Source organism: Acidobacteriota bacterium, assembly GCA_028875725.1.
GTDB lineage: Bacteria > Acidobacteriota > Thermoanaerobaculia > Multivoradales > Multivoraceae > Multivorans.
This window is the reverse complement of the sequence record JAPPCR010000015.1, coordinates 1-115,343: the sequence shown is the minus strand read 5'-3', so window position 1 is coordinate 115,343 and position 115,343 is coordinate 1. Positions and strand designations below refer to the sequence as shown.

Annotated in this window: 83 protein-coding genes and 1 CRISPR repeat array (1 of these 84 running past the window's edge); of the genes, 34 read left to right on the top strand and 49 right to left on the bottom strand. The window is 68.8% G+C overall.

The window, feature by feature from the left end:
• The 3 genes from OXI49_12110 to OXI49_12100 all read left to right on the top strand — a co-directional run.
• On the top strand, positions 1 to 960 hold the 3' end of the coding sequence (locus OXI49_12110; GenBank protein ID MDE2691250.1) for a sulfatase-like hydrolase/transferase. The gene continues 1,233 nt to the left of window position 1, outside the view; the window shows 960 of its 2,193 coding nt (coding positions 1,234-2,193); its start codon lies off the left edge, out of view; it ends in the stop codon at positions 958 to 960.
• 9 nt (positions 961 to 969) lie between these two features.
• A complete protein-coding gene (locus OXI49_12105; GenBank protein ID MDE2691249.1) occupies positions 970 to 2,793 on the top strand; it encodes a VWA domain-containing protein in 1,824 nt (607 codons plus the stop codon).
• 71 nt (positions 2,794 to 2,864) lie between these two features.
• Positions 2,865 to 5,393, top strand: coding sequence for a fibronectin type III domain-containing protein (locus OXI49_12100; GenBank protein ID MDE2691248.1), 2,529 nt, complete (start codon positions 2,865 to 2,867; stop codon positions 5,391 to 5,393).
• 5 nt (positions 5,394 to 5,398) lie between these two features.
• Here OXI49_12100 and OXI49_12095 read toward each other — a convergent pair whose 3' ends face one another.
• The 3 genes from OXI49_12095 to OXI49_12085 all read right to left on the bottom strand — a co-directional run bounded on the left by OXI49_12095 (position 5,399) and on the right by OXI49_12085 (position 11,010).
• Positions 5,399 to 7,576, bottom strand: coding sequence for a VWA domain-containing protein (locus tag OXI49_12095; GenBank protein MDE2691247.1), 2,178 nt, complete (start codon positions 7,574 to 7,576; stop codon positions 5,399 to 5,401).
• 69 nt (positions 7,577 to 7,645) lie between these two features.
• Positions 7,646 to 9,829 carry a VWA domain-containing protein gene (locus OXI49_12090; protein MDE2691246.1) on the bottom strand — a complete coding sequence of 728 codons (2,184 nt, stop codon included), beginning with the start codon at positions 9,827 to 9,829 and terminating at the stop codon, positions 7,646 to 7,648.
• An 86-nt stretch (positions 9,830 to 9,915) separates the two neighbouring features.
• A complete protein-coding gene (locus OXI49_12085) occupies positions 9,916 to 11,010 on the bottom strand; it encodes a tetratricopeptide repeat protein (protein MDE2691245.1) in 1,095 nt (364 codons plus the stop codon).
• A gap of 578 nt (positions 11,011 to 11,588) precedes the next feature.
• Between OXI49_12085 and OXI49_12080 the strand changes: the two genes are divergently transcribed.
• From OXI49_12080 to OXI49_12070, 3 genes are all read left to right on the top strand, one after another.
• The gene (locus OXI49_12080; GenBank protein ID MDE2691244.1) at positions 11,589 to 14,456 is read left to right on the top strand and encodes a TonB-dependent receptor; all 2,868 of its coding nucleotides are present in this window, start codon (positions 11,589 to 11,591) and stop codon (positions 14,454 to 14,456) included.
• 194 nt (positions 14,457 to 14,650) lie between these two features.
• Positions 14,651 to 15,604, top strand: a complete 954-nt coding sequence (locus tag OXI49_12075; protein MDE2691243.1) for a tetratricopeptide repeat protein — start codon at positions 14,651 to 14,653, stop codon at positions 15,602 to 15,604.
• Positions 15,605 to 15,621: 17 nt separating this feature from the next.
• Entirely contained in the window at positions 15,622 to 17,757 is a 2,136-nt protein-coding gene (locus OXI49_12070; GenBank protein MDE2691242.1) for a sulfatase-like hydrolase/transferase, read from the top strand.
• Positions 17,758 to 17,764: 7 nt separating this feature from the next.
• On the opposite strand, the gene OXI49_12065 is transcribed toward OXI49_12070, so the two are convergent.
• The 5 genes from OXI49_12065 to OXI49_12045 form a co-directional block, all read right to left on the bottom strand.
• On the bottom strand, positions 17,765 to 20,035 hold the full coding sequence (locus tag OXI49_12065) for a tetratricopeptide repeat protein (GenBank protein MDE2691241.1): 2,271 nt from the start codon (positions 20,033 to 20,035) through the stop codon (positions 17,765 to 17,767).
• Positions 20,036 to 20,058: 23 nt separating this feature from the next.
• Positions 20,059 to 21,741 carry a CRTAC1 family protein gene (locus OXI49_12060; GenBank protein ID MDE2691240.1) on the bottom strand — a complete coding sequence of 561 codons (1,683 nt, stop codon included), beginning with the start codon at positions 21,739 to 21,741 and terminating at the stop codon, positions 20,059 to 20,061.
• A complete protein-coding gene (locus tag OXI49_12055) occupies positions 21,726 to 23,711 on the bottom strand; it encodes a tetratricopeptide repeat protein (protein ID MDE2691239.1) in 1,986 nt (661 codons plus the stop codon). The genes OXI49_12060 and OXI49_12055 overlap by 16 nt, the downstream gene beginning before the upstream one ends.
• Positions 23,708 to 25,369 carry a VCBS repeat-containing protein gene (locus tag OXI49_12050; protein ID MDE2691238.1) on the bottom strand — a complete coding sequence of 554 codons (1,662 nt, stop codon included), beginning with the start codon at positions 25,367 to 25,369 and terminating at the stop codon, positions 23,708 to 23,710. Before OXI49_12050 ends, OXI49_12055 begins: the two co-directional genes overlap by 4 nt.
• Before the next feature lie 92 nt (positions 25,370 to 25,461).
• Positions 25,462 to 26,985 (bottom strand): hypothetical protein, encoded by a 1,524-nt coding sequence (locus OXI49_12045; GenBank protein MDE2691237.1) that lies wholly within the window; start codon positions 26,983 to 26,985, stop codon positions 25,462 to 25,464.
• Between the two features lie 50 nt (positions 26,986 to 27,035).
• Here OXI49_12045 and OXI49_12040 point away from each other — a divergent pair, with 50 nt between their 5' ends.
• Positions 27,036 to 28,316 carry a DUF4147 domain-containing protein gene (locus OXI49_12040; protein MDE2691236.1) on the top strand — a complete coding sequence of 427 codons (1,281 nt, stop codon included), beginning with the start codon at positions 27,036 to 27,038 and terminating at the stop codon, positions 28,314 to 28,316.
• Positions 28,317 to 28,391: 75 nt separating this feature from the next.
• Positions 28,392 to 32,066 carry a hypothetical protein gene (locus tag OXI49_12035; GenBank protein ID MDE2691235.1) on the top strand — a complete coding sequence of 1,225 codons (3,675 nt, stop codon included), beginning with the start codon at positions 28,392 to 28,394 and terminating at the stop codon, positions 32,064 to 32,066.
• 12 nt (positions 32,067 to 32,078) lie between these two features.
• On the opposite strand, the gene eno is transcribed toward OXI49_12035, so the two are convergent.
• Complete coding sequence (gene eno, locus OXI49_12030) at positions 32,079 to 33,389, bottom strand: phosphopyruvate hydratase (GenBank protein ID MDE2691234.1); 1,311 nt, start codon at positions 33,387 to 33,389, stop codon at positions 32,079 to 32,081.
• An 84-nt stretch (positions 33,390 to 33,473) separates the two neighbouring features.
• Here eno and OXI49_12025 point away from each other — a divergent pair, with 84 nt between their 5' ends.
• Positions 33,474 to 35,510 carry a PQQ-binding-like beta-propeller repeat protein gene (locus OXI49_12025; protein ID MDE2691233.1) on the top strand — a complete coding sequence of 679 codons (2,037 nt, stop codon included), beginning with the start codon at positions 33,474 to 33,476 and terminating at the stop codon, positions 35,508 to 35,510.
• A gap of 722 nt (positions 35,511 to 36,232) precedes the next feature.
• Here the strand turns inward: OXI49_12025 and OXI49_12020 are convergent.
• The 3 genes from OXI49_12020 to OXI49_12010 all read right to left on the bottom strand — a co-directional run bounded on the left by OXI49_12020 (position 36,233) and on the right by OXI49_12010 (position 41,117).
• On the bottom strand, positions 36,233 to 37,636 hold the full coding sequence (locus OXI49_12020; GenBank protein ID MDE2691232.1) for a DUF1552 domain-containing protein: 1,404 nt from the start codon (positions 37,634 to 37,636) through the stop codon (positions 36,233 to 36,235).
• Positions 37,633 to 39,468, bottom strand: coding sequence for a DUF1592 domain-containing protein (locus tag OXI49_12015; GenBank protein ID MDE2691231.1), 1,836 nt, complete (start codon positions 39,466 to 39,468; stop codon positions 37,633 to 37,635). The genes OXI49_12020 and OXI49_12015 overlap by 4 nt, the downstream gene beginning before the upstream one ends.
• 74 nt (positions 39,469 to 39,542) lie before the next feature.
• Complete coding sequence (locus OXI49_12010; protein ID MDE2691230.1) at positions 39,543 to 41,117, bottom strand: hypothetical protein; 1,575 nt, start codon at positions 41,115 to 41,117, stop codon at positions 39,543 to 39,545.
• Positions 41,118 to 41,186: 69 nt separating this feature from the next.
• Here OXI49_12010 and OXI49_12005 point away from each other — a divergent pair, with 69 nt between their 5' ends.
• The 4 genes from OXI49_12005 (at position 41,187) to OXI49_11990 (ending at position 45,117) form a co-directional block, all read left to right on the top strand.
• Positions 41,187 to 42,212: an MBL fold metallo-hydrolase gene (locus OXI49_12005; protein MDE2691229.1), complete on the top strand. Its 1,026-nt coding sequence runs from the start codon at positions 41,187 to 41,189 to the stop codon at positions 42,210 to 42,212.
• Positions 42,213 to 42,295: 83 nt separating this feature from the next.
• Positions 42,296 to 42,433 (top strand): hypothetical protein, encoded by a 138-nt coding sequence (locus tag OXI49_12000; GenBank protein MDE2691228.1) that lies wholly within the window; start codon positions 42,296 to 42,298, stop codon positions 42,431 to 42,433.
• Between the two features lie 40 nt (positions 42,434 to 42,473).
• Positions 42,474 to 43,997 (top strand): sodium:solute symporter family protein, encoded by a 1,524-nt coding sequence (locus tag OXI49_11995; GenBank protein MDE2691227.1) that lies wholly within the window; start codon positions 42,474 to 42,476, stop codon positions 43,995 to 43,997.
• A gap of 37 nt (positions 43,998 to 44,034) precedes the next feature.
• A complete protein-coding gene (locus OXI49_11990) occupies positions 44,035 to 45,117 on the top strand; it encodes an ATP-dependent 6-phosphofructokinase (protein ID MDE2691226.1) in 1,083 nt (360 codons plus the stop codon).
• On the opposite strand, the gene OXI49_11985 is transcribed toward OXI49_11990, so the two are convergent.
• The 4 genes from OXI49_11985 to OXI49_11970 all read right to left on the bottom strand — a co-directional run bounded on the left by OXI49_11985 (position 45,118) and on the right by OXI49_11970 (position 49,325).
• Positions 45,118 to 46,533 (bottom strand): NAD(P)(+) transhydrogenase (Re/Si-specific) subunit beta, encoded by a 1,416-nt coding sequence (locus tag OXI49_11985; GenBank protein ID MDE2691225.1) that lies wholly within the window; start codon positions 46,531 to 46,533, stop codon positions 45,118 to 45,120.
• Positions 46,527 to 46,841, bottom strand: coding sequence for an NAD(P) transhydrogenase subunit alpha (locus OXI49_11980; protein MDE2691224.1), 315 nt, complete (start codon positions 46,839 to 46,841; stop codon positions 46,527 to 46,529). Before OXI49_11980 ends, OXI49_11985 begins: the two co-directional genes overlap by 7 nt.
• Positions 46,842 to 46,868: 27 nt before the next feature.
• Entirely contained in the window at positions 46,869 to 47,996 is a 1,128-nt protein-coding gene (locus OXI49_11975; GenBank protein MDE2691223.1) for a Re/Si-specific NAD(P)(+) transhydrogenase subunit alpha, read from the bottom strand.
• 72 nt (positions 47,997 to 48,068) lie between these two features.
• Positions 48,069 to 49,325: a permease gene (locus OXI49_11970; GenBank protein ID MDE2691222.1), complete on the bottom strand. Its 1,257-nt coding sequence runs from the start codon at positions 49,323 to 49,325 to the stop codon at positions 48,069 to 48,071.
• Positions 49,326 to 49,436: 111 nt separating this feature from the next.
• Here OXI49_11970 and OXI49_11965 point away from each other — a divergent pair, with 111 nt between their 5' ends.
• A complete protein-coding gene (locus OXI49_11965) occupies positions 49,437 to 50,483 on the top strand; it encodes a metal-dependent transcriptional regulator (protein ID MDE2691221.1) in 1,047 nt (348 codons plus the stop codon).
• Positions 50,480 to 52,780, top strand: coding sequence for a ferrous iron transport protein B (feoB, locus tag OXI49_11960; protein ID MDE2691220.1), 2,301 nt, complete (start codon positions 50,480 to 50,482; stop codon positions 52,778 to 52,780). The genes OXI49_11965 and feoB overlap by 4 nt, the downstream gene beginning before the upstream one ends.
• A gap of 96 nt (positions 52,781 to 52,876) precedes the next feature.
• Here feoB and OXI49_11955 read toward each other — a convergent pair whose 3' ends face one another.
• Both OXI49_11955 and leuS read right to left on the bottom strand, forming a co-directional pair.
• Positions 52,877 to 53,119 (bottom strand): type B 50S ribosomal protein L31, encoded by a 243-nt coding sequence (locus OXI49_11955; protein MDE2691219.1) that lies wholly within the window; start codon positions 53,117 to 53,119, stop codon positions 52,877 to 52,879.
• 85 nt (positions 53,120 to 53,204) lie between these two features.
• Complete coding sequence (gene leuS / locus OXI49_11950) at positions 53,205 to 55,796, bottom strand: leucine--tRNA ligase (GenBank protein MDE2691218.1); 2,592 nt, start codon at positions 55,794 to 55,796, stop codon at positions 53,205 to 53,207.
• A gap of 88 nt (positions 55,797 to 55,884) precedes the next feature.
• Between leuS and OXI49_11945 the strand changes: the two genes are divergently transcribed.
• The gene (locus OXI49_11945) at positions 55,885 to 57,021 is read left to right on the top strand and encodes a M20 family metallopeptidase (protein MDE2691217.1); all 1,137 of its coding nucleotides are present in this window, start codon (positions 55,885 to 55,887) and stop codon (positions 57,019 to 57,021) included.
• A gap of 30 nt (positions 57,022 to 57,051) precedes the next feature.
• Here the strand turns inward: OXI49_11945 and OXI49_11940 are convergent, their stop codons facing one another.
• The gene (locus tag OXI49_11940) at positions 57,052 to 57,957 is read right to left on the bottom strand and encodes an alpha/beta hydrolase (GenBank protein ID MDE2691216.1); all 906 of its coding nucleotides are present in this window, start codon (positions 57,955 to 57,957) and stop codon (positions 57,052 to 57,054) included.
• Between the two features lie 68 nt (positions 57,958 to 58,025).
• Between OXI49_11940 and OXI49_11935 the strand changes: the two genes are divergently transcribed.
• Together OXI49_11935 and OXI49_11930 are read left to right on the top strand one after the other, a co-directional pair.
• A complete protein-coding gene (locus OXI49_11935; protein MDE2691215.1) occupies positions 58,026 to 58,811 on the top strand; it encodes a phytanoyl-CoA dioxygenase family protein in 786 nt (261 codons plus the stop codon).
• On the top strand, positions 58,808 to 59,308 hold the full coding sequence (locus tag OXI49_11930; GenBank protein ID MDE2691214.1) for a phasin family protein: 501 nt from the start codon (positions 58,808 to 58,810) through the stop codon (positions 59,306 to 59,308). The genes OXI49_11935 and OXI49_11930 overlap by 4 nt, the downstream gene beginning before the upstream one ends.
• A 36-nt stretch (positions 59,309 to 59,344) precedes the next feature.
• On the opposite strand, the gene OXI49_11925 is transcribed toward OXI49_11930, so the two are convergent.
• The 7 genes from OXI49_11925 to OXI49_11895 all read right to left on the bottom strand — a co-directional run bounded on the left by OXI49_11925 (position 59,345) and on the right by OXI49_11895 (position 66,273).
• Positions 59,345 to 62,044 carry an alpha/beta fold hydrolase gene (locus tag OXI49_11925; GenBank protein MDE2691213.1) on the bottom strand — a complete coding sequence of 900 codons (2,700 nt, stop codon included), beginning with the start codon at positions 62,042 to 62,044 and terminating at the stop codon, positions 59,345 to 59,347.
• Entirely contained in the window at positions 62,041 to 62,853 is an 813-nt protein-coding gene (locus OXI49_11920) for a lysophospholipid acyltransferase family protein (protein MDE2691212.1), read from the bottom strand. The genes OXI49_11925 and OXI49_11920 overlap by 4 nt, the downstream gene beginning before the upstream one ends.
• A 4-nt stretch (positions 62,854 to 62,857) precedes the next feature.
• The gene (locus OXI49_11915) at positions 62,858 to 63,721 is read right to left on the bottom strand and encodes a GNAT family N-acetyltransferase (protein MDE2691211.1); all 864 of its coding nucleotides are present in this window, start codon (positions 63,719 to 63,721) and stop codon (positions 62,858 to 62,860) included.
• Positions 63,714 to 64,619 carry a hypothetical protein gene (locus OXI49_11910; protein ID MDE2691210.1) on the bottom strand — a complete coding sequence of 302 codons (906 nt, stop codon included), beginning with the start codon at positions 64,617 to 64,619 and terminating at the stop codon, positions 63,714 to 63,716. The genes OXI49_11915 and OXI49_11910 overlap by 8 nt, the downstream gene beginning before the upstream one ends.
• A gap of 132 nt (positions 64,620 to 64,751) precedes the next feature.
• Positions 64,752 to 65,822 carry a ferric reductase-like transmembrane domain-containing protein gene (locus tag OXI49_11905; GenBank protein ID MDE2691209.1) on the bottom strand — a complete coding sequence of 357 codons (1,071 nt, stop codon included), beginning with the start codon at positions 65,820 to 65,822 and terminating at the stop codon, positions 64,752 to 64,754.
• Positions 65,819 to 65,998, bottom strand: coding sequence for a hypothetical protein (locus OXI49_11900; GenBank protein MDE2691208.1), 180 nt, complete (start codon positions 65,996 to 65,998; stop codon positions 65,819 to 65,821). The genes OXI49_11905 and OXI49_11900 overlap by 4 nt, the downstream gene beginning before the upstream one ends.
• Positions 65,995 to 66,273 (bottom strand): hypothetical protein, encoded by a 279-nt coding sequence (locus OXI49_11895; GenBank protein ID MDE2691207.1) that lies wholly within the window; start codon positions 66,271 to 66,273, stop codon positions 65,995 to 65,997. Before OXI49_11895 ends, OXI49_11900 begins: the two co-directional genes overlap by 4 nt.
• A 97-nt stretch (positions 66,274 to 66,370) precedes the next feature.
• Between OXI49_11895 and OXI49_11890 the strand changes: the two genes are divergently transcribed.
• Positions 66,371 to 67,504: an amidohydrolase family protein gene (locus OXI49_11890; GenBank protein ID MDE2691206.1), complete on the top strand. Its 1,134-nt coding sequence runs from the start codon at positions 66,371 to 66,373 to the stop codon at positions 67,502 to 67,504.
• Positions 67,505 to 67,540: 36 nt separating this feature from the next.
• Here OXI49_11890 and OXI49_11885 read toward each other — a convergent pair whose 3' ends face one another.
• Both OXI49_11885 and OXI49_11880 read right to left on the bottom strand, forming a co-directional pair.
• Positions 67,541 to 68,743, bottom strand: coding sequence for a pectin acetylesterase-family hydrolase (locus OXI49_11885; protein MDE2691205.1), 1,203 nt, complete (start codon positions 68,741 to 68,743; stop codon positions 67,541 to 67,543).
• 30 nt (positions 68,744 to 68,773) lie between these two features.
• Positions 68,774 to 69,667: a TIGR03620 family F420-dependent LLM class oxidoreductase gene (locus OXI49_11880; protein MDE2691204.1), complete on the bottom strand. Its 894-nt coding sequence runs from the start codon at positions 69,665 to 69,667 to the stop codon at positions 68,774 to 68,776.
• Positions 69,668 to 69,757: 90 nt separating this feature from the next.
• Between OXI49_11880 and ccsA the strand changes: the two genes are divergently transcribed.
• Together ccsA and OXI49_11870 are read left to right on the top strand one after the other, a co-directional pair.
• Complete coding sequence (ccsA, locus tag OXI49_11875; GenBank protein MDE2691203.1) at positions 69,758 to 70,465, top strand: cytochrome c biogenesis protein CcsA; 708 nt, start codon at positions 69,758 to 69,760, stop codon at positions 70,463 to 70,465.
• A 51-nt stretch (positions 70,466 to 70,516) separates the two neighbouring features.
• On the top strand, positions 70,517 to 71,296 hold the full coding sequence (locus tag OXI49_11870) for an enoyl-CoA hydratase-related protein (protein ID MDE2691202.1): 780 nt from the start codon (positions 70,517 to 70,519) through the stop codon (positions 71,294 to 71,296).
• Positions 71,297 to 71,321: 25 nt separating this feature from the next.
• On the opposite strand, the gene OXI49_11865 is transcribed toward OXI49_11870, so the two are convergent.
• From OXI49_11865 to OXI49_11825, 9 genes are all read right to left on the bottom strand, one after another.
• A complete protein-coding gene (locus OXI49_11865) occupies positions 71,322 to 72,038 on the bottom strand; it encodes a PEBP family protein (protein MDE2691201.1) in 717 nt (238 codons plus the stop codon).
• A 117-nt stretch (positions 72,039 to 72,155) separates the two neighbouring features.
• Positions 72,156 to 74,228: a pyrroloquinoline quinone-dependent dehydrogenase gene (locus OXI49_11860; GenBank protein MDE2691200.1), complete on the bottom strand. Its 2,073-nt coding sequence runs from the start codon at positions 74,226 to 74,228 to the stop codon at positions 72,156 to 72,158.
• Positions 74,229 to 74,252: 24 nt separating this feature from the next.
• Positions 74,253 to 75,683 (bottom strand): DUF3526 domain-containing protein, encoded by a 1,431-nt coding sequence (locus tag OXI49_11855; protein ID MDE2691199.1) that lies wholly within the window; start codon positions 75,681 to 75,683, stop codon positions 74,253 to 74,255.
• Complete coding sequence (locus tag OXI49_11850; GenBank protein ID MDE2691198.1) at positions 75,684 to 77,096, bottom strand: DUF3526 domain-containing protein; 1,413 nt, start codon at positions 77,094 to 77,096, stop codon at positions 75,684 to 75,686.
• The gene (locus OXI49_11845; GenBank protein ID MDE2691197.1) at positions 77,093 to 77,851 is read right to left on the bottom strand and encodes an ABC transporter ATP-binding protein; all 759 of its coding nucleotides are present in this window, start codon (positions 77,849 to 77,851) and stop codon (positions 77,093 to 77,095) included. The genes OXI49_11850 and OXI49_11845 overlap by 4 nt, the downstream gene beginning before the upstream one ends.
• Positions 77,848 to 81,285 carry an ABC transporter permease gene (locus OXI49_11840; protein ID MDE2691196.1) on the bottom strand — a complete coding sequence of 1,146 codons (3,438 nt, stop codon included), beginning with the start codon at positions 81,283 to 81,285 and terminating at the stop codon, positions 77,848 to 77,850. The genes OXI49_11845 and OXI49_11840 overlap by 4 nt, the downstream gene beginning before the upstream one ends.
• Positions 81,282 to 82,181, bottom strand: coding sequence for an ABC transporter ATP-binding protein (locus tag OXI49_11835; GenBank protein MDE2691195.1), 900 nt, complete (start codon positions 82,179 to 82,181; stop codon positions 81,282 to 81,284). The genes OXI49_11840 and OXI49_11835 overlap by 4 nt, the downstream gene beginning before the upstream one ends.
• Before the next feature lie 54 nt (positions 82,182 to 82,235).
• On the bottom strand, positions 82,236 to 84,605 hold the full coding sequence (locus tag OXI49_11830; protein ID MDE2691194.1) for a TonB-dependent receptor: 2,370 nt from the start codon (positions 84,603 to 84,605) through the stop codon (positions 82,236 to 82,238).
• A gap of 253 nt (positions 84,606 to 84,858) precedes the next feature.
• A complete protein-coding gene (locus tag OXI49_11825; GenBank protein MDE2691193.1) occupies positions 84,859 to 85,236 on the bottom strand; it encodes a hypothetical protein in 378 nt (125 codons plus the stop codon).
• A 52-nt stretch (positions 85,237 to 85,288) separates the two neighbouring features.
• On the opposite strand from OXI49_11825, the gene OXI49_11820 reads away from it, so the two are divergent.
• From OXI49_11820 to OXI49_11780, 9 genes are all read left to right on the top strand, one after another.
• Positions 85,289 to 86,503 carry a Gfo/Idh/MocA family oxidoreductase gene (locus OXI49_11820; protein ID MDE2691192.1) on the top strand — a complete coding sequence of 405 codons (1,215 nt, stop codon included), beginning with the start codon at positions 85,289 to 85,291 and terminating at the stop codon, positions 86,501 to 86,503.
• Positions 86,500 to 87,405 (top strand): outer membrane beta-barrel protein, encoded by a 906-nt coding sequence (locus OXI49_11815; GenBank protein MDE2691191.1) that lies wholly within the window; start codon positions 86,500 to 86,502, stop codon positions 87,403 to 87,405. The genes OXI49_11820 and OXI49_11815 overlap by 4 nt, the downstream gene beginning before the upstream one ends.
• A gap of 69 nt (positions 87,406 to 87,474) precedes the next feature.
• Positions 87,475 to 89,556 (top strand): squalene--hopene cyclase, encoded by a 2,082-nt coding sequence (gene shc, locus OXI49_11810; protein ID MDE2691190.1) that lies wholly within the window; start codon positions 87,475 to 87,477, stop codon positions 89,554 to 89,556.
• A gap of 21 nt (positions 89,557 to 89,577) precedes the next feature.
• Entirely contained in the window at positions 89,578 to 90,579 is a 1,002-nt protein-coding gene (gene hpnH / locus OXI49_11805) for an adenosyl-hopene transferase HpnH (GenBank protein MDE2691189.1), read from the top strand.
• An 83-nt stretch (positions 90,580 to 90,662) separates the two neighbouring features.
• Positions 90,663 to 91,664, top strand: a complete 1,002-nt coding sequence (locus OXI49_11800; protein ID MDE2691188.1) for an NAD-dependent epimerase/dehydratase family protein — start codon at positions 90,663 to 90,665, stop codon at positions 91,662 to 91,664.
• The gene (locus OXI49_11795; GenBank protein MDE2691187.1) at positions 91,661 to 92,452 is read left to right on the top strand and encodes a hypothetical protein; all 792 of its coding nucleotides are present in this window, start codon (positions 91,661 to 91,663) and stop codon (positions 92,450 to 92,452) included. Before OXI49_11800 ends, OXI49_11795 begins: the two co-directional genes overlap by 4 nt.
• Before the next feature lie 136 nt (positions 92,453 to 92,588).
• The gene (locus tag OXI49_11790) at positions 92,589 to 92,822 is read left to right on the top strand and encodes a type II toxin-antitoxin system prevent-host-death family antitoxin (GenBank protein ID MDE2691186.1); all 234 of its coding nucleotides are present in this window, start codon (positions 92,589 to 92,591) and stop codon (positions 92,820 to 92,822) included.
• Positions 92,823 to 93,209: a type II toxin-antitoxin system VapC family toxin gene (locus OXI49_11785; protein ID MDE2691185.1), complete on the top strand. Its 387-nt coding sequence runs from the start codon at positions 92,823 to 92,825 to the stop codon at positions 93,207 to 93,209.
• A complete protein-coding gene (locus OXI49_11780; GenBank protein ID MDE2691184.1) occupies positions 93,206 to 93,664 on the top strand; it encodes a hypothetical protein in 459 nt (152 codons plus the stop codon). Before OXI49_11785 ends, OXI49_11780 begins: the two co-directional genes overlap by 4 nt.
• Before the next feature lie 185 nt (positions 93,665 to 93,849).
• On the opposite strand, the gene OXI49_11775 is transcribed toward OXI49_11780, so the two are convergent.
• From OXI49_11775 to cas3, 9 genes are all read right to left on the bottom strand, one after another.
• Positions 93,850 to 93,996: a hypothetical protein gene (locus tag OXI49_11775; protein MDE2691183.1), complete on the bottom strand. Its 147-nt coding sequence runs from the start codon at positions 93,994 to 93,996 to the stop codon at positions 93,850 to 93,852.
• 14 nt (positions 93,997 to 94,010) lie between these two features.
• A CRISPR array of direct repeats spans positions 94,011 to 99,043; the repeat unit is 29 nt; unit sequence CGGTTCATCCCCGCGGGTGCGGGGAACGG.
• Between the two features lie 90 nt (positions 99,044 to 99,133).
• The gene (gene cas2e / locus OXI49_11770; GenBank protein MDE2691182.1) at positions 99,134 to 99,430 is read right to left on the bottom strand and encodes a type I-E CRISPR-associated endoribonuclease Cas2e; all 297 of its coding nucleotides are present in this window, start codon (positions 99,428 to 99,430) and stop codon (positions 99,134 to 99,136) included.
• Positions 99,411 to 100,346, bottom strand: a complete 936-nt coding sequence (cas1e, locus tag OXI49_11765; GenBank protein MDE2691181.1) for a type I-E CRISPR-associated endonuclease Cas1e — start codon at positions 100,344 to 100,346, stop codon at positions 99,411 to 99,413. Before cas1e ends, cas2e begins: the two co-directional genes overlap by 20 nt.
• Positions 100,346 to 101,041, bottom strand: coding sequence for a type I-E CRISPR-associated protein Cas6/Cse3/CasE (gene cas6e / locus OXI49_11760; protein MDE2691180.1), 696 nt, complete (start codon positions 101,039 to 101,041; stop codon positions 100,346 to 100,348). The genes cas1e and cas6e overlap by 1 nt, the downstream gene beginning before the upstream one ends.
• Positions 101,038 to 101,742, bottom strand: coding sequence for a type I-E CRISPR-associated protein Cas5/CasD (gene cas5e, locus OXI49_11755; protein ID MDE2691179.1), 705 nt, complete (start codon positions 101,740 to 101,742; stop codon positions 101,038 to 101,040). Before cas5e ends, cas6e begins: the two co-directional genes overlap by 4 nt.
• Positions 101,735 to 102,805, bottom strand: a complete 1,071-nt coding sequence (gene cas7e, locus OXI49_11750) for a type I-E CRISPR-associated protein Cas7/Cse4/CasC (GenBank protein ID MDE2691178.1) — start codon at positions 102,803 to 102,805, stop codon at positions 101,735 to 101,737. Before cas7e ends, cas5e begins: the two co-directional genes overlap by 8 nt.
• Positions 102,802 to 103,290, bottom strand: a complete 489-nt coding sequence (gene casB, locus OXI49_11745) for a type I-E CRISPR-associated protein Cse2/CasB (protein MDE2691177.1) — start codon at positions 103,288 to 103,290, stop codon at positions 102,802 to 102,804. The genes cas7e and casB overlap by 4 nt, the downstream gene beginning before the upstream one ends.
• 29 nt (positions 103,291 to 103,319) lie before the next feature.
• The gene (gene casA / locus OXI49_11740) at positions 103,320 to 104,885 is read right to left on the bottom strand and encodes a type I-E CRISPR-associated protein Cse1/CasA (GenBank protein MDE2691176.1); all 1,566 of its coding nucleotides are present in this window, start codon (positions 104,883 to 104,885) and stop codon (positions 103,320 to 103,322) included.
• A gap of 107 nt (positions 104,886 to 104,992) precedes the next feature.
• Positions 104,993 to 106,777 carry a CRISPR-associated helicase Cas3' gene (gene cas3 / locus OXI49_11735; GenBank protein ID MDE2691175.1) on the bottom strand — a complete coding sequence of 595 codons (1,785 nt, stop codon included), beginning with the start codon at positions 106,775 to 106,777 and terminating at the stop codon, positions 104,993 to 104,995.
• 816 nt (positions 106,778 to 107,593) lie between these two features.
• Between cas3 and OXI49_11730 the strand changes: the two genes are divergently transcribed.
• The 3 genes from OXI49_11730 (at position 107,594) to OXI49_11720 (ending at position 111,970) form a co-directional block, all read left to right on the top strand.
• A complete protein-coding gene (locus OXI49_11730; protein ID MDE2691174.1) occupies positions 107,594 to 108,112 on the top strand; it encodes a 3'-5' exonuclease in 519 nt (172 codons plus the stop codon).
• Between the two features lie 169 nt (positions 108,113 to 108,281).
• Positions 108,282 to 108,821, top strand: a complete 540-nt coding sequence (locus tag OXI49_11725; GenBank protein MDE2691173.1) for a hypothetical protein — start codon at positions 108,282 to 108,284, stop codon at positions 108,819 to 108,821.
• Positions 108,822 to 109,177: 356 nt separating this feature from the next.
• Positions 109,178 to 111,970, top strand: a complete 2,793-nt coding sequence (locus tag OXI49_11720; protein MDE2691172.1) for a PKD domain-containing protein — start codon at positions 109,178 to 109,180, stop codon at positions 111,968 to 111,970.
• Positions 111,971 to 112,048: 78 nt separating this feature from the next.
• On the opposite strand, the gene OXI49_11715 is transcribed toward OXI49_11720, so the two are convergent.
• The 3 genes from OXI49_11715 to OXI49_11705 all read right to left on the bottom strand — a co-directional run bounded on the left by OXI49_11715 (position 112,049) and on the right by OXI49_11705 (position 113,561).
• Positions 112,049 to 112,459, bottom strand: a complete 411-nt coding sequence (locus OXI49_11715; protein MDE2691171.1) for a PIN domain-containing protein — start codon at positions 112,457 to 112,459, stop codon at positions 112,049 to 112,051.
• The gene (locus tag OXI49_11710; GenBank protein MDE2691170.1) at positions 112,456 to 112,701 is read right to left on the bottom strand and encodes a hypothetical protein; all 246 of its coding nucleotides are present in this window, start codon (positions 112,699 to 112,701) and stop codon (positions 112,456 to 112,458) included. The genes OXI49_11715 and OXI49_11710 overlap by 4 nt, the downstream gene beginning before the upstream one ends.
• 665 nt (positions 112,702 to 113,366) lie before the next feature.
• Positions 113,367 to 113,561 carry a hypothetical protein gene (locus tag OXI49_11705; protein MDE2691169.1) on the bottom strand — a complete coding sequence of 65 codons (195 nt, stop codon included), beginning with the start codon at positions 113,559 to 113,561 and terminating at the stop codon, positions 113,367 to 113,369.
• A 28-nt stretch (positions 113,562 to 113,589) separates the two neighbouring features.
• Here OXI49_11705 and OXI49_11700 point away from each other — a divergent pair.
• The coding region (locus tag OXI49_11700) for a hypothetical protein (protein MDE2691168.1) at positions 113,590 to 115,343 on the top strand (1,754 nt) is incomplete at its 3' end.

Here is a 115,343-nt window from a genome sequence, read left to right as displayed (position 1 = left end):
GAGACCCGGCGGCGGCTCGAGTCGCTCGGTTACCTCTCCGGCGGCGCCGGTGCCGGAGACCGCCCTCTGCCCGACCCGAAGAGCCGGATCCGTGTAGTCGAGGACCTGGCGCGGGCCGTTCGCCTCGGTGCGGAAGGCGATCTGGCCGGTTCCGAGGCGGCGCTGCGCTCGGTGCTCGAGACCGAGCCGCGGCTCGTCCTGGCGTGGCACGAGCTGGGAGAGACTCTGGAGCGCCTTGGCCGTCCCGGGGCGGCGCTCGATGCCTACCGCCGGGCCTTTGATGTGTCCGGCGGGAATGCCGCGGCGTCCGGGATCAAGGTCGCCGAACTGCTGCTGCGGGCGGGCCGCGTCGCGGAGGCGCGGGAGCACGCCCTGACGGTCGCCGACCGTTCGCCGCTCGCTCCCCAGCTCCTCGCTGAGGCCGCCCTGGCCGAGGGAGACCTGGCGGCGGCGGCGCAGCACCTGGAGCGGGCCCTGGCCGGGCGGGGGCCGCGGATCGCGCCCCTTGTCGTCCGAACGAGCCTGTTGAACGCGCAGGGCCGCTTCGAGGAGGCGCTGGCCCAGAGCGACGAGGCGCTGGCCGAGTTCGGCGACCGCCGCGACCGTTCGGTCCTCGCGCGTCTCTACCTTCATCGCGGGACCGCACTCGGGGCCCTTGCCCGAGCCGAGGAAGCGGAGAGCTCCTACCGGGAGGCCATCGGGCTCGACCGCGGTCTGCTCGGCGCGTACTCGTCTCTCGCCTTCCTGCTCGCCATCGAGGGCCGCGCCGCCGAGGCCGGCAGGACGCTCCAGGAGCTGGTCACCGTCAACCCGGCGCCGGCCGCCTACGCCGAGGCCGTGCGCACCCTGCGCGCGATGCGCGACGACCGTTCCGCCGATGCCGTGCTCGCGGAAGCCCTGCGCCGCTGGCCGGACAGCGACGAACTCCGCTCCCTGCCGGGTGCGGCAGCAAAGCGGTAGGCTCTCCCCATGACCATTGCGGACTCGCCCGCGATCCCTCGCTCGATCACCCCGCTGGCCGCCGTTCTCCTGGGGCTCGCGCCCTCACTTCCCGCGGCCGCTCAGCCCGGCGACGCGCGTTCACCCTCGGGGCCCGGATTCGTCGAGGTCGTCAACGTCGAGGTCGTCAACGTCGATGTCTACGTGACGGACGCCGACGGCAAGCCGGTGCTGGGCCTGGGCTCCGACGACTTCGAACTCAAGATCGACGGGCGGCGCGTCCCGATCAGCAACTTCTACGCGGTGGAGCAGCAGGGCGACGAGCTCCTCGTGCGCCGCGGCGGCGAACTGAAGGCGGAGCCGCTGCTCGCACCGCCGCCCGACGATCCGTTCGAACGGGAGGCGGCCGCGCGGCAACCCGTGACCGTGCCGCCGGAACAGGCGCTCCACGTCGTCTTCTACATCGACAACCTGAACCTGACGCCGCCGAACCGCAACCGGGTGATGCGCGAGTTGCGGGCATTCATCCGAGAGCACCTGAGGCCCGAGGACCGGATCATGCTCGCGAGCTTCGACCGCTACCTGAACCTGCGCATGCCGTTCACGAACGATCGCGACCAGGTGCGGCGGGCACTGTTGGAGCTCGAGGAGTTCACCGGCCAGCGCGTGCACCGGAACAGCGAGCGCCGCGACCTGTTCGAGGTGGTCAACGACGTGAACACCGAGATCGAGAACCGGACGGACAGCGAACGGCGGATCGAGGCGGCGCGGCAGGGCGGTTTGATTGGCGGTAGCGCGGTGCTGGCCCGCGAGCAGTTGATCAACTACGCCGGGTCGGTCCGCAACGAGACGAACATGTCGATCGACGGCCTGATGCGCCTGGTCGAGAACCTTTCGGCCGCTCCGGGACGCAAGGCGGTCGTCTATGTCGCCGACGGCATCCCGATGATCGCCGGCGAGGACATCTTCTACTTCCTCCACGGCGTGTGGGAACAGGCGGTCTCGCTGATCGAGATGACCGAGTACGACATGTCGCGGCGGTTCCAGCAGCTAGCCGCGTCGGCGAACGCGAATCGGGTCAGCTTCTACACGATCGACGCGCGCGGCTTGACGGTCTATTCGCAGGGCACGATCGACAGCGCGGTGGCGGGTCTTCCCGGCCAGATGGCCCAGATCGACACGATCATTCGGACGAATCTCCAGAGTCCGCTGCAGTTGATGTCGGAGGAGACGGGCGGCCGGGCGATCCTCAACACGAACCGGGTGACGCCGGACCTGCTCAAGGTCGCCGCCGACTTCCGCAACTACTACGCCCTGGGCTACATGCCGGATCTGGCCGGCGGGGGCGCCTACCACCGGATCGAGGTGATCTGGAAGAACAGGCCGCGGGGTGCCGAAGTCCGCTACCGCAAGGGCTACCGGGACAAGACGCTCGAATCCCGGATGATCGAGGGGACCCTGTCGGCCCTGCACCTGAACATGCTGGAGAACCCGCTCGCCGTCCGGCTCCACAACCTGCCGCCGAAGCGCCGGCCCGACGGGAACTACGACGTTCCCCTCGTGCTCGAAGTGGCCTGGGAGGACCTGACGCTCATCCCGCGCGACGGCGTCCACCATGGCCGCATCCAGCTCTGGATGGCGGCCCGGGACGAGAAGGACCACACGACCGAACCGCAGCGGACGGACCTCAACATCGCGGTGCCGGCCGATCGCCTGGCCGAGATCGAGGACGGCACCTGGCGCTACGGCCTGGAGCTCACGATGGAGGGCGGCTACCACGACCTGGGCATCGGCCTGCGGGACGACCTCGGCGGCCGTCAGTCGTTCCTCAGGGGCGGCGTCGACGTTCGTTAGAGGCGTAGGACCCGTCGCTGGCGACCGGAAGCGGCACTCAGCTGGCCGCCGCCCGGCGCTATAGTGATTTCATGACTGTTTCTCACCTGGGTCGAGCTGGGGGATTCCCCGGCCGGACCGTCCTTCGACAGCGGCGGTTTCTGCCGTTCTGTCTCTTCCTGCTGTTGCCGGGCGTCAGTGCCCAGGCGCAGCGTTTGCTGGACCTTGGCCCCGTCATCGTGGAGCCGGTGGTGTCGGAGCCGGGTGTCGTGCCGTACGCGATCGACCTCGACATCGACCTCGTCCGGTCCGCTCCGCAGCGCCTGGAGGTGCCGGCGCCGGACGGCCGGCTGCTGGTCGCTGAACTGAGCGTGTTCGAGGACCGCGGCGACGGCGACGCGATGTGGGCCGGCCGGGTGGCGGGTTCGGACTACGAGAGCGTCGTGTTCACCGTTGCGAACGACCACCTGGTGGGCCACTTCGGCGTGCCGGGCGGCGCGAAGTACCGGATCTCGGCCCGGCCCAACGGCAGCGGGCGGATCGAGAACATGTCGACGATGGAGCGGAAGCCCAAGGAGGAGTTCTGCCCCGGCGGTGTGGTCCCGGATCGGCCGTCGCCGGTGGCCGCGATCGAGGCGCAACGCGGGGGCGATCCGGAGCACGTCGTTCAGGCGTCGAGCCACAACCATCTCGACATGCTGATCGTCTACAGCGAGGCGGCCCGCCAGCGCTACGAGGCCCGCGACGGCTCGGTGGACGCCCCCGTGCAGGCATCGATCGACTACCTGAACACGGTGTTCCGCAATGGCGATCTGGACGTGGTCGCCCGGTTGGTGCATCACGAGCAGGCGCCGGCTTCGTTGAGTGTCGAGGGTGGGGGTAGCGCGGTGCTTCGCGGGCTCCGGAACAATCAGGAGGTGCGGTCGCTGCGCGCCGAGCACCAGGCGGACCTGGTGCACATCTTCGTGACCGCTGAGGTCAGGGATGTCTGCGGCATCGCCTACTTGCTCACCAAGGGCGAAACGGCGGCGTCGTTCTCCCCGGCGGGTTACGGCCTGACGGTCATGCAGGGCTGCGGCGACGAGACCTTCGCCCACGAGGTGGGCCACAACCTGGGCGGGCAGCACGATCCACCGAATGCCGGAGGTTGTTTTGAGGATGCGGATTGCCGGAACAACACGTTGATCGCGCCCTACGCATTCGGACACACCTGGTTCAGCGGATCGGCTCCGAACCCGCCGGACAAGGACACGATCATGAGCTACGGCAGCGGTGAAGTGGAGCCGTGGTTCTCTACCGTGCGGGTTCAGCCGAGAATCGGCGGCCGCCAGATCGCGTTCGGAGTCGCCGGCGAGCGGGAGAACGAGCGGGCGTTGCGTGAGGTCTCAGTCCCCATTGCACCGCACTACAGCGACTCGCTGCCTGGAGGTCCGGGTCCCGATCCGGATCCCGACCCGGGTCCGGATCCGGAGCCTCCTCCGCCGGGCGCCGGACCGACCGCGCCGGGCAACCTGACCGGCACCTCGACGGGTCCCACCAGCGTTCGCCTGAGCTGGGTGGACCGGTCGGACGACGAGACCGGCTTCGAGGTCCAGCTTCGCCAGAGAGGCCGCGGCTGGCGGACGGACTCAACCGTGCCGGCCAACACGACGACCGCCGACGTGACGGGGCTGACTCCGGGCGGACGCTACGACTTCCGGGTGAGGGCGGTCAACGACGCCGGCCGCTCCGCGAGCGACCTGGTGACCATCGTCCTGCCGTCGACGGACTTTACGGACTGCGTGCCGAGCGAACCGCTGATCGCGTTCGATCACGGTTTCACGGTGAGCATGTGCGTCGAGTATCTCGAGGGCGGCGTGGGCCCGATCGTCAAGGAGGACGCGAAGAACTACGAGCTCGAATCTCGCGAGTCGGGCCTCCTGTACTTCTTCGACCGCGACAATGCGGAGGTGTTGGTCAAGGTGCTGGACGCCTGCGTCGTGAACGGCTTCCGCTGGGTGTTCGTGGCGCCGGTCACGGACCTGGCGTTCAACCTGTACGTCGACGAAACGGCCACCGGGGAGCGCTGGATGCACCGGAATCCGCGGGGCGGCGTGACCGCGGCGCCGAAGGGTGACGTGACGGCGTTCCCCTGTGCGGCCCGAGCAACCGGCGCTGCCGTGACGGCGGCTCGCACCGCCGAGGGCCCCGGTGGCGTGAATCTGGTCGATGCCGGCCTCGCGCCGGCCTCGGTCGCGGATCCGATCAACGCTGGCGAGGCGCCGGATTGCGAGCCCCAACCGGTGCTGACACTGAACCGTGGCCATCAGGTCAGCATGTGCGTCGAGTTCCTCAAGGACGGGGCGCCGGAGAGCGCGGAAGTCAAGGACTACGGACTGGATTCCGAGCAGTCGGGCCTTCTGTACTTCTTCGACCGGAACAACGCCGAAGTCCTGATCAAGGTGCTGGACGCCTGTGGCGTGAACGGCTATCGCTGGGTGTTCGTGGCGCCGGTGACGGACCTCGCGTTCAACCTCGTGGTGACGCCTCCCGGCGGCGGCGCGCCGTGGACGCACAGCAACAAACTGGGGCAGACCGCGGCCACCGCGGGCGACACCAAGGCGTTCGCCTGCAGCGGATAGCCGGCCTACAGCACCCGGATCGGCGTCGACGACGCGTGCTGTCCGTTCGCCGAGTCGGTGACGGTGACAGTCAGCGTGTAGTCGCCCGGGTCGAGCTTCTTGCCGGCGACGAACTTCCCGTTCAGCCGGGAGAGGGCGCCGCCGCTGGCCTGGTTCGCTTCCAGGACGACCTCGCCGCCGCCGGCGATTGCTTCTCCGTTCGCACCGAAGATCTGGGCACGCACCGAGACGGCGCCCGCCGCCAGGTTCATGCCGACAAGGCTGATCTGCGCCTCGCCGCCGCTGGCGACCTCGGGCCGGGCGGCCGGGATGAACGGTGCGCCCTCCAGCAGGAAGGGGAAAGCGACGTCCTGCCGCTGTTCGGACGCGTCCTCGCGCAGCAGCAGCCACTTCGTCGGCGGTTCCGGGAACAGGGGCGGCTGCAGTACGGGACCGTCGCCGGGAACGTCCAGCACGGCCGTCGCCAGCGCCCGTCGCCCGGTGACGTCGTTGCGGAGCAGGACGCGCGCCGAGTAGGTGCCCGGATCGAGATCGAAGTGCCCCCAGTACTTGATGCCGCTCTGGCGGATGGCGGCGCCGGCTTGCGCAAGATCGAGACCCATGCGGGTGGAGAAGAAGTCGCGCACGACGCCGTTCTCGTCCAGCGCGTATGCGTAGATCTCGACCGGAAGGACGTCGCCGTTCACGCCAGCGAGGAGGTCCTCGCCGCGGGCGGTGATGAGGATCGGGGCGTAGGGCTTGCCGCTGTCTGCGGGGAAGCCGGTGGCCAGGACCGAGGCGTCGATGTCGCCGGTCTCGACGCCTCCCATGACGGCCTGGGCCGAGCCGAGTGCGCGCTCGAACGGGCTCGTCTGCTCGTACGTCTTGGGTGGGTAGTAGCCAGGACGATGGACGACCTGCGTGCCCCGGGGAGCGTCCTTGAGCCGTACCCGGAGACGGCGGAACTTGCCGTCCGGCTTGAGATTGCCGGGCTGGAAGGCCAGGAGGTAGGTGACGCTGTTGCGCTCCAGCATCTCGTCCATCGCGTCCCCGAGGTTCGTGAAGTTCGAGAACATCTCGCCGCCCGTGTCCTTCGCCATCTGGAGCAGGGAGCCGCGTTTGCTCTGTGCCTCTCCCGCGATCTGACCGCTGACGTCGACCGCCTGGATCGTGCAGTTCGCTTCACGGAATTGTCTGAGCATGCGTTCCATCGCGCTTTGGGCGGAGGAGTCGCCGAACGTGCTCTGCTGATCCACCTCCTGGGTCCGGCCCTGGATCACGGATTCGCTGTCGGCCAGCAGGGCCGCCCGATCTTCGTCGGTCAGACCCTGGTTGCCGTACAGCACCCTCGTCGGCATCCCTTCGGACAGGAACACGACGTGCTTGCGGCCCTCGACCGAAGCCATCCAGTCAGAAAGCGCGCTCATCCCCTGGGTCATGGCGGCTATCCTGCTGGCTTCGTTGCCGCGCTCGGCCTGCTCCTGGAGGTTCTGGAGTTCACGCTGCGTCTCGGCGAGCATCGCGCCGGCGGCGATGCCGCCAGCGGTTTGCGCTCCGCCCGCTACTTCGTCGCCCGCCGCCAGAGCGGCGCCGATGTCCGAAATGACGAGACCGAGCGGGTCGCGCACGACCGTTTCGCTGACCTGGACCTGCCCCAGCGACCGGATCGCCTGCCGGAGCTGGCTGCGGTCCGAGGTGAAACCGAGAACGAGCCGGGGCCGGGTGTCGAATACCGCGACGGCGACCAGGTCGGTCGGATGCAGCGACGTCAAGACGAGGTCTGCCGCCGCCTGCTGGGCACGGCCGACCGAGTCGGGGGCCGTGAAGAACAGGTCGAAGAACAGCAGGAAGTGCCGTCTGGCGGCGACGGGGATCTGTTGCTGGGTCGGCTTGCCCTCGACCAGCGACAGGTCGACGAAGTCGAAGCCCGTGATCTCGACCTGCCTGCGGCCGTCCAGGAGTTCGAAGTCGTTGACCGTGAGGTCGCGCACCGGAGCGCCGCTGCTGATCACCTGGACCGGGACCTCGACCACCGTGACGGTGGTTGCGTCGCTGAACTGGGCGTCCGCCTGGCGCCGGCGGTTGCGTTGGGCGTCGGCGTCGGCGGCGGCCAGCAGCAGGGCGGCGGCGCAGGTCGCCGCGGCGGCGGTCCTGACGCGTCGGATGCGCGTGAGCGGTGAGACGATACGACTGTGGTCGTTCATGCTCGGACTCCTTGATCCTGATGGAGTGATCGGGTTCCGGAGCGGCGGAGGGGCCTCAGGGGCTGCCGCTCAGTTCAGGACTCTAAGCGGAATCGAGTTGAACGGTCGAGCCTGGGTCGCCGGATCGGTCACCGTAACCCTCAGAGTGTAGTCGCCCGCCGGCAGGTCGACCGGATCGAAGGCGGCGACCAGCTTGTCGAGGCCGGGGATTCCCGTCACGGTCCGCTCGCGCAGGCTGAGCGCGCCGCCGGCCATCCGCTCGCCGTCCGCGTCGAGGACGGTGCCCTGGAGCGACAGATCGCCTTCGCCGAGGTTGTAGCCCACGAGGCAGATCTCGGCTTCGCTGGCCACGCCGCCGGCGAGGAGCGGTACGGCCGACGGCACGTAAGGCTGGCCGTTGACCGTGAACGGGTAGACCGTCGTCTTGGCGTACTGGTCCGCGGGCTGTTCCCGGACCAGGAACCAGGCGCCAGGCTCTTCGTGGAAGAAGGGGGGCAGGAGGGTCGGTTCGCCGCTCTCGAAGGTCGGGACGTGCAGGGCCACCGTCTCGACCCCGGTGGCGCCGGTCAATGCGTTGCGGGCGAGGACCCGGAGCAGGTACTCGCCCGGCGGCAGATCGAGGCTGCCGTAGTACTTGAGCCCGGTGTTCACGAAGGTGTCCTGGCGGCCGGTCAGGTCAAGGGTCACGACGCGGCTGAAGAAGTCCCGCATTTCCGACTTGTCGTCGGTGATGTAGGCGTAGATCTCGACCGGCAGCCGGGGCGACCCGTGGTCCTCGAGCAGGCTGCCGCCGTCAATCTCGACGATGACCGGTATGTAGGCCTGGTCCGGGCCGGCCCGGAAGGGCGCGGCCAGTACGTGCATCGTCAGGTCATCCCGCTCGGCCGCCGCCGCGATCAGGTCGGAGGCGAGCAGACGCTTTTCCATGGGGTGGAGGTCGCCGTAGGGCCTGGGCGTGTAGTAGCCCATGCGGTGGGAAAGCTGGGCGCCCTTGGGCACCCGCGCCCGTACCCGCAGACGGTGGTGATCGCCGGCGTCGCCCGGGTCGGAGGGCTGGAAGGAGAGCAGATAGGTGACGGTCGAGGACTCGAGCACTTCCCGCAGCTCGGCGCCGAAGTCGTTCGCGTCTTCGTGCGCCTGGCCGCCGGTCTGGTTCGCCAGGTAGAACAGCGCGTCGCGGCCGACCGAACGGATCCGGTTCTCCTCGATCGAATCGGCCCGAAGTCCGGAGATGTCGACCGTGTGGATCACCGTGTTGGCCCGGTTGAACTCGCTCAGCATCTGGTGGACCTGGGTCTGGAGCTGGGTGTTGCCCCAGCGCTGGTCGGTGTCGACCTGGGCGATCTGCCCGCGCTCGATCAGGTCGGTCTCGCGCCGGAACTCCTCGTCCGTGAAGTCGGGCTGGCGGCCGAACAGGAGCCTGCCGTCGAAGCCCTCGGAGAAGAGAACCAGGTGTTTGCGGCCTTCCACGGTGGACAGGATGCGCGCCATCTGGTGAAGGGTGTCGGCCCAGCGCGAGACCTGCCCTCGCGCGTAGTTCCGCTCCGACTTGGCCATCTCCCTGCCGATCACCTGGAGATAGCTGCTCATGCTCCGCTCCATTTCGGTGATCCCCGCGTTCACGCCGCCGACGTCGAGGGCCGAGGTCAATTCCGACGTCGTCCCCGGCGCGTCGATCAGGAAGCCCAGCGGATCCTCGGTCGTCAACCGGAGCAGTCTCGGATTCCCGAGGGTCGTGATCGCCCGCGCGAGCTGGGCGCGGTCAGGTGTGAACGTGATCAGTAGTTGCGGCCCGGATTCGACGGAGTGGATGCCGACGGCCGCCAGATCCGTCGGATGCATTTGCTCCAGCACGAAGGTGTGGGCCGCCTGCTGGGCCTTCGCGATCGAGGTCGGCGCGGAGTAGGAGAGGTCGAACAGGAAGAGGAAGTGCCGCCGTGCCGCGGGCGGGATGCCGTAGTCCGTTTCGACTACCCGCCGGTCGTCGGGCTCGATCAGGTCGAGATCGATGACCCGGAAGCCCGTGATCTGCTGGGGCTCGCCCTCGTCGAGGACCTGGAAGTCGTCCTGGGTGAGCCCCCGGACGGCTTCGCCGTCGCGCGCGACGACGTTGACCGGCACCTGGACTTCGAAGACGAACTCGCGTCCCTCGAACTGGCGGAGGTCGCCGGGGTCGGGCTCCTGGGCAACCGCGGCGGACGATGTGACTGCCAGCGCCGCGAGCGTTGCGGCGGAGGCCAGCCGGTCGTGCAAGGACACCCGCCTTGTGATCTCAGGCTTGACGGTGTCTGGCATGAGCGAAATCAAGGCTAGCACCCCTTCCGGTTCCTGGCCGGCGCCTATTGCGGTCCCCGCTCGATCATCGCGGCGTACTTCCGCGCTTCGTCGTGCGTCGCGTCCAGGCGAAGCGCGCGTTCGACGTGGTGCTTCGCCTCGCGCATCTGACCGGTCGCCAGGTAAACGCGCACCAGGCCGACGTGGACCTCGGGCAGCTCCGGGTCGGCCGCCAGCGCGCGTCGCATGTAGTCGAGCGCGGCGGCCGCGTCTCCGGCCGCGAGCGCGGCGTCTCCGCGGTAGACGTAGAAGAAGGGGCTCGCCCGGTTCATCGCTTCCAGCGTGTCGAGCAGTTCCGCGGCGCGGTCGTGGCGGCCCTCGATCTGATAGGCGCGGACCAGGTTCGTCAGCAGGGGCACGTTCTCGGGATGGAGCTCGAGGCTCTGTTCGTAGACCTCGATCGCATCGTCGACACGGCCGGTCCGCAGCAGAACCAGGCCGTGGTTGTTGATCGCCTTGTCGAAGTCGGGCGCCAGCCGCACGGCGATGTCGAGCCAGCGCTCGGCGGTCCGGAGGTCGTCCACCATGAGCGCCTCGGCACCGAGGTTGTTGTAGTAGTGGCCGGCGGCCGCGAGGTCCGTGATCGGCTGGAAGCTTCGGTAGGACTTCGGCCTGTAGGGCAGGAAGTCGTAGGTGGCCATGTTGCCGTCGACGTACATGCCGGCGACGATGTGGCCGCGGCTGACGACGACGCCGTTGTGGTAGTTCCACCGCTGGTAGTCCTCGACCTCGACGAAGAACGGGTTGAGGCGCCGCTCCCGTCCCGCCGCCACGAACAGGTTGACGAAGGAGAGGCAGTTGCCGCGGGCGGTGCTGAACGTCTCCGCGGCGGTGCGGGTGGGTCTCAGCTCGTACTGCAGGTCGAGCCAGCCGAAGATGAAGTCCAGGACCTCGTCGCGGCGGCGGGTCTCGCTGCCGGCGGGACTCACACGTTCGTCGATGACGGCACGCAGCTCGTCGGTGACGGCGAACGGCACCACGACCTGTTCCTGCCAGCCGCCGCCGAGGCGTCGTTCGAACTCGGCTTCCAGCGGCTGGGAGCCGTCGAAGGGCACGTACGCCGTGCAGGCGGCGACCGACGCGCCGAGGACGAACGCCATGGAGGAGAGCGGGCGCGGCGGGGTCGGAGTGGCTCTTGCGGTAGCGGAGTTCATCGCATATGGACAACGACCTTCGTCTGCTATACGATTCCCGCACTCGACAGGTTTAGTCCGGGTCAGGCGCGCGTCACGCCGCTTCGGCGGTGGATGCTGGTTCACCGTCAAGTGCGATGTCGAATCTAGCGCGCCTCAGCCCGGTTCCTCGTTGGACGGTACCGGCGGACAGCGGTCAGATGGCGGCCCAAGGGCCGACGCGCACGTAGGCAGGGAGTCAGCAGGACCTGGCGGGTTGTTCAAGAGAATGGACGTGAACCGTTTTTCTGGATGCGCATGCGACGGTGGTAGCGCCAATTTGGCGTTGCTTGGCTTCCGCCTGCCTCTTAGCCGTTCAGGGATGCGGGTTTTCGCGTACCGCGGCGGGTGCCCGGCCTCCGGCCGTTCTGGCACGTGCCTTGCGGTAGGCTTGTCACGATTGGTGAGCCGATTCGGCTCGTTCCAAACTGCGGAGGCCAGTACAGCGTCCAACTAGGGCGCCCAACCTCTCCGTACAACTCACCTTGGAGGGAGTATTGAACGTTATGAGCAGACGCACCGTTTCGACGTTCGGCGTCATCCTTTGTCTGCTCGTCAGCGGGGCGGCCTTCGGCCAGTCCGCGACGGGCAACCTGTACGGCACCGTCACTGACGAGTCCGGCGCGCCGTTGCCGGGCGTGAGCGTCACGGTCGCGGGCATCGGCGCGGACCGCACGCAGTTCACGGACGCCACGGGCGGGTTCCGGTTCCTCGGTCTCGATCCCGGCGGCTACACGGTCATCGCGGAGCTCGACGGCTTTGGCGGCATCGAGTATCCGGATGTCGTCATCCGCCTCGGCCAGAACACCGACGTGCCGCTGACTCTCACCGCGGCGCTCGAGGAGACGATCACCGTCACCTCCGAGAGTCCGCTCCTCGATGAACGGCAGATCTCGGCAGGCACGAATGTCAGCCAGGTCGAGCTGGAGAAGATTCCGACCGCTCGCGACCCGTGGGCGGTCCTTTCGCAGACTCCGGGCGTCATCGTCGACCGGGTCAACGTCGGCGGCAACGAGTCCGGCCAGCAGGCCAACTTCCGTGCGGCCGGCGTGTCCTCGTCGCAGAACGACTTCCAGATGGACGGTTCCGAGATCACGGACATGCGCGCCACGGGCGCTTCGCCGACCTACTACGACTTCGATCAGTTCGCCGAGATGTCCTTCACGACCGGCGGCACCGATGTCACGAAGAACAGCTCGGGCGTCCAGGTCAACCTGGTCACCAAGCGGGGCACGAACGAGTTCCGTGGTTCCGCGCGGTTCTACAACACGGCGGCCACGGGCTACTTCGGCGGCGCCCTCAAGGCGTCCCAGCCGAACATCGACGGCGAACTCCACAAGTCGAACGGACAGACGTCGCTGGCCGGCGCCCGCGTCCGCAAGATCGAGGACTTCGGCTTCGAGGCCGGCGGCGCCGCGATCCAGGACCGTCTCTGGTTCTGGGGTAGCTGGGGTCAGAACGACATCGGCCAGAACGCCGCTTCCGGTACGGCCGACGACACGCTCCTCGAGAACACGGTGATCAAGGCGAACGGCCAGATCAGCGACGAGAACTCGATCGTCGGTTCCTACAACAACGGCGACAAGCTGAAGTTCGGGCGCGGCGCCGGCACCACCCGGCCGCCGGCAACTACCTGGAACCAGCGCGGCCCCTCGGCGCAGTACCGCCTCGAGGACCAGCACGTCGCTTCGGCGAACCTGTTCTTCACCGGCACCTACATGCACGGCGACTTCGGCTTCGGCCTCTTCGCCAGGAGCAACCGGGCCGACGAGAACGGTCTCCATCCGGACGCTCCGGATCCGCAGCGGGAGGACGGCATCTGGTCGAACAACTACCTGTCCGGCTTCGCCGCGTCCCCGAACGACCTGTTCAAGGTCGACGGCACGTACTTCTTCACCAGCGGCGCCAGCGCCACGCACGAGCTTCGGTTCGGCGGCCGGTACCGCACCTACGAGAACAACTCGATCTTCCGTTGGGGCCCGAACCAGACCTGGCATCGGCTCGATCGGGAGTGGACGTACTACGCCCGGGACGACGTTGGCCAGTTGCTGGCCGAGTACACCGGGCTGTGGGTCCAGGACACGATCTCGCTTGGGAAGATGACGATCAACGCCGGTCTTCGCTACGACGAGCAGGGTGGTGAGAACAAACAGTACGAGCTTCCGGCGCATCCGACCCGTCCGGAGCTGATTCCGGGCCTGTCGTACCCGGGCGGCGGCGCGGGCTTCACCTGGGAGTCCATCGCGCCGCGGCTGGGCTTCACCTACGCGCTTGGGCAGGACCGCGACACGCTCGTTCGCGCGAGCTTCTCGCAGTTCGCGGACCAGTTGCCGACGAACAGCATCAACCGGCTGTCGCCGCTCGGTTACTCGCTCGCCCTTCGCGACTCGGTGACGGACGCGCACATCTACACGAACGTCGACACCACTGATCCCCTGAGGGTCTGGAGCACGGTCGACTTTTTTTTTAATGATACGACGACCACCGAGATTCTCGCGGGCGTGGAGCACTCCTTCCTGCCGGAGCTGGTGGTCGGCCTTCAGGTCACCTCCCGGAGCATTGACGACCTGACCTGGGCTCCGGGCTACGTCACCGACGGGGCGGGCAACCGCCGCCTGGTGCAGGGCACGGATTTCATGCAGATCGGCACGATCACCGGCAGCCTGCCGCGTGGGGCCGGCAGCTACAGCGCCAACGTCTTTGACTACGATCCGGACGTCGAGGTTCACTTCGGCAGTCACCTGGAGAACGGGGTCCGCTCGCGCGATTACCTCGGCTACAGCCTGACGCTGACGAAGCGGCTCGCGGACCGTTGGATGGCCCGCGGTTTCTTCCAGTACGGCAAGGCCGAGTGGAACGTGCCGAACTCCTACTTCGACCGCAACAGCCGGAACAACGGCCAGGGTGGCGGCGATGTGGACGGCCAGCTCTACATGACGGCCTCCAGCGGCTCCGGCAAGGGCCAGCGGTACCTCCAGTCGACCTGGTCGTACAACCTGAACGGCATGTACCAGGTCGCTCCGGACCGCGGTTGGGGCTTCAACGTCTCGGCCAACCTGACGGGGCGGGAGGGCTCGCCGATCGGCTACTACCGTAACGTCGCGCTGCGCGACGGTGGCACCAACATCAACCTGATTCGGGACTTCAACGACATCCGGCTGGATGATGTCCAGATTGTCGACCTCCGGCTCGAGAAGGAATTCTCGCTGTCCGGGCCGGTCAACCTGACCTTCGGTATCGACATCTTCAACCTGACGAACCAGGGTACGGGGCTGTCGTACAACGACCGGGTCGGGATCTCGAACGCCGGTAACCTCGCGGACAACATTGCTCCGCGGATTTACCGCCTTGGCGTTCGCCTGAACTGGCGCTAGGTGACAAGGCAGTCGGGGGCGGAACGGTTAACGCCTTTCGCCTCCGGCCTTAGCCTTCTGCTTCGAACGACCGCCGCCTCCGGGCTTGTCCGGGGGCGGCGGTTTTCAATTGGCGCGGTTTGTCCACTGCACCGTGCGGCTTGGTAGTAGCATCGCTGCAGGATCAGCGTTCTCGGCACGTTGGGGGAGGACTCATGAGCTATCGCATCCGAATCTGCGCGGCGGGCATTGCCGGACTCCTGCTGGCGGCTTTCCTCTCGGCTCAAGGTTGGGCTGGCCGGGGGCGTCTCAGCGGCACCGTCGAGGACTCCGAGGGCGAGTCCGTCCAAGGGGCGACAGTCAAGCTGACCCTGGACGGCGCCGGACCGGAGGAGGTTCAGACGGACCGCCGGGGCCGGTGGGCAAAGGGGGGCCTGGCGAGCGGCAACTGGATCGTTCTCGTGTCGAAGACGGGCTTCGTTCCCACAGAGCACGAGGTGATGGTCAACGAGTACGCCACCGGCGCGGATCGCCCGGTGTTGAGGACGAACCTCCGCCAGGTCGAGGCGGGCGGCCTGACGGACGACGCGTCGGCCCAGGCGGCGCGCGGACTGCTGGAGCAGGGCAACGGCCTGCTCGCCGTCGAGGACTTCGAGGGGGCGCTCGCGGTCTTCAGCGAAGCCCTGCCGTCCTTGCCGGACGGGGCGAAAGCCTCGGTCCTGGTGATCATCGCGCAGACTCAGGCGCGCCTGGAGCGGGACGACGAGGCGATCGCGAACCTGGAGAAGGCGCTTGCCCTGGCGCCCGAGAACGTGGACGCGCTGCGGCTGATGAGCCGTCGGCTGACCGTTCTCGGCCGATCCGAGGAGGCGCAGCAGTATCTGGAGCGGCTGCCGGAGGACCTGCGCGCCGATCCGGAGATCCTCCTGCGTGAGGGGGTTGATCTCTACAACCAGAACGACTTCGAAGGTGCGGTCGAGAAGCTGACCGCGGCGATCGAGCGCGAGCCGGAGTGGGCCGACGCCTACTACTACCGCGGCCTGGCGAGAATGGCGGCGAGCCAGAACGAGGCTGCCGCCGCGGACTTTCGCAAGCTGCTCGAACTCGTGCCGGACGGCGAAAGGGCCGAGGAGGCGAAGCAGTTCGCGGAGTACCTGGAATCGCTCTGAGACCGTTCGTCGCCCTGTTGCTGACCGCGCTCGCGGTCGCGGCGTGCGAGCCGGCTGCCGATGAGAGTTCGCCGGAGGCGGTCCGCGAGACGGCGTCCTGGCCGCCTACGCCTGCTCCCGGTTTCGCGCGGGACGTCGTTCTGATCACGATCGACACCCTGCGGGCCGACGCGACGGGTTTTGGAGGCAACGCGGCCGCGCCGACCCCGTACCTCGACCGGCTGGCGGCGGAAGGCTGGGTGTTCGAGCGTGCCCACGCCCACAACGTGATGACGCTGCCGTCTCACGCGAACCTGCTGACGGGTCAGTTGCCGTACCAGCACGGAGTGCGGGACAACGCCGGGTTCGTCCTGCCGGAGACAGTCCCGACCGCCGCCGAGGCGTTCCTGGACGCGGGTTTCCGCACCGGCGCCGTGGTGGCCGCCTTCCCGCTGGACGCGCGCTACGGGCTCGACCGGGGCTTCGAGTTCTACGACGACTCCTATCCGGAGGGCTCGACGGTCGGCTTCGCGGTCGCCGAGCGCGGCGGCGCCGAAGTGGTGGCGGCGGCGTCCGCCTGGTGGCGCCGCCACGACGGTGAACGCCGCTTCCTGTGGGCCCACTTCTACGAGCCCCACGCGCCCTACGAACCGCCCGAGCCGTTCGCTTCCCGGTTTCCGGGGGAGCCGTACCTGGGCGAGGTCGCGGCCGCCGACGACCATGTCGGCCGTCTGCTCGCGGACGTGGCGCCGGCGGGCGCGGGGGGTGGTGTGCTGGTCGTCGTGACGTCCGACCACGGCGAGGCGCTCGGTGAGCACGGCGAGGAGACACACGGCCTGTTCGCCTACGACGAGACGCTGCAGGTGCCTCTCGTGTTGTGGGCGAAGGAACTGGCGCCGGCGCGGCACGACCACGCCGTGCGCCATATCGACGTTCTGCCGACGATGCTGGAGGCGGCGGGCGTGGATGCGGAGGCGCTGCCGGAGATGGTGGGGCGCAGCCTGTGGCGCGCGCCGGTGGACGGCCGGTCCACCTACTTCGAGGCGTTGCAGGCGAACCTGCAGCGCGGGTGGGCGCCTCTCCGCGGCGTGATCGCGGAGGCAACGGAGGCGACCGGCGAGGGTGACCGCCGGCTCCTGAAGTACGTTTCGCTGCCGGAGGCCGAGCTCTACGACCTGAACGCCGATCCGGCCGAGGCGAGGAACCTGCACGGCGCCGAGTCCGACGTCGCGTCGCGGCTCGCGGCCCTGCTGCCGGAGGAGTCCGAGTGGCCGCCGGCGGTCGGCGCGGTGAGCGAGGAGGAGCGACGGGCGCTCGAGAGCCTCGGCTACCTCGGTTCGTCCGGCGGCGCGGCCCTTCCCGAGAGCTACGGACCGGAGGACGACCCGAAGCGGCTGGTGGACCTCGACCGGGCGATCCAGGCCTGGTCGGAGGCGTTCCAGGCAGGACGCCATGGGGAGGCGGAGCGGCTCGCCCGCGGGGTGATCGAGCGCCGGCCCGAGATGGGCCTCGGCTACAGGATCCTGGCCCAGGCGCTGCTCGAACAGGGCAAGGTGGAGGAAGCTCTGGGCGTCATGATCGACGCCGAGCGGCGCCGGCTCGCGTCGGCTTCGCTGCACCGTCAACTGGCGCTGACGCTGTCCGAGGTCGGCCGGGCGGCGGACGCGGTCCGGCTGATGGAGCGCTACGCGGATTCCGGCGATCCCGAGGCGCTGAACGTGTTCGGGCTCGTTCTCGCCGAGGCCGGAATGACGGTCCGCGCCCGCGAGATCCTGGAGCGGTCGATCGGGATTGACGAGCGGAATCCGGTGGCGCGGCAGAACCTGGCGCTGGCGGCGCTTCACGCCGGCGACTGGCCGGCTTCCGAGATCGAGGCCCGTGAAGCGCTGGCGCTCAATTCGCAGTTACCGCTCGCCTGGAACTACCTCGGCATGTCCCTGGCCAATCAGGATCGGATCGACGAGGCGTTGGAGGCGTGGCAGAGGTCGGTCGAGGTCGGGCCCGGCGACCTGGACGTGCTCTTCAACCTGGCGACGGTGGCGGCCCGTTCCGGCCGGCGGGCGATCGCCCGCCCGGCGCTCGAGAGGTTCGTTCGCGAGGCGTCGGCGCCCGCCCTGCGCGCGAGGCGCGCGGCGGACCTCCAGACGGTACGGGCTCTGCTGCGCGGCCTTTAGCCGCACACTAGCGCGGCGGAGCGCCGGACTCCGAAGCCCGACCCCGCTCGCGTGCTTCCCGCTGGTCGCGGTCGTAGAGGGCCTGGTACCTCTCCATCTGCGCCCTGGCCTCTTCGGTTCGCCCGAGCTGTCGCAGGACCTGGGCGAGGCCGTAGACCGCCTCGCTGTGTTCGGGCGCCAGCGTCGTCGCCCGGCGGTAGGCAGCTTCCGCCCGCTGCAGCAGGTCCCCGGTTCGCCCGGGCTCCGCTCCGGCGGCGCCTTCCCAGGCCCTGGCGAGCTCCAGTAGCTGCTCGGCATCGGGCTCCGCCAGCGACGTGGAACGCTCAAGCGACTCCGCTGCTCCCATGTACTCCCCGCGCCAGAGCAGGATGCCGCCGAGCAGACGGTGGGGCGCGGGATCGGCCGGTCGCAGCGTCGCGGCCTCCCGGGCATGCAGCAGCGCTTCGTCCGGCTGATTGTCCTCCCACAGCGCGGACGCCAGGGCGATCCGGGTTCCTACGTTCGTGGGATCGAGTTCGACGGCGCGGCGGAGCGGTTCTTCGGCGGCGCGGAAGCGGCGCTCGAGAAGGAGTGCGGCGCCAAGGCGGGCCCAGGCGCCCGGGTCCTCCGGATCGACTTCGATCGCACTGCGGAAGCGATCGACCTCCGGCCCGCCGTCGCTCCCGGTCGCGGGAGGTGCGGTCTGCAACTGGTCGAGGTGCCGTTGGGCCAGTGGGTCGTCTGGGCGAAGTTCTAGAACCGTTCGAAGGTGTCGGGCTGCTTCGTCGTTGCGCCCCTGGCTCATCAACAGGACGGCGAAGTCGGAGAGCGCGGCAATGTGCTGCGGGGAGACCGTCAGCGACTGCCGGAACATCTCTTCGGCCTCGCCCGGTTCCTGCATCGCCATCAGGACGGCGCCGCGTTGGTAGAGCCCGTCCGCGTTCGCCGGAGCCATGTCGAGGGCCCGCTCCACGGCCGCCAGTGCTTCCTCGCGGCGGCCCGCGTGCAGAAGGACGGAGGAGGCGGCGATCGCGGGTCTCGGATCGTCCGGCGCCAGCCGACCCTCCCGGGCGAGGGCCTCCAGGGCCCCCTCCGCGTCGCCGCTTCCGGATCGTTGAAGCGCCAGCCGGATGGCGTGGCCGGTCGGATCGTCGAGGCTTCCCTGTTGGGGATCGGATCGATCCGCCGCGGCAGTGAGATCCCGGAATCGCTGCACGGCTTCCTCGGCCTCTTCTCGCTGGCCGAGAGCGGAGAGCACCTGTCCGAGAGTGCGGAAGGTCTCTGGCACGTTCGGGTCGAGATCCGCCGCGAGACGCAGGAAGGGCAGGGCGCGTTCGGTCTCGCCGGCAGCGTGCAGGAATCGCCCGTAGTCATAGGTCAACTCCCTTGCGAGATCGGTTGAAGCGCCCGCAGGCGGTGTGGCGGTCGCGAGCGGTTCGACGAAAGCCGCCAGCGCGGCGATCGCGTCAGCGGTTCGACCGGCCTGGTAGTAGGCGCGGGCGAGGCGGCCGACAAGCTCCGGATCCTCGGGCGACAGGCGCTCGAGTTGCTGGATCGCTCCGTCCGCCTCGCCGACCAGGAGATAGGCAGTGGCGAGGGCGCTGCGAATGCCTCGCTCCAGGTGCGCCGGAGGAGCCGCGGCCAGCGGCTGGAGTTCGGCCAGTGCGCCCCACGGATCGTCGCGTAGAAGGAGAACCCGGCCGCGGAGCAGTTGTACCTGCTGATCCTCCGGATCCAGGTTCTCGATCAACTTCTCGGCGTCGCGCGGCCGCCCGAGTGCGACCGCACCCCAGGCAGCCGCCATCCGTGCGTCCAGGTCATCGGGGTTCGCGTTGCTCCATGGCCGAAGGTACGGGTAGGCGTCGCCGGCACGACCCAGGCGTCCGATCATCATGCCCAGGGCGCGCAGCGCCGGCGACAGCGGCTCGATCTCGATCGATCGCTGGTAGTAGGACGCGGCGTCCTGGATGCGTCCCAGCGCTTCCGCCGCACGACCGGCGTTGAACAGGGCCGCGGGATCGGGCGGGTCGCGGTCGGCGAGGGGCGCCAGGACCGCGAGCGCCCGTTCCGCGTTCCCCGTCTCGAGAAGAAGCGCTCCGAGTGCTGCGAAGGCGATCTCGGGTGCGCCGGGCTGCTGGACCAGTCCGTCGAGGGCGGCGATCGCGCCGGCGGTGTCTCCCTGCTCGACGAGCGCCATTGCATCGCCCAGTGCGGACGGTACTTCCTGGGCCGCCACTGCACTCGCGGCGATCAAGCTGGGCAGGGCGAGCGCGACGAGTCGTTTGCCTGAGACCCTCATCGTTGGGGATGCTAGCCCCAAAGTCAGCGGACGACGCGGATCCTGGCGTCGGACGGCAGGCGGGCCAGTCGCAGCGTCGCGGCGCCGGGCCACAGAACGTCGAGACTCACGGCCGCGCCGGCCTCTTCCGGCGCCGCGCCGCCGTCGCCGAACGGCACGCCGAAGGACTGGGTCAGGGAGTTCCGCGACAGGTAGGAGGAACCGGCCCGGACCTCCCGGCGCTGCGTTCCCGTCTCCGTGCCCAGCTCCAGCACGGCGCCGATTCCGCGCCGGTTCGCGCTCGCGCGGTCGAACAGATCGACGCGGAGACTACCGCCCAGACGGCCGCTCTCGTTGGCGTAGACCTCCGCGGGGCCGTTGCAGTTCGCGATGGCGAGGTCCAGGTCGCCGTCCAGGTCCAGGTCGGCTGTCGCCAGGCCCCGGCTGACGCCGGCGGCGGAGAGGCCGGCGCCGGGCGCCGGCTGGAAGCGGCCCTCGCGGTACTCGAGGATCTGGTTCGGCTGTGCGTACGTCTCGCGGGGACCTTGCGCGTGCTCGGAGATGTCGTGCAGGACGTGGCCGTTGGCGATTGCCAGGTCGAGGTCGCCGTCCAGGTCGAAGTCGGCGAGGTCGACGCCGAAGCCGACGTACGGTTGCGAAGGCTCGGCGATCCCGGCGGCGAAGCGCCGATCGAGAAAGACGCCGTCGCCGCGGTTCGAGTACAAAGCGTTGGTTTCGCGGTCGAGGTGGGTCACGACGAGGTCGTCGAAGCCGTTTGCGTCGATGTCGCCGACGGCGATGCCCATGCCGGCCTCGGGCTGGCCGCGGTGGGAGAGCGCCGTGCCGGCGAGCAGCGCATCGTCGACGAACCGAAGAGCGTCGTTCCGGGTCCGGTTCAGGAAGTGGAAGTTCGCGTCCATGTCGTTGGCGACGTAGACATCCGGCCGGCGGTCGCCGTCGAGATCGGTGATGACGACGCCCAGGCCGGCGCCGCGCGCACCCTCGATCCCGGTGGCGGCCGTCGCGTCGGCGAAGGTCGCGTCTCCCCGCACGGCGAGCTCGTTGCGGTAGAAGCGGTCCTGAAGGTCCCCGTAGACGTCCGGATGGCAATAGCTTCGCCGGCCGGTTTCCTCCACGCCGCAGACCTTGTTGTTGTCGTAGGCGAAGTCGACGTAGTTCGTCACGTAGAGGTCGAGATCGCCGTCGAGGTCGACATCGCCGAAAGCGGCCGAGGCGCTCCAGGACGGGTCGGCCGCGGCGCCATCGGCGGGCGCCGGGCTGAAGCTGCCGTCGCCATCGTTGAGCCACAGACGGTTCGGGCCGAAAGCGGTCAGGTAGAGGTCGGGGTCTCCGTCGCCGTCGACGTCACCGGCCGCGGCCCCCATGCCGTAGCTGTCGAGGTGCAGCCCGGAGGTCTCGGTGACGTCCGTGAACCGGCCGCCGTCGTTGCGCAGCAGGGTCGTCGCGCCCGGTTCGCCGCCGTAGGGCTCGGGTTGGCCGCTGTCGACGAACAGGAGATCGTCGTCCCCGTCGCCGTCGTAGTCGAAGGCGACGACGCCGCCGCCCAGGGTCTCGATCATGAAGAAGTCGCCGCCGGCGCCGTTGCGGTGGCGGAAGTCGACCCCCCAGGCGTCGGCCGCGTCGACGAAACGGATTCCGCCGCCTGCCGCCGGCTGCTGGGCGGGAGCCGCGAGCGCCGCTCCGAGAACGATCAGGGCTGGAACCACGGCTCGCGGACCGGCTCGCCGGCCAGGTAGGAATCGAGACGCTGGCGCTGGCCGTCGGTGGGCACTCCGCCCTGACGCTCGACTTCGGTGATGAGCTGGCTCTGGAGCGCCGCGGCGCGGTCGAAGTCGCCGACCTCGGCCAGGGCCATGGCGAGCGTCTCCGCGTGCTCCACGCTTGGCCGGTCGGTCATCAGGCGCTGCGCGATGGCGAGCGCCTCGCCACCGTTTCGGACCTGAGCATCGGGACTGGCGGCGAGGAGGCGCGCCAGCAGGGTGTCGAGGTGCTCCGCTGCTGCCGCCACGTCGTCGCCTGAGCTGGCGACCGCACGCCGGGCGCTTGCCAGCGCTCCCCGCGCCGCCGGGTAGCGGCGGGCGAGGATGAGGGCCATCGCGCGGTCGCGATGCCAGCCGGAGTTCGACGGGTCCTGAACGAGCGCGCGGGCGAAGTGTCCCGCCGCTTCCGGGAAGCGCTCCTGCTGTCCGAGCAGGCGGCCCAGCAGGACGTGAGCTTCGGCGAAGTCCGGGTCCAGTTCCAGGGCTTCGCGCAGGTGCGACTCGGCTTCCGCGTCGTCGTCGCCGGCAGGACGTCTACCGATCGTTTCCGCGGCCTCCGCTTCCAGTAGCGCCGCCAGACGATAGTGGGCCTCCGACCGCTCCCGGGAAGCGCCCGGCGCGGCCTCCAGGACCCGGTTCAGGGCTTTCCTGGCCGCTTCCACGTTGCCCTCGGCTTGCCGGGCCGCGCCGAGGGCGAGCTGGGCCGCCGGCAGGGCGGCGTCGACCGCCAGGACGGCGGTGAGTACCTCGATCGCGTCGTCCGTCCTGCCGAGACGGGCCAGCGCGTCGCCCCATCGCGTCCTGGCGTCCAGGTCGTCCGGGTCGATCTCCGTTGCCCGCCGGAAGTGGCGTTCAGCCTCCTCCATGTCATTCCGTTCGGCCAGCATCAGCGCCAGGTTGAAGCGGGGTTCCCGGTACTCGGGGTCGAGGGCGATCGCCTCCCGCAGGCGTTCCTCGGCGGCCGGCTTGTCTCCGAGGTCTATGAGAGCCATGGCGACGTTGAAGAGGGTCTCGGGATCGTCCGGCAAGGCGCGGAGCGCCGCTTCAAACGCCGCGAGGGCGAGCGCCGGCTCACCGGTGCGCATCGCCTCGGCGCCGCGCGCGAAGATGGCCCTGCGGCTCACATTGAGCGCCTGCATCGCCGAGTAGAGGGGATCGGCGTAGCTGATCGGGATCTGCCTGTTCCGCGCCAAGTGATCCGCCGCCTCTTCCCGGCGTCCGAGACGTCTCAGGGCGAGCCCGATCCGGTGGTGGATGGCGGAGCCCTCGGGCTGTCCGTCGAGCGCTTTCGTGAAGTGCTCGAGCGCTCGCTCGAAGCTGCCGGCCTCGAACTCCACACGACCGAGACCGGCAAGGGCCGCCGAGTTGTTGGGGTCGAGTTCGAGAATGCGGCGGCATTCCTCCGCTGCCTCCTCGGAGCGGTCAAGGTCCAGCATCGCGTAGGCGCGCCGCGTCCTTGCTGCGAGATCCTCGGGCGCGAGCTCGAGAACTTGGTCGAGCGCCGCGACGGTGCCTTCGTCGTTACCGTCGTACGTGTTGGCGATAGCGCGGTAGTAGGGCCAGCGGGCGTCCGTCGGGTCGAGCGTTTCGGCGTTGTTCAGCGCGGGTCGCGCGATCCGCCAGAAGTCGTAGACGAGGTAGAGCTGGCCCATGTGCCCGAAGGCGGCCGCGAGTTGAAGGCGATCCGTACCGGGTTCCTCGAGCAGACGGTCGAGCGCATCGCGGGCGGCGCGCAGTTGTTCCTGGACGGGCTGCTCGTAGTCGTCGGTACGCGGCCGGTCGAGCGGAAGAAGCTGTGGCTGGGCGTTGCCCGCTCCAGGTGGGAGCACGAGGGCGGCGGCAAGGGCAGCGGTGACGACCCCCGTGGCGATGGGCCTGTCGCGCCTCGGGCGGCGGATCGCCGGCGCTGGCGTCACGGCGTTGCGTCCGCCGTCGCCGGCGAGCCTTCGCCCCGCACGAGAATGACGTAGCTGCCGGCGTTTGCGATCTGGAAGTTCTCGGTGGCGCCGTCGGTCCAGCGTGCGATCAGTGTCGGCGGGGCGCCGGTCGGGGCGGCGACGATCACCCGCGGATCGTTGGCCGAGGCGTAGGAACCGTCCGTATGAAACCGGCGCCAACTCCGGGCCGTGTCGCCGTACTGGACACCCAGCCAGGCGCCCAGGGCGCGGCGGCCGAGCGCCGCCTCTCCGGCAGGCGGCAGTCGGAGCTCGACGCCCACCCAGGCGCGTATGTCCGGTGCGCCCTCGTTGATCAGCACCCGAACCGGTCCGCCGTTGTTGACGACCACCAGGTCCGGGTCGCCGTCGTTGTCCAGGTCGCCCCGGGCAACGCCGCGGCCGACCTCGGACACCGCCGGTCGTTCGAAGCCCGGGACTTCTTCGAAGCGGCCGTTCCCGAGGCCGCGAAAGAGCTGGTTGGGCTGTTTCAGAGGGTGTGGGTCACCGGTTCGGAGTTGCTCCTCGATCCGCTTGACGGCGCCGTTGGCCACGTAGATGTCGAGTTCGCCGTCGAGGTCGTAGTCCAGGGCGGCGGCGCCGAAGCCGGTGTAGACGAAGCTCGCCTGCCCGAGGCCGCTGCGGCGGGTGCGATCGTCCCAAAGCCCGCCTCCCTCGTTGAGGTAGAGCGTGTTCGTCTGGTGCTGGAGGTGGGTCATGAAGAGGTCCACGAGACCGTCGCCGTTGAAGTCCTCGGCGAGCACCCCCATGCTTGCCTCGGGCTGTCCTTCGGCGTCGACGGCCGCGCCGGCCAGGACCGCGTCGTCCAGGAGGGACGCGCCGCCCTCGTTCAACAGCAGGGCGTTCGGGCTCTGGTCGTTGGCGACGTAGATGTCCGTCGTGCCGTCGCCGTCCAGGTCGGTCGCCACCGTGCCGAGGGTGGGGCGTTTAAGGTCGGCGATCCCCAGACGAAACGTCCAGTCCTCGAAGACGCCGTCGCTGCGGTTGCGCAGGACCCGGTTCGGTTCGTCCCGGTAGGCCTTCGGACCGCAGTAGTCGAGGAGGCCCTGCGGCGAGCTGCAGGTCTTGTGGATCGCGACCCGGAACTCCACGTAGTTGCCTACGAAGAGGTCGAGCAGTCCGTCGGCGTCGAGGTCGAAGAAGCTGGCCGCGGCGCTCCAGCGAGGGTCCGCGGTGTTGCTGCCGGTGGTGATGTTCGTGAAGCGGATCGAGCCGGACCCGGAGTCGTTGCGCCAGAGTTCGTTGGGTCCGAGGTTCAGGATGTAGAGATCCGGGTCGCCGTCGTTGTCGATGTCGCCGACGGTCACACCCATCCCGTAGCCGCGAGCATCGAGGCCGCTCTTCTCCGTGATGTCCGTGAAGCGGAGTTCGCCGGTGTCCAGGTCGTTGCGGTACAGCCGGTCCCTGGGGAGGTTTGCGGCGTCGGGTGCGGCCGCGTCGCTGGCCGGCGCGAGCCGGTGACCCTGGCCAAGGTAGAGGTCCAGGTCGCCGTCACCGTCGGCGTCGAACAACGCCGCACCGCCGCCCATGTTCTCGGCGAAGTAGAGCTCGCCGGTCATGCCGTTGTCGTGGACGAAGTCCACGCCGAGTTCCGCGGCCCGGTCCACGAAGACGGGCACTCCCTCCTCGGCAGCGACCGACCCAGCGATTGCGGCGGTTGCCAGGGTGAGCGTGAGCGCCGGGGCTGGGGCGTTCCGGAACACCGGCACGGTCAGACCAACGCCACCGGCGCCGCCGTCCGCGGCGCTCCGGCGCGGGCTGTTCGTCCATACCCCAGGTTGTCGAGCACGTCCTCGGTGGTGTGCCCGGGCACGACGTCGCACACGAAGCCGCCGTCGTCGCCGTCGTCGATCAGGAGTTCGGTCGCTTCAGGCAGGACGCAGTGCTTGCTGCCGCGCACGCCGCCAAGCATCTCCTGATAGGCGCCGACGGAAAAGAAGCCCACGTACAGCGGCGTTTCGTCGAGCTCAGCCGCAGCAACCTGCGGGAGGAAGAGCGGCACGACGCTGCCGCGGGGAGGGTAGACGTCGTCCCGGTCACAGGTGATGCCGCCGAGGCGGACGCGCTGGAAGGAACGGTCGAGGTGGTTGAGCGGCAGGCAGATGAAGTGCTCGCCCAGCGCCCACGTGTCCGGGAACGAGGTCATGATCGAACCGTCGACGAGATACCAGGGAGGTCCGGCCTCGTTCGCCTTGACCGCGATGACCCGGAACAGGTGCACCGCGTGCTCGGACACGGTGTAGCGTCCGAACTCGCCGATCAGCGCCGGTGGTCTCGTGCCTTGGCGGGCACAGACGTCAAGCGCCTTCCGTAGCAGGAGGCGCGCGAAGCGGTCGTAGTCGAAGCCGTCGCCCAGGGTGGTTCGGCCAGGCACGCCGCCGCCGAAGTCGAAGAAACGAAGGTGCCGGTGGTCGTGTGCGAGGCGCGCGAAGAGGTCCAGGGCTGGCTCGAGGGCCTCGACGAACTGTTCCTCGCTGTCGCTCGGGGCGCCGAACATCGCGTGCAGGAGGACGAAGCGTGCGCCCGGTGTCCGGTCGATCTCGAAGGCCAGTCGCTCCAACTCGCCGGCATCCACGCCGAAGCGCGAATCCCGATCGGCGCCGGCGTCGCGCTGCGTTCGCTTCAGCCGGATGCCGAAGTCGAAGTCCACGCCACGGCCGGCGAGGAAGCCGAGTTCAGCGGAGTCCTCGAGAATCGGAATCAGGCGGCGGTGTTCGCGGCGGAGCGCCAGCAGGTTCCGCGCGTAGGCGCTGCGCGGTCCCTTGAAACCGTTGGCGAGCACCATCCGATCTTCCGGTAGCAGGCCGGCCCGGATCATGCGGCGGGCGATCTCCACGTCGACGTCGGACGACATCTCGTGGTGGGCGCCGCCGGTCAGGGTCGAACGGACGATCTCCTCCGCCGTGTTCGCCTTCGAGGCGAAGGCGAAGTGGAACGGGGCCGGGTAGCCGAGCTCCTCGATCGCGCGGCGAAAGCAACTGCCCATCGCCACCACCTGGGCGCGGATGTTCGGCAGGAAGGCGATCTCCAGAGGGCTGGGCATGGCGTCGTCGGGGAGACCGGCGGCGGGAGATCGGTCGCCCTCGAAGAACGCGGCGAGATCCAGGCCGTGTGCCTGCAGTCTGCCTCCGCGCTCCTCGAGAAAGGCGTTGAAGCGGTAGCCCTCGGGTACCGGCGCCGGGGACGGCCAACCGATCCTGCAGGCGACGGAAGGCGGCGCGTGAGTAGAGTCCATGGCGTCCCCTGGGGACCATTCTAGTCGTCAGTGAACCGTATCCTTGACGTATGGTGGAGGCGCTCAGAAAGCAGGCTGCGGAGATCTTCCTGAAGGGCGTCGCGGCCGCCGATCCGGCGGCCTCGACCGCTTCGGCGATTCGCGGCCTCGACCTGCGAGCCAAAGCGGGTGGCCGCGTCGCGGTGCTGGCGGTTGGGAAGGCGGCGTTCGGGATGACCCGAGCCGCGATCGAGGTGCTTGGCGACCACGTACGGCCTGCCGACGTGTTGGTCGTTACTCACGACGAGGCGAAGCGCCTTGGCCACTTCGATGCTCTGCGATCCGGACATCCGCTGCCGGACGAACGCGGTCAGGCCGCCGCGAGAGAGGTTGAACGGCGCGCCGCGGAGCTGGGTGCCGGCGACCTGGCCCTGGTCCTGATCTCGGGCGGCGCTTCCGCGCTCCTGCCGGCGCCGGCGGCGGGAATCTGCCTGGACGACAAGCTCGAGACAACCCGCCAGCTTCTTCTGAGCGGTGCCACGATCCACGAACTGAACGCGGTGCGCAAGCACCTGTCGACGACCAAGGGTGGCGGGTTGCTGCGCCAGTTGCGCTCGGCCCGGGTGGTAACGCTGGCTTTGTCTGACGTGATCGACGACGACCCTTCCGTGATCGGCAGCGGTCCGACGGCGCCCGATCCGTCGACGTTCGAAGATGCCCTCGCCGTGCTGGTACGTCGTGGAGTAGCCGGAACTTGCCCGACGCCAGTACGCGAGCGGCTGGAGGCGGGCGCTCGCGGCGAACTGGAAGAGACGCCGAAGCCGGGCGATCCCGTTCTCGACGGAACGACCTACCGCATTGTCGGCGGCAACCGGACCAGCGTCCGGGCGATGGGCGCGGTCTGCGGCGCCGAAGTCGATCCTGAGCCGCTTGAAGGCGAGGCGCGCGAAGCCGGCGCCGTGCTGGCAAGGCGCTTCGCTTCGGCTCCGCCGCCAGCGTACGTTGCCGGAGGCGAAACCACGGTCACGGTGCGCGGCGCCGGCAAGGGCGGCCGCAGCCAGGAGCTGGCCCTCGCCTTTGCACTGGAAGCGGCGAAGGGCCCGCTCGCGGACCGCTCCGACTGGGTCTTCCTCGCCGCCGGCACGGATGGCCGCGACGGCCCCACGGACGCGGCGGGCGGCATCGTCGACGCGGCGACGGTCACGCGCATCCGGACGGCCGACATCGACCCGGTTGCCGCGATGGCGGAGAACGACTCCTACGGTGCCCTCGACGCGGCCGGCGCGTTGCTTCGCATCGGCGCGACGGGCACGAATGTTGCAGATGTCGTCGTGTTCCTGTCGAAGGCGTAAAGTGCTCGGGGCCGAAGGTACGGAGTTCTCGGGCGACGCTCGTCCGTGGGGGATCGGGTAGTGAAGAGGAAGAGCATGGGGACGCGAGTTGGTGCGGGGTTTGCCAGCCTTGGGCTGGCGCTGCTGGTCGTGGCTCCCGCGGACGGCATCATCTACGTAGACCCGGGCGACGCGGTGATGGTGGACCGGACCTCGATCATCGTCTTCGGTGAGGTGCGGTCGGTCATGGCGGCTCCCGGAGCGCGGCACCCGTCCACCGACGCGGTCTTCGAGGTTGCGCAGGTGCTGAAGGGAAGGATCCCGGGCGGCACGATCCTGGTCCGGCAGTTCGGTGGAATGAGCGAGGACGGCGTGTACTCGGGCATCCACGGACTGCCGATGATGGCGCCGGGCGACCGGATGCTGCTCTTTCTCGAGGAGATTCCGGACGCGCGGGACGCGCTCGCGTACCGCACGGTCGAGTTGTCGCTGGGCATGTTCTTCGAAGTGCCGTCGGCCGCGGGCAGCCTGCTTGTGCGTGAGGCCGCCTTTCATGAGGAGGTGCCTGCTTCGGCGAACGGGACAGAGTCCGAGTCGCTGAGCCAGCGGCCCCGGACCAGCAGGACTTTTCGCCGTTGGATCAGCGACCGCGCGCGTGGTGTAGAGCGGCAGGCGGACTATTTCGCAGCCGCGCCGGCCGACGGGCCGGTCTCGGTGGTTTCGCCTTACAGGTTGCTCGTCTCCTCTTCCAGTTGCCAGGCGCCGAATCTCCCCATCCGGTGGCGGCAGTTCGATCGGGGACGCAGCGTCGGCTTCACGATCCAGGCCGACGGACAGCCCGGCATCCCGGGCGGTGGAATCGCCGAGGTGGCGCGCGCGATGCGGGCCTGGAACGAAGATCCTGAGAGCACCATTCAACTGGCGAATCTGGGCACCACGAACAAGAAGGCCGAGGTCGCCCAGCCGGACGGGGTCAACTCGATTCTGTTCGAGGATCCGCATGATGTGCTTCCGGGCTACTTCCAGGCCAGTACCGGAGGCGTTCTGGCCGTCGCTCTGACGCGCTTTCGCTGTGCCGAGGAGAACCGTCACAGGATCCCGGGCAACAGCGCGCACGACGCCCTTCCGATCCTGGAGGCGGACATCCTGACCCAGGATGGCTACGGCCGGAGTTGGGCGGCGCTGAGCCTCAATGCCAGCAAGGTGCACGAGCACGTCATGGCGCACGAGTTGGGCCACACACTGGGTCTTGCCCATTCCTGCGCCCAGGGATTCAGCGACACGTGCAGCGCGCTGACCGGCGACTCCCTGATGAAAGCGACCGCCAGCGGCAGGCACATCTACAGGGGCGGTCTGCCGAACGCCGACGATCTGGCCGCGGTCCGGTTTCTCTACCCGGCGCACAGCGGTCCCGCCAGCCCTTCCGATCTGACCGCGAAGGCGATCGATCAGCACAGCCTGGAACTCGCGTGGCAGGACAACTCGAACGACGAGGCGGCGTTCGACATCTTCGAGCGATCGATCAACGAGACGGAGTTCGCTCTGATCGCCAGTGCCGGCAGCAACGCGACGTCGTTTGTCGTCGAAGGCCTTCCTCCCGCGACCTATCGCGCCTATCGAGTAGCAGCGCGCAACGCTGGCGGACGTTCTTCCTCCACCAGCGAGGCGAGCGCGGTGACGTTCGGCGAGGCGGGGCCGTGTGTGGAGGATGGGCAGACTCTCTGCCTGAACGAGGGCCGCTTCGAGGTGACAGCTGAGTGGGCCACCGCGGACGGCGCCACGGGTGTTGGCGGCTCGACGCCTCTGACGGAGGACACGGGCGCCTTCTGGTTCTTCGATCCGTCCAACGTCGAGATGGTCGTCAAGCTCCTCGACGGCTGCGGTCTGAACCAGCACTTCTGGGTCTTCGCCGGCGGCCTGACCGACACCGAGGTCCAGTTGACGGTTGTCGATACGGAAACCGGCATCGCAGGGACCTGGTTCAATCCGGAAGGGACGCTTCTGTCACCGGTTCAGGACAGCGAGGCGTTCGAGACCTGCAGTTCCGACGAGATCGTTGCGACGGCGGACTCGGCGACGACGATGCCCTCGCATTCCCTCGCGCGGCGATTCGACCCTGACCGTGAAGTTCGACTGGCCCTGGCGCGCCTTCGGGCCAGCCGCGTTGAACTGCCGCAGGCTGCTCCCGGCGAGTGCAAGGCCGACGACCGCACGCTGTGCCTCGAGAACGGCCGTTTCCGCGTGCGTCTGGACTGGGAGAAGGAGGATGAAGAGACCGGTCTTGGCAGTGCCCTCCCGCTCAGCGGCGACACCGGGCTGTTCTGGTTCTTCGAGCCTGACAACATCGAGATCGTGATCAAGGTGCTCGACGGCTGCGCCGTGAACGGCCACCGTTGGGTTTTCGCCGGGGGGCTCACCGACGTGGCGGTCGAAATGACCGTGGTCGACGTCCAGACGGGCGCCACGCGGAACTACTTCAACCGCCTGGGAAGGCCGTTCCGTCCCATCAAGGACACGAAGTTCTTCTCGTGTTCCGCGACGGACGATCACGCGGACACCCGTGTCGGGGCGACGGACGTCCCCCTCGAACGCTCGCGGACAGGCCACCTGGGGCCTGGTGACAGCGATTTCTTCGTCTTCCGAGTGCCGCGCTCGGGCCGTGTGCAACTCCGCACCACGGGCTCGACCGACACCGAGGGCGCGCTGATGAACGCTGCCGGAGAAGTCCTGGCCAGCGACTCGGACTCAGGAGCTGAGATGAACTTCCGCGTCGCTGCACGGGTCGGACCGGGAACGTACTACGTCCGGGTGACCGGGAAGGACGCGGCGGCAACCGGCGCCTACGAGCTGCACACGGGGTTCTCAGCTACGACCGTCATCTCCAAGCGGGACCGCGACGCCCTGATCGCGCTCTACCGGGCGACTGACGGCCCGAACTGGACCAACAACGAGAACTGGCTCAGCAACCGTCCGCCGGACGAGTGGTACGGCGTGACCACCAACTCGGCCGGGCGCGTGACTTGGCTCGAGTTGAGCGACAACGGCCTGAACGGCAGCTTGCCGGCGGCGATCGGCGACCTGGACCGACTCCTGGTCCTGTTCCTCGATGGGAACCAGTTGACCGGGTCGATTCCGGCCGAGATAGGCAACCTTCGCGACCTGATCTTTCTGGTCCTTTCGTCGAACGAACTGAGCGGCCAGATACCGTCCGAACTAGGGGGTCTCCGTGACCTGGTCTTTCTCTACCTGCACTTCAACGAACTGACCGGCGAGATTCCCCCGGAGTTGGGGCGCCTGTCAGGCTTGGCTTTGCTGCGCCTGGGCTACAACGAGTTGACCGGCGGAGTTCCCGGTTCGTTCCGTAACCTGAACAGGCTCGCTTTCCTGGACATGCGGAACAATCAGTTGACCGGCTCGATTCCGGACTGGTTTGGCGAACTGTCGAACCTGAGTTACCTCGGGCTCGGCGACAACGGGTTCTCGGGGGCGATACCGCCTTCGTTGGGCGATCTGACCGACTTGGAGTCGCTGCGTCTGTGGTCGAACGACCTGACCGGTCCGGTGCCGCCCGAGATCGGCCGCCTCACGGCCCTGGCGGAACTCTACGTTCACGATAACGAGCTCGCGGGCGCGCTGCCCGACGAGCTTCTCGAGGTCGGCGGGCTCGAGGCTTTCTGGTTCCACTTCAGCGACTTGTGCGCTCCGGCGACGGCCGAGTTCGACGAGTGGCTTGATGGAATCGAAGACTGGCGGGGCGACCGCTGCAACTAGCGCGGCGCCGAATCAACCGGCCGGGTTCTTGACCGGAAACGCGCCCACGCCTGGGTAGACGGCCCGGTCACCCAGTTCTTCCTCGATACGCAGGAGCTGGTTGTACTTCGCCACGCGGTCGCTGCGCGCGGGGGCGCCGGTCTTGATCTGGCCGGTGTTCCAGGCGACGGCGAGGTCGGCGATCGTCGTGTCCTCCGTCTCGCCGGAGCGGTGGCTCATCACGACGCCCCAGCCGGCGGCACGGCTGCGCTCGACGGCGGCCGCGCTCTCGCTGAGCGAGCCGATCTGGTTCACCTTGCACAGCAGGGCGTTGCAGGCGCGTTCTTCGATTGCCCGGTCGATCCGGTCGATGTTCGTCACGAGGAGGTCGTCGCCGACGATCTGGACGGCGCGCCCCAGTCGCTCGGAGAGTTCGCGCCAGCCGGCCCAGTCGTCCTCGGCGAGTCCGTCCTCGATGCTGATGATCGGGTACCTGCGGCACCAGTCGGCCCAGAGGTCGACGAGTTCGCCGCTCTCCACTTCCCGGCCTTCGATCGGCAGGCGGTAGCGGCCGGTGGCTTCGTCGTAGAGCTCGCTGGTCGCCGGATCGAGAGCGATCCGGATGTCCTCGCCGGGTCTCCGCCCGGCGGCTTCGATCGCTTCGAGGATGACTTCGACCGCCCGCTCGTTGCCGCCGAGCGCGGGCGCGAAGCCGCCCTCGTCGCCGACGGCGACGGAGAAGCCGCGATCGTGGAGGATCGCGCGCAGCCGGTGGTAGATCTCGACACCCCAGCGCAAGCCCTCGGCGAAGGAGCCGGCGCCCGTCGGCATGACCATGAACTCCTGGAAGTCGGTCGAACCGGCGGCGTGCTGGCCGCCGTTCAGGATGTTCAGCATCGGCACCGGCAGGGTGCGGGCGTCGTTGCCGCCGATCGCCGCGTAGAGCGGCAGGCCGCGCGCGGAGGCCGTGGCGTGCGCGGCGGCGAGGCTGGCGCCGAGCACAGCGTTCGCGCCGAGGCGGCTCTTGTTCGGCGTACCGTCGAGTTTCAGCAGCAGGCGGTCGAGTTCGGGTTGGTCGGCAGCGTCGAGGCCGCGGACGGCGCCGGCGATCTCACCGTTGACGTGCGCGACCGCGGCCGTCGTTCCCTTGCCGCCGTAGCGTCCGGCGTCGCCGTCGCGCAACTCGACCGCTTCGTGCCGGCCGGTGCTGGCGCCGCTGGGGACGATGGCACGGCCGTGCGCGCCGCCCTCGAGGGTGATCCCGACCTCGACGGTCGGGTTGCCGCGGCTGTCGAGTACTTCGCGGCCGGCGACCGAGGAGATGATGGTGGAGTTCGTCGTCACGGGTGACGGCGGAGCCTACGACACCACGACCTACGGCGTCGACGCCGCAGTAAGATGCGCCGGTCCAACCTGAGGGGATTGCGAATGTCGAGTCTCGGTTCGAGGATCGTCCAAGGTTTCTGCGTCCTTCTGGCCGCTGTTGGGGGCGCGGCGCCGGCCGCGGCGCAGCATGGCACGCAGGGGGGCGAGTGGCGGCACTTCGGTGGCGACAGCGGCTCCACGCGGTACGCGCCCCTGGATCAGATCGACCGGGACAACTTCTCGCAGTTGGAGGTCTCCTGGCGCTGGGAGTCGGCCGATTTCCTGCTGAAGGACGTGACCGACAAGACGCCGGGACCGTACCGGAGCATGCCGCTGATGATCGACGGCGTCGTCTACATCGCGACGAACCTGGGCCAGGTCGCGGCGCTCGACCCGGCGACCGGCGAGGAGCTCTGGCGGCACGATCCGAGGGACTGGGAGATCGAGCAGCGAGGTTCGCTGGTCCAGATCCGCGGCATCGAGTCCTGGACCGACGGCAGTGCGGAGCGCGTCCTGATCGCCACCCGCGGCGGACGCCTGGTGTCGATCGACACGAAGACCGGCAAGCCGGATCCCGTGTTCGGCGAGGAGGGCGTCGTCGACCTGATGCAGGGTCTTCTGCCGGGCCGGGCGAACCGGAACATGAACTGGACGGCGCCCGTGACCGTCGTGGCCGACACGATCGTCATCGGCGGCACGGTCTTCGACTTCCCGCACCGCAACAACAACCCACCCGGGGACGTGCGCGGTTTCGACATCCGCACCGGCAAGCTGAAGTGGACGTTCCACGCCGTTCCCCGGGAGGGCGAGCCCTACATCGAGACCTGGGAGAACGAGTCCTGGCGGAAGATGGGCAATACGAACGTGTGGTCGATGATGAGCGCCGATCAGGAGCTTGGCTACGTCTACCTGCCGTTCGGCACGCCGACCAACGACTACTACGGCGGCGACCGCCACGGCGACAACGTCTACGCCGAGTCGGTCGTCTGCCTCGATGCCCGCAACGGCGAGGTGGTGTGGCATTTCCAGACGATCCACCATGGCGTCTGGGACTACGACCTCGCCTCGGCCCCGAACCTGATCGACATCACGGTCGACGGCAGGGAGATCAAGGCGGTGGCGGTCGTCTCGAAGGTGGCGATGACCTACGTGTTCGACCGGGCCACGGGGGAGCACGTCTGGCCGATCGTGGAGGCGCCGGTCGACTACCACTCGCGGATTCCGGGCGAAGAGCTGTCGCGGACCCAGCCGTTCACGACCCGGCCGCCGCCGTTCGAAACGCTCGGCATCGACTACGACGACCTGATCGACTACACGCCCGAGCTGCGGGCCGAGGCGCTCGAGGTGATCCGGGACTACGTGATCGGCCCGGTGTTCACCCCGCCCATCGTTCACGGCGAGGATGGCAAGCGGGCTTACCTCCAGAACCCGGGCCCCGGCGGCGGCGCGAACTGGACGGGCGCTTCCTTCGATCCTGAGACGAACATCCTCTACGTGCCATCGCTGACGAGGCCGGGCGCGATCTCCCTGTCGGCCCCCGACCCGGCGCGCTCGGACTGGCGGTACTCGATCAACCGCCGGCCGATGCCCAAGGTCCAGGGCCTGCCCCTGCTCAAGCCGCCCTACCGGCGAATCACAGCGTTCGACATGAACCGCGGCGAGATGCTGTGGCAGGTGCCGCTGGGGGAAGGGCCACGCGACCACCCCGCGATCAGGCACCTGAACCTCGGCCGGCTCGGCACGCCGCCCCAGGACGGCGTCGTCACCGAAGGCGGCGTCCTGGTGACGAAGACCCTGGTCATCTCGATCGAACCGATCGTCGACGAACTGGGAGACCGCTCAGCCAACGGCAGCTACCTCGTCGCCTTCGACAAGGCGACCGGCGAACTCCTGGCCCGGCTCGAAGTCGAACGCAGCCTCCACGGCGGCCCGATGACCTACATGCACGAAGGCCGCCAGTACATCCTCATCGCCGGCGGCGGCGAACGCCCCGGCCCCGGTACCCCCGTCGAAGCCGTGGCCGTCGCCGGCGCCACGCGCCCAACACCGCGCCACCCGCCCCGCAAATCCGAACTCCTCGCCTTCGCGCTACCGCCGTAGCGCTTGCGTCGCGCTGCGCTGCGCTGTGGCAGCGGCGGCGCGGCGGCGGCGGTTGTTGCCGCCCGCGGTGTGTGGGCTCAGGGGGGAGGGTCCCAGACGGACGCTTACCCCCGCTTGGTGGATGTTGGGTTGGGGGTTCGCTTCGGTCGACTGCGCTCCGTTACGTCGTCAGTTTCGGTAGCGCCGTTGCCCGTCGCTTGTCTCCAGCCCGCTGGGACCCTCCCCCCTGAGCCCACCGCGGGCTGGACGTCGCCGGGTTTCGCCACGTCGTCGGCGGGCGTCCCGGACAGGCGCTGATCACGGAACGAACGCAGGCAGTACCGCCAACACCGGTGCTCCGTTTCCGACTGGCACCAGGACCCGATCGCTGCACCTCCTTTCGGTTTCAGGTCCAGGAGTGCAACGACAGTGCTCCGGATCTTGAAGAAAACACCGTCGCCCGACGGCTTCAGCCCCGGCAGGCCGTCGCCCCGTCCGGCGCTCCAGCGCAGGCAGCGCCGACCAGCCAGGCGAGGGGCCGGAAGGGGGTCCCAGCGGGCTGGAGCCAAGCGACGGGCAACGACGCCGCCGTAACCAACGCAGATCCGAAGCGCAGGCGACCGAAGCGAACGCTAACTCTCCCTCCACCCGGAAAGCGTGAGCGGCCGCTGGGACCCCCTTCCGGCCCCTCGCCTGGCGGGTACAACCGCCGCCGCGCAGCGCCGCGGCACGGCGTGCCGTCGCTACGCCCGTAGGCCGGGCAGAGGGCCGACGAGGGAGATGTGGTCGCCGCGTTGGCCGTAGGCATGGTGGAGGCCGACGTGGTTGACGTCGAGGCCCATGGCGCGGGCGATGCTGACGAGGAGGTGCTGGTGGGGGACGCCGGCGAACTGCGTGAGGCCGCCGGGGGCCACCTGGTTCGGGACGCGCATCTGGGCTGGCGTCTCGTGAGGCCAGTGCAGGTAGCGGCCGGTGTCGAAAGCCCAGGAGCCGCCGATGAGGACGGGGCAGTAGTTGCGGTAGCCGTGCCAGCCATCGCCGAGTTCCGAGCCCCAGACGATCAGCGTGTTGTCCATCAGGGAACCGCCGCCGGCGTCCGGGATCGACTCCAGCGTGCTGACCAGGCGGGCGACCTGCTGGCCGTGGTAGGCCGCGTAGTTGGTCATCGCGTCGTGCTTGCGGACGTCCTCGTGGATGTAGTGGGCGATGCCCTTGTGCACCTTGTCGCTGATGTGGTCGGCGCCGAATTCCGCGGTCGGCATCTCGCCGAGCGAGAACGAGACGACGCGGGTGATGTCGCAACTGAAGGCGGCGGCGATGATGTCGGCGAAGGCGTCGAACTGCAGGTCGTAGCGGTCGAACGAGACGGCGGGCCGGGGCGGCGCGTCGCAGGAGAGGGTCGCCAGGCCTTCGAGCCGGTGGCCGAGCCGGTCGACGAGGCCGAAGTGGGACTCGAGCCGGGCGCGGTCGTTCGCGTCGAAGCGCGCGGCGACCGCCCGATACTCCTGGTACGCGAAATCCAGCGTGCTGCGCCGGTAGGCGCCGACCGTGTCACCGGAGGACGCCGGTCCGAACACCCGGTTCCAGGCGCGCAGGGGCGTGTTCTCGGCCGGCAGCCGTACGCCGCCGCTGTTGTAGCTGATCGGACGGCCTGCCTCGAGCGCGGCGTCGACCGAGACTTCCAGCGACGGCAACCGGTCCGCCCGGGACACGTGCGCGGCGACAAGCTGGTCGAGGGAGGCCGACGTCGAGCGGGTGTCGCGGGCGCCAAAGTCCGCGTTGTTGCCGGTCCAGGCGTGGACCCAGCCGCGGTCGTGCCGGTTGCCGCCGCCGTCGAGTTCGGCGGTGGCCAGGGACAGGCCGTCCAGGGCGAGGATGCGGCGACGATGCTCGTAGAGCGGAGCCAGGGGCCTGCTGAATGCCGTCTCCGGGAGCTGCTCTAGGTCGACCGACCAGGGCTCGCTCTCGGAGACGCCCTCAGGGCGCATCTTCCAGGTGGCGTAGGGCCAGCCGTGGCAGTGGCTGATCAGAATCATGCGCCGGACCTGAGCGGGGCTCTGGGCGAGCGCGCGCAAGGCGCCGCCCGGCCAGCCGGCACCGAGCGCGGTGAGCCCTCCGAGTTGCAGCAGGTGGCGTCTCGAGATCATCCGTCCACTCCTGAGCCTGGCCCGGGTGCGCCTGTGCGGAACAGTTCGCTGGTCGCGATGCTGACGAGGAGCTCCCTGACCGAGTCGTTGTTGCGGAAGCGCTCCTGGATCGGTTCGAGGCCGGGTGCGTTCCGGTCCAGATGGTTGCCGAGTGCGTAGCGCGTCCAGTGGAGCGCGTAGCAGTCCCGCACCCGTCGGCTGGCAGCCAGCTCGTGCGCGAACTCGACGCCGTCGGTGAATGTGAGCTCTTCGGCGCCCGGCAACCGCAGCGAGCCGCTGGCGTCGACCGGAAGTCCGTTGTCCTCGGCCCGCCAGGCGCCCATCGCGTCGTAGTGCTCGAACGCGAAACCGGCCGGGTTGATCCGGCGGTGGCAGGAGTTGCACTCCCTCGGTTTGGTGGCGGCGGCGGTCCGTTGGCGGTTCGTGCTCTCGACGCCCAGCGCGTCCGGCGGCAGCGCGCTCTCGACGCCTTCGATCGGATCACCCATTTCCATGCAGGCGATGCGTTCCAGGACGCGCACCCCGCGGGGGATCGGGCCGGGTTGCACGGCGTAGGCGCCGATGGCCAGAACGGACGGCAGGGTCAGCACGCCTGCCCGCTGCGTGGGGTCCAGTACGACCGGATCGAGGGTGAGTGGTTTCTTGCGTCCGACCGATACGGAGACGTACTCGATCTGCCGGGTGACCGCCGTGCGTCCTTCGTCCGTGGCCGTGGTGGCGCCGTAGATCGGCGACGTGTTGCGCGACATGTAGCCGTGATTGCCGGTCATCAGCTCGGTGAACGTCCCCGCGCGGTCGAAGATCGCCTCTTCGACGAACAGCTCGGTCTCCAGCCTCATCGAGTGCCGGATCGGCCCCATGATCGCGGGCCACTTCGTGTCGTCGTCGCGCGCGTTCCTGAGTGCTCGGGAAATGCCGAACCTCGGACCGAAGGCGCGGCGGGCGGGGGCGATCAGGAGAACCTGATCCGTGCCGAGCCACTGGTGATGGAAGTGAACGACGGCCGGCCGGGCCTTCGGATCGTCGAGCATGCGCCGTGCCTGCCGTTCGACGCCTTCCAGAGTGCCGAGTTCGCCGGCGCCGGCCGCCCGGAAGAGCTCCTCGTCCGGCATCGAGTCCCAGAGGAAGTAGGACAGCCGCGTGGCGAGCTGCCACGGATCGAGTCTCGTGGCGCCCGTGGCGTCCGGCTTCAGCTTGAAGTGGAAGGCCGGGGCCTGGAGGATGCCGGCGACGGTGAGCGCCACGGCCTCGTCGATCGGCTCGGCGGCCACCTGCGTCTGCCAGAACGCTTCGATCCGATCGCGTTCCCCGTCGCGCAGCGGCCGGCGATACGCCCGTTCGGCGAAGCGGAGGATGCTCGTGGCGGCGCAGGCCTCGCGCTCCGCGGCCGGCAGTTCGGACCACCGCGAGCAGTCGAAGAAGGTCGGCGAGAGGAGGGCGAAGGATCCGAAGTGCATCCCGGCGAGGTGGAGTTCCTCCACCTGGTAGGAAGACGGACTCTGGCCCTGTGCAATGCCCTCGAAGCCGTCGGCGCCGGGCTCATCCGGAAACGGCCACGGCCACGGGTCGGGCGGCGGCGGCGGTGAAAACACGCCCTTGCTGGCGGCGCGCCGGGGGCTGATCCGGTCGGCGACGGGCGGCCGCTTCGGCCACTGCTCCCCGGCCCTGGGGAAGCCGAGCAGGTCGGCGACGGTGTTGTTGTACTCGGTCGGCGTGAGCGCCAGGGGCGCCGTCTGGTCCGTCCCGGCCGGTTCAGGCGAGGCAGCCGCCGCGGACTGCGCGAGGCCGGCGACGCAGAAGAGCAGCAGGATCGTCCTGAGATCGAGCTTCATGGCGGATGGCGTGGGCCGGGGACCCCGGTCCGAGACGAACTTGTAACACTGTATCAGTAGAGCGGAGCACCCAGCTAGTCGGCGTCCCGCCCGGCGCCTGAGGTGCGCAGGATGAAGGCGTCGAGCGTTTCCTTCCACTGCGGCAGCAGGGACTGCTCAACGTACATCATGTGTCCGGCGGCGAAGTCCTCGCGCTGGATGTTGTCTCTGAGTTCCGGCGGCAGACCCATGTGGTCCATCGTCCAGACGGCCGCGAAGTAGGGCGTCGCCAGGTCGTACAGGCCGTTGATCAGGAGCACTTCGAGCGCCGGATTCCGGCGCATGGCGGCGGCCAGGTCGGGGGCGACGTTCGGTGTGCCGTCGCCGCGCGAGAAACGGCCAGCGCTCACCCGCCCCCAGTTCCAGTCGCGGACGGCGCCGCTCGGGACATACTCGCGGTCGCCGTCGTAGCCGAGTTCGCTCCGCAGGTAGCTGTTGAACGCCGACGTGTAGGCCGAGCTGATCGCCGTGGACTGGGGATCGTGGGAAGGCCTCGCTCCCAGCGTGTCCCCGGCCGGGCCGGTGAAGCGCGCGTCCAGCCGGCCGACGACCTTGCCTTCGTCGCGCAGCAGTTCGGCCTCGAAGGCCGGAGCTGTCACCCGCAGGTCCGACTTGTCGATGAAGTCGCGCGAGAGTCCGGTGTAGCGGTGCAGGCGGTCGACCACGCGGGCGCGGGTGTCCGGGTCGAGGGTGCTGCCCCGAAGCAGCGCGGTGGCGTACTCCGTGAGCGCCCATTCCTCGACTTCGGCCATCAGGGTCTCGAGGTCCGCGGGGGTCTTCTCCGGCAGCGCGTCCAGGTAGCGGGCGGCCACGGTGTAGGACGGCAGGTTGACGATGTAGGGGAGGTCGTCGCCGGGCGCGAACTGGATCGTGTTGAACTGCAGGATCGAGGACACGAGTACGATGCCGTTCAGGTCGATGTTCGCCCGCTGCAGGTGGCTGGCGAGCACTGCCGATCGAGTCGTTCCGTAGCTCTCGCCGAGCAGATAGCGGGGCGAGTTCCAGCGGTCGTGCGCGCTGAGGAAGCGCCGGATGAACTGGGCGAGGGACTTCGCGTCCTCGTCGATGCCCCAGTAGTCGGAGCCCGGAGTTTCTCCCAAGGTATGGCTGAAGCCGGTGCCGATCGGATCGACCATCACGATGTCGGCGATGTCGAGGAGGGTCCAGGCGTTGTCCTCGAGAGGGTAGGGCGGCGCTCCCTGCGGGCCCACGTCTGGGGTCACGACGCGCCGCGGCCCCATGATCCCCATGTGCAGCCAGAACGACGCGGAGCCGGGGCCTCCGTTGTATGAGAAGACAAGGGGGCGCTCCTGGGGCGCCGCGCCGTTCGTCCGGAAGTACGCCGTGTACCAGAGCTGCGCGGCCGGGGCGCCGTCGTCGTTGTCGAGCTGGAGACCGGTGACGACGGCGTCGTATTCGACCGTCTCGCCGCCGACTTCGATCGAGTGGCTGGTTTCCCAGCGGCCGGGCGGCGCGGACGGCTCGGCGGCCTGCGACGCGCCCGCGCCTTCCTCCGCACGGGCCGGGGCCGTCGCGGTCAGGGCGGCGAGGCACATGAGGGCGAGGGCCGGTCCGGCCGCGGCGAGCAAGGGACGGAAGGAGAAGTTCATCGCGCTATTGTAGACAGCAAGCTACGGCAGGCGTCGCCGCGACTCGGCGTACCGCGAGAGGGAGGTTCCATGAGACACGCTCTTCGACTGACGATTCGTACGGCAGTTGCCGCGGCCGCGGTGTTTGCGGCGGGTTCGCTGTCGGCCCAGGAGTGGACCACGACGACCGACACTCACCGCTTCATGGAGGTCCGGAACGGCATCTGGCTGACCCAGACCACGGCGCAGGTGTTCAACAGCAACGCCCTCGTGATCGTCAATGACGAGGACGTGATTCTCGTGGACTCCCACGTGACGCCGGCCAAGGCCCGCGACCTGATCGCCTCGATCCCGGCCATCACCGACAAGCCGGTGACGACGCTGATCAACTCCCACTTCCACTGGGACCACGCCCACGGCAACCAGGAGTTCGCGGACATCCCGATCATCGGCCACGAGTACACGCGGATGAAGATGGCGACGGCGCCGCTGGAGGAGCCGACGTACGTCACCGGCATCAACGGCAACGCGGCGACCCTCGAGCGGCTCGCCGAGCAGATCGAGGCGGCCGAGGACGAGGAGGAGCGCGCGGGGCTCGAGGCCTACCGGTCGATGTTCGCCGCTCACGCCGCCGACTTTGACGAGATCGACCCGCTGCCGCCCGACGTGACGATGAACGAGAAGATGACCCTGTTTCGCGGCGGCCGGGAGATCCAGATCATGTTCGTGGGCCGCGCCCACACCGGCGGAGACACCGTCATCTATTTCCCGCAGGACAAGCTGGTCTTCACCGGCGACATGCTGTTCGGTGGACCGTCCTTCATGGGCGACGGCTACGTCGACGAGTGGGCCGAGACGCTGGAGAACCTGAAGGCCCTGGACTTCGACATCGTGGTTCCCGGGCACGGCCCGCCGCTCAACGACCTGAGTGCGATCGAGAAGTCGCAGGAGTACTACCGCGTCCTCTGGGAACGGACAGCGGAGAAGCATGCGGCGGGAGTGCCAGCCGAAGAGGTCTCCGGCGCGCTCGACCTGTCCGCCACGGCGTTTCCGCAGCGGCAGCCCTCCGACGTGGAGGTGCGCCGGATGTATCACCGCATGGAGAACCCGGACTGACTCGCCGCTCCTCCCGCTTCCTGCCGCGCACCCGCGACGGCTGGATCGCCACGGTCGCCTTCGGGGCGGTCTTCCTGCTGGCGATGCCGCCGGTCACCCACACGCTGCTGAACCGGATCGAGCCGAGCGTCCTCGGCGTTCCGTTTCTCTACGTTGGCCTGTTCGCCGTCTACGTCGCCCTCATCGCGGTCCTGATCTGGGCCTACCGCCGCGGCGTGTGACGCGGCTCCTCTATTCAGCTTCGCCGTCTGAGGACCGGTAGTGGAGACCTGGGTCGTCGCGACGAGTCTGATCAGCGTCTACCTGCTGATCACCCTGGGCGTCGCCGTCGTCGCCAACCGTCACATGACGGTCGACATGGAGGACTTCCTCCTGTGCGGGCGGCGCACCGGCTTCATCGTCCTCTACCTGACCGTGGTCGCCACCTACCACTCGGCGTTTGCCTTCCTCGGCTCCGGGGGCTTCTTCTTCACCCACGGCATCGGCTTCTGGTCGGCCGGCGCCTGGACCCTCCTGGTTGGGGCCGCCACCTACGTCATCGGTACCCGCATCTGGGCGCTCGGCAAGGCCTTCGGCTACATCACACCGGCCGATCTGCTGGCCGACTTCTACGAGTCGGAGGCGGTGCGCATCGCGGTCGCGGTCGTTTCCGTCGTCTTCACGATCCTCTACATCCAGGTCCAGGCGCTCGCCCTCGGCTACATCATGGACGTGGCGACGGACGGCCGCGTGCCGTTCGAGATCGGCGTGCTGATCATGCTGACGGTCGCCGTCGTCCATCTGATGGTCGGCGGCCTGCGCGCGGTCTACTGGACCGACGTGTTCCAGGGCGCCTGGATGTACGTCGCCATCTGGGCCGGCGCGCTCGTCCTTTCCTTCGAGCTCTTCGGCGGCCCGGTCGAGCTCTGGCAGCGGGTGACGAGCGAGCGGCCGGACATGCTGACCCTGCCCGGTCCCGAGGGGTTCTTCACGCCCGGCATGTGGGTCGGCATGGTGCTCACCCTGTCGTTCGGGATCATCTTCCAGCCCCACATGATGATCCGCTACTACACGGCGGTGGACGGCAAGACCCTCAAGCTGCTCGGCGCCACGACGCCGATCTACCTGATGACGCTGTACATCCCGGCCGCGCTGGTGGGCCTGGGCGGGGCGCTCGTCATGCCGGAGCTCGAGCAGGCGGACCGGGTCTTCCCGGAGCTGTTGTTCCAGCACGCTCCGGCGTGGCTCACCGGCATCATCCTGGCCGGCGCGGCGGCCGCCGCCATGTCCACCCTGGACTCCATCCTGCACGCGAACATGACCGTCCTCACCCGCGACGTCTACCAGCGCTACATCGCCCGCGGGCGGAGCCAGGCCCACTACGTCTTCGTCGGCCGCGCGATCGTCTTCGTGCTCCTGGGGGTCGCCTTCGCGCTCTCGATCACAGAGAGCGACCTGCTGGTGGCGATCGTCACGTTGTCCGGGGCCGGCGCGCTGCAACTCATGCCGGCGATCGTCGGGGTCTGCTTTCCCGGCCGTCGCTCGCTGAGCCGTGCCGGGGTCCTCGCCGGCCTGGGCGCCGGGCTGCTGACCCTGGCCCTGACGCTCCCGCTGAATCTGGGGTTCGCGCTGCCCTGGGGCGCGCATCCCCTGGACATGCACGGCGGGCTCTGGGGTCTGTTCGCGAACACCCTGCTGGCGGTGGCCGTTTCCGCCTTCACCCCCGGCCCGTCTCGCGAGACCGTCGCCCGGGTCCACGGTGAGGTCGAGCGCTTCGTCTACGGCGGGGAGCAGCTCGGCCGGTAGACGATAGCCGCGCGACTGTGCGATTCTCCGCAGTCCGATGAAGCGGATCGGCATCAGCACCGGCGGCGGCGACGCGCCCGGCCTCAACGCGGTGATCCGGGCGGTGACCCTGGCCTCGATCCGCCGCGGCTGGGAGGTCGTCGGCCTCCTGCGCGGCTACGGCGCCTTCTTCGACCCCAGCCAGATCCGGATTCTCGATCGGCCCGCCGTCCGCGGCACGACCCACCTCGGCGGCACGATTCTCGGCACCCGCAGCGGGGCGAATCCGTTCGAGCGCCGGGTCGAGCAGGACGACGGCTCGGTCGTCGTGGAAGACCTCACGGAGGAAGCGATCGCCGGTTTCCATCGCCTGGGTCTGGACGCGCTCGTGGCGGTCGGCGGCGACGGTTCCATGCGGCTTGCGCTCAAACTGCACCAGCACGGCATCCCGGTCGTCGGCGTTCCGAAGACGATCGACAACGACCTCGCCGGCACCAACGTCACGTTCGGCTTCCACACCGCGGTCGACGTCGCGACCGCGGCGATCGAGCGGCTCCACTCGACGGCCGACGCGCACGACCGCATCTTTGTCGTCGAGCTGATGGGCCGTTACGCCGGCTGGATCGCCCTCTTCGCGGGCGTCGCGGCCACGGCCCAGGTCATTCTGATTCCCGAGATTCCCTACGACATGGACGAGGTGTGCGACCACCTGATGGCTCGCGAGCGGCGGGGCCGGCGTTGGGCCGTTGTCGTGGCGGCCGAAGGTGCCCGTCCCGTCGGCGGGGACTTCACCTGGTCGAAGGGCGTCGGAGGCGGTCCGGTCGAACGCCTCGGCGGCGTCGCCGAACGGGTCGCGGCCGAGATTCACGAACGCACCGGCAAGGAGACGCGAACCGTCACCCTCGGCCACCTCCAGCGCGGCGGCCAGCCGATTCCCTACGACCGCCTGATCGCCCTCCGCTTCGGCGCCGCGGCCGTCCGCCAGATCGAGGAGGGGGAGTTCGGCGTTATGGTCTCGCTCGATCCGCCGACCGTGCGTGCCGTGCCGCTGGAACTCGCCGTGAGCCGCATGAAGAGCGTCCCGCTCGAAGCCGACGTCGTCGCCACCGCCCGCGACCTCGGCATCTGCCTCGGCGAGTAGCTACGACAACGCCTCAACCACCTTCGTCAGCGTGTCCTTCGCATCGCCGAACGTCAGCACCGTGTTCGGTGCGAAGAACAGCTCGTTCTCGATGCCGGCGAAGCCCGGCCGCATGGACCGTTTGAGGACGATGCAGGATCTCGCCAGGTCGGCGTTCAGCACCGGCATGCCGTAGATCGAACTCGCCGGGTTGTGCTTGGCGGCCGGGTTGACGACGTCGTTGGCGCCGACGACGAGGGCGACGTCGGTGTTCTTGAAGTCCTCGTTGATCTCCTCGAGTTCCATCAGCGACGTGTAGGGAATCTTCGCCTCGGCGAGCAGGACGTTCATGTGGCCGGGCATGCGGCCGGCGACGGGGTGAATCGCGTAGCGCACCTGCGTGCCGTTCGCCTCGAGGATCTCGGCGAGCTCGCCGACGACGTGCTGGGCCTGGGCCACCGCCATGCCGTAGCCGGGGCAGACGATGACGGAACCGGCGCCGGACAGCAGCATCGCGGCATCCCCGACCGAAGCCTCCTGGACCCGTTCGCCTCCTGAGGCGGCCATGGCGGCGTCCTCCTCGTCGACCTTGCCGAAGGCGCCGAACAGGACGTTTCGGAACGAGCGGTTCATCGCCTTGCTCATGACGACGGAGAGGATGAAGCCCGAGGCGCCGTCGATGGCGCCGGCGATGATCAGGACGTTGTTGTCCAGCGCGAATCCGGTCGCCGAGGCGGCGAGGCCGGCGTAGGAGTTGAGCAGCGTGATGACGACCGGCATGTCGGCGCCGCCGATGGGCGCGACGAACAGGATGCCGAGCAGCAGCGGCATCGCGGCCATGGCGTAGAAGAGGATCTGGTTCGACGGATCGATGGTCACCGCGACGAGCAGCACGAAGGTGCCGCCGAACATCAGGATGTTGCTCTGATTCTGGAGCGGCCAGGTGATGTTGCGACCCGGGATGAGGCCCGACAGCTTGCCGAAGGCCATCAGCGAGCCGGTGAAGGTCAAACCCCCGAAGAGCACTTCGAAGCCGATCGCGCCCATCGTCGTGTGGTCCATGTGTCCGGCGACGACCTGCTCGCGGTAGTACTCCGAGACGCCGACCAGCGCCGCGGCGAGTCCGCCGAAGGCGTGGGAGAGCGCGATCCGCTCGGGCATCCGGGTCATCGGGATGAGCGCCGAGATCGCGATGCCGATGGCGCTGCCGATGAAGAAGGTCAGCAGGATCCACTTGTACGTCTCGAAGAAGCCCGCGATCTCGAAGCGCGCCATGATGTCCGGGTGGATCAGGGTGCCCCAGATGGCGAAACCCATGCCCAGCTCGGCGAAGATCAACCCGCGCCGGGCCGTATGGGCCGCGGTCAGGCCGCGCAGCCCGAGGATGAACAGGAACGACGCGATCAGGTAGAGCGTCTCGACCTGGCTGATCACGATGCGGCGTCTCCGGCCGCGTCAGCCTTCGGGTCCTGCTTCTTGAACATCCGCAGCATGCGATCCGTGATCCAGAAGCCGCCGACGACGTTGATCGTCGCGCAGAGCACGGCGATCGCGCCGAGGACGGTGCTCACGTTGTTGTAGTGAGCGCCGGCGGCGACGAGGGAGCCGACCAGGGAGATGCCGGAGATCGCGTTCGTGAACGCCATCAGCGGAGTGTGGAGCAGGGCAGGTACACCCTTGATCACGCCGTAGCCGACGAAGGCCGCGAGCATGAAGATGTACAGCCCAAGGAAGATCTCGAGCATTTCGGTTGCTCCTCCTTGCGCGGGGTTCTAGGCCAGGGCTTCGGCGACCTGTTTGTCGACGATCTCGCCGTCGTGGGTGACGACGCAGCCCTTGACGATCTCGTTGTCGAAGTCGAAGCTCAGCTCGCCGTCGGCGAGCAGGTAGAGCACGAGCTTCTCGGCGTTGCGCGAGAACATGCGGCTGGCGTCCGCGGCCAGGTCGCTGGCCAGGTTCAGTGGCCCCAGCACGGTGACGCCGTTCACGTTGATCTCTTGGCCCGGCTTCGTCAGCTCGCAGTTGCCGCCCTGTTCGGCGGCCAGGTCGACGATCAGCGAACCGTGCGGCATGCCCTCGACCATCTCGGCCGTGATCAACCTGGGCGCCGGGCGCCCCGGGATCAACGCCGTCGTGATGCAGGCGTCGGTCGAGCGTAGCCGCTCGGCGATCACCTCGTTCGCCCGCCGCTGGCTCTCCTCCGAGACCTCCCGGGCGTAGCCGCCCTCCGTCTCGGCGTCCTCGATCGCGGGGACCTCGACGAAGCTGGCGCCCAGACTCTCGACCTGCTCCTTGACGACGGCCCGGACGTCGTAGGCCTCGACGACTGCGCCCAGCCGGTGCGCGGTGGCGATCGCCTGCAGTCCGGCGACGCCCGCGCCGAGGACCAGGACGCGGGCCGGGTCGATTCGCCCGGCGGCCGTCATCAGCAGCGGGAAGAACTGGGGCAGCCGGTAGGCCGCGAGCACCGCGGCGCGGTAGCCGGCGACCGTGCTCTGGGAACTCAGGACGTCCATCGACTGGGCGAGCGTGACGCGGGGAATCCGGTCGAGGGCGATCGCGGTGAGCCGGGCTTCACGTAGCTGTTGCACCATCGCGGCGGCGGTCAGCGGGAAGAGCAGGCCGACGACCGCCGCACCTGCCTTCGACGCCTCGATCTCGCTGGAGTCGGGCGCCTGGACGCGGACCACGAGGTCGGCTGACGCGAGCACGTCGCCGGCCGTCGCGGCGATTTCGGCGCCGGCCTCGCGGTACGCGTCGTCGTCGAATCCTGCGTCGGTGCCGGCACCCGCTTCGACCAGGAAGTCGACACCCTTGGCGTGAATTCGGGCGACGCTCTCGGGAACCAGGGCGACCCTGCGCTCTCCCGGATGCGTCTCACGTACGACTCCGGCTTTCATGTCCGCGCGCGAAGGTTATGTCCGCGAGGCGTCGCGTGCAAACGGGAGAACGACTGGGGCGCTGCAGACGGTTCAGGGGGTTCCGAAGCCCGCGTCCTGGACGGCCGCCTTGAGGGAGGAAGCGGAAGCCGCTCCCCAGATCGTCGCGGTGCCGCCTGAGAGATCGACGCGGGCAGCCCGTACCCCGGGCGAGGCGAGCAGGGCGGACTCGACCGTTTCCACACAGTGGCCGCAGGTCATTCCGGTCACGGCGATCTCCACGGCCCTGCCGCCCGGCTCGCCGGCCGCCACCTGTTCGGCGGCCCACCGGTCCGCTCTCGCGTTCCGCCGCCAGCGACGGAACTCCTGGGCGGCGAACCAGCCGAACAGCGCGACGAGCAGGACGGCGGAGGCGACGGCCCACCAGCCGTCCCCGTGCTCGTGCGTGCCGAGTCCTCCGAGCGTCGTGCCGCCGATCAGCCATTCGAAGAGCAGAGCGAAGGCGATGCTCCCGAAGATCACCGTCGCGAGGTACGCCGCCGTCGCCTTGCGGCCGAACGCCCGGTAGACGGCGCCGACGGTCGCGACGTTCGTCGCCGGGCCGGCCATGAGGAAGACGAGGGCCGCTCCCAGGGGCAATCCGTTCCCGACCAGTGCGGCGGCGATCGGGACGGAGGCGGTCGCGCAAACGTAGAGGGGCAGGGAGACGACGAGCGCGGCCGTCGCGGCGCCGAGCGTTCCCAGGGCGGCGAGATCGAGCCAGGCCTGCTGCGGCAGGAGCACCTCGATGGCGGCGGAGATCAGCACGCCGATCGCCAGCCACCGCCAGATGCTCTGCAGCAGTTCGTTGCCGTGGGCAACCATCTCGGAGATCGTGCGGAGGACCCGGTCGCCGGTCCCTGCGTGGTCCTCGCCGCTGTCGTCGTCGGCGTCCGCTTCGACAGCGGGGACTTCGTCCTTCATCGCCTCGACCCACCAGCCGCCGGCCACGCCGGTGACCGCCGCCGCCGCGACCTTGAACAGGGCGAACGGCCAGCCGAGGAAGCTGGCGCTGACGAGGATCGAGTCGACTCCCGTCTGCGGCGTGCTGATGAGGAAGCCCATCGCGGAACCGCTGCTCGCGCCGGTGCGGCGGAGGCCGATGCCGGCCGGAATCACGCCGCACGAGCAGAGGGGCAGCGGCACGCCGAGAACCACCGCCTTCAGCGTCCCGCCGTAGCCGCTGAGCTGTCGCCGGACCAGGTTCTTCGGCAGGAGGACGTGGAGCAGGGCGGCGAGCAGCGTTCCGAACAGAAGGAAGGGCGCGAGCTCGATGAGCACCTCCCACGTCGCCTGTGCGTAGCTGATCATCGCGTTTACCCTATCGCTAGCGGCGATTCGACTGGGCGATTGTTAGTGTAGACTAAAAATCCGATTCGCAGAAGTGAACGCCGATCTGGCGGCTGCGCGCATCTGACCGACATGAACCCTCTCCTCGCCCTCGTCGTCCTCGCCGCGGTCATCGCGCTGGCCGTCATGGTGGCCCGTCCCGACCACGGCTGGCTCTGGCGCTGGCGCTTCGGTTGGCGGACGCTGCTGCGGGCCCGAACCGAGGACGCGCTGAAGCACCTCTTCGACTGCGAGTACGAGGGCCGCCAGGCGACCCACCAAAGCCTGGTCGGCGTGTTGCGGCTCGGCGGCCGGCGCAGCACCGAACTCCTCGCCCGCATGGAGAGGCTGGGGCTCATCGTGTCGGCGGAAGGGGGTTTCCGGTTGACCGCCGAGGGACGCAGCGAGGCGTTGCGCGTCATCCGCATTCACCGGTTGTGGGAGCGCTACCTCGCGGACGAGACTGGGTTGGAGCCGGAACGCTGGCACCCGGAGGCGGAGCGCCGGGAGCACCAGACGTCCGCCGAGCAGGCCGAGGAACTGTCGGTGCGGCTCGGCCATCCGCCGTTCGACCCCCACGGCGACCCGATCCCGACCGAGGAAGGCGACCTGCCGCCGCGAGCCGGTCGCGCGCTGACGGACTTCGAGGCCGGCGACGAGGTCGAGGTGGTCCACGTCGAGGACGAGCCCGCTGCGGTCTACGCGCAGTTGGTCGCCGAGGGCGTGCATCCCGGCATGAGGCTGCGCATCGCGTCCGTGGCGGCCGAGCGCATCCGCTTCGAAGCCGACCTGGACGAGGTGGTACTGGCGCCGGTCATTGCCGCGAACATCTTCGCCATTCGGGCCGAGGAGGACGCCGCCGACGGAACTTCGGCAGCGGCTGACGCCACTGGATCGCTGTCGGACGTGGCCGTCGGCGAGCAGGCGCTGGTGGTCGGCTTCTCCCGCTTCTGCCGCGGCATGGAGCGTCGCCGGCTGCTCGACCTGGGGCTGCTTCCGGGCACTCTGGTGGAGGCGACGATGGCCAGCCCCTCGGGTGATCCCATCGCCTACCGGGTGCGTGGCGCGGTGATCGCGCTGCGCCGGTCGCAGGCCAATCAGATCCAGGTGCAGCAGCTCGCGCAGGAGGCGTCGGCATGACCCAACCCGCGCTCGCGCACGACTGCGCCAACTGCCCGGCGCATCACCTGGGCAACCTCGTCCGGCTCGGCGTCGACATGAGCGACTGGGACTACGTCGTCGCCCTGGCCGGCAACCCGAACACCGGCAAGAGCACGGTCTTCAACGCTCTGACCGGCCTGCGCCAGCACACCGGCAACTGGCCCGGCAAGACGGTGACCCGCGCCGAGGGCGGTTTCGAGTACGGCGGCGACCGGTACAAGCTGGTCGATCTGCCGGGGACCTACTCGCTGCTCTCGTCCAGTCTCGACGAGGAAACCGCCCGCGACTTCATTCTCTTCGGCCGACCGGACGTGACCGTGATCGTGGTCGATGCGACGCGCCTGGAGCGAAACCTGAATCTGGCGCTGCAGGTGCTGGAGATCACGGACCGTGCGGTCGTCTGCCTCAACCTGATGGACGAGGCGCGGCGCAAGGGGCTGACGGTCGACGCGCGGCGCCTGGCGCGGGATCTCGGCGTGCCGGTCGTGGCGACGGCGGCGCGCTCCGGCGAGGGGCTGGAGGAACTGAACCGGGTCGTCGCGGAGGTGGCGACGGGTTCCTACCGTTGCCGGCCGCGGCGGGTCGGCGGCCGATCCCCGGTGCTGAGCGAGGCGACCCGCCGGTTGTCCGGAGCGATCCAGGATGCGTTTCCCACGCTGCCGAATCCGCAGTGGGTCGCTCTCCGGCTGCTCGATGGCGACCGCACCCTGGCTGCCGCGGTGGAGAGCGGTTCGCTGGCGGAACTCGTCGATCCGGGCGTGCGGGAGGATGGCGACGAGGCCGTCCCGCCGGCGGTCGCCGAACCGGAGGCGACCCGGGCGGCCGCCGCCGAGTTGGCGGAGCCCTCCATTGCCGCCAAGCCCGCCGCCCGCAAAGCGGTGCTCGAACTCGCCGGCCAACTGCGATGGGGAGTGGGCCGGAACTTCCACCAGGCGTTGACCGAGGCGGTCTACGCCGAGGCCGCCCGTATCGCGGACCGCGCCGTCTCCCGCGACGGCGAGCGACGCCGCTTCGATTTCGACGCCCGTCTCGACCGCTTGGTCACCAGCCGCGTGTTCGGTTTCCCGCTGATGCTGCTCATGCTGACGGTCGTTTTCTGGTTGACGATCGCCGGCGCCAACGTGCCGTCGTCCATGCTGGCGTCGCTCCTGATCGACACCGTGCATCCGCTGCTGAAGGACGTGGCTTCCGCCTTCGGCCTGGTCTGGTGGCTCGACGGGCTCCTGATCGACGGCGTGTACCTGGCCACCGCCTGGGTCGTCGCGGTGATGCTGCCGCCGATGGCGATCTTCTTTCCGCTGTTCACCCTGCTCGAGGACTTCGGCTACCTGCCACGGGTGGCGTTCAACCTCGACCGGATGTTCCATCGCGTCGGCGCCCACGGCAAGCAGGCGCTGACGATGGCGATGGGCTGGGGCTGCAACGCGGCGGCGATCGTCTCCACCCGGATCATCGACAGCCCGCGCGAGCGCCTGATCGCGATCATCACGAACAACTTCTCGCTCTGCAACGGCCGCTGGCCGACCCAGATTCTCGTTGCGTCGATCTTCATCGGGGGCCTCGTACCGGCGCACGTCGCGGGCGCGGTCTCGGCGCTCTCCGTCGTCGCGGTCGCCGTGCTGGGCGTCGTGCTGACCTTCGCCGTCTCCTGGTTCCTGTCGCGCACCGTGCTGCGCGGCGAGGCGTCCGCCTTCTCGCTCGAACTGCCGCCCTACCGGCCGCCACGGGTGCTGCAGACGATCTACACCTCGATCATCGACCGGACGCTCATCGTGCTCTGGCGCGCGGTGATCTTCGCCGCGCCCGCCGGGGCGGTCATCTGGCTGCTCAGCAACATCCGCGCCGGCGAGGCATCGCTGGCCGAGGGCCTGATCGGCGTCCTCGACCCGTTCGGCTTCGCCCTTGGCCTGACCGGGATCATCCTCGTCGCCTACATCATCGCGATCCCGGCCAACGAGATCGTGATCCCGACGATTCTCATGCTGACCGTGCTCGTGGCCGGCGTGCCGGGTGCCGGCGCCGGCGCCGGCGTCATGTTCGAGCTCGACTCACAGACCGCGACCGCCGGCGTTCTCGAGGCCGGTGGCTTCACGCTGCTGACCGCCGTCTGCCTGATGCTCTTCTCCCTCGTCCACAACCCGTGTTCGACGACGCTTTACACGATCTGGAAGGAAACCCGTAGCGTCCGCTGGACGGCGGTCTCAGCCCTGCTGCCCGTTGCCCTCGGCTTCGTGCTCTGCTTCGCCGTCGCCCAGATTTGGCGGGCCTTGAGCTAGGCCGGCCTGGCTGACGGCTGCCCGCGACTCGACTGTCGGTGCGCCGGCCTTCTGGCCGGCATCAGCCGGGGCGGCCTCCGCAGTCCCTGGCGGGTGCTACTTCCGCCCGTACCGGCGCTGGAACTTCTCGATCTGGCCGGCGCTGTCGACGAAGTGCTGGCGTCCCGTGTAGAAGGGGTGGGACGCGGATGAGATCTCGAGCCGGATCTCGTAGTGCTCGACGCCGTCGACGTCCCGGGTCTTGTCGCTGGTCATCGTCGACTGGGAGATGAACTCGGCGTTCGCCGACGGATCGATGAACACGACCGGGTGGAGTTCGGGGTGCATATCGCTTTTCATGATCGTCTCGCTGGGTTGGGGCTCAGGAGGATGGATGTGCGCGGTGTCCCTCCGAGGGCGGGAGATGATAACCGATCCCGGCTCTCTACACGACGATGTTGACGAGCCGCCCCGGCACCACGATCACCTTGCGGGGTTCCTTGCCGTCCATGAAGCGGCGGGCGTTGTCCGAGGCGAGCGCGAGTTGCTCCAGGGTCGCACGATCGGCTTCGGCGGGCACCTGGAGGACGTCACGCTTCTTGCCCATGACCTGGACGACGACGTTGATCGTCTCGTCGACGACCAGGGCTTCGTCGTAGACCGGCCATTCCTGGTGGCAGATCAGGCGCTCGCAGCCGAGCCGTGACCACAGCTCCTCGGCGAGGTGGGGTGCGAAGGGGGAGAGGATGCGGAGGAAGGCCTCGAGCGACCGGCGCGGCACCTGCTCCGCGGCGGTCGCCGCGTTGACCCAGATCATCATCTGGGAGATCGCGGTGTTCATGTCTAGCGAGTCGATGTCCTCGCCGACCTTGCGGACCGTCTTGTGGAGCAGGCGGTTCAGGTCGTCGCCAGGCTCGGTTCCGTCGCCGCCGACCTTCTCGGCGAGTTCGCCGGTCCGCTCGTCGACGACCAGGCGCCAGGTCCGCTGCAGGAAGCGGTGAACGCCGTCCACGTCCTTCGTCTGCCAGGGTTTCTGCTGGTGGAGCGGCCCCATGAACAGTTCGTGGAGCCGGAGCGAGTCCGCGCCCCAGCGCTCGATCACGTCGTCGGGGTTGGCGACGTTCAGCTTCGACTTCGACATCTTCTCGACCCGGGCTTCGAGCGGCTCGTCCGTGCCGGCGAGGAACACCCGGTCGTCCCGCCAGTCGACGGTGTCGGGGTGGTGGTACTTGCCGCCCTCGTCGCGGTAGCTGTAGGCCAGGATCATCCCCTGGTTGAAGAGCCGGGCGAACGGCTCGGAGGTCGAAACCAGGCCGGCGTCGTAGAGCACCTTCTGCCAGAAGCGCGCGTAGAGCAGATGCAGCACCGCGTGCTCGACGCCGCCGATGTACAGGTCGACCGGCATCCAGTAGCGCTCCAGCTCGCGTGACCAGGGCGCCTCCGTGTTCTTCGGGTCGATGTAGCGCAGGAAGTACCAGCAGGAGCCCGCCCATTGCGGCATCGTGTTCGTCTCGCGCCGCGCCTTGCGACCGTCCGGCAGGGTGACGATGAGCCAGTCGTCGCCGGCGCGGGCGAGCGGTGGCCGGCCGTCGGCTGTCGGCTTGAACTCGTCGACCTCGGGGAGCGCGACGGGCAGATCCTCGCGCGGCACGGGCAGGATCTCGCCGGTGGGCTTGCCGTCGTCGTCCAGGACGTGGAGAACGGGGAACGGCTCGCCCCAGTAGCGCTGGCGCGAGAACAGCCAGTCCCGCAGGCGGTACTCGACCCGCCTCGCGCCGTGGCCTTCCTCGACCAGCCACTCGATCATCCGCTCCTTCGCGTCGTCGACCTGGAGGCCGTCCAGGAAGCCGCTGTTGATCGCGGGGCCGTCCTCCATGTATGCCTCGCCGTCCCAGCCGTCCGGCGGCGCCACGGTGCGTACGATCGGCAGGTCGTACTCCACAGCGAAGTCCCAGTCCCGCTGGTCCTGGCCGGGAACGCCCATGATCGCGCCCGAGCCGTAGCTCATCAGGACATAGTCGGCGACCCAGATGGGGATCGGTTCGCCGGTGGCCGGGTTCGTTGCGCAGGCGCCGGTGAACACGCCGGACTTGTCCTTCGCCAGGTCCGTGCGCTGGAGTTCGGTCTTGTTCGTCGCCTCGTCCACATAGGCGTCGACGGCGGCGCGCTGTTCGCCGCTCGTGATCTCGGCGACGAGCGGGTGCTCCGGCGCCAGCACGCAGTAGGTGGCGCCGAACAGAGTGTCCGGCCGGGTGGTGAACACGGGGAAGCTGTCGTCGGCGCCCTCGATCGGCATCCGGATCTCGGCGCCGTTGGATTTGCCGATCCAGTTGCGCTGCATCTCCTTGACGTACTCGGGCCAGTCGACGTCGTCGAGGTCCTCGAGCAGCCGCTCGGCGTAGGCGGTGATGCGGAGCATCCACTGCCGCATCGTGCGCCGTTCGACCGGGTCGCCGGTGTCGACGTAGGCGCCGTCCTTGACCTCCTCGTTGGCCAGCACCGTGCCCAGCGCCGGGCACCACCAGACCGGCACGTCCTCCAGGTAGGCGAGGCCGCGCTTGTGCAGCTCCAGGAAGATCCACTGCGTCCAGCGGTAGTAGTCCGCGGAGGACGTGTTGACCTCCCGCTCCCAGTCGTACGAGAAGCCGAGGCGCTCGATCTGACGGCGGAAGTTGGCCACGTTCCGCTGCGTGATGAGCCGCGGGTGCTGGTTCTCGCGCACCGCCGCGCGCTCCGCCGGCAGCCCGAAGGCGTCCCAGCCCATCGGGTGGAGGACGTTGTACCCCTCCATGCGCCGCTTGCGCGCGACCACGTCGGTCGCCGTGTAGCCCTCCGGGTGGCCGATGTGCAGGCCCGCGCCGGAGGGGTAGGGGAACATGTCCAGGACGTAGTACTTCGGCCGGCTCTCCAGGATCTCGGGGTCGTCCGGGGTGCGGAAGGCGTCGTGTTCGCGCCAGATCCGCTGCCATTTCGGCTCGACTTCGGCGGCGTCGTAGATATGCCGGCGGGGCCGGGCTGGTTGGTCCCTGGTCGTCATCTGCGTCATGGGGTGCACTGCGTCGAGGCGCTCAGCCGGCAAGCTCCGGCACGGCAGCGGAGTGTACCGTCCGCTACCATCGAAGCTCATGGATCCGCTGCACGAACAGATGAGGTCCTGGCGCCGGGACTTCCACCGGCATCCTGAGCTCGCGTTCGAGGAGAAGGTGACGAGCGGCAAGGTGGCCGAACTGCTCGAATCCTTCGGCGGCCTCGAGGTCCATCGCGGCCTCGCCGGCACCGGGGTGGTCGGCGTGCTCAGGTCCGGTTCGTCGGATCGCAGCATCGCGCTGCGGGCGGACATGGACGCGCTGCCGATCCACGAGGAGAACGACTTTGAGCACCGTTCCCGGAACCCCGGCAAGATGCACGCCTGCGGCCACGACGGCCACACCGCGATGCTGCTCGGCGCCGCGAAGCACCTGAGCGAGAACCGGTCCTTCGACGGCACTGTCTACTTCTTCTTCCAGCCCGCGGAGGAGAAGGACGGCGGCGCCCGGGTGATGATCGAGGAGGGCCTGTTCGAGCAGTTCCCGGCCCAGGAGGTTTACGGCGTCCACAACTACCCGGGAATGGAGGTCGGCAAGTTCGGCCTCTGCGCCGGGCCGCTGATGGCCGCAATCGACGTGTTCGAGTTCGCGGTGACCAGCGCTGGCGGCCACGCCGCGTTCCCTCACGGCACGGTGGACCCGATCCCGATCGGGGCCGAGATCGTCCTCGCCCTGCAGACGATCGTGGCCCGCAACGTGGACCCGCTCCACAGCGCGGTGATCACGGTGGCCCGTGTCCATGGCGGTCACGCGGACAACGTGATTCCGAGCCGGGTCGTTCACGGCGGCTGCGTCCGGGCATTCCTGCCCGAGGTACAGAAGCTCGTCGAACGACGGATGCGCCAGATCGGCCGCGGCATCTGCACCGCCCACGGCGCCGGCTTCGAGTTCCAGTACCGCCACTACTACCCGGCCACGGTGAACCACGCGGACCAGACCGAGAAGGCCGCCAACGCCGCCCGCGAAGTCGGCAGCGAGGTCAACACCAGCCTCGCCCCCGTGATGGGCTCCGAAGACTTCGCCTACATGCTCCAGGAACGCCCCGGCGCCTTCATGTTCCTCGGCAACGGCAACAGCGCCGGCCTCCACACCCCCCGCTACGACTTCAACGACGACGTCCTCCCCATCGGCATGCGCTACTGGACCACCCTCGTCGAGACGCAACTCTCGGCGTAGCGCCACGGGCGGCTGTAGCCGCCGTCGCCGCTACGCGCAGTTGCAGAGTTCGATGAAGAAGGCGCGGACGGTGTCGAGGAACTCGGGGGAGCTCAGGGTGTTCATGTGGTTGGCGCCTTCGATGATGTGGAGGCGGTGCTCCTTCATGACAGATACGAGGGCGTCGGCGTTGGGCTTCAGGGGATCGTCGCTGCCGATGATGTTGAGGGTCGGCACCTTGTTGATGCGGAGGAGTTCGGCGCTTACGTCGAGGCCGGGCATGCCGCGGACGACGGCCGCCAGGGCCATCTGGTCGTTCGAGGCGACCATCGCCTGGCCGATCGCCTGAACCTGTTCGGGGGTCGGTGGTTCCTCGCCGGGCCACAGGAACTCGACCAGGGGACCGCCGCCCTTACCCGCCTCGAGGGAGGCGGCCAGCGCGTCGAACATCGCGTCGTCGCGCAGTTCGGGGCTCGACCAGCCGGCGCCGCCGACAACCGCCGACATCAGCCGGTCAGGGGCCAGGGCGACGAGTTTCATCGTGATGAAGCCGCCCATCGAGTAGCCGACGACGTGCGCCTGCTGCAGCCGCAAATGGTCGAGCAGGTCGACGACGTCCAGGGCCATGCGCTCGCCGTAGCTCGCGGGGTCGTGCGGCTTGCCGCTCATGCCGTGGCCGCGCTGGTCGACAGAGATGACCTGGAACTCTTCGGCCAGCCGGCCGATGATGCCGGGGCCGCCCCAGTTCGAGGCGGCCGTACCTGTGATGCCGTGAAGCAGCACGACCGGGTCGCCGCGGCCCTCGACGAGGTAGTGGATCTCGACGCCGTCGCTGGCAGTGAAGGACTGGGTTGAGGCGTCGGCTTGCGCGTAGGTGCCGGTGAAGGCGACGAGCGCGATCAGCGTCGTCAGAACGGTCCGGAACTTCGGTCGCAGATTTGTCGTACTTCTTCTCATGGAGTGAAGGCTACCTGCTTTGTTACGCTGCCGCGCATCGCCAATCAGCCCACTCTCGGCAGGAATCCATGGACATCGAAAGCGCAGCACGACGCGTCCGCGAAGACGGCTACACCGTTGAGCCCGACTTTCTGGACGAAGTGATGTTGGAGCGGCTGCTCCGCGACCTTGCGCCCGTCTTCGACGAGATCGGCAGCCGGATGACGGACGACTACGGCCAGCAGACGATCCATACGCACAACCTGCTGGCCAAGACGCGGGCCGTCGACGAGCTCCTCATGGACGATCGTCTGCTGGGGCTGGTGGAGGCCGTGCTCGGCCCCGACTACCAGGTCTCGGGCGTCGCCGCGATGCGGCCCGGACCGGGAGACCGTCCCCAGCGGATGCACCAGGACGACGGCCACTATCCGCTTCCGCGGCCGCACGTTCCGCTGATCGCCAACACGCTGATCGCCCTCGATCCGTTCACGGTGGAGAACGGGGCCACGGAGATCGTTCCCGGCAGCCATCGCTCGGCCGATCCGGTCGATCCCGACGTACCGACCATCACGGTGGAGATGCCGGCCGGGGCGCTCTTCCTGTGGGACGGCGCCGTCTGGCACCGGGGCGGCGGCAACTCGACGCAGAACGGGTATCGACGCTCCCTCAACTTCAACTTCAACCTGGCGTGGCTCAAGCAGCGGGAGAACCAGTTCGTCGGCGTGCCGTGGGAAGTCGTGGTGGAAATGCCCGAGAAGCTCCAGGCGTTGATCGGTTACAAGCTGACCAACCGCGGTCTGGGCACGGTGGACTACCGCAACCCCATCGAGACCGTGAAGCGGCGGTTGGCGGAGACAAGGGGGATGAGCAGATGACAGCAGCATCCGCGACGGAAACCAGAGATAGCGAATCGAAGCCGCGGTCGGTGGTTGAGTCGGCCGTCGAAACGGCCCACAAGGTGGCGCTCGCCGGCGCCGGCGTAGCGGGCGAGGCGGCAGATGTGGGCGCCAAGATCTTCGACCGGCTGGTCGCCCGCGGCGCGAAGGTCGAGAGCCAGGGCAGGGAGTCCCTGAGCGACTGGCGGGACAAGGCCGAGGAGAAGGTTCAGCAGGTGCGTTCCGCGGCCGAGAAGGGGATCGAACAGACCAAGTCGAAGGCGCGAAGCGGCTTCGAGCAGACCAGGTCGAAGGCGCGGACGGGAATCGACGAGCACCTGGAGCGCCGACTCGAGAAACTCGGCGTGCCCGGCCAGGCGGACCTGGAGGCCGTGATCGAACGGCTGAGCGCGATCGAGGCGCGGCTCGATGCGCTTGAGAAGCCGAAACCGCGGCGGCGGGCGGCGAAGAAGAAGACGCCCGCGAAGGCCGGGTAGGAGCCGGGTTCGCCGGCGCAGCCGGCAGGGGAGTGCTTACGCCGCGCGGCGGCGGGTTCGTCGTTCGACCCGCACGGCGCGGAGGATCCGGCTCACCGTGGCCGGTCGGACACCTTCGCTGATGCGTTCCTCCGCCAGGTCGAAGGCGAGCTTCCACTGCTGCCGCAGGATCGCGTGAGCGGCGAGGAAGCCGTGGCGACGGTCGTACATGTGGGTGGCCTCCGACGTCACGCCGTTCACTTCCAGCACACGGAGACCTTCGCCGCGCCGTAGCGCCTCGGCGCTCGGGACGCGTACGTCGAAGCGGCCGAAGTCGAACCCGTCGTAGGCGGTGCAGATCGCGTTCATCGCTCGTTCCAGTTCCGGGGTGTGCAGGTCGTTGGCGTCCAGGAAGATCGTCCCGCGCGAGTGGGCGCCGACCTGGGTCAGCTCGACTCTCTCGCCGGCGGCAGGGACATGCGTCGCCGCTTCGGGATGCTCCCGCCGGTAGATGTGCGCGATGGCGACCGCGCGCGGGTCGTCCAGGATCAACCGCTCCAGCGTGCTGGTTCCGTCGCCGGTCACGGTGGGGCGGACCTTGTGGGTGATCGAGAAGACGTGCCCGTCGCGCCGGCCTGGGTGGCGGGCCCAGAACACGCCGTACTCCTCGCCCGCCATGTACTCCTGCGCGAGCGCGGGCCCGGGGGTCGCTGCGAAGAACGTCGCCGCTTCGGCCTCGGAGCGCGCGACGGCGACGCCGCGGCCGCGCTCGCCGGTGTCCGGCTTGAGCACGACCGGGTAGCCGAGGTTCTCCTCCTCCAGGAACCGGTCCAGGGCCGCGATGCGTTCCTCCGGGCTGCCGGTCGGCATGCGCCTCCAGGCCGGCAGTGCCGCCCCGATTCCGGCCAGTCCGTCGAGGATGTCGCTCTTCGACTCGCCCAGCAGGCCGCCGAGCGGCATGGCGGGGTTGATCGCGGTAAAGGCCGTCAGGCGACCGCGCCGCAGACCCTGCCAGAGGATGTAGAGCGCGAGCGGCGGGTAGAACGCCCACATCGGCCAGAACTCCCAGTGACGGATGCGCAGCAGCCGGCCGCGCCAGAGGCGGCGGCCGCGCCAGGTGAAGAGCGGCACGACCACGCTCCGTACGATGAAGATGACGACGGCCAGCGCCAGCGCGGCGCCGAGCAGCCCCCCCGGCAGGCGGCCGCCGAAGCGCTCGACCGCCTCGCGCCCCAGGAGCGCGTTGACGCCGACGAAGGCGGGCGTCCAGATCGAGACGGCGAGAGCGAAGTAGAAGCAGAAGCGGAGCAGGCTCGTGCGCAGGATGCCGGCGGCGAGGCACGTCGGCAGCCGCGTTCCGGGCAGGAAGCGGCTGACCAGCACGACGACCAGGGCTCGCCGCCGCAGCCAGGCGGAGGCTTCTTCGAACCTGGCTTCGCTGACCCACCAGCTGAAAGGCGGCAATCTGAGAGCCGGCCGGCCCAGGACGCGCGCCAGCCAGGCGATGCCGAGGTCGCTGCTCAGGATGCCGACGTAACAGGCGGCGACGGCGACGGGGAAGTCGAGCCGCCCCTGGGCCACGAGCAGGCCGGCTGTGATGCAGGTCAGGTCCTCGCTGGCATACGCGGCGAACACGAGGAGCAGGAAGACGATCAGCAGGGCGGGCCCGGTGAAGGGCGGCAGGTCCAGGTCGTCGAACGGCAGTGCCGCCCGCCGCAGCCGCTCCGCTTCGGCATCGGCGCGCGTGGCCGCCTCGCCCGCCTCGACCCGGCTGACGAAGTCCTCGATCCGGGCTGCAAGGCCCTCGCCGCTGCGGAACAGGAAGAAGTGGCTGTCCGGCCGCATCCACAGCTCGCTGTGCGGCACGATCCGGTGATGCTCCCGTGCCGCGGCGGCCGGCACCAGCGGATCCTGCGCGCCGTGAATGATGAAGACCGGCGCTTCGAGGGACTCCAGGATGCCGCGCAGCGGCCGCTGGTCCGTGTCGTAGAAGTTGCGGGCGTAGGAACGGGCGACGGCCATGTCGAGGGCGCCGAAGTGGGGGACCAGGTTGCGGAGGCCCCAGAACAGGCCGAGTTGGAGCCCATGAAGCCCGTGGTTGACTCGGTAGTCGCCCAGGAGTTCGAGTTCCTGGACGCCGATCGACGACATCAGGATGATGGAGGCCACCCGGTCAGGCGCCTGGTCGGCGAGATGGAGCGCGACGGCGCCGCCCATGCTGAAACCGAGCACGTGGAACCGCTCGACCTCTAGTCGATCGAGCAGCTTGAGCGTCGAGTCGGCGTGACCGCGCGAGGAGTAGTCGGCGACCCGGTGATCGGAAGCGCCGAACCCAGGCAGATCGGGTGCGATGGTGCGGCGGATCAGGGAGTCGGAGAGAACCGTGGCGGTCCTGCCGTCGTCGTCTGGCCGGGCCGCGTAGTGCAACGTCCCCTTGAGACGGTTGAAGTTGTCAGAGCTGCCAGGCGATCCATGGAGGAGCACGAGGGGCAGCGATTCGGGGTTCGGTGAGTCGGTCTCGTCCCATGCGATGCGCAGCGTGCCTTCTCCACTCGGTGCGGGGATCTCCATCGTCGGCTTGAAGCTGAATGGGGAACGCATCAGCACGAACTCGCCGTCCGGGGCGGGAAACTCGAGCGGAATCACGGACGGGTGTTGCTCGCGAGCGAACCGCACGACCGTCGAAGCGAGGAGCAGCGCGCAGTACACGCCGATCGCCATGCGAAGCCAGGACCGGCGCCCCATGCGGGTGGTCATGGGAAGCGGCGATCGCCGACCGAGGCTGCAGCTTCCTCGCTCGAGGTCATGGGGCGGAACGCCGCGGTCATCCGCGCCCGCAGCCCGCGGGCGAGTTCCTTGCGATCGGCGTGACGGATCGATTCATCGCCGAACTCGAGTTCCGCATCGATCCGGCGGAGCTTGAGCAGTTCGGGCGCGTGCGGCGTCATCGGCATCTCGCCCCACCAGGCGACGCTCAGGAAGGCGGGGTCCTCGTCATCCGGTGTCTCGTAGCGCAGAACGGACCAGTGGACCGGGAGTTCCCGGGCGGCGGCCGGCGCCAGCAGGGAGGGCTTGAGGGTGGCCACGGCATCGCCGGGGGTCGAGGTGCCCTCGGGGAAGAGGATGACCGGGTCGCCGGCCACCAGGGCTTCGGCGATCTGTTCGCCGACCCGGGTCACGTCGCGGCGCCGGCCGCGGTCGACGAAGATGATGTCGACCGTCCGGCACACGGTGCCCGCCAGAGGCCAGTCCGCGATCTCGGCCTTGGAGACGAAGCGGGCGGGCGAATGCGCCGCGAGGACCAGGATGTCGACGTAGGAGATGTGGTTTGAGACCAGCAGGCAAGGCGCCGCCGGCGGCGCGCCCCGGACCGTGACCCGGCAGCTCAGGACGGCCAGGCAGGCGCGGCCCCAGCGGCGCATGATGCCGGCGCGGACCTTCCGCCACGTCGGGTAGCGGCGTGCGAGAAACGGCTTCAGGACGAAGAGCGGCAGCCAGGCGGCCAGGGTTAGGAGGAGGAACGCCGGGCCACGCCAGGCCAGCCGGCAGACGGGCAGGAGGCGCATTCCCTCAGGCGTCGGCGGCGTGCGTCGCCGATTCGACCCGCGGTGCCCCGTCGAGTCCGAAGATCAGCCGGATGCGCCGGCTGAGCGTGGCCGTGTCCATCAGCACCAGGTAGTCGATCGTCTTGAAGTCGCGGTCGATGGCCGGCCGGCTGCAGACGAGGGCGCCGTAGCGCAGATAGGTCGCGAACAGTGCCGGTATCTCGACGTCCGGACGGTTCTCGACGACCTCGGGCGATGCCTCGCATCGGGCGTGATCGAGGACCGGCACGTCGAGGTCGGGCCGGACCTTTCCCGCGGCGACGAGCTGCCTGTAGAGCCGGATGCCGGCGGCCTGGTCCTGGCTGGTCAGGGAGCAGCAGCCGAACAGGTAGCGGAGCCGGTTGTGCACCATGTAACGGGCCAGGCCCTGCCAGAGCAGGAACAACACGGTCCGTTTCCGGTGCCGGCGGTGGATACAGGCGCGGCCGATCTCGACCGATTGCTCGAGGACGCTGCCGGGCAGTGCGTCCAGGTCGTACTCGATGGCCGAGTAGAAGCCGTTGCCGCGGGTCGCCATCGCGGCGGTCTGCATCCGGTAGGTGCCGATCATGGTGCCGTCGGTTCGCTCCACCAGCATGTGGTGACAGTTCGCGTCAAAGTCGTCCGTGTCGCGGCCGGTTTCGTAGGACTCGTCCAGCCCCTCGCCCAGCTCCAGGTTGAAGACTTCGAAACGCAGCGTCAGCAGCCGGTCGATGTCCTCGGCGGTTCGGGCGAAGCGCAGGCGGTAGGTGCCGGCTTCGATCTGGCCGTCGGGCAGGTGTTCGGGGCTGGGAACGGTACCGCCGCTCGAAGCGGTTGCCGAGACGTTGCTGCGTACCGGTTCAGTCATCGGCTGTTGCAGTCCCGGGTTCGCGCACCGCCGGGACGACGACGGATGGGACCGGGGCGCGTGTCGGTCTGATGGTGATCGTCCGCAGGAACAGGCGGTTGTCGCGCCGTCTCAGGGTTCCCCACACCTCGACCGGTTCCCCCACCCACTCGAGGAGCTCGCGCCCCAACGGCTGGCCCTGCGGGTTCAGCAGATGGACCAGGTGCCGCTCTCCGCCTTCCGTCCGCACCAGGAGCGCGGCCGGGATTCCACCCCGGATGCAGAGCGAGGCGCAGTCCCGGTGGGGTTTGCCGCGGCCCGGCTTCATGGCGCCGAGATAGCACTTCGTATCGACGATCTCGCCCACCAGGGTCTGTCCGCTTACGCGAATGACGTTGGTTGCTGCCTCGGCCTCCGGACCGCCGCTCTCGCTGTCGAGGGCCGAGCCGCTGGTCGCCGGAGCGGCCGTTGCGTCCGGCTCGATGGCGGGTCCAGCTTCGGTCGCTCCCTCGGGAAGCTCGAGGGAATGCACTTCGAGCATGGCCGCTTCCGGATTCCGGATCAGCGTGCCCGAGAGCCCGGTCTTCCTGGATGGCGAGGGTGTCCAGGGCGGGCTGGGCTCGCTGTCCACGTCGAGTCCGTGCTTGCCGACTCCAACCAGCAGATAGCCCTCGGCCGGTCCGTCCGCGGTGAGCAGCCGGGGATGCGGATCGACGAGCAGTTCACCCTCGTAGCCCCGCACCGTGCCGTACTCGAACACGCCCTCGTCGAACCGTTCCAGCAGCAGCGCCAGGACGGCGCCGAGAACCGCGGCCAGCAGCAGGAGGCCGATCGCGACGCGGCGCGCGAAACGCGAGACACCGGGCGGCGTCTCGTCGACGTAGCCGACGTAGAACCCGGGTGGCGCGTTCCGTGCCACACGCGACCCGGTCCGTGAGCCCGTCAGCGGGCTCATGGACGACACCCGGGTGGCGCGTTCCGTGCCACACGCGACCCGGTCCGTGAGCCCGTCAGCGGGCTCATGGACGACACCCGTTGTGGCGCTCGCCGGTCACGAGGGCTCCCCGGCGCCGGACGCGGTGCCGAGCCGTGCCGGTTCAGCATGCGTTCCGGGCGGATTGGGCAGCGGATCGACCAGCACCCGACCCCCCGCCACGCGAACGTTGAAGGTCGGAATCGTCTCGGTGAACGGTGGCGGCGAACAGCCGTCCTCGGGACGGTACTGGTAACCATGCCACGGGCAGGTGATGCAGCCGTCGATGACCCGGCCTTCGCCCAGCGGGCCGTTCTGGTGCTGGCAGACGTTGGAGACGGCCGCGATCCGTTCGCCGCCGTCCGCTCGATAGCGAAACACGGCCACCCGCTCGCCGCTGAGGAGGAAGATCCGGGCCCGGTCGAGGGGGATGTCGGAGACGGCGCAGACGTTGACTGCGGAGCCCTCCGCTTCGGTGGGCGGCGCCAGGGCACGTTCGCGCCAGCCGGCCACGAGGTGCAACGAGGCGATGCCGGCGAAGCCGATGCCCAGCAGGACGGCCAGCGCCGGCGGCCGCTCTGGAACCTGGAGGCTCCCCAGCGCCACGTGGACCAGGATCAGGCCGTACGCCACGTAGACCAGCATGTGAAGCGACTTCCAGACCGGCGCCGTCAGGTTCGCGAGCCAGAAGTCGTGCGAGGTCGCCGCCAGCAGAAACAGGATGACCAGCGCCGCGAGGCCGAGCGCCTGGAACGGGAACTGGGTCAGGCTGTCGTAGTTCCCATTGCTCGCCAGCACGCTGACCAGCGGGTTGAAGACCCCGAGGCCGTGGAACTGGACGATCGAGAACCCGCCGTGAGCCAGGGCCAGCAGGAACGTGCAGACGCCGAGGTGGCGGCGGTTGTAGAGCAGGGGCAGGAACCGCCCGTCCAGCCGGCAGAGCGGGCCGATGGCGAGCACGACGTGCAGCAGCAGCAGCGCGCCGGCGCCGAAGCCGCGAATCAGCAGGGTCTCGATCGTCGCCTGGGTTCTGGTCGCGATGCCGATGCCGACGAATAGGCCCAGGAAGATCACCACGCCCACGGCGATGATCAGGTCGTAGAGCTTCTTGTTGCGGTTCCAGAGGACCGCCTGGTATCCGGCGCTCACGGATCTTCATTCCGCTGTGGTTCGGTTTCGTCTTGCATGTACGCGCGTGCTTCGGGCAGGGTCTCCACGAGCGGCGGCTCGGGACGGAGGAGGATGGCGGCGGCGAGCAGGACCGCCAGGATGGGGAACAGCACCGTCCAGACGAGGCGGTGCCGCCGCCGCAGGGCGCGGATCATCCGGCGCCCTGTCCCGCTCTGCCGGCGGCTGCGTCGCGGTGCGCGTTCCTTTCCGGCGGAGGTTGCCGACCGGCGCGCCAGCGCCAGAGCAGCACGGGCCACAGCGCGACGACGCCGGGGAGGATGATCAGGCGGAACCCGAGCCCGGCCGTTTTCGCGGCGGGATCAATGCGTCCGGCGCCGCGCCAGGCGAAGAGCGGCGCGAAGACCAGCCCGCAGGCGATGTACACGGTGCAGAGCAGCACGACGACCTCGGCGGCGCGCACGATGGACATCGTGGCGAGTATACGCGCCTGGGTGACGGTCCCATGCCGTAGACTCCGACGGCCTTGATGCCTTCGACGATCCACCAGGGAAGCTGAGGAACAGAAGATGCCGGTCACATATCGTTCGAACGCGTCGCTTCGCATCGCTGGTTCGAGGTGGTTCGTGCTCGCCTCCCTGCTGCTCGCAGCGGCGCTGCCGGCTGCCGGCCAAGACATGACCGTGGAGGCATACGAGCCGCGGTCCACGCTCAAGGTGCCGGGCGCACCGGTGACCCGCGCGAAGTTCCCCTTCGTCGACGCCCACGGCCACCTGCGCGCCCGGGATCCGGCACGGATCGACCAGATGGTCAAGCAGATGGACGCGATGAACATGGCCGTGTTCGTCAACCTGAGCGGCCAAAGCGGGGAGGATCTCAAGGCGAACCTCGCCGCGACGAAGGGCCGCTACCCGAACCGCTTCGTCGTCTACGCGAACGTCGACTTCTCGGGCATCGGTGAACCCGGCTGGGGCAAGAAGGCGGCGGCACAACTCCAGGCCGACTACGACGCCGGCGCGCGGGGTCTCAAGATCTACAAGAACCTCAGCATGTTCCAGACCGACATCCACGGCAAGCGGGTGGCGGCCGACGACCCGCGGATCGCTCCGGTGTGGGACAAGGCGGGTGAGCTGGGTATTCCGGTCCTGATCCACGTCGGCGAGCCGTCGGCGTTCTGGGATCCCTGGGACGAGCACAACGAGCGCTGGCTCGAACTCAAGATGTTCCCGAACCGCCGTCGCGACGATCCCGAGCGCTTCGCCTCCTTCGAGCAGACGATGAGCGAGCAGCACAACCTGTTCCGCAACCATCCGGACACGATCTTCCTCAACGCCCATCTCGGCTGGTTCGGCAACGACCTGGCGCGGCTCGGCAAGCTGCTCGACGAGCTACCGAACGTCTACACGGAACTCGGGGCTGTCCTCGCCGAACTCGGCCGGCAGCCGATCACGGGCGCCGCTTTCATGGAGAAGTACCAGGACCGCGTCCTGATGGGCAAGGACTCGTGGGACCCGATCGAGGGCTACCACGTCTACTTCCGGGTGCTGGAGACGCGGGACGAGTACTTCGACTACTACCGGAAGCGTCACGCCCACTGGAAGATGTACGGCCTCGGCCTGTCCGACGAGGTGCTGGAGAAGGTCTACTTCCGCAACGCGCTGAAGATCATCCCGGGCATCGATCGGAGCCTCTTCCCGGAGTAGGAACTGCCTTGAAACGCGGGCCGAAGGCCGACCTTTCTACGGCCCCGTCGCTTCGCCGCCTTCCACCGGTTCAGACTCCGGCACGGGCGAGCCCGTGCAGTCGCCGCAGTGGACGTCGTCGACCGCTTCGCCGGCGGCGAGCGACGCGACCCAGTCGCGAATCTTCACGCCGTCCGATTCGTACGTGTAGAACTGGGGCCGCAGCATGATCGTGTGCAGTTCGCCCGCCGCGATGTAGCTCCGGTAGTTGTCCTGGCCCTCGAGCGCCGCGTCGATGTCGGACTCGTTCGCGTCGAGCAGCGGCTGCAGACCGCCACTGACATCGGTGCCGGCAATCTCCAGGAACTGAATCTGGACGTCGTCTTCCGCGGTGTCGTAGCGCGTGAACATCGCCTCGGGATGGGCCTTGGCGGCCTGGATGTACAGCGCCTCGAACGAGAAGCTGTCGGTGTCGACCTCGTTCATGTTCTCGAAGTGGGAGAGCGCGGCGAGCGTTCCCCAGGACTCGTGCGGTCGGCCGTCGGAGAGGTTGCGGTAGCCGCCGGCGCCGTCGCCGAGGGCGGTGACGCGGGCGTCGGGGTAGTTCTCCGCGAAGTGGCGGGCGTAGACCGGCGAAGGGATCGAGCCGGCGCTCGAACCGGTGATGAACACCGTCTCGGGACCCAGGAAGTGCTCGTAGGTCCAGTCGAGAGCCGCCCGGCCGTTCGTGTAGCCGCGGTGGTGGATGGTGAACTCGCGCGCCGGCGCATCCTCGGTGGCCGCCGCCTCGTAGACCGTGTCGCTGTCGCCGATGTGGACGTCGCCGGTGCAGTAGGGCACGAAGACGAAGCTGTGGTCGGCGAACGGGTTGTCGGGGTGGTTGAAGGCGGCGATGCCGTGGGCCGCGCCTTCCTCGGGCTCCGTGCCGCTCGGAGAGCGCATCTCCTCGATGGCGGTCATCGTGTAGGTCGGCCGGCCCTGCGGGTCGCAGGTCTCGGCGGTCCAGCAGCCGCCTCCGCCCTGGAGGTAGAAGACGAGCCGGGTCGGATCGGCCTTGCGGACGAAGAACCGGAACGGCGAACCGTCGGAGCAGGTCGTGCTTCCACCCGGCGTGATCGTGTTCCAGCCTTCCCCGAGGTCGGCGAGCGGCGCCTCGAGGTCGACCGGTTCGGGGGCTTCCTCGGCCGGGGCGCAGGCGAGTGCGGCCAGCGCCAGCAGGGCGACGGTCACGATGAGAGAGGCGGTGTGGCGGTTCTTCATGCTCGTTCTCCTTCGTTTCGATGGCTGGCGTCAGCGGCCGGGCGCGAGCTTCGCCAGGGCGTCGAGGTCCGCTCCGGGCTTGCCGTCGGGGCGGAACGCCTGGATGCAGACGTGGTCGGCGCCGGCGTCCCAGTGGGCCTGAATGCGCTCGCGGACCTGATCCTCGGTGCCCCAGGCGACCAGGGCGTCGACCAGACGGTCGCTGGCCTGGAACTCCTGCCAGTCGTCCTCTGTGTAGCCCAGCTCCAGCAGGCTGTTCTGGTAGTTCGGGGCCCGCAGGTAGACGTAGAGGTTGGCGCGGCCGATCTTGCGGGCCGCCTCGGCGTCCGTGGTCAGGATCACCTTCTGCTCGGGGCAGAGGAGCGGCCCAGCGCCCATGATCTCGCGCGCTTGTCGCGTGTGCTCGGGCGTCACCAGGTAGGGGTGAGCGCCGTCGGCGTCGGTGGCGGCCAGTTTCAGCATGAGCGGCCGGAGCGCGGCGATCACGATCGGCGCTTCCTGCGCAGGTTCGGGGCCCCGGTAGAACGCCTTGCCGACCGCCTCCAGGTACTCGCGCATCTTCGGCACCGGCGGCTTGTACTCGTGCCCGCGCAGGTGGGTGACCAGGTGCGGGTGGGAGACGCCGAGGCCGAGGACGAAGCGGCCCGGCAGCATCTCGGACAGCGTCTTGTGCACAGCTTTCGTCGTCATGGCGTCGCGGGCGTAGATGTTCGCGATCCCGGTGGCGTGGGTGATGCGTTCCGTGCGGGCGCCGAGGTAGGCGACCAGAGCGAACGGGTCGCGGCCGATCGCCTCCGGCGTCCACAGCGCGCCGTAGCCCTGGGCCTCGATACTGGCGGCGAACTCGGCCGCCTGGGGCGCGGAGAGGCCGTCGAGGCCGGCCCAGACTCCCAGCCGGCCGAGGTTGTGTGCCGATTCCGTCATCTTCGCCTGACTCCTCCGTCGCTGAACCGAGCGCAGACCGTATCAGGGGCATGCTGGGGTGAGGGCCTCCGGTGCTAACGTCCCGGCGCGATGACAACCGCCGAAACCAGGCGCGCCTGGGCCTGGGAGCATTGGTTTGGCTTGACGGGGCTGGCCGCGCTGATCGCGGGCGTCTACCTCGGGCTGTTCGTGGCGCCCACCGAGCGCTTCATGGGCGAGGTCTACCGCATCCTCTACGTCCACGTGCCGCTGCAGTGGAACGCGCTGCTCTGTTTCTTCGGCGCCGGCTTCGTGGGCGCGGCTTCGCTGTGGAAGCGCAAGGCCTGGATCGACGGCATGCTGGTCGGCGTGATCGAGGTCGGCGTGGTGCTGGAGACGGCCGGGCTTCTCTCCGGCATCGTCTGGGCCAAGCCGACCTGGGGCGTCTACTGGGCCTGGGATCCGCGGCTGACCTTCACCTTCGTCATGTGGCTGACCTTCCTGGGCGTACTGGCGCTCCGCCGCTTCGCCGAAGAGCACCGGCGAGCGCCCTGGACGGCGGCGGCGAGCATCGTCGCCTCGGTCAACGCGCCCCTCGTCTACTACTCGGTCAACTGGTGGCGGAGCATCCACCAGATGCAGTCGTCGCCGGAGACGGTGCACACGACGATGATCCTTCCGCTCAGGATCAACGCGATCGCCCTCTTCCTTGTCTGCGTCTGGTTCGTGGCGCGCCGTGCCCGAATTTCCCTGGCGCGGCGGCAGGCCGAGGCGACCGCGCCGCCACCGCGCATCGAGCCGGTACGGGGCGGAGCCTGAGCGCTGCCGCGAGCCGCACAGTTTCACCAAGGGCTGATCAGGAGACCTTTCATGACCGCGCCGAACTACGAGCAGATCCTGGTCGAGGACCGGGGCCGTACCCGCATCGTCACCCTGAACCGGCCGGACAAGTTGAACGCCTGGACCCGGCAGATGAACCTCGAGCTGGTGGACGCGATCGAAGCCGCCAACGAGGACCCCGAGTTGGCGGCCATCGTGGTCACCGGTGCCGGACGAGGGTTCTGCGCCGGCGCCGACATCGGAGCGCAATTCAAGGCCCGGCTCGACGGCGGCGAGGCCGGGGCGGAGGCCGACCGCAGGCCGGCGCGCCCCTGGGTGGAACTAGTGCGGGAGTCGAAGCCGATGATCGCCGCGATCAACGGCGTAGCCGTCGGCGTCGGGATCACGCTGGCCCTGCCATTCGACGTCATCGTGCTCTCGGAACGCGCCCGCGTCGGTATGTTCTTCGTCCGGATGGGGCTGGTGCCGGAGCTCTGCTCCTCCCATTTCCTGATGCAGCGGGTCGGCTGGGCGAAGGCGAGCGAGATGTGCCTGACCGGACGTCTCTACGACGCACCGGAACTCGAGGCGATGGGGTTCGCGAACGCCGTCGTGCCGCACGACGAGACGCTGCAGCGGGCGTTCGAGATCGCCGCCCGGATCGGCGAGAACGCCGACAGTTCGCTTCGCGCCATCAAGCGGTTGTTGACGAAGAACGGCTCATCGCATGACCTGGACGAAGTCCACCGCCGCGAAATGGAAGAACTGAACGCGGCCTACGCGAGCGACGCTCACCGCGAAGCCGTCGCCGCCTTCATGGCGAAACGCTGACCCGGGGAAGAGAAGGCGCCGGCCGTTAAGGCCGGCGCCCTATCGGTACTGGGGGTTGCGACACCGTCAAGCGACATAGCAGCGTGTTCTGCGTCTCGAGGTCGGCCGACCAGATCAGGCGCGCGTCGTTCCGCCAGTCGATCGCGTCGTAGCCGCCTTTCGGCCTGACCGCCGCGGCGCTGTGCTCGACCGCTGACGGCCACTCGCTGTCGTCGAATCCAGGCTCCCGCCAGCCTTCGGGCTCCGCCGTTGCCGTGAACTGGCAGGGGCCGACGCCGGGCGCCGGATCGGCCTCGTCCTGGCAGGCGCGGTCGAGTGGCGCCTCGTGGATCGCGAGGCAGCGCCAGGCGGAGTCGGTCGCGGCGATAGGCCCCCCGGTGGCGGCGTCCGTGAACTGCGCAATGAGTCCGCCGTCGCCCATCTGCTGGTTGCCGCGGCCGATGTACTCGAGACCCGTGTCGTTCTCCTTGAAGTCCTTGGCGACGAAGTTGAGCTGCAGGGGGTAGTCGGCGTTGAAGACGAAGGCCTCGGCGTTGAACGACCGCTCCGTCGTGATCGAAACGGAATCCTCGATGATCAGGCGGTCGCCCAGATAGAAGGCGAACCAGTTGTCGGCCCAGACCTCGCCCTTGAACGACGAGGTTCCCGGGCCGTCGACGACCGCGACGTTGGGCGTGGCGCCGCTACCGCCGCACCCGGCGAGAACGGCTGACAGGATCGCCCGCATCAAGGTCTTTCGCATGGTGGATCTCCGTGTTGCTGGGTGCGCGGGTCTTCTGACCCGCTGCCGCCGAAGGCGGCCAAGTGTACGCGCCGGCCGCGAGGCCGGCCCCGCTTTGGCGGGCGGTCCCACGCAACGTCAAGGCAGCGCGAACGCCATCAACTCCGGCACGCCGTCCGTCTCGCGCCTGCCGGCGACCGTCAGCGCGATGTACTGCCGGCCCTCCCAGAGGTAGGTCATTGGCGTGCCGAGTCCGCGTGCCGGCAGCGGCACTTCGGCGAGCACGTCGCCGGTCCGCTTGTCCCGGGCCACGAGGCGGTTACCGCCGTCGTCCTCAGGAGCGTGCTGGCCGTGGATCAGCAGGGTTTTCGTCAGCAGCGGTCCGGTGTAGGTGTCGCCGCCGAGCGGAGGCAGGTCGAGGTTCTTGAGGCGCGGGTGGTTGCGCAGCGTGTCGTTGTTGCCCAGCGGCTTCATCCAGACGTGCTCGCCGGACTTCAGGTCGATCGCGGTCATCCGCGTGTAGGGGGGCTTGAACAGGGGCAAGCCTTCCGGCATCTCGGGCCGCTTGCCGCGGCCACCGTGGGTGTACCGGAGCGTGCCGCCCTCGAGCGGGTCGGGCGTGTAGAAGGTGACCATGCTGAAGGCGTTCCGCGACGGCACGTAGAGCCAGCCGGTCTCCGGATCGACCGCGGCGCCGTACCAGTTCGCGCCGCCTCCGGCAGACGGCCGGAAGATCGTGCCCTGCTTGCCGCCTCGCACCGGCAGCGACGGTGGCGTGTAGAGCGGCCCGATCTCGAAGTCGGCGATCACGTCGAGGGCCATCTGCCTGATCTCCGGCGTGAAGTCGGCCAGGTCGTCCTCCGTCACGCCCTGGTACTCGAACGGCGCCGGCTTCGTCGGGAAGGGCTGGGTCGGCGCGGCGGTGTCGCCGGGCATCGTCGCCGGAGGCACCGGCCGGTCCTCGATCTCCCAGACCGGGTCGCCCGTGACGCGGTCGAAGACGTAGAGGAAACCCTGTTTGCTGACCTGGGCGACGATCTGTCGGGAGTCGGCGCCGTCGCGGCCCGGGAGGTCGATCAGTGTCGGCGCGGCCGGAAAGTCGTAGTCCCAGAGGCCGTGGCGGACGGCCTGGAAGTGCCAGAGCTTCTCGCCCGTCTCTACGTCGACCGCGACCAGGCTCTCCGAGTAGAGGTTGTCCCCCGGGCGGTGGCCGCCGTAGAAGTCGTTCGTCGCGGTGCCGATGGGCAGGTAGACGATGCCGTTCTCGTTGTCGCCCGAGAGCATCGTCCAGACGTTCGCGTTGCCGGAGTAGCGCCAGGACCCGTCCTCCCAGGTCTCGACGCCTTCGTCCCCCTCCTGGGGCACCGTGCGGAACACCCAGCGGAGCTCGCCTGTGCGCGCGTCCCAACCGCGCACCCAACCGGGTATCGACTCCCTGGTGATCCGGCGGTCGGCGATCGAGGCGCCGGTGACGACGACGTCCCGGACCACAACCGGCGGCGACTGCATCGAGTAGAGCAGGGCGTTCAGGTAGTCCCGCTCGCCGCGGTTCGCGCGCGGCAGGTCTTCCATCAGGTCGACCCGGCCGCCGTCTCCGAAGTCCTCGTTCGGGCGGCCGGTACGGGCATCGACCGAGAGCAGGTAGCCGTCGCCAGTGCCCCAGTAGACGCGACTGTCCGCGTCGTCGCCTTCCTCTCCGTTCGTCCAGTACGCGACGCCGCGCTGGTTCCAGACCACGGTCATCGTCGTCGTGCCGCTTTCGTAGCTCTTCGGGTTGTACGCCCAGACCGTCCGGCCGGTGCCGGGGTCGACCGCGGCCCCGATCGAGATCGGCGTGTTCAGGAAGAGCAGCCCCTCCTGCATCAGCGGCGTCGCCTTCAGGTTGCGGATGAAGGGAGCGCGGCCGGCGCGCCAGAGCAGCGGATCGTCGTCCTTCAGCCTGCTGAAGATGACGTCGCGGTCGGCGTACCACTCGCCGCCCGCCTCCGACTTGCTGAGGAAACCGTCGACCGACCGCCAGCGCCAGGCGACCTCGAGTTCGCCGAAGTTGGCGGCGTCGATCTGATCGAGCGGCGAGTACTTGGTCGACCCTACGTCACCGCCGTAGCTCGGCCACTCGCCGGCCGGGGCGCCGCGCTGGGCGGCGGCCGGCGCGGTCAGTAGGAGGGCGATTGCGGCGAAGCCGGCGGAGACGATGCGAGTTCCCGGCATGGTGACTGCGCATCGTATCCGCCGTCAGTCGGCGCCTCGCACGCGGCCGAGTCCGACCCCCGCGGCCGCGCCGATCAGCGCGAGGAGTCCAGCCAGCACGGCGAGCGGCGCGGTCGCCCGGCGGGTCAGGTCGGCGGAGTCCCCGTCCGCGAGGCTGAACGTCGGCACGTCGGCGAGGACGCCGGCGTTCATCTGCTCGTCGGCCATGATCGCGGGGACGAAGAACTCCCGCCACCGCTCGGCGAACTCCCGCACCTGGGACTGGAAGTCGGCGAAGCGCGCGTCCCCCGTCCCCGCGGCGTCGAGCAGCGCTTCCTGCGCCAGGAGCGCCGGCGACAGGAAGCGGTAGCGGCGCACCAGAGCCGTCTGTTCGGTGCGGCGGGCATCGTGCTCCGCCGCGACTTTCTCCAGGCGGCCGTTCACGGCGTCCGTAGCGGCCCAGGAGAGCGCGCCCAGACCGGGCTCGTCGGCGACCACGCCTTCCGCCATTTCCGGATGATCCTCCAGGTAGCGCGCGAGGAGCTCGCTGCGCCGGTTCACGGCGTCGTTCGATGCCTCCCGCTGGGCCGTCACCATCTCGACGCGCGACGGCAGCGGGTGCAGCAGGCCGGCCGCCGCGTTGATCGCGGCCGGCAGCACCACGACGAGCACCAGCCACGCGCCCACCAGGACCGTCGCGTTCCAGGCCGAGGATCGGCCGAGCGCGTTGACCCACGCCGCGAGCGCGAACCAGAAGAGCGCGTAGGCGACGACCGTGACGCTCCAGAGGAGAAGCCGGCCGGGCGAGCCGAAGCCTCCCGTGGCCAGGGCGCCGAGCAGCGAGACGCCAAGCACGATCCCCGCGACCACCAGCGCCCGGAACGCGAGCTTCACGGTCGCGACGCTCCGGGCCGACACCGGCTGCGAGAGGGTCAGCGCCAGCGTGCCCTGCTCGCGCTCCTCCGACAGGACATTGAAGCTGAGGGCCAGAACCAGCAGCGGCAGCAGATAGACCACCGCGAAGGCGAGGTCGAACCGCCCGACCATCAGGTTGAGTGGATTCTCGACCTCGCCGTTCTGGTGAAACGACGCTTCGTTGGTGTAGATGTTGACGTCGTAGTAGTAGGGGAGGAGATCGCTCTGACCGATCGCGAGGGCGGTTAGAGGACCCGGCGCCAGCACGGCCGTGTGGCTGCCCGAAGGTCCACCCAGCACGCGGGGCGAGCGAGGGTCGGCGAAGGGCGAAGAGGGCTGGCCGCCGGCCTCGATGGCTTCCAGTTCCTGCCGCAGGGCGCTGGCGCGCTCGACGTTGCCGCTCGTCGTGGCCTCCACGGTGCGTTCCTGGAACCGCAGCCAGACGACGCCGTTCGTCAGCGCGTAGCCGAGCAGGACGACGAAGAGCCCGAGGGCGATCTTGAGCGGCCGATCGGCCATCAGCAGACGCCACTCGTTCTTCAGGACGGTTCGCACCGTCACCTAGGCCACCTCCGCCCGCCGGACCTGAGCGGACGCGAGCAGGACGGCGCCCGCAAGCCATGCGCCGAGCACGGCGAGCGACAGGATCCGGTTGCCCAGCACCCAGCCCAGGGGCGGAGCTTCGTACTCCAGCGGAGGCACGGATTCCCAGAGCTCGGCGCCCGCGGCGTACGAGAAGTCGCCGGTCAGGGAGTTCTCGGTCATGTCGCCGTTCATCTGTCGCATGAGATCGCGGCGGTAGGTCTCCGCGGCTTCGGCGAAGTGCCTGTGCTGCTCGACATCCGTTCCCGCCAGGCCCATCGACAGCGTGCGAACCGCGATCGACGGGGCTGCCGCCGCCAACGCCTCCTGCAGGATCCCCTGGCGCCTGAAGGCGTCCCACAACGCGCCGTAGTTGCGGTCGAAGATCCGGTTGGAGAACTCCTCGCTCTCCTGCAGATAGACGCCCACCGCGTTGATGGGCAGGTCCTCGACCCGTTCCACTCCGTACTCGGCGAGCAGCCGTTTCGTCGACTCGTCCCGGTCCGGCGGGGCGATGTCCTCGACACCGTCGGCCATCTCGCGTTCGACGGTACGAGCGAACTCGAAGGCGGAGGGCGTCGGGTAGACCCGCTTCGACAGGTCCACCGCGACGCGCGGCGCGACGAGGCCGTTGACCACCCAAACTGCCAGCAGGAACACCAGCGCGGTGCGCGACGACCGTGCCCTCGCCGACACGGCGAGAGACAGCCCCAGGAAGACGACGAAGTAGGCCAGGTAGGCGCCGGCCAGGACGGCGCCCCGAGCCAGCGGCGACGCCGTCGGACCGGGACTCGCGACGACCAGCGCCGCCGCTCCCGCTACCGCCGCCGGCACCAGCAAGAGCGCCAGCGCTCCGGAAGCGCCCAGCGCCTTGCCCAGGGCCAGCTCTCTCCAGCCAACGCCGGTGGCCAGCAGTTGGCGCAGCGTTCCCCGTTCGCGCTCGCCTGCGAAGGCGCCGAAGGTCAACAGGATGATCAGCAGGGGCACGAGATGCTGCAGCACCTGTGCCGCCGTCAGAGCCCCTATCCGCTGTGCTGCCGTTGCATCCTGGGCCGGACGCAACAGGAAGTCGTTCTGCCGATGCGCCTCCAGCCACACGGAGGTGCCGGTGAAGGGGTCCACGCCTTCGTCGACAAAGGACAGCGCCAGGCGGGGCTTGAAGGCGTAGACGCCGTAGTGCGCCGCCGAGTGAGGGTTCTTCTCGCCCTGCGTCTCCCAGTGCTCGCGGGCCGTGGCCTGCGCGGCCGTGAGTTCCTGGCTTGCCTTCCGCGCCTGGACCCAGCCGTGAGCCAGTGAGACGAGCAGCAGCGACCCCACGAGAATCGCGGACCAGCGAAAGCGGCCGTCCCGGATCATGTCGGTGAACTCCTTGCGAACGATGTGGTGGATCATCGCCGTCCCCCGTTGTCGCTTACGTGTTCGAGGTAGATGCGCTCGAGATCGGCATGGCCGATCTCGGCGGTGCTCAGCTCCGTGACCAGGCGTCCGTAGTGCATGATGCCCACTCGGGTGCCGGTGTCCTTTGCGCGAAACAGGTCGTGAGTCGCCATCAGCACGGCGACGCCGCGATTCCTGAGCCGCTCGACGAGCGCCGAGAACTCGCTCGAGGCCGTGGGGTCGAGACCGGACGTCGGTTCGTCCAGCAGCAGCGCGTCGGCTTCCTTGGCGATGGCGATCGCGATGCCGACCTTCTGGCGCATGCCCTTGGAGTAGGTGGAGACCCGTCGCCCGGCCGCCTCGGCGTCCAGGCCGGCTTCGCCGAGGATCTCGATGAGTCGCTTCCGCCCCAGCGATCCCTGTCCGCCCAACGCGGCGAAGTACTCCAGGTTCTCGATCCCGCTGAGGTTGCGATACAGCATCACCTGTTCGGGGATGTAGGCGAGCCGGCGTTTGGACTCGCGGTCGTGAGTGGACACGTCGAGCCCCGACACGAGGGCCTGGCCCGCCGAGGGCGCCACGAAGCCGAGGAAGAGGTTGATCGTCGTGGTCTTCCCCGCGCCGTTGGGGCCCAGGAGGCAGTAGACCTCGCCGGGCGCGATCGCCAGGTCCAGGGAGTCAAGGGCTCGCGTGTCGCCGTAGTCCTTGGTCAGTCCGCGGGCTTCGAGAAGGGGCGTGGCCCCACTGTTCGACTCTTGCGATTCGGTCATCGTCCTTCTCCTTCTCCGTGCCAGACGTTGTCGGTCGGCGAACGCTCGAACGACGGCCAGGCGTCGATGATCGTGAAGGGCGCTTCGGTCTCCGCGGTCGCGGGCACCGGTCCGATCCGGTGGCGCTCGTCGCTGCCGTCCTCGTAGCGCTGGGTCACGTGGATGGGCACGGTGAGCGGTTCCCAACCGCCGTCCCGCCACAGCCAGCGCTGACCCGCGATCTCGACCGTGCGCTCGGACTCCGCGACCAGCACGTCGGACGACGCCGGCGGTCCGAGCAGCGCACGGGCGTCGCCTTCGCCGACCGCGGCCGCCAGGGCTTCGGGCAGCGCTTCGCCAGCGCGGACCGCGGCGATCACTTCGTCGATGGCCGCGACTGCTTCGGCCGGGCCGATGGACTCGACCCATGCCGCCGTGGCCAAAGGCGTGTAGTGACGAATCCACGGCACGTCGCCCGCGGCTTCGACACTGATCGCGGGCGCATCGAGCGCGCCGAAGGCCTCGATGACCTGACCACTGACCCGGGAGTGCAGCGCCAGCCAGGCGTCCCTGCCGTCCGCGCGGCGCACACACTCCATGCCGATCCAGCCCGACACGCCGACACGTAGCCAGTCCTCGCCGGGCTCCTTGCGGAGACTGGATTCGTCCGCGAGCTGACGCGCCGCAAAGGCGGCGGCGAGCGTTGCCCGTCGTCGCCAGTGGCCGAAACCGTCGGCGGCGACGTCCCATCCCTCGTGCTCCGGCAGCCACAGCAGTCCGCCGTGGAGCGCGGTCTCTCCCAGTTCGCGGGGCGCCTGGAGCACGGCGCCGACGGCCGGCGCCCTTCCGAGCAGGCCGGCCACGCAGTTCCGCATCTCGGTCACGTCGTTCAGGACGACCTCGACGTCGTTCGAACGCATCGAACCGTGGTACACGGTGACGCCTCCCACGTTCGCTTCCATGGGCTTTCGCGGCCACCAGGCGGCAGCGAAATCGAGAGGACCGCTGACTTGACCCGCGGTCGCGGTCCGCGCCTGCCGCGACTGGTCCGCGTCTTCGCTCGAGGCGAAGCGAATCGTCCAGCGCCAGTCTCCCGCGGGGGCGACTCCCATGGCGGGCGACAACGCGTGGACGTTGGCCTCGGCGGGATCGTCCGGCAGACCGTGGAGCTCGCGATCGTGCGGAGCACGCACCAGCCGGTCGGGATCGTGACCGAGCGCCGGCAGAACGTCGGCCGCGCGCAGCCAGACGCCCGATTCGTGCAGCCACCTGCTCTCGCCGTGGTCCGCCCAGCCCTCGTCGCGGACGGTCAGGTCGAGCTCCACGGTACAGCCCTCTTCTTCGGTCCGGCCGCAATCGCCGAGTTCGAGCGAGAACTGATCGAAGGCGACCGTCACCACCGCCTGTTCGCCGTCCACGGTCGCGTGCTGGATCTCCGCGCCGTCCGGAAGCGCTCCATGAAGAAGGCCCGACGTGGCGCGGACGCCGTCCAGGCGCCACCGGGAGGTGGCTGTGCGTCCCGCGGGATCGACATCGACGACCGCCTCGCCGCCGGCGGTCGAGAACGGGGTCGCCGACGGCCACCAGCGCTTCTCCCACTCCGCGTCTTCCGCCGTCTCGCTGGCTTCGGACTGATAACCGCCCAGGGTGACGAACTGCTCGTACAGCACGACGTGGGTTCCGAAGGCCAGGACGACGCCGGTCGCCGCCAGCACTCCCGCTCCACTCGGAATCCGACCGAGAGCGGTTCGCCAGCGCAGCGGCACGGTGAGCGCGGTGCCTCGCGGCCACGCCAACCACGCCACGGCAAAGAGAACCACCACGATGGCCAGCTTGAACAGGTCTGCCGTCAGAATGTGGTTCACCCAGGGCCCCCAGCCGGCGAACTCGGACACCGTGGCGTGCGCCGGCACGCCGAACTCCGCCGGCGGATAGGTCGTGACGGCCAGTTCGTGGTTGACCACGATGATGAACGCGCAGATGACCGAGACGGCGTGCGCCGCTCCCGCGTGGCGGATCAGCGCATGCGCCAGCAGCACGAGCGCGGCGATCTCCAGCAGCGCGGGCGCCAGCAGCAGGGCGAAGAAGGGGGCCGGATTGGCCAGGCTGAAGGCGCCGGGAAGCGCCAGTCCGGTCACGATCCACACCGCCACGAGGGGAGTCAGGGCGAAGGCGACCGTCAGGCAGAGCGACGCCAGCGCCCGTCCGACGACGCGCGTGCCGACCGGCGCCGGGGTCGCGTCGCTGATCTCGCTCCAGCCGGTGCGGTCGTCGCGGCGCGCCATGACGCCGACGAAGGCGGCCACCATGAAGACGATCACGAGGTAGAAGTACTCGATGGTCATCCGCTCGACCAACCCGGAGCGGGGCTGCAGCGGACCGTCGGCGTGAAGGACGACGTGAACGAAGGCGCCGCCGACGCCCGTCGCCACCATCATGGCGAGGGCGAGCGGCGTGCCCCAGCCCCGGAACGAGAGTTTCAGGTGCCATGCCGCCTCGGTCCAGGTCGCCCTGAGCCAGGACGGCGTGGCCTCGGGGCCTGGGGGAAGAACGGACTCCGGCGGCGCTTTCGCTCGCTCCCCGCTCGCTTGCGACCTTCGCCGGCGCGTCGCCGGCGCCTTCTCGAGCGCCAGTTGTTCCCGGCCGACGCGGCGCAGCACGACCGCCAACAGGAGCAGCGGCGGCAGCGTCCAGATCAGGCGGTTGACGAGCAGGGGCGGCGTCAGTTCGATGACGGCGACCGCCTTCTCGCGCGGCGTCATCAGGTTCGTCTGTTCCTCGATCTCGGCGAAGCCGGAGGCGTCGAGCAGGGTCGCGACCGCCGGGCTGGCGTCGCCGCCGCGAACGACGACCATGGCCACCATCCAGACCAGCATCAGCATGGCCGCGACCGCGAAGGGCCCGGCGATGCTTCGGGTCCAGATCGCCGCGCACAGGAACAGCGCGCCGACTCCAGCCGCGGTCGGCAGAGTAAACAGCAGGAGCGAATGGGCCATCGCGAACCACGGGTGCGGCCCCACCGCGTCCGGCGGGATGATCCCCAGGGCGCCGAGCGCCGGAACCAGCCAGAAGCCGATGGCCGTCGCGACCGGAAGGAGGGTCGAGAGAGCCAGGGCGCCCAGGTAGCGGCCGAAGAGCAGGGCCGGTAGGGAAACGGGTGTCGACAGGACGACCTCGTGCAGGCTGGCGTTCCGGTCGCGGACCACGTTCAGGCCGAAGAGCCAGGCCCAGACGAAGAAGATCCAGACGGCCTGTCCGGCCATCATCAGGTAGATCACGTGGGGGCTGTTGCGCGGCACCTCGGTGGCGCCCATCTCGCGCATGTAGTCGGCGTTGAGAATCACGATGAGCGCATAGCCGATGAGCCCGGGGAAGACGATCGCCAGCAGCGGCCCGCGGCAGCCGGCCCGGAACTCCTGCCACGCCTGGGTGGCGACGAAGCGCAGGTTGTTCACGCGACCCTCGCTTCCCGCGGCCGGCTGCCGTGCGCGATGGCGGCGTGGTACACGTCCTCCAGGCGCGGCGTCTGGGGTTCCCAGTGGTCGTCGGGGCGGGAAGACGCCTCGACGACGACCAGCGAGCCCGCGGGCTTCGCCGAGACGTGCAGGGCGTCCTCCGGCAGTGGCTCGCCGCGGGGAACCACGCGCGACCACAGGCGGTCTTCGAGCTCCGCGGCCAGGGACGCCGGCGTTCCTTCGGCGACGATCCGGCCCTGGTCCAGGATGGACAGCCGTTCGCACAGGCTCTCGACGTCGTCGACGATGTGGGTCGACAGCAGTACGACGTTGTCCGCCGCGATGTCGGCCAGCACCCGGTGAAAGCGGCTCCGTTCCGCCGGGTCGAGGCCCGAAGTCGGTTCGTCGACGATCAGCAGGCGCGGGTCGCCTGCGAGGGCGATCGCGATGCCGAAGCGGCGCAGCATGCCGCCGGAGTAGGTCGCAACGGCCCGGTCCGCGTCCTGGCTGAGATTCACCTGTTCCAGGAGTCCTGCTACTTCGCGCCGCCGCTCGGAGGCGTTCGTGCGCCCCTTCAGGTTGGCGAATCGGTCCAGGAGCTGGCGGCCGGTCACCGTCGGGTAGGTCCCGATCTGCTGCGGCAGGTAGCCGAGCCGCCGCCGCAGGTAGTCCGGGTCCGCCAGGACGTCGACGCCGTCGAGCAGGATCGTGCCGCTGTCCGGCGCCTGCAGGGTAGCCAGGGTTCGCATCAGCGTGCTCTTGCCGGCGCCGTTCGGGCCGAGCAGGCCGTACAGTCCCGGCTCGACGGTGAGGTCGACGTCTTCCAGCGCCCGGATGCCGCCCGGGTAGGTCTTGTTCAGGCCGGTGACTTCAAGGCCTTCGTTCTTCTGTGGCATTGGGTGGTTCTCCTGAATCCCGTGGTTGCGAGATGTCCCCGGCGCTCCGCCTCCTTACCAGTTGAAGTCGATGCCGACACCGGCCGACCGCGGCCGACCGAAGATGCCGTAGGCGCCCGGCAGTCCGAACGGCGCGCCGTTGTACAACTGGCGTTCGTACTGGTGGTCGAGCAGGTTCTTGCCCCAGGCGTAGAGCGCCCAGCCGCCGCGCCGGTAGCCGAACCGGCCGTCGAGCAGCGTCCGGGTCTTCAGCCGCGTGATCTCCGGCGCCGCCAGTTCGCTGTAGGCGTCGTCGGCGTAGCTCAGCGTTCCGCCGGCGAACCAGCCCGTCGGCGAGCGCCAGTTCAGACCCGCGGAGGCGCTCCACGAGGGCGCCTGCGGCAGTGCCCTGCCGGCGTAGTCCACGCCGTCGAGGACGAAATGGACGAACTCGGAATCCGAGATGCCGAGCGACCCGAACAGGCTCAGCGCGTTGCTGACGAAGACCTCGGTCTCGATTTCGAGGCCCTGAAGAAGTGACTCTCCGGCGTTCGCGACCAACGAGTCGAACTGCGGGAAACCCCCCGGTGGCGTGTACGGAATCTGCTGATCGGTCCAGTCGATCCGGTAGAGGTTCGCGTTGAGGATCATGCGGCCGTCGGTGGTGCGGTGCCTCAGGAACAACTCGAAGTTGTCCGTGAACTCTTCGTCGAACGGCTCCGCCAGCCCGAGCAAGAGCCCGAAGGCGAACCCGCCGGCCTTGAAGCCGCGTGCGTACGACGCGCCTAGCGAGGTGTTCTGGGCCACGTCGAAGGTCACCGAGGCGGATGGGAGCACCTGTTCGAAGTCCGTCTCGGCGTCCAGTTCGGTGATGAAGCCGTTGTTGTCCGCGAAGTTGACGTTGGCTCTGGAGTCCCGGCTGAGCCGGACGCCCCCGGTCAGGTGCACCCGATCCGTCGCGTCCCACTCGACCCGTCCGAAGAAGTCGGTCTGCTCGACGTCCTCGGTCAGTCTGGTCGTCCGGTTGAAGGGAACGATGTTGCCCAGTCCGTCGGGGAAGAAGCCGGCGCCTGTGAAGCCGTAGCCGAAGTCGGACTGCGAGTGGAAGGCGCCGAGCAGCAGGTTCACGCCGGCGCCGCGGTACGAGGCGCGGATCTCCTGGCTCGCGACGTCGTCCTGGCTCCACGCGTCGACGTTCAGGATGTCCCAGGGCGTGAAGTCGGCGTCGAAGAGTTGCAGGCCGTCGAACTCACTCGCGCCGACGACCGCGTCGAGGGCCCAGCGCTCGCCGAGGTCGATGTGCGCTTCCAGGTTCAGGAGGTCGATCTTGGAAGGATACGCGTCCTCGCGGTTCCAGACCTGCTGCCGGTCCTCCATCGTGATCCCCCGCGCCGGGTCTTCCATGTGGTAGCCCCAGGGGATCGAGTCCGAGTCGCTCCGGAGCCAGGTGAGGTCGAACCGGAGGCTCTCGTCGGCCCGCGGTCTCAAGGCCAGCAGAACGCGGGACGTTTCGACGTCCGTGCGGTGCCGGTCGTCGGTGTCGTTCACGATGTTCGAGACCGCTCCGCGGATGTAGCGGTCCTCGTGGACGACGCGCGCGGAGAGAATCTCGTCGACGAGCTCGACGTTCTGCATCAACTGGATCCGCTCCGTGTCGAGGCCGCCTCCCTCGACCCGGACGCGCCCGTCGTAGCCATCGAACGCGGGCCGGTTGTAGTTGATGAGAACCGACCCGATCAGGGAGTTCGGCCCCTGCAGGGTCGACTGGGGTCCGCGGAGGATCTCCACCGACTCGGCGTCGAACAGTGACGGGTTCAGATGGTCGCTCGTGCGCGGTGCGAGCGCCAGTTGATTGACGAGGACGGATGCCAGCGCGGTGCCGTTGGAGTGATCGGACTCCAGGCCGCTGTTGTTCACTCCGCGGATGGCGTAGCCGCCCTGCTCGGCGGCGCCGACGTAGACATTCGCCGCCCGGTGGAAGGCGTCCTCGACGTTGATGATCGCATCGGAGTCGATGCGTTCGGCCCCCAGATGGGCGACGCTGACGCCGAACTCCTGTCTGCCCGTGCCCAGCTTGCTGCCGACGACCGTGACCTCCTGGATGAGACTCTCGATCCGCAGGCGGACGTCCAGGTTCGCGCCGTCGACGCTGGAGACCGACACGCCGTCCCGGTTCAGGGTGTCGAATCCGCTGAGGCTGAAGGAGACCGAGTACTCCCCGGCGGGCAGACCGCCGATGACGAAGGACCCTTCGGTGTCCGTCCTGGCGGAGCGGGGGCCGTCGGCGAGTGCCGGGCTTGCCGCCTCCACGGTCACGCCCGGCAGGGCGGCGCCGGTCTGGTCGGTCACGGTGCCCGAGACGTCGCCGTCCCGCGCAAGCGCGGGGAGCGGCAGGAGAAGGAGGAAGGCGAGCAGAAGGGAGTTCCTGGGTCGAAGAAAGTGCATGCGAGAAGGTCCTGTGGTCGTCGATTCGAGTCGATGGGTAGTGGTCGGTTTGTCGTGGCGTCGGAGCGTCGCCGTAAATGCACCGAGGCAATCGGCGGTGCGCCCTCGGCGGCGCTGCCAGGTCAAGCCCTGCTGGCGGCGGCCGTCAGGCCTCTGCCCTTCCCGGCGGGTGGGGCTCGTGTTCAGGTGGCTTCCGGCGACTTCGACGCGGCTCGCGATGCGAGGAGGGTCGGAGGCGGAGTCCGGTGTCGGCTCAGCCCGTGGGCGGTCCGCGGGCGGTCCGTGGCCGGCGTTCGTCGCTCTCGAACCTGCCTGCGCTGTCCGGCCTTGGCGCGGCCGACGGGAGGTCCAGGGGCTTCGCGTCCGGAGCCTGGCCGATCTGACTGGTGGTGGCGCAGCCGAGCTGGCAGGCGATGCAGAAATGGTCGTGCACCCTCGCGGCCGTGGTGACGGTGGCGTGGCTCGGGGCTACCGTGGCCTCGGCGTCGTGATCGACCGTGCAGTGGGTGGTGTTCGTCTCGACCACGTCGTGACCGTGATTGCTCGCGTCCCAGGCACCCGTGAGCAGGGTGGCGCACGTCAGCGCGAGGGCGTTGACGATGGCGAGTGGCGAGCCGGTCCGGTTCAGCATCGGCTGCGGAGGGTAGCAGAGGCCGGTGTGGAGGCTATGCTCCGGCGAGTCGATGAGGACGCCGAAACAGCTACGCGTAGGCATCGTCGGAGCGGGATTCCTCGCCGAAACCAGGGCGCGCTGCTGGAAGCAGGTCGTCTCAGCCAGCGTCGCCGGCGTCGCGTCACGCCGCCGCGAGCGTGCGGAGGACTACGCGCAACGCTTCGACGTGCCGGCGGTCTTCGACGACCTCGACGCCATGCTTACCAGCCCGGCGATCGACGTCGTCGATCTCTGCGTCCCGAACCGCCTGCATCGCGAGATGACCGAGGCCGCGGCCGCGGCCGGCAAGCACGTCATCTGCACCAAGCCCCTGACCGCCTATACCGGCCAGGATCTGCCGGAGGACGCGAGCGACGCCGATGTCGCCGGTCGGGACCGGCGCGAGATGCTGCGGGTGGCCGAAGCGGACGCGCGGGCCATGGTCGAGGCGACGAGGCGGGCCGGGGTGCAGCTTCTCTACGGCGAGAACTGGATCTTCGCTCCGGCCTTCCGCCGCGCTCTCGGGCTGCTTGAGAAAGCGGACGCGGTTCTGCTCGAGATGCGGGGCGGCGAGTGCCACAGCGGCTCTCACTCGCCCTACTCGCGGGTCTGGCGCCACACCGGCGGCGGCGCCCTGATCCGGCTCGCCGCCCATCCGGTCGGCGCCATGCTTCACCTGAAGCGAGTGGAAGGGCTGTGGAGGTCCAGCAAGCCGGTACAACCCGCCTGGGTCAGCGCGGAGACCGCCGATCTGAGCGCGGTCGCGGGCGTCTCGGCGGAAGAGCTCCGCATCGCGGGGGAGTGGGGCGAGGTCGAGAACTGGGGCTGCGCCGTGATCGGCTTCGACGACGGTTCCCGCGCCGTCGCCTGGGGCGGCGACCACGTCCTCGGTGGAATGGAAAGCGGCCTCGATCTGTTTGCCAGCAACTGTCGGCTGCGGCTCAGCCTGAGCCCGAACGACATGCTGAGCGCATACGCGCCCGACGGGAGTGTCTTCGACGACGCCTACATCATGGAGAAGATCGACTCCGGCGCCGGCTGGACGACGCCGATGCCGGACGAGGACTGGACCTCGGGCCAGCTCGGCATGTGCCAGGCGTTTGCCGCCAACCTGCTGGACGGCGTGGCGGCCGAGTCGGACGGCGAGCTCGGCCTCGAGGTCGTGCGGGTGCTGTACTCGGCGTATGTGTCGGCGGTGGAAGGACGGCGGGTCGACTACGAGACGAATCAAGGAGTACTGGAGTGAGACGATTGCGATTGCGTTTGCTTCCCCTGCTGGCGACTCCGGCGCTGTTCGCCGCCGGTCCGGTTGCCGCGCAGAACGGGCCGTACCTCGGCCTGGAGATCGGCATCGGCAACGGGGCGTCCATGACGCTCGACGGCACGGACAACGACGTCGCGACCACCTGCGACGCTTGGATCGTGCCGATCGACGGCACGAACGCGGGCTGTGATCCGCCAGCATCGGCCTGGTCTTCGGACATCGGCAGCGGCGCGGGAATGCTGGGCGGTCTCGCGTTCGGCTATCGCTTCGGCAACATCCGCGCCGAACTCGAGTACACCCACTCGGCGCTTTCCTACGACGCGACTGCCGACCTGGCGGCGACCGACGACGTGACGGTGGACAAGGCGCAGCAGGAACTCGAGATCGCGGAAACGCGGGTCGAAACCGTGCAGTACGAGAGCTTCTTCGCCAATGTCTACTGGGACTTCACCCCGGGCGCGAGAGTCTCCCCGTACGTCGGTCTCGGTGTGGGCACGGCGGACGCGTCGATCGACTACTTCAACCGGTGGAAGCGGAACGGCGATCCGGCCGCCATCACCACGTTCGCGGGCCATCCGGACGAGGAGAGCCTGCGGCGGATCGTTGCGGGGACGACGACCATCGCGAACACCAAGCTCCAGGACAGCGTGTCCGCCTACCAGTTGCTCGCGGGCGTCGACTTCGCGGTCGGCGACTCGGTGACGCTCGGCGTCAAGGCCCGTCTGGTCGAGTACGGCGACTTCGAGAGCGGCCGGTTGCCCTGGGATCAGCTTCGGAGCCACCACTCGAGCCGCGGCCCCGGCGGGGCCGACGTGCTGTACGTCGTGTCGACCGGCGACCTGAGCATGTGGGGAGTCAGCTTCGGCATGAAGTACAGCTTCTAGGAAGCTGCGGCGCTGACGCGGAACCGGGACGTTTGACCGGAAGCGAACCGCCGGACTAGGTTACGCAGCTTGGCCAGCCTGACCAGAGGACTCCACGAGCGCCCGGAGTCGTCTCCAACTCCGCCGCCAGCATCGGATCGAGCTCGAACCGCTCAGCGCCGGGCAGGAACTCCTCGCCCTCGGCCAGCCAAGGTCATCGACCTGACGATCGCCGCGGCCGTCCGCCATCTGCTGGGCCAGCGCCGGGAAGACGGCCACTGGTGCGCCGAACTCGAGGGCGACACGATTCTCGAGTCGGAGTACGTTCTGCTGCTTCACTTCCTGGGCCGCGGCGACGACCCGCGCGTCGCGGCTTGCTGCGAGCGGTTGCGCGGCCAGCAGCAGCAGGACGGCGGCTGGGCGATCTACCCGGACGGGCCGACGGACCCGAGCGTCTCGGTCAAGGCCTACCTGTGCCTGAAACTCGCCGGCGACGATCCCCAATCGCCGCGGATGGCCGATGCGCGCCGGGCGATCCTGCGGGCGGGCGGACTGCGGGCGTGCAACTCGTACACGAAGCTCTACCTGTCGATCTTCGGGCTGTGGACCTGGCGGCGGTCGCCGGCGGTGCCCCCGGAGCTCATCCTGCTGCCCCGCTGGTTTTGCTTCAACCTCCACGAGATGTCCTCCTGGACCCGGACGATCGTGGTGCCGCTGTCGGTGATCTGGGCCCTCAGGCCGAGCGTGCCGCTCGATGTGACGCTCGACGAACTTCAGGGGAGAAGAGCGCCCGGACGCAGGCGGACGACTCTCTACGAGTCGTTCTGGTCCCGTGTGTTCGCCGGCGTCAACGGCCTGATCAAGCTGGTGGAGGTCATCGGCCCGGTGCCCGGGTGGCGTCGCCCCGCCCTGAAGAAGGCGGAGGAATGGCTGGTTGCCCACGTCGAGGGCTCGGACGGTCTGGGTGCGATTTTCCCGGCGATGGTCAACGCGGTCATCGCGTTCCGCTGCCTGGGCTACGAGGAGAGTCATCCGCTGGTCCAGGGCCAACTGCGGGAACTCGAACGGTTCGAGATCGAGGAGGTCGGAGAGATGCGGCTCCAGCCTTGCCTGTCGCCGGTTTGGGACACGGCGCTGTCGGTGGGTGCCCTGCTCGCGGCGGACATGGACGGGAACGACGCGCCCATCCGGGAAGCGGTGGAGTGGTTGCTCGAGCGGGAGGTCACCGTTGCTGGCGACTGGCGGGAGAAGAGCCTTCAGGACGCTTCGGGGGGTTGGTGTTTCGAGTACCGCAACGATCACTACCCCGATTGCGACGACACGGCGGAAGTCCTGCTGGTTCTGGCCGCGGTCCAGGGCCGGGCCGGCGAGCTGGAAGCGCGGAAGCAGGCAGCGGCGGCGCGCGGGAAGCGCTGGCTCCTTGGTCTGCAGAATCCAGACGGAGGCTGGGCCTCGTTCGACCGCTGCTGCGACAAGCAGGTGCTGACCCTCATCCCCTTCGCGGACCACAACGCGATGATCGATCCGAGCACCCCCGACATCACCGCCCGGGTGATCAGCGCCCTGTTGGCTCATGGACACGATCCGGGCGAGGAACCGGTCCGACGCGCGACGGACTACCTGCTGCGCGAGCAGGAGAGGGATGGAAGCTGGCCGGGGCGCTGGGGCGCCAACGGCATCTACGGCACCTGGCTTGCCCTCTCCGCGCTGGCGCCGCTGGCTGCGCGGACGGGTGGCCGAGCGGGGGAACGTCTGAGCCGGGCATGCCGGCTCGGCCGGCGCTGGCTGCTCGCGGTGCAGAACGAGGACGGCGGTTGGGGAGAGTCGCTGCGCTCCTACGATGATCCCGGCTTCAGGGGCCGCGGGCGCAGCACGGCTTCGCAGACCGCCTGGGCGATGATGGGTCTGATCGCGTCGCTCGAATCGCAGGTCTGGAGCGAAGACGCGGCCCCGACCGTGGCTGCGCTGGATCGCGGCGTGGCGTTCCTGCAGGAGCGCCAGCGCGATGACGGTTCGTGGTGCGACCGCGACTGGACCGGCGTAGGCTTTCCCGGCGTGTTCTACCTCCGCTACCACGGCTACGCGCAGTACTTCCCGCTCGAGGCGCTGGCCGCGTACAGACGTCTGGCCGTGCCGGAGCCTGACGCGATGTCCGCGAACGGACCCTTCTGAGAAAGGACCTGAGCTGAGACCATGCGAACACCGCTGCACATGGTGACCGACAACCTGAGGCACCAGGCGAAGAACGCGCTCCTCGGCAGGCGCCGGTATCCGTTCGTGCTCATGCTCGAGCCGCTCTACACCTGCAACCTGGCCTGCCTGGGCTGCGCGGTGGAGAGGCACACGGGCAAGCTCAGGGACAGGCTGCCGGTCTCGGAGTGTCTCGACGCGGTACGCGTGAGCGATGCTCCGGTCGTCTCGATCTGCGGCGGCGAGCCGACGATCTACCCCGAACTCCCGGAGCTGATCTCCGGCATCATCGCCCGGCGCCGGCACATCTACCTCTGCACGAACGCGCTGCTCCTGGATACGAAGGTGTTCGATCGGGTGCCTCCGAACCGGCGGCTGACGCTGAACGTGCACCTCGACGGCATGCGCGAGACTCACGACTACGTGTGCGCCCGCGACGGCGTGTTCGACAAGGCGATCGAGATGATCCGCGCGGCGAAGGAGCGCGGCTACCACGTCACGACGAACACGACCGTGTTCAAGGAGACGCGGATCGACGAGGTGGAGGAGCTGTGCCGGTTCCTGCGCGACCTCGACATCGACGGCATGCTGATCTCACCCGGCTACCAATACGAGTCAGTGGACCGCGACATCTTTCTCACGCGTCAGGACACGGAGCGGAAGTTCCGGCGCATTCTCGAGATCGCGGGCGAGTACAAGCTGACCTCGACCCCCATGTTCCTCGAGTTCGCGGCCGGCTTGAGGGATTACTCCTGCTCCCCGTGGAGCACCGTCACGAGAACGCCGCTCGGCTGGAAGGGGCCCTGCTACCTGATCGGCAAGGGGCACTACGCGACCTACGAGGAGTTCTGGGAGCAGACGGACTGGGACTACTGGGAGTCGCGCCAGGATCCGCTGTGCACGAACTGCGCGATGCACTCGGGGTTCGAAGCCTCGGTCGTGCGCGAGGTCCGGAAGAGCCCGAAGGACGCGCTGCGCCTCGCCGCCTGGCACCTGTCGGGATGACGGCCGCGACGGCCCAGCCCCCGGGTCGGGCCCAGCCCCCGGGTCGGGCCCAGCCGCTGTGCCGGGCCGGCCGGCCCTGACGGGTGACGGTTCTCGTCACCGGCGGCACGGGGTTCGTTGGCGCGCACGTCGTTCGGGCACTGCTCGCTCGTGGCGGCGACCCTGTGCGCTGCCTGGCGCGGTCGGGCGGAGACCGCTCGAACCTCGATGGCTGGGACGTGGAGATCGTCGAGGGGGACCTGCGGGATCCCGCGAGTCTCCGGGCAGCCTGCGCGGGCTGCCGCGAGGTCTACCACTGCGCCGCCGACTACCGGCTGTTCGTCCGCCGTCCTCGTGACATCTACGCCTCGAACGTCGACGGCACCCGTCACCTGCTGGCGGCGGCGGCCGAGGCGGGGGCGGAGCGCATCGTCTACACGAGTTCGGTGGGCGCGCTCGGGCTGGAGCCCGGCGGCCGCCCCGCGACCGAGACGACTCCCGTCAGCATCGCGGCGATGGTCGGGCACTACAAGCGCAGCAAGTACCTCGCCGAGCGCGCCACCGTCGAGGCGGCCGCGGCCGGCGTTCCGGTCGTCATCGTGAATCCGTCGACACCGGTCGGCGAGCTGGACGTCAAGCCGACGCCGACGGGCCGGATCATCGTCGACTTCCTGTCCCGGCGCATGCCGGCGTACGTCGACACCGGGCTCAACCTGATCGATGTGCGCGATGTCGCCCAAGGCCACCTGCTGGCCGCGGAGCACGGCCGCGTCGGCGAGAAGTACATTCTCGGGCACCGCAACGTCACCCTGGTCGAGATGCTGGGGATGCTGGCCGACATCACGGGGATGAAAGCGCCCCGCCTGCGGCTGCCGCACTGGCTGCCGGTCGGCGCCGCGGCTCTGGCGACCGGTTGGGCGCGGCTGGCCGGCGGCGAACCCCGCGTCCCGCTCGACAGTGCGCGCATGGCGCGCCACAGGATGTTCTTCGATGCCGGCAAGGCGGTCAGGGAACTCGGCCTGGTCCAGAGTTCGGTCCGGGAGGCACTCGAACGCGCGGTGCGGTGGTTCCAGGAGAACGGCTACGTGAACGGACCGCGCCGGTGACGGCGGCAGGCGGCACACGGCGTCCCACACTGGGTGCGTCGGCGCCCCCGCCGGCCTCTGGAGGAGAGACGGTCTACCTGGCCGCGATGAAGTCCGAGGCTTCGGCCCTGTTGCGCCGCGTGGAAGGCGCCTCGCGCGTCGGTGATGGCGCTACCGCTGCAGCCGTCAGGGGCCGCATTGGAGACCGGCCCGTCCAGGTGGCCGTCTGCGGCGTCGGTCAGCGGGCGGCGCGGCGGGCCGCCGAACGCTGCGCTCGCCTGGCCTCCCAAGGCGCCTGCGGCAGGGTGGTCTGGATCGGCATCGCCGGCGCCCTGTCGCCGGACCTCGAGGTGGGCGATCTGGTCGTCGGCCGGACCGTGATGGCTCCGGAGCAGCCGCCCACAGGCGTCGACGAGACCCTGGTCGAGGCGGCCATGGCGCGAGGCTGCCGTCCGGGCGTTCTGGTCACCGCCTCGGGTCTGGTGGTCACCGCCTCGTCGCGCGAGGCGCTTTGGCGGAGCACCGGCTCTCAGCCCCGGACCGCCGTCGACATGGAGACCTGGGCGGCGGCCCGGGTGCTTCAGCGCGCCGGCGTTCCCTTCGCCGCGGTGCGCGCCATCAGCGACACGGCGGCGGATCGGCTTCCGTCGTGGCTCGAGCGCGCGGCGCCCGGCGGCGGTTTCCCGCTGAGCCCGGTCGTTCGCGGTGCCCTGATGCGTCCCTCTGCCCTTGTTCCGCTGGTGAAGATCCGCCTTCGGACGGCCCGTCTGGGCGTTCGGCTGGCCGAAGTGGCTGTCGCGCTCGCCTAGTCGACGTGGAAGACCATCAAGAGTTGCACTCCGGTGGTCCTTCCTGGATCCGGGAGCGGCTAGGCCACGCTTCGGGTTGACTGTCGACGAGCATAGTCTTACCCTTAGCTAAGGTGACTCGTCGGGGTAGCTACTCATGTCTATCGTCAATGTCCATCAAGCCAAGACCCATCTTTCGCGATTGCTGGCGGAAATGGAGGCGGGTGAAGATGTCGTGATCGCCCGCGACGGTGAGCCGGTGGCGCGGCTCGTTCCCTGCAAGCCCGCGGCCCGGCGCCAGCCTGACGTCCTCAAGGGCAAGGTCGAGGTTCCTGACAGTTTCTTCGACCCGCTACCGGAAGATGAACTCGCCGCCTGGGAAGGCGGCTGAGTGCGGGCCCTGATCGACACCCACGCGCTGCTCTGGTGGGTGGCGGACAGCGCGCGCCTCTCCGAGACGGCCCGCGCAGCGATCGCGGACGAATCGCACGACATCTTCGTCAGTGCGGCATCGGCGTGGGAGCTGGCCACCAAGTTCCGTTTGGGCAAGTTGCCGGGAGGCGAACATGTTGCGGGGGACGTTGTCGCCTGCATCGCCTCGCAGGGGTTCCTGGAACTCGGGATCAGCGTCGCCGACGCGGAGCGGGCCGGCCGATTGGCCGGTGCGCATCGAGATCCGTTCGATCGAATGTTGATCGCCCAGGCGTTGGCTCACGATCTGCGAATCGTTTCCGTAGACAGGGCGTTCGACGACTATGTCGTAGACCGGGTGTGGTGATCGTCACCAACCCCCCGGCGGTCGGCGGCTCCTCGTGTGTTTCCGCGGAAACGGGCCGGCGTATCGCCTGCGATGCTTACCGCATCGTCCACTGGGCCGACGGCGGCGAGACGAAGCTCTCGAACCTCGTGCTCCTCTGCCGCCGACACCGCCGACTGCTCCATGAAGGCGGCTTCAGCGTACGGATGGGCGAGGACGGTGCCGTACAGTTCTTCCATCGTCAGGGACGGCGAGTGGAGCAGAGTCCGGCGCCTCCAGCGGTCGGCCTCCACGCCGCACGGGAACTGGTCGAGCACCTGGAAGACGCCGGCATCCTGATCACGGGCACGGAGTCGATGCCGACCTGGGACGGCCGGCCCCTCGACCTGCCTTACGTCATGGAGTGCCTGTGGAAGCCGCCGTCACACCTGGAGGCGGTGGTGGCGCGGGAGCGAGGAGCTTCGCGAGCAGCCTGACGGCCCGCGGCGGGGAAGTGCGTGGCGCACGGCGCGCGGTGAGGCAAGTTGCCATTCTCATCCATCCCAGCGGGTGCGGGGGAACACGCCGATGCGGCCATTCCTCGGCTGCGGAACGGAGGCACCGCTGCGGATCCTCGACATCGTCGAGCGGCACATCGAGGAGACCGCGACGTGAGGGCCTGCTACTCGCGGCGCCGCGCGGCTTCGACGTCGTCGAGAACGGCCGCGGTGAAGCCGATGGCCACCCGGGTGAGCAGCGCGCCCGCCGCGGCACCGGCCAGGCCGACCACCAGCGCGCCCGCGATGACGAGTTCGAGCAGCGTCCACATGGCCTGGAGAATACAGGTCTATCCCCGCGGGTGCGGGGAACGGGTTCTCGATGCGGAACGGCGTCGCCGCGAACCCGGTTCATCCCCGCGGGTGCGGGGAACGGTCTACCTTGATCCACTGCCCCGGGGTCAGGCCCGGTTCATCCCCGCGGGTGCGGGGAACGGGATTTCAGCCGGCCGTTGGTGGTGGAGCCCGGCGGTTCATCCCCGCGGGTGCGGGGAACGGGAGCGCATCGAACTCGGGCCCTTGACGCCGCCCGGTTCATCCCCGCGGGTGCGGGGAACGGGCCGTGCCAGTTCTGGTTCAGCCGGTTCAGCACGGTTCATCCCCGCGGGTGCGGGGAACGGGTAAGCGACGCCCGGCTCCGGCCAGCGGACAGCGGTTCATCCCCGCGGGTGCGGGGAACGGGGCGACAGCCGGTTCGCCGGCCCGCCGTCCGTCGGTTCATCCCCGCGGGTGCGGGGAACGGCCGGTGATTCACGTTCAGGGCACTGCAGTCAGCGGTTCATCCCCGCGGGTGCGGGGAACGGAAGGGTGCGGCGGCGTGAAGGCCGTCGTTCCACGGTTCATCCCCGCGGGTGCGGGGAACGGCCGCAGAGACGATGCGGAAAGTCGTGTAGTCGCGGTTCATCCCCGCGGGTGCGGGGAACGGTTCTCGTCGTCCGCCGCCTGGTCATCCTCGACCGGTTCATCCCCGCGGGTGCGGGGAACGGGACCTCGCTGAGTGGTTGGATAAGAACCACGACGGTTCATCCCCGCGGGTGCGGGGAACGGCGACCCGGAAGTGCTGTAGTAGTGAACCTCGTCGGTTCATCCCCGCGGGTGCGGGGAACGGCCTGGCGTTTTCGATCACGCCGCTGGAGGTGCCGGTTCATCCCCGCGGGTGCGGGGAACGGTGGCAGATGCTCTATGCCGCGCACCGTAGCGGCCGGTTCATCCCCGCGGGTGCGGGGAACGGCAGTAGACGAGTCCCAAGCTCTCAACGGCCGTCGGTTCATCCCCGCGGGTGCGGGGAACGGGATCACGCACAGCGGGTTCTCGGCCAGGAACCCGGTTCATCCCCGCGGGTGCGGGGAACGGGACTCGCGTCGCGCTCGACGGTACGCGCGCTGCGGTTCATCCCCGCGGGTGCGGGGAACGGCGGTCGCTCAGCGCGTCGCGATGATGAAGCAGCGGTTCATCCCCGCGGGTGCGGGGAACGGTTCACGACCTCGCGGTTCAGCGTGCCGAAGAGCGGTTCATCCCCGCGGGTGCGGGGAACGGGGCCGGTATCTCGGCCACACGTCCGAAACGAGCGGTTCATCCCCGCGGGTGCGGGGAACGGACCGGCTCGTCTTCCCACCATTCGCGGACCCGCGGTTCATCCCCGCGGGTGCGGGGAACGGCGTCCAGATCTCCCAACCCCGGTCTGCAAATGCGGTTCATCCCCGCGGGTGCGGGGAACGGTCGACTCAGCCGACTCCCTGACTCCTGCTCTTCGGTTCATCCCCGCGGGTGCGGGGAACGGGCGCTCAGCAACCGTTCGCATAGTCAAAGTTCCGGTTCATCCCCGCGGGTGCGGGGAACGGGAGTCGTGGACGCGGCCGCTGCCGTAGCCAAACGGTTCATCCCCGCGGGTGCGGGGAACGGAACGCAAACAAGAACGGCCGCAAACAAGTCCGCGGTTCATCCCCGCGGGTGCGGGGAACGGGCGCGGTACGACGATCGCATCTGGTCGTTCGGCGGTTCATCCCCGCGGGTGCGGGGAACGGTGCGACACCAGGTTTAGGTTCAACGTGAGCGTCGGTTCATCCCCGCGGGTGCGGGGAACGGGCTTGTCGTAGGTCGTTCTCATGCCGGGACCTCGGTTCATCCCCGCGGGTGCGGGGAACGGGGCCCGGGCTTCCTCCGGAGATCCGGGCATGACGGTTCATCCCCGCGGGTGCGGGGAACGGTGATCAACCGCTTGCTTTCCTTCACTGCCTTGCGGTTCATCCCCGCGGGTGCGGGGAACGGATCCCGACCGCCCAGCGGAGCGCCCCGGTCGACGGTTCATCCCCGCGGGTGCGGGGAACGGTTCACTTGGGCGCCTGCTGCGATCCCGTCCAGCGGTTCATCCCCGCGGGTGCGGGGAACGGATGCCGAGCATCACCAGGTCGAACCACACCTCCGGTTCATCCCCGCGGGTGCGGGGAACGGATGAGCGAACCTCAAGTCTGGCACGAAGCCTCCGGTTCATCCCCGCGGGTGCGGGGAACGGTTCGCGAGGTCCCTGGCGTGCCCGAGCGACTCCGGTTCATCCCCGCGGGTGCGGGGAACGGTGCGGCCGAACTCAAGCGGCGGACCCCATACCCGGTTCATCCCCGCGGGTGCGGGGAACGGTCCGCAGCATCAACGGCCGCAAGTAGATCCCGCGGTTCATCCCCGCGGGTGCGGGGAACGGCCCAACACCTTCGGGAAGGACGGGGACTGGTTCGGTTCATCCCCGCGGGTGCGGGGAACGGCGCTCGGGCGCGTTCCGTTCGAGCTCCTCCTCCGGTTCATCCCCGCGGGTGCGGGGAACGGGATTCTTGGCGCTCCCCTTTTTCGGTTGTCCTCGGTTCATCCCCGCGGGTGCGGGGAACGGGTTGCTAGGGTGCCAGTCGTGGACTGGCAGGACGGTTCATCCCCGCGGGTGCGGGGAACGGGGGGACGGGGGCGCGTAGACCAGCAGCGCGTCCGGTTCATCCCCGCGGGTGCGGGGAACGGCCGCCGGTGCCGATCACCTCGGCGGCTTTCGCCGGTTCATCCCCGCGGGTGCGGGGAACGGCCACCATGACCCATGCGGTTGGTTGCCTGTCTCGGTTCATCCCCGCGGGTGCGGGGAACGGCCAGCCTTGAGGCGCCAACGCCAGTGCTCCCTCGGTTCATCCCCGCGGGTGCGGGGAACGGATCTTGCCGCCGACCTCCGCCATCTGCGTGTGCGGTTCATCCCCGCGGGTGCGGGGAACGGAGCGCGACGAACTCGATCGAGTGATCGATCTGCGGTTCATCCCCGCGGGTGCGGGGAACGGTGCGCGATGACGCGCTGAGTGAGCGCGGTCGTCGGTTCATCCCCGCGGGTGCGGGGAACGGTGCAACATCGCAATCGGAACCGCCTGCGCCCTCGGTTCATCCCCGCGGGTGCGGGGAACGGTGCACCGTTCGCGCAACACCGGTGCACAGCCCCGGTTCATCCCCGCGGGTGCGGGGAACGGTCCACGTCCTCGCCCCGGCTGATGCGGATCAGCGGTTCATCCCCGCGGGTGCGGGGAACGGACGGTGACCTCGAAGTCAACCTCGGACTCGGCCGGTTCATCCCCGCGGGTGCGGGGAACGGAGACGTCCGGCCGGCGGCGACGACGGCTGGTTCGGTTCATCCCCGCGGGTGCGGGGAACGGACGTTACCGGTGTGGGTGCCGGTGAGCGTGAACGGTTCATCCCCGCGGGTGCGGGGAACGGCCGTGCGGGAAGATCCGGTACTGGAACTGCACCGGTTCATCCCCGCGGGTGCGGGGAACGGGTCCTCTACGCGGCGATCCGCAAGCCAAACATCGGTTCATCCCCGCGGGTGCGGGGAACGGGACGAGGTTGCGCGGGTTGATCAAGCCCGACTCCGGTTCATCCCCGCGGGTGCGGGGAACGGTGCTCGCGCTTCGCCTTGCTCCAGCCCTTCGGCGGTTCATCCCCGCGGGTGCGGGGAACGGCTGTTGGGCGTCAGCCGTGGCCTGGTGATGGGCGGTTCATCCCCGCGGGTGCGGGGAACGGGTGATCGCCAGGTGCTCGAAGGTGCGCGGGGTCGGTTCATCCCCGCGGGTGCGGGGAACGGCATCCCGTTCTGACCCAAAGGAGGGAAAGTAGCGGTTCATCCCCGCGGGTGCGGGGAACGGCGCCGGATCTACGTCCACAAGTCGCACCTGGACGGTTCATCCCCGCGGGTGCGGGGAACGGGTGTGTTCACGTCCAAGGAAGCTCGGCTGCACCGGTTCATCCCCGCGGGTGCGGGGAACGGGTCGTCCCGTCGTCGTGCGTGCGCGTCCAGTCCGGTTCATCCCCGCGGGTGCGGGGAACGGCCGGTCGATCTCGCGCTGGAGTGCACGGATCTCGGTTCATCCCCGCGGGTGCGGGGAACGGCGTTCGTAAGTCGGAACAAGGCTGTGCGCTGGCGGTTCATCCCCGCGGGTGCGGGGAACGGGCTTGCGACTACCGGCCCCTGTTCACGCGCGCCGGTTCATCCCCGCGGGTGCGGGGAACGGATCCCCTCCCGGAGCCGCTTCCGGAGAGCGGCCGGTTCATCCCCGCGGGTGCGGGGAACGGCAAACGGTCGGTGCCGGTGGTGCCGGCCAGAACGGTTCATCCCCGCGGGTGCGGGGAACGGTCGAAAGCCGTCCTGCTTGACCGACTCGAAGACGGTTCATCCCCGCGGGTGCGGGGAACGGCAGGGTCGGGGGCTTGCCGCTCTCGCCGCTGCCGGTTCATCCCCGCGGGTGCGGGGAACGGGTCCGTGCCTGGCTGATTGCCGCCGACGAAGCCGGTTCATCCCCGCGGGTGCGGGGAACGGGCCCTCCCATGCATCGTTGATCGTGACCAGCCCGGTTCATCCCCGCGGGTGCGGGGAACGGCCAGGCACCGGGGACGGCATGATCCCCACGTTCGGTTCATCCCCGCGGGTGCGGGGAACGGGCTGAGTTGACACCCGCGATCCTCCCTGCCACCGGTTCATCCCCGCGGGTGCGGGGAACGGGTGGCGCCGTCGGCCCCGGACAGGTCGGCGATCGGTTCATCCCCGCGGGTGCGGGGAACGGCGTCGGCGGCTGGCGGCAGCCGAGCGCCGCTACGGTTCATCCCCGCGGGTGCGGGGAACGGCGTCGGCGGCTGGCGGCAGCCGAGCGCCGCTACGGTTCATCCCCGCGGGTGCGGGGAACGGCGTCGGCGGCTGGCGGCAGCCGAGCGCCGCTACGGTTCATCCCCGCGGGTGCGGGGAACGGTCGGTCATGGTCGCGAGCACCGCCTGATGCTCCGGTTCATCCCCGCGGGTGCGGGGAACGGACTAACTGTATCTTGTTGTTGTCAAAGAACTTGCCGGTGGGTCCTTCGTCCACGGGCGAAATCGGTCGTTTCGCAGGCCCATCACGAAGGTCAATCGGTCACGTCCTCCAGCGGTGGGGAGAACGTCACCAGCTTCAGCCCGTCGAAGTCGTGAGGCATGCGTCGGTTGAGACCGACAGTGTCGAAGTCGAACCCTTGATCGGTCTGGGCTGTCCAGCAGATCAGACCGTCGCCGTCGTCGATGCCGGCGCAAACCTGCTCCCAGATTCGGTCGCGGACCCGAGCCGAGTAGTCGCCCACGTAGACCCCGGCTCGGATCTCCAGGAGCCAGACAGCGAGCCGGCCGCGCAGGCGGGGCGGTGCGTTGCTAACCGCGATGACCATCATCGCCGCTTTGCTCCTCGTCGAAGGCCGGACCCATTGCTTCAGCGGGCGGCTCGGGGCGAGGCAACTCGCCGGCACTGAGCACGTCGTCAATGGAAGGGATGATCCGTCTCAGCAGCTTCGTTCGGCGGAAACTGTCCCGACAGCCGAGACGCACGGCCCTCTCGATCGGCATGTCGAGCCTGCCCTTCTCGGCGCGGCCAGCGACGCGGAACGCTTCCGGAACGACTGTCTCCAGCTTCCACAGATCGGCGATGTCGTAGACGAAGCTGCGCGGCTTCCCGGTGTGCAGGAACCCGATCGCGGGCGCGTAGCCGGCCGCCAGGACTGCCGCTTCGCATAATCCGTGCAGGCACGCGGTAGCGGCAGACAGACAGCGGTTGGCCGTGTCGGCGCTACTCCAGTCGCGAGGATCGTAGCGGCGCCTCTTCCAGGCGACATGGTAGCGCTGCGCCAGTAGCTTGTAGGTCTGGCGAACGCGCTGCCCCTCGATGCCCCGGAGTTGCTCGATCGACCGTCTCGACGGTGCTTCCGTTCCGAATCGCAGGGAGTACATCTTCCGTACTACCCGCAACCTCGCAGCAGGGTCCAGTGCCAACTGGGCTTGCCACAGAAGCCGGTCCGAACGCGCCCCGCCCGGTTGGCCGGCCGAGTAGAGCCGCACACCGGCCTCGCCCACCCAGGTGACAAGGGTGCCGGCCCTCGCGGCCAGGGAGACGGCAGCGTGGCTGATGCGAGCCCCTGGCTCCAGCATCAGACAGGCCAGGCCTCCGATCGGAATGTGGGTTCGCGTACCGTCCGCGTTGATGGCCACGAAGGCCCCGTCCACTACGTCAACTCGGGCTCGCTCCACGAAGACCAGGGCCGAGCGGTCCTTCAGGGGGATCGGCTTCGGCGGCGGCAAGCCAGGGAGAGGCATCAGGCGCGCCGGATAAGCATGAGGCCGCACCCCCACGCCTTCGCTCGGCCGAAGCCCTTGGCGAGGGCCGGGACGAAGGCCTCGGGGCTCGTGACCTCGATCGACCCGATCAGATCGAGGATGCCGAGCGTGGCGCCCTGACGGCGACGGCGTCCCAGGTTGATCGTCGAGTAGTTCTCCACTGCTGTGAAGTGCGGCCTGAATCCCCTGGAGACGCCCTGGCGCGCCAGCCACTCGCCGGCAGCGTCCCCTGCGATCCTCTCTCGCAACTCCGACCGGCTGTCTCCCGCGAGTTCTTCGCCGTACAGGCGATCCATGACGATGTCGACACGGCGGTCCTTTCGCTGGCGTTTCGGGCCACGGCTGGCGGCAGCCCTGTCCTTGGTCGCGTTCGCGCGTAGCTTGAACTGCAGGCGATCACCGGCGCGGAGCCTCGGTTCAAAGAGCTTCGTTTCATGCGGTTCGAAGAGGTCGTTCGGTGTCGGCATCCTCGCGGAGAGGGCCAGAAACCGCCCCCTGCTGTCGTAGCGCCACAGGAAGTCCCTTTCTCGTGCGGCGTCGTCCGAGAACACGGACCACATCAGCCGGTGGTGCGCGTCGGCGGCCTGGCCCGCTTCCGGTGGATCGAGCAGTGGCATGAGCGCCGCGGTGGGCGCAGCCCGCTTCAGGGTCAGTCGTGAGAAGTAGAGCGTCACTCGTCCACCGGCAGTTCGCGGGGCCGGGCGACGTGCACGGTGCGAGGCCCGAAGTGCCAGGCGGTGCGGTCCAACGGTTCATCCCACCGGACCTGCTCCCGCGCGCCCGGCAACGCTTCGTCCGATGCGATGGACAAGGGCTGTCGAGGATCGAGCCGCGACTCGAGGAACGGGGGAAGGCGAATACGGTGCAACGCTTCAACGAACGATCCGGCCTCGACCACTCTGGGCGCCATCGGCGCGGCCAGTGGGCAGGACTTGCGGCCGAGGTACGGGACGAAGTAGGGCTGCATCAGGGCTCTCTGCAGCTCATGGAGGTCGCCGGAACCCCAGAGGGCGACCCCGAAGGCGCAGTCGGTGCGGTAGTCGCGTCGGGTCACGACCGGGTTGTCTCCGCTTCGAAGAGCTCCGAGGGCCTCGCGTCGCGTAGACGGTCGCTTGATTCGTGCCGTCGGCACCGCCTGAACGGTATGGAAGTCGCGGAACTGCCCTCCGCTCGACAGCGTCGAGACCGCGACCCGCCAGTCCGAAAGCCCTTCCTGTCCCGGCCGATCGGCTCGCCTGATACCCAGTGCCGCACCCACCAGACCGAGGATCGCGGAGCGCGACGGCCACGCGTCTGAACCCCGGCGTTCGTGTCCCGCTAGGTCGCCGAATGAACCGATTGGCGCGACGAGCGTGAAGACGACGTACTCAGCCACCCGCGACCGCGCCCTCCGCGAAGGTTCGGAGCGCCGCGAGTGTTCCCTGGCCCGCCGCGACGTTCATGCTGGCGGTCGTGTCGCAGCAGGCCCCGTACGCCGCGTCGAGTTGGGCCGCGAGACTCTCCAGCGCCTCGACGGATGCCGCCATCAGGTCGTCGCCGTCGACCGGTTTGAAGAAAGCACCCGCCAGACTGCGGGGTTGAGCGTTGCCCAACTCGGCCCGGATGTAGCCTGCCCGGGTCTGATGCGCGAAGCTGTTCCGCTTGCCGGAGGGCGTCGCTGTCGCGAGGGCTTCGGCCAGCGCGCCAACTGACCGCGCGGCGAGGTCCCGGTCGCCGGCGAGATTCTCCACGAGCAGTTTCAGGTCGACGCAGGCGTAGAGGTAGAACACGCCGGAACCGAAGCCGGCTTCTCCAACGAAACCGGCGCCAGCATCCTCGCTCGGCTCCTTCAGGTCGTCCACGGCTGTGTAGTAGTCGTCATCGACGATGGCGCGGTGAGTGGTGAAGGCATGACTGACCTGCACGGCGGCCTCACGGTTGAAGTGGGGGTCGTCCGCCAGCATGCGGCCGAACATGGCGACATCGGCCGCTCCGTCCGCTTTCCTCAGGACCAGCTTCTTCAACTCCTTGTTGTCTGGCAGTTTCTCGCCGGTGAGTGCCTTCTTCGCCCACTCGATCGCCGCGTCCTGCTCGTCCGGTGAGATGAAGGCAAGTTGCCGTGTGCGGATGTGTCCCTCCTTCTTCGCACCCTCATCTACCTTGCCGAACACGTCGGCCACGTCGCGTGCGACAGCGTCGATCTGCTCATCGTTTTCGGTGACACCCTTCAGCGTGTCCCGCACGACTTCGCCGATTCGCTGCGTTCGATCACCCAGATGGCCGGCAAGGGCCATCTCCATCGCGTCGGAGAGGCGGGCAGCGCGCTTCAGGGACTGGCTTGAGATGCGGAGTCGGGGAGCACCACCGAAGGTCGCAGTCTTCGGTCGGCCCAGATCGTCCCGATTCGGGTTGGAAATGGGATACACGGTGAGGTAGTGAAGTTGGAGAAAACCGCTCATGCGCTCTCTTTCGCTGAAGTTGGCTTGGCGTCCGCCGCGCCGTGATAGTCGAAGCACCAATCGGTGCGCACTTTGTCGTTCCACCAGTAGAGGTCGGTCGCGAGCTTCGCCACGTTGACGCTTCCATCCACGAGTTGAAGCGAGCGAACCAGTGGGCGCAGGAGCTGACCGGGTTCCTTCGCTCTGATGAGAGCGTCGAAACGGATCCCGCTGAGCGCCTTCGGCTCACCGCTGCCGAAGCGTTGGGCGGCACTCGCGGTCCGATGGTCGGCTACGTGCGCCAGCGCGACGGCGATGAGCGCAAGCCGATCGGGCCCGTCTCTTCGGCGGCGCAAATCATGTCCGCCGTCGATCAGGCGCCGGTTCAAGTCGTGGGTTGCCGGGAGGCATAGCGCCGCAGCTACGCCGGCGGCACGACGGAGCCGCGCCCTCGATTGCTTCGCCGGCCCTCCTTCGCCGACGATTCCAGTCCTCCACCAGCTCATGCAGGTAGCGCCTATCGCCTGGCTCGTTGTCATGCTGCTCTTCCCCCATTGCGCCGTGCCGATGTCGGCTGCAGCCCAAGTGCGTCGAAGATCTTCTTGCCTGCGGCGCTTCGTCCGGCGAAAGCCGCCAGCAACTGGCGGCGGGCACTGATGGCGTCGGCCCGGCGTCCTTCGCTCAAGTCGGTCAGCCCGGGCGTCACTTCTGCATCGAAGATCGTGATGGCGGCGTGACGCAACTGTGTGAGCCAGAGTTCTGGTACGAACTGGCTCACGGCCGACATTCTCCCCAGCGTCTCCTCGAATGCGGTCTGAGTGTTCTCGAACAACGTCTCGCGCGCCCTGAGACCAGCACCCGACCGTGTGTCGTCTTCGCCGACTCCAACGCTGACCAGTCTGGCGAGCGCGAAACCGAGCTGCTCTGCCGCCTCGACTGCGCCAGCGGCTTGGTCCTCGCTTTCCTCGTCAAGAAACCGAAACGCGGGTTGCTCCGACCACACGAAGTCAAGCGGTTTCATGTTGTCCATTGCCCAGCCGCCGACCAACACCGTGCAAGACCCGTGTTCGACATCGCGGAGGTACTGCTCGAGAGCCAAGGGGCGCCGCCGGCCGTCGCTCCGAAGGACGACTCCGCGCCAGTGGCGGTAGCCGAAGCTGCCTGGCTTCGGGTGGGACGGCAGAAAGTCCGTGCCTTTCACGTAGTACGGCGTTAGCGGATGACGCCACTTGGATGTCGGATAGCTCGCACCGTAGGGCCTCTGGATGAACTCTGTTGCGAGGCCCTCGCGTGCAACGAGTCTCAACCGCCGCGGCTGGCCGAAGAAGACCTCCGGGTCCGGCCTCGTCGGACTCTCGCTCTCAGGGAACGTCTCGGGCGTCTGGCCGCCCACCGGGCGCGACACCTTCGTCGGTCTCATCCACGGTAAGGCGTCGAACTCGCTGACCGTCAGCGGCTCTCCGTGTGGCACGTTCGCCCATACGAGCGGCCAAAGTCCGCCGTCGCCCGGTTTCACCAGGCAGACCATCGGGCCGCCACCGCGGAGCGACGTGCGGTTGCCCGCCCCGCCGGAGGGTGCGAAAGCCTGCAACGCGTAAAGAGCCATTGCGGCTAGCGGCAACGGCAATGGGTCGTACCGGTCACGGCGGATCATCAGGTCCTGGTTCTTCCTCGATGTGCTGTCGCCAGCACTGTCGATGAACAGGCGTTCGATGGGGATGCCGTTTCCTTCAAGCGGCTCCAAGTCCTGAAGGAACCGCGGCCCGTCGCCCAGGAGTTCGAACGCTGGCGCCAAGGGTTCCAACGCAGCCCTGAGGACGCTCGCCTCTGGTGGGTTCGCCCGGTCGTCGCTTCCTCTCGGTGGGTGAGCCAGGTACATCAAGCCGACCAAGAGTTCCAAGCACGCAAGATTCAGATCGGGCCGCGGCCAGTCCGGGCGGAGAACGTCCGGCTCCGCAATCTGGTCGGGCCGGATGACCCTCCGCCCGGAGAGGCAGTGCACCGGGATCCAAGGGTCGTTAATCAGGTTCAGCGTCGCCAAGGGTCGCAGATTCGTCGCGAAGATGGTTCGGTCCAAGTGTGTTGATCGCGTAACGAGCACGAAAGAGTACTCGATTCGCTGCCGATCCGTGATCTTCGACTGCGACCTTGTGACGGAACAGCATCCAAGGCTGCGGTCCCAGGTGGGACTGGAGAGTGGCGCTGCTGTCAGCCGACGAACTCGACGCCGAGCTCGCTGTCGTAGCGCAATCCCTCGCAGATGGAGCCGTCGTCCGCGACGGGAGCGACGAACACGAACGCCTTGGTCCACTTCGGCCAGCCTTCGCGCACTTCCGCGATTTCGGGCCGGTCTTGATCCACTCCCACGAGGTTCCCGTACCTGTGGGCCGACACCTGCGTTTCCGAAGACTGCCACCCGAAGGCTCCGTTGCCGGCCCAGGGCTCGATTCTGCCGTTCATGGCCCTCGCCAAACGCAGCGTGACCTGCGGGATGCCGAGCCGGGTCGGGAAGCGATCGTCGTCGAACACCCGCTGCATCTGCAGTTGGTCGTACTCGTCGTTGGCGTCGAGCACCAACATCAACGCCTGCTGCGCTTCGCTCATCTCCCGCCCCTGGGTCTCGAACTCGGACGGCTCCAACGCCGCGGGCACGGGTTCCTTTTCGTCGCCGTGAACCGCTTCGATCAGGTCACGCAGGCCACTGGGAGCCCGGATCACGCCTCGATCGAACAGGGTGTTGGCGGTGCGCCACTGGACGTCCAGGGGGTAGACCAGGGCCCCCGGTCCTAGCACACGCTTCAACCAGTTCACGTCGTCGACGTGGGCCGGATCGGGCGCAAGGACGTGCAGCGTTGGCCCGGCGACCGGGCGCCGGTCAGCCGGACGCAGATCCATGTGGCGCCAGAGCCGGCCGGCGCGCTGGATCAGCGAGCCGACCGGCGCCAGGTCGGAGATCATCAGGTCGAAGTCGAGGTCGAGCGAGGCTTCGACGACTTGAGTGGCGATCAGGATGCGCCCTTCTCTCCCGCTGCCCTCTCGCCCGAAGCGGCTCTGCAGGGCGCGCTCGTGCCTCAGGCGGTCGGCGACGGTGAATCGTGCGTGAAGCAGGTCGGCCTCGATCCCCGCGGCTCGTAGCGCAGTCACTGCAGCGATGGCGGAGTCCACGGCGTTTCGCACCCAGACACAAGCTGCGCCCTTCTGGGCACCGTGGCGGAGCAGGGCCAGAGCCGCCTCCTCATCGGCAAGCCGGCGCACCTTGACGTCGCGGCATGTCGCCGGGACGGGATCCGGGCTAGAGGCCCTAACGTCGCTCCCAATGAGATGCAGCGCGGGGTAGCTCCTGCCCGAGATGACCGGTGGGCGACGCACTCCGAGACCTCTCTGGAATGCTCGCGTGTAGCCATCGCGCATCTCGAGAGGCAGCGTCGCGGTCATGACGACCGCCGATCCGCCAAGCCTGGCCTGGAACTCCAACAACCGTTGAAGCTGCGTCTCCATGTACGGGTCGAACTCGTGTGCCTCGTCCACGATCAGGATGTGCTCGGAGAGAGCCTTGAGCCTGAGGGTGTTGAACCGCGTGGGCAACACGGCCATCAAGGCCTGATCGATCGTGCCGACGCCAACGTCGGCCAACAGGATCCGACGACGATCGTCCGCGAGCCATGGACCGCAGCTCACCTCGACGCCGGGGTCCGACCCATCCCGACCGCGGATGCTGCGAAAGAGCTCGTTCAGGTTCGCCCTGCCATGCGTGAGGCCCAAGCTTGGCGTTCCCTCGAAGAGGCGAGGGGCGATCTCCTCGAGTCTTGCGAGCATCGCGTTCGAGGTCGCCATCGTCGGTAGAGCGAAGAAGAAGCCACGAGCCTTGCCGACCGCCATCATTCGCGCGGTCAGGATCAAAGCCGCTTCCGTCTTGCCGGCGCCTGTCGCGTCCTCGATCAGAGCGAGACAGGCTCCGTCTGGTAGCTCGACATCGCCCACCGCCGATTGCATCGGGCGCGGTATCTGGGAACCCAGAAGGACATGCCGCGCGCCATCTGGGAGCGCGCGCGCGCTACGGAGGCCCGCCTTGGAGATTGCGGCTTCGGCCCGGCTCAGCGCGTCGGCCCAGTAGACACCCACCGGTGTTGCGGCGCTACGGGCTCCAAACCAATCGGTGTTTGACCCGATCCAGTCGGCCTGGACCGTTAGTCCGGAGAGCAACCACGACAGACGGCGAGCCTCGGACTCGTTCAACGCGTTTAGGGACGCGTTCGGCAGGAGCTCACCGACAGTTCGGATCACTCTCGGCGCCACGTCGTTGGCCTCAACACCGATCTGCCTGGCCTGATCCCTGGCTTTCTGCGCGTCCAGACGTTCAGGCGGGCCTCCGTGGTGGCCGGCTACGGCAGCGTAGAGGATCTTCCGGGCGCCTCGTGTTCCTCCAACAAAGCCGGCCACAGTCTCATCGTGGTTGCCGAGAAGCCGGTAACTGTGCTGCCAGTGCCTGAAACCCGAGGGCAGGCTCCCTCGGAGCATCTCGCGGAAGTTCGTGCTGAACTTGCCAAGATCATGAAGGGCTACAAGAAGGACGAGTGCGTCATCGAGCGCGGGGTCGTTCGTCAACGGCGTTCCGGACGTCAGACACTTGGCGACCGCTCCGACGTCCAGCATGTGCCACAACGCGGGGTGCAGGGCGTCGTCGATCGTCTTCCCGGGCCAGGCACCGATCTCGTCAGCGGTCAGCAACTTGCCTCACTTCGCGAGTCCGCTACGAGTCGCACTCGTCCGGCTCGGCCAGTTGGTTTCGCCGCTAGCATCCGACGCCGCATGGTACGCGAGCCGACGGACTCCTTCGTGGCGATCGATTTCGAGATCGCGAACTCCCGTCACGACAGCGCGTGCGCGGTCGGCCTGGCGGCGTGCAGCGGCGGCCAGGTGGTGCAGTCGCGCAGCTACTTGATCCGCCCTCCGGGCAGGCGGTTCACTTTCACCGAGCTCCACGGCTTGGGCTGGGACGATGTGCGCGAAGCGCCGACGTTCCGCGATCTCTGGCCGACATTGCGAGGATGGCTCGCTCGGGCGAGGTTCGTTGCCGCTCACAACGCGAAGTTCGATCGGCGGGTGCTGAACGCCTGCTGCGCTCGAAATCGCCTGCGCGCCCCGCGCAAGCGCTTCGTCTGCACGGTGGAACTGGCCGGGGCTCAGTGGGGTGTCTCTTCGGCCAGGCTGCCCGATGTCTGTCGTCGGCTGGACATCCCTCTGCACCACCACGACGCCGGCTCGGACGCTCTGGCTTGCGCTCGGATTGTCCTTGCCGCGCAGGCGGCGGGCTGGAGTCTCCACTAGACCCGCCCGGACTCGCGGCGCGCCCGCTAGCCCGAGCCCGAATCCGTCCATGTCCATGAGGGGCGCCGACTGGCCGCGCCCGCCGCGGGCCGGGCGCCGGGGCCTGTAATACGATCGTCTCGACGTCGCGGCTGCCCGACGCGGAAGAGCGAAAGGGATGGGGCCGACGATGACGAGTTCGGAGAGTACGGGAGCGGAACCAGCGTGGACCAGAGGACGGGCGGCTGCCCGGCGCAAGGCGTTGACCGACGCGGGGATGGAGCGCCCGGTCGCGGAGACGCTTGTCGACCTGCTGGATGAACAGGCGGCGCCGATGATGACGAGAGCGGAAGCGGATGCCCGGTTTGCGGCGATTCTGGAGCGTCAGGACATGGCGAAAGCCGAGGCGGACGCCCGGTTCGCGGCGATGCTGGAGCGTGACGATGCGAAGCACGCGCAGCACCGGGCGGAGATCAACGCCTGCTTCGCCGAGTTCAAGGGCGAAATGGACACCCGCTTCGCCGAGCTCAAGGGCCACATGGACGCCCGGTTCGGCTCGGTCGAGGGTCGGTTCGGCTCGATTGAGGCCCGGTTCGGCTCGGTCGAGGGACAGATCGCGGGACTGGCCGGTCAGGTGGCCATGCTGAAGTGGACCTTCGGCAGCTTCATGGCCTTGATCACGCTTCTTCTCGGCTTCCTGGGCTACGCGATGGCCTCCGCCGCTTCCTGAGCGGAAGACCCCGCCTGGGCGTTCGACTGGGGCATCGCGGCCCAGTCGCACGTTCGCAACCAGGACCAGAGCGGCTCGTGGCCGACCCTGGAAATCTCCGCGGAGACCTGCAAAACGGGAGATAGGCGGCGTGATTCCTTGACAACGGTTGATGCCCTCGACTGATCGGGTCAGAGGAGGAAGCGCATCTACCGAACGGGATATGCGCGGGCTTTCCTTTGTTGCTATAGGTGCTGCGGGATGGGGTGCTCGCTCGATGCTCGGCGTTTCGCGGTCGTACCGCGCGCCCCTCACCGCGTCATTTTGACGGGGGGGGGGGGGGTAGAAGAGGCACCCAGCGTCGGCCCGGGAACCTCTTGCCCCGGGCTACGGCGCTGATGCGCCGGCGGGCGTTCGCGGCGGCCTTCGCGTTGGGCGCGTTCGCGCTGGCGGCGTCGGCGGCGGCGCAGACCACCGAGGTCAAGTTCGTGGGCAACACCAGCGCCACGCCCGAGTCCGGGTCACTCGCGTTTAGCATCGACCACGCCCAGGCCTTCACCACCGGCAGCCACACCGCTGGCTACAGGTTGACCGGCGTGGACCTTCGAGTGGAGCGTGGGATCGGCCAGCTGCCGAGCTACACAGTGCAGATCCACTCGGACTCGTCCACTTGCGACCCAACCAGTCTGACCAGTTGTCCAGGCGCCAGCCTGGGCACGTTGACAAACCCGTCCTCCTGGCCGGCTGGAACCGCGCTCATCCGGTTCTCGGCGCCAACCGGCGGCGTAGCGCTGAACGCCAGCACGAAGTACTGGTTGCTGAAGGACGTCGCCGCCTCCCCAGGCGCTCTCTACAATGTCTTGGAAACAGAGTCCGACGCCGAAGACAGCGGAAAGTCGCCGGGTTGGAGCATCTCGGACTCCTTCCTGGGCCGATCCCGTGGTACTGCTTCCGGCTGGGGCTGGAGCGACTCCGAGTCTCTTGTTCTCGCGATCTACGGTCAGCCGTCCCTGCCGTCGGGCTGCGGCAGCGGCGGCGACGCCGCCTGGTTCAAGGGCGTCGCGTCGGACACGTCGTCGATCACGGTCACGTTCGCCGACACGCTTCCGGATACGGGTTCCGGCGTACTCACACTCTGCCACTCGGACGGCTCGTTCAACGACGCGTACACGACCGACGACAGCGGCGCCACCGCGGGGAACTTCACTCCGATGGCCGACGGCACCAAGACGGTGCAGCGCGGTGAGAACAGCTCCACGGGTGACTTGCTGGAGCCGGCGACCGACTACTGGATCGCGTTCAACGCGTTGGGCTCCAGCGCGTCGAGCAGTTGGATGTACATCCGCACGGCCTCCAATCCGTCGGTCACGATCTCCGGCGGTTCGGCGGTGACGGAGGGCACGGCTGCGGAGTTCACGGTGACGGCGGACCCGGCGCCGGGCGCGAACCTGACGGTCAACCTGGCGGTGTCGGAGTCGGCGGGCAGCGACCACGTGGCTGCCGCGGACGAGGGCTCGAAGACGGTGACGATCACCGCCGGCAGCAAGACGGCCACGTACTCGGTGACCACGCAGGGCGACACGACGGATGAGCCGAACGGCTCGGTGACGGTGAGGGTGGCCTCGGGCAGCGGCTACGACGTGGGCTCGACCAGCTCCGCCAACGTGACGGTGAACGACGACGACAATCCGGCATTGCCGTCGGGCTGCGGGACCGGCGCCGGCGGCGCGTGGTTCCAGAGCGTCACTTCGGCCACCTCGTCCATCATGGTCACGTTCGCCAATCCGCTTCCGACGTCCGCCACGACACAGGGCTCTCTCTGGCTCTGCCATGCGGACGGTTCGCACCACAGGGCGTACACGACGGACGACAGCGGCGTCACGGCGGGGACCTTCCTCGCGACGGCAACGGGCATGAAGACGGTGGAGCGCGCCGAGAACAGCTCCACGGGAAGAACCCTGTCGGAGGCGACCGACTACTGGATCCTCTATCGAACCGGCGACTCCGCGTCGAGCAGTTGGATGTACGTTGGCACGGACTCCTCCGGTCCGACGATCACGATCTCCGGCGGTTCGGCGATTACGGCGGGTTTCGTCCCGGCGAGCTTCACGGTGACGGCGGACCCGGCGCCGAGCGCGAACCTCACGGTCAACCTGCAGGTTAACGGGGTACATGTGGCGGAAGACGACCGAAAAAGCCCGACAGTGACGATCGCCTCCGGCGACACGACGGCCACCTACCTGGTGCCCACATTTAGCGGCTTAGACAGTGCGAACAGCGTGGTGACGGTCACGGTGGTGTCGGGCACCGGCTACACCGTGGGCACGACCAGCTCCGCCGACGTGGCGGCGAGCGACCCGGCGCAGCCGGGACCGTCGGGTCCGTCCGGACCGTCGGGTCCGTCCGGACCTTCGGGTCCATCGGGGCCGTCAGGTCCTTCGGCGCCTCAACCGGAACCCGAGCCCGAGCCGGAACCCGAGCCCGAGCCGGAACCCGAGCCCGAGCCGGAACCGGAGCCTCCTCCTCCGCCCCCGTCGCCGCCGCGCGCCGCGATCACGGCGGACGCCGGTTGCGCCGGCGATCTCTGCCGCGCCCGCACCGGCGCTCCGGTGTTCTTCGACGACGAAAGCGCCGGCACGGTGACCTCACGGCGCTGGGACTTCGGCGACGGAACGACGTCCCGGTCCCCGGCGCCCCGGCATGCCTGGGCCTCGCCGGGCTTCTACGAGGTCACACTGACGGTGTCGGACGGCACGGTCGAGTCGACCGCCTCGCTGACGTTCCTGGTCGAGGCGGCCGAGCCTGCCGGGACCTGCGTCGCCGACGCCGGGATGCGCTGCCTGCTGGACTCGCGCTACGCGGTCACCGCGGAGTGGCGCAACGCGAACGGCGACGGCGGCGCCGCCTCGGTGGTCCACGCCGGCACGAACGAGTCGGGGCTGTTCCGGTTCTTCGACGCGGACAACTGGGAGGTGCTGATCAAGCTGCTGGACGGCTGTTCGGCGAACGGCCACGTGTGGGTGTTCGGGGCTTCGACGACGGACCTGGGCTACGTGATCCGGGTGGTGGACACGGTGACCGGAACGTCGAAGGAGTACGGCAACGAGCCGGGCATGCCGGCTCCCGCGATCACCGACGTCACGGCGTTTCCGGAGGGCTGCCGGCCCTAGGGTTCAAATGACGCGCGCATCCTGTCCGCGCTGACTGACCATACGGGGCACACAGGATTCTTCGGCGCGGGAGTGTCTTCAGGGCGTTTCAAGCACCGTGCACTCGAGCGCGGGTACGCGCAGATAGTCCTGGTCGAAGGTCAGGAGGTGGCCGTGACACTCGAGCGTGCAAGCAGCGATCCAGACGTCATTCAATGGGATGGGCGTACCGGCGGTTCGGAGCGACACGAAGACACGGGCGTAGTGGCGAACAGTCGCGGGCGTCACGTTCAACACGTTGACGAACGGTTCGGCCAGGAGCTCCGCGAGCACCCGTCTGTTCTCGGCGGCTCGACTTCCTCGTTCGAAGGCTGCTTCCAGTTCTCCGAGGACGACGACAGGCACTGACACCCGCACGGCGTCCGTGAGTCGTGCGAGTACTTGGGGGTGTCCCTTGCGGAGGTGCGAGTAGGCGCTGGTGTCGAGGACGAGTCGATCGATCGTCTTCATTCCCAGTACTGCCGGTCGATCACGCGCTGTTCCGCCAGTGCCGCGTCGAACTCGCGGGCGTCTTCATCGGTCCAGGTGGCGTAGCGGAGCAGGCGTTCTCGCCGGGCGTCCGGGCCGACTGCCTCACGCAGGACCTGCAGCACCGTGGTGTTGAGGCTCTCGCCTCGCTCCGCGCTGATGGCGCGTAGCCGGGAAGCCAGATCAGCGTCTACGTTTCGTATGGTCAGTTGAGTTGAAGGCACGACAGCACCAGTATGTACTCGTGTTGTCATTACGTCAACTCCTGGAGAGGAAGAGGTAAAGGGGTCGCGCTCTCCGGCCGGGTTTTCTTTCCTCCTCTCCTGGCGCTGGAGACCTCCAGGACGAGAGGTGGCGAAAGCCACCAGTGGAAAGGACTTTCTGACCTCCGACGGCGGTGAGAAGGGCGCTGATCTGTCTCCCACACGGGAGATGCAAGAGGCCTTTCGCCTGTTGTAGAAGACCCCCGGCGACGAGTTCGGTCTACGCAGTTTCGGGAGAGCCAAGGACATGACTGATGCCTCTGTTGGGCGCACACTTCAGCGCGGGTCGCGCCCGCGCGGTTCTTCGCCGTGGCGCTCGTCACAACCACGTCATTTTGGCGGGGGGGGGGGGGGGGTAGAGCCACCCGCTTCGGCAGCCGCTCGCTTCGGGCGGCGGCTGTGATGCGCCGGCGGGCGTTCGCGGCGTCCTTCTGCTTGGGCGCGCTCGCTCTGGCGGCGTCGGCGTCGGCGCAGACCGAGGTCAAGCTCGTGGGCAACACCAGTGTCACGCCAGAAGGGGTTGGGTTTCGTCACGACCGGGCACAGGCCTTCACTACCGGCAGCGACGGCTACAGGTTGACCGGCGTGGACATTCGACTGACGGGTGGGACCGGGCCGTCGCCGAGCTACACTGTGCAGATCCACTCGGACTCGTCCACCTGCGACCCAACCAGTCTGACCAGTTGTCCAGGCACCAGCCAGGGCACGTTGACAAACCCGTCCTGGCCGGGTTCACCCGGGCTCGCCCGGTTCTCGGCGCCAAGCGGCGGCATAGCGCTGGACGCCAGCACGAAGTACTGGTTGGTGATAGACGTCGCCAACGAAGCAGGCTCCGGTTATGGCACCTCCGTGACAGATCTTGACGTCGAGAACAAATACGACGAGGACAGCGGAGCGTGGCCGGGTTGGAGCATTGCGGACTCCCGGCTGTGGCGGGCTTTCGGTACTGCTTCCGGTTGGTCCAGTAGCGCCGATTCCGTTCTGGTTCTCGCGATCTACGGCCATCCGGCCACCCCGTCGGGCTGCGGCCCCGGCGGCGACGCCGCCTGGTTCAAGGGCGCCACGTCGGATACGTCGTCGATCACGGTCACGTTCGCCGACACGCTTCCGGATACGGGTTCCGGCGTACTCACACTCTGCCACTCGGACGGCTCGTTCAACGACGCGTACACGACCGACGACAGCGGCGCCACCGCGGGGAACTTCACTCCGATGGCCGACGGCACCAAGACGGTGCAGCGCGGTGAGAACAGCTCCACGGGTGACTTGCTGGAGCCGGCGACCGACTACTGGATCGCGTTCAACGCGTTGGGCTCCAGCGCGTCGAGCAGTTGGATGTACATCCGCACGGCCTCCAATCCGTCGGTCACGATCTCCGGCGGTTCGGCAGTGACGGAGGGCACGGCGGCGGCGTTCACGGTGACGGCGGACCCGGCGCCGAGCGCGAACCTGACGGTCAACCTGGCGGTGTCGGAGTCGGCGGGCAGCGACTACGTGGCGGCGGCGGACGAGGGTGCGAAGACGGTGACGATTACCGCCGGCAACGCGACCGCCACCTACTCGGTGACCACGCAGGGCGACACCACGGATGAGCCGAACGGCTCGGTGACGGTGACGGTGGCCTCGGGCAGCGGGTACAACGTGGGCTCGACGAGCCTCGCGAGCGTGACGGTGAACGACGACGACAACCCGGCGTTGCCGTCGGGCTGCGGGATCGGCGCCAGCGGCGCGTGGTTCCAGAGCGTCACTTCGGCCACCTCGTCCATCATGGTCACGTTCGCCAATCCGCTTCCGACGTCCGCCACGACACAGGGGTCGCTCTGGCTCTGTCATGCGGACGGTTCGCACCACAGGGCGTACACGACCGACGACAGCGGCGTCACGGCGGGGACCTTCCTTGCGACGGCCGATGGCACGAAGACGGTGAAGCGCGCCGAGAACAGCTCCTCGGGGCGCATCCTGTCGGAGGCGACGGACTACTGGATCCTGTATCGAACCGGCGACTCCGCGTCGAGCAGTTGGATGTACGTTCGCACGGATTCTTCCGATTCGACGGTAACGATTTCCGGCGGTTCGGCGGTGACGGAGGGCACCGCGGCGAGATTCACGGTGACGGCGGACCCGGCGCCGAGCGCGGACCTGACGGTCAACCTGAGGGTGTCGGAGTCGCCGGGCAGCGACCACGTGGCGGCCGCGGACGAAGGCACGAAGACGGTGACGATCACCTCCGGAAACGCGACCGCCACCTACTCGGTGACCACGCAGGCCGACACCACGGACGAGCCGAACGGCGCGGTGACGGTCATGGTGGTGTCGGGTACCGGGTACACCGTCGGGACGAACAGCGCCGCAAACGTGGCGGTGAACGACGACGACGCGGCACCGCCGGGCCCGTCGGGTCCGTCGGGGCCCTCGGGACCTTCGGGTCCATCGGGGCCGTCAGGTCCTTCGGCGCCTCAACCGGAACCCGAGCCCGAGCCGGAACCCGAGCCCGAGCCGGAACCTGAACCTCCTCCTCCGCCCCCGTCGCCTCCCGAGGCCGCGATCGCGGCGGACGCCGGTTGCGCCGGCGATCTCTGCCGCGCCCGCACCGGCGCTCCGGT

Bases quoted from the DNA above. Each gene is read 5' to 3' on its own strand.
- OXI49_11715 (MDE2691171.1), bottom strand. From the start codon at position 112,459: ATGAAGACGATCGATCGACTCGTCCTCGACACCAGCGCCTACTCGCAC.
- OXI49_12020 (MDE2691232.1), bottom strand. From the start codon at position 37,636: ATGATCTCGAGACGCCACCTGCTGCAACTCGGAGGGCTCACCGCGCTC.
- hpnH (MDE2691189.1), top strand. From the start codon at position 89,578: ATGCGAACACCGCTGCACATGGTGACCGACAACCTGAGGCACCAGGCG.
- OXI49_12025 (MDE2691233.1), top strand. From the start codon at position 33,474: ATGTCGAGTCTCGGTTCGAGGATCGTCCAAGGTTTCTGCGTCCTTCTG.
- OXI49_12065 (MDE2691241.1), bottom strand. From the start codon at position 20,035: ATGAGGGTCTCAGGCAAACGACTCGTCGCGCTCGCCCTGCCCAGCTTG.
- leuS (MDE2691218.1), bottom strand. From the start codon at position 55,796: ATGACGACCAGGGACCAACCAGCCCGGCCCCGCCGGCATATCTACGAC.
- OXI49_11775 (MDE2691183.1), bottom strand. From the start codon at position 93,996: ATGTGGACGCTGCTCGAACTCGTCATCGCGGGCGCGCTGGTGGTCGGC.
- OXI49_11975 (MDE2691223.1), bottom strand. From the start codon at position 47,996: ATGAAAGCCGGAGTCGTACGTGAGACGCATCCGGGAGAGCGCAGGGTC.
- OXI49_11790 (MDE2691186.1), top strand. From the start codon at position 92,589: ATGTCTATCGTCAATGTCCATCAAGCCAAGACCCATCTTTCGCGATTG.
- OXI49_12035 (MDE2691235.1), top strand. From the start codon at position 28,392: ATGGGGACGCGAGTTGGTGCGGGGTTTGCCAGCCTTGGGCTGGCGCTG.
- OXI49_11860 (MDE2691200.1), bottom strand. From the start codon at position 74,228: ATGCCGGGAACTCGCATCGTCTCCGCCGGCTTCGCCGCAATCGCCCTC.
- OXI49_11730 (MDE2691174.1), top strand. From the start codon at position 107,594: ATGGTACGCGAGCCGACGGACTCCTTCGTGGCGATCGATTTCGAGATC.
- OXI49_11970 (MDE2691222.1), bottom strand. From the start codon at position 49,325: ATGATCAGCTACGCACAGGCGACGTGGGAGGTGCTCATCGAGCTCGCG.
- cas7e (MDE2691178.1), bottom strand. From the start codon at position 102,805: ATGAGCGGTTTTCTCCAACTTCACTACCTCACCGTGTATCCCATTTCC.
- OXI49_11880 (MDE2691204.1), bottom strand. From the start codon at position 69,667: ATGACGGAATCGGCACACAACCTCGGCCGGCTGGGAGTCTGGGCCGGC.
- ccsA (MDE2691203.1), top strand. From the start codon at position 69,758: ATGACAACCGCCGAAACCAGGCGCGCCTGGGCCTGGGAGCATTGGTTT.
- OXI49_11925 (MDE2691213.1), bottom strand. From the start codon at position 62,044: ATGACCACCCGCATGGGGCGCCGGTCCTGGCTTCGCATGGCGATCGGC.
- OXI49_12015 (MDE2691231.1), bottom strand. From the start codon at position 39,468: ATGAAGCTCGATCTCAGGACGATCCTGCTGCTCTTCTGCGTCGCCGGC.
- OXI49_11825 (MDE2691193.1), bottom strand. From the start codon at position 85,236: ATGCTGAACCGGACCGGCTCGCCACTCGCCATCGTCAACGCCCTCGCG.
- OXI49_11865 (MDE2691201.1), bottom strand. From the start codon at position 72,038: ATGCGAAAGACCTTGATGCGGGCGATCCTGTCAGCCGTTCTCGCCGGG.
- OXI49_12045 (MDE2691237.1), bottom strand. From the start codon at position 26,985: ATGGACTCTACTCACGCGCCGCCTTCCGTCGCCTGCAGGATCGGTTGG.
- cas2e (MDE2691182.1), bottom strand. From the start codon at position 99,430: ATGATGGTCATCGCGGTTAGCAACGCACCGCCCCGCCTGCGCGGCCGG.
- OXI49_11820 (MDE2691192.1), top strand. From the start codon at position 85,289: ATGAGGACGCCGAAACAGCTACGCGTAGGCATCGTCGGAGCGGGATTC.
- OXI49_12085 (MDE2691245.1), bottom strand. From the start codon at position 11,010: ATGGCGTTCGTCCTCGGCGCGTCGGTCGCCGCCTGCACGGCGTACGTG.
- OXI49_12100 (MDE2691248.1), top strand. From the start codon at position 2,865: ATGACTGTTTCTCACCTGGGTCGAGCTGGGGGATTCCCCGGCCGGACC.
- OXI49_11980 (MDE2691224.1), bottom strand. From the start codon at position 46,841: ATGCTCGAGATCTTCCTTGGGCTGTACATCTTCATGCTCGCGGCCTTC.
- OXI49_11990 (MDE2691226.1), top strand. From the start codon at position 44,035: ATGAAGCGGATCGGCATCAGCACCGGCGGCGGCGACGCGCCCGGCCTC.
- OXI49_11850 (MDE2691198.1), bottom strand. From the start codon at position 77,096: ATGATCCACCACATCGTTCGCAAGGAGTTCACCGACATGATCCGGGAC.
- cas3 (MDE2691175.1), bottom strand. From the start codon at position 106,777: ATGCAATCGGCGGTGGGCGATGTCGAGCTACCAGACGGAGCCTGTCTC.
- OXI49_11940 (MDE2691216.1), bottom strand. From the start codon at position 57,957: ATGAGAAGAAGTACGACAAATCTGCGACCGAAGTTCCGGACCGTTCTG.
- OXI49_12075 (MDE2691243.1), top strand. From the start codon at position 14,651: ATGAGCTATCGCATCCGAATCTGCGCGGCGGGCATTGCCGGACTCCTG.
- OXI49_11965 (MDE2691221.1), top strand. From the start codon at position 49,437: ATGAACCCTCTCCTCGCCCTCGTCGTCCTCGCCGCGGTCATCGCGCTG.
- OXI49_11945 (MDE2691217.1), top strand. From the start codon at position 55,885: ATGGATCCGCTGCACGAACAGATGAGGTCCTGGCGCCGGGACTTCCAC.
- OXI49_12010 (MDE2691230.1), bottom strand. From the start codon at position 41,117: ATGAACTTCTCCTTCCGTCCCTTGCTCGCCGCGGCCGGACCGGCCCTC.
- OXI49_11845 (MDE2691197.1), bottom strand. From the start codon at position 77,851: ATGACCGAATCGCAAGAGTCGAACAGTGGGGCCACGCCCCTTCTCGAA.
- OXI49_12105 (MDE2691249.1), top strand. From the start codon at position 970: ATGACCATTGCGGACTCGCCCGCGATCCCTCGCTCGATCACCCCGCTG.
- OXI49_12080 (MDE2691244.1), top strand. From the start codon at position 11,589: ATGAGCAGACGCACCGTTTCGACGTTCGGCGTCATCCTTTGTCTGCTC.
- cas1e (MDE2691181.1), bottom strand. From the start codon at position 100,346: ATGCCTCTCCCTGGCTTGCCGCCGCCGAAGCCGATCCCCCTGAAGGAC.
- OXI49_12095 (MDE2691247.1), bottom strand. From the start codon at position 7,576: ATGAACGACCACAGTCGTATCGTCTCACCGCTCACGCGCATCCGACGC.
- OXI49_11870 (MDE2691202.1), top strand. From the start codon at position 70,517: ATGACCGCGCCGAACTACGAGCAGATCCTGGTCGAGGACCGGGGCCGT.
- casB (MDE2691177.1), bottom strand. From the start codon at position 103,290: ATGAGCTGGTGGAGGACTGGAATCGTCGGCGAAGGAGGGCCGGCGAAG.
- OXI49_11895 (MDE2691207.1), bottom strand. From the start codon at position 66,273: ATGTCCATCGTGCGCGCCGCCGAGGTCGTCGTGCTGCTCTGCACCGTG.
- OXI49_11830 (MDE2691194.1), bottom strand. From the start codon at position 84,605: ATGCACTTTCTTCGACCCAGGAACTCCCTTCTGCTCGCCTTCCTCCTT.
- OXI49_12005 (MDE2691229.1), top strand. From the start codon at position 41,187: ATGAGACACGCTCTTCGACTGACGATTCGTACGGCAGTTGCCGCGGCC.
- OXI49_11915 (MDE2691211.1), bottom strand. From the start codon at position 63,721: ATGACTGAACCGGTACGCAGCAACGTCTCGGCAACCGCTTCGAGCGGC.
- OXI49_12000 (MDE2691228.1), top strand. From the start codon at position 42,296: ATGCCGCCGGTCACCCACACGCTGCTGAACCGGATCGAGCCGAGCGTC.
- OXI49_11885 (MDE2691205.1), bottom strand. From the start codon at position 68,743: ATGAAGAACCGCCACACCGCCTCTCTCATCGTGACCGTCGCCCTGCTG.
- OXI49_12040 (MDE2691236.1), top strand. From the start codon at position 27,036: ATGGTGGAGGCGCTCAGAAAGCAGGCTGCGGAGATCTTCCTGAAGGGC.
- OXI49_11955 (MDE2691219.1), bottom strand. From the start codon at position 53,119: ATGAAAAGCGATATGCACCCCGAACTCCACCCGGTCGTGTTCATCGAT.
- OXI49_11890 (MDE2691206.1), top strand. From the start codon at position 66,371: ATGCCGGTCACATATCGTTCGAACGCGTCGCTTCGCATCGCTGGTTCG.
- OXI49_11930 (MDE2691214.1), top strand. From the start codon at position 58,808: ATGACAGCAGCATCCGCGACGGAAACCAGAGATAGCGAATCGAAGCCG.
- feoB (MDE2691220.1), top strand. From the start codon at position 50,480: ATGACCCAACCCGCGCTCGCGCACGACTGCGCCAACTGCCCGGCGCAT.
- OXI49_11935 (MDE2691215.1), top strand. From the start codon at position 58,026: ATGGACATCGAAAGCGCAGCACGACGCGTCCGCGAAGACGGCTACACC.
- OXI49_11725 (MDE2691173.1), top strand. From the start codon at position 108,282: ATGACGAGTTCGGAGAGTACGGGAGCGGAACCAGCGTGGACCAGAGGA.
- OXI49_11835 (MDE2691195.1), bottom strand. From the start codon at position 82,181: ATGCCACAGAAGAACGAAGGCCTTGAAGTCACCGGCCTGAACAAGACC.
- OXI49_11920 (MDE2691212.1), bottom strand. From the start codon at position 62,853: ATGCGCCTCCTGCCCGTCTGCCGGCTGGCCTGGCGTGGCCCGGCGTTC.
- OXI49_11900 (MDE2691208.1), bottom strand. From the start codon at position 65,998: ATGATCCGCGCCCTGCGGCGGCGGCACCGCCTCGTCTGGACGGTGCTG.